95 protein-coding genes, 1 tRNA gene and 4 pseudogenes (2 of these 100 only partly in view) are annotated in these 115,343 nt (G+C 54.2%); 30 read left to right on the top strand and 70 right to left on the bottom strand.

Going from position 1 to position 115,343, the window contains the following annotated elements; genetic code table 11:
* The 4 genes and pseudogenes from HC231_RS24060 to HC231_RS19515 all read left to right on the top strand — a co-directional run.
* On the top strand, positions 1–208 hold the 3' portion of the coding sequence (locus HC231_RS24060; RefSeq protein ID WP_246494575.1) for a hypothetical protein. 110 nt of this gene lie to the left of the window's left edge; only the last 208 of its 318 coding nucleotides appear in the window; the start codon falls outside the window, past its left edge; the stop codon is at positions 206–208.
* 2 nt (positions 209–210) lie between these two features.
* A complete protein-coding gene (locus tag HC231_RS19510) occupies positions 211–702 on the top strand; it encodes a hypothetical protein (protein WP_208228355.1) in 492 nt (163 codons plus the stop codon).
* Positions 703–810: 108 nt separating this feature from the next.
* Positions 811–1,263, top strand: a pseudogene (locus HC231_RS24425) (RHS repeat-associated core domain-containing protein); the annotation flags it as partial.
* Positions 1,257–1,616, top strand: a complete 360-nt coding sequence (locus HC231_RS19515) for a hypothetical protein (RefSeq protein ID WP_208228356.1) — start codon at positions 1,257–1,259, stop codon at positions 1,614–1,616. The pseudogene HC231_RS24425 and the gene HC231_RS19515, both read left to right, overlap by 7 nt.
* A gap of 45 nt (positions 1,617–1,661) precedes the next feature.
* Here HC231_RS19515 and HC231_RS19520 read toward each other — a convergent pair whose 3' ends face one another.
* A complete protein-coding gene (locus HC231_RS19520; protein WP_208228152.1) occupies positions 1,662–2,864 on the bottom strand; it encodes an IS256 family transposase in 1,203 nt (400 codons plus the stop codon).
* A 125-nt stretch (positions 2,865–2,989) separates the two neighbouring features.
* Positions 2,990–3,214, bottom strand: coding sequence for a SymE family type I addiction module toxin (locus HC231_RS19525; RefSeq protein ID WP_208228357.1), 225 nt, complete (start codon positions 3,212–3,214; stop codon positions 2,990–2,992).
* A gap of 128 nt (positions 3,215–3,342) precedes the next feature.
* Here HC231_RS19525 and HC231_RS24430 point away from each other — a divergent pair, with 128 nt between their 5' ends.
* Together HC231_RS24430 and HC231_RS19535 are read left to right on the top strand one after the other, a co-directional pair.
* Positions 3,343–3,486, top strand: a complete 144-nt coding sequence (locus HC231_RS24430; protein ID WP_425490564.1) for an RHS repeat-associated core domain-containing protein — start codon at positions 3,343–3,345, stop codon at positions 3,484–3,486.
* Between the two features lie 315 nt (positions 3,487–3,801).
* A complete protein-coding gene (locus HC231_RS19535; protein ID WP_208228359.1) occupies positions 3,802–4,092 on the top strand; it encodes a hypothetical protein in 291 nt (96 codons plus the stop codon).
* A gap of 68 nt (positions 4,093–4,160) precedes the next feature.
* On the opposite strand, the pseudogene HC231_RS19540 reads toward HC231_RS19535, so the two are convergent.
* Positions 4,161–4,384: pseudogene (locus HC231_RS19540) on the bottom strand (SymE family type I addiction module toxin).
* Between the two features lie 292 nt (positions 4,385–4,676).
* On the opposite strand from HC231_RS19540, the gene HC231_RS19545 reads away from it, so the two are divergent.
* The 3 genes from HC231_RS19545 to HC231_RS19555 all read left to right on the top strand — a co-directional run bounded on the left by HC231_RS19545 (position 4,677) and on the right by HC231_RS19555 (position 6,603).
* Complete coding sequence (locus tag HC231_RS19545) at positions 4,677–4,952, top strand: hypothetical protein (protein ID WP_246494576.1); 276 nt, start codon at positions 4,677–4,679, stop codon at positions 4,950–4,952.
* A gap of 160 nt (positions 4,953–5,112) precedes the next feature.
* Positions 5,113–5,532 carry a hypothetical protein gene (locus HC231_RS19550; protein WP_208228361.1) on the top strand — a complete coding sequence of 140 codons (420 nt, stop codon included), beginning with the start codon at positions 5,113–5,115 and terminating at the stop codon, positions 5,530–5,532.
* A gap of 684 nt (positions 5,533–6,216) precedes the next feature.
* A complete protein-coding gene (locus HC231_RS19555; RefSeq protein WP_246494577.1) occupies positions 6,217–6,603 on the top strand; it encodes a hypothetical protein in 387 nt (128 codons plus the stop codon).
* A gap of 63 nt (positions 6,604–6,666) precedes the next feature.
* On the opposite strand, the gene HC231_RS19560 is transcribed toward HC231_RS19555, so the two are convergent.
* Complete coding sequence (locus HC231_RS19560) at positions 6,667–7,011, bottom strand: SymE family type I addiction module toxin (protein WP_208228362.1); 345 nt, start codon at positions 7,009–7,011, stop codon at positions 6,667–6,669.
* 979 nt (positions 7,012–7,990) lie between these two features.
* Positions 7,991–8,383, bottom strand: coding sequence for a transcriptional regulator (locus HC231_RS19565; RefSeq protein WP_208228363.1), 393 nt, complete (start codon positions 8,381–8,383; stop codon positions 7,991–7,993).
* A 712-nt stretch (positions 8,384–9,095) separates the two neighbouring features.
* On the opposite strand from HC231_RS19565, the gene acs reads away from it, so the two are divergent.
* The 3 genes from acs (at position 9,096) to actP (ending at position 13,133) form a co-directional block, all read left to right on the top strand.
* The gene (gene acs / locus HC231_RS19570) at positions 9,096–11,057 is read left to right on the top strand and encodes an acetate--CoA ligase (RefSeq protein ID WP_208228364.1); all 1,962 of its coding nucleotides are present in this window, start codon (positions 9,096–9,098) and stop codon (positions 11,055–11,057) included.
* 109 nt (positions 11,058–11,166) lie between these two features.
* Positions 11,167–11,478, top strand: a complete 312-nt coding sequence (locus HC231_RS19575; RefSeq protein ID WP_208228365.1) for a DUF485 domain-containing protein — start codon at positions 11,167–11,169, stop codon at positions 11,476–11,478.
* Entirely contained in the window at positions 11,475–13,133 is a 1,659-nt protein-coding gene (gene actP / locus HC231_RS19580) for a cation/acetate symporter ActP (RefSeq protein WP_208228366.1), read from the top strand. The genes HC231_RS19575 and actP overlap by 4 nt, the downstream gene beginning before the upstream one ends.
* Positions 13,134–13,183: 50 nt before the next feature.
* Here the strand turns inward: actP and HC231_RS19585 are convergent, their stop codons facing one another.
* The 28 genes and pseudogenes from HC231_RS19585 to cspA form a co-directional block, all read right to left on the bottom strand.
* Positions 13,184–14,503, bottom strand: coding sequence for an oligogalacturonate lyase family protein (locus tag HC231_RS19585; RefSeq protein ID WP_208228367.1), 1,320 nt, complete (start codon positions 14,501–14,503; stop codon positions 13,184–13,186).
* Positions 14,500–16,014 (bottom strand): MFS transporter, encoded by a 1,515-nt coding sequence (locus tag HC231_RS19590; protein WP_208228368.1) that lies wholly within the window; start codon positions 16,012–16,014, stop codon positions 14,500–14,502. The genes HC231_RS19585 and HC231_RS19590 overlap by 4 nt, the downstream gene beginning before the upstream one ends.
* Positions 16,015–16,070: 56 nt before the next feature.
* The gene (locus tag HC231_RS19595; protein WP_208228369.1) at positions 16,071–16,820 is read right to left on the bottom strand and encodes an oligogalacturonate-specific porin KdgM family protein; all 750 of its coding nucleotides are present in this window, start codon (positions 16,818–16,820) and stop codon (positions 16,071–16,073) included.
* Between the two features lie 77 nt (positions 16,821–16,897).
* Positions 16,898–18,610 carry a polysaccharide lyase family protein gene (locus HC231_RS19600; RefSeq protein WP_208228370.1) on the bottom strand — a complete coding sequence of 571 codons (1,713 nt, stop codon included), beginning with the start codon at positions 18,608–18,610 and terminating at the stop codon, positions 16,898–16,900.
* A gap of 410 nt (positions 18,611–19,020) precedes the next feature.
* Positions 19,021–21,171: an HlyD family efflux transporter periplasmic adaptor subunit gene (locus HC231_RS19605; RefSeq protein WP_246494864.1), complete on the bottom strand. Its 2,151-nt coding sequence runs from the start codon at positions 21,169–21,171 to the stop codon at positions 19,021–19,023.
* Positions 21,171–22,510 (bottom strand): annotated as a pseudogene (locus HC231_RS19610) (efflux RND transporter periplasmic adaptor subunit). The gene HC231_RS19605 and the pseudogene HC231_RS19610 overlap by 1 nt, the downstream one beginning before the upstream one ends.
* Before the next feature lie 28 nt (positions 22,511–22,538).
* Positions 22,539–23,285, bottom strand: coding sequence for an efflux RND transporter periplasmic adaptor subunit (locus HC231_RS19615; RefSeq protein ID WP_208231433.1), 747 nt, complete (start codon positions 23,283–23,285; stop codon positions 22,539–22,541).
* On the bottom strand, positions 23,285–24,997 hold the full coding sequence (locus HC231_RS19620) for a TolC family protein (protein WP_208228371.1): 1,713 nt from the start codon (positions 24,995–24,997) through the stop codon (positions 23,285–23,287). Before HC231_RS19620 ends, HC231_RS19615 begins: the two co-directional genes overlap by 1 nt.
* A 169-nt stretch (positions 24,998–25,166) precedes the next feature.
* Entirely contained in the window at positions 25,167–33,929 is an 8,763-nt protein-coding gene (locus HC231_RS19625) for a putative Ig domain-containing protein (RefSeq protein WP_208228372.1), read from the bottom strand.
* Positions 33,930–33,967: 38 nt separating this feature from the next.
* Positions 33,968–35,587, bottom strand: a complete 1,620-nt coding sequence (locus tag HC231_RS19630; protein WP_246494578.1) for a TadE/TadG family type IV pilus assembly protein — start codon at positions 35,585–35,587, stop codon at positions 33,968–33,970.
* 25 nt (positions 35,588–35,612) lie between these two features.
* Positions 35,613–36,215, bottom strand: a complete 603-nt coding sequence (locus tag HC231_RS19635; RefSeq protein WP_246494579.1) for a TadE/TadG family type IV pilus assembly protein — start codon at positions 36,213–36,215, stop codon at positions 35,613–35,615.
* Positions 36,205–36,711 (bottom strand): TadE/TadG family type IV pilus assembly protein, encoded by a 507-nt coding sequence (locus HC231_RS19640; protein ID WP_425490565.1) that lies wholly within the window; start codon positions 36,709–36,711, stop codon positions 36,205–36,207. The genes HC231_RS19635 and HC231_RS19640 overlap by 11 nt, the downstream gene beginning before the upstream one ends.
* Entirely contained in the window at positions 36,711–37,574 is an 864-nt protein-coding gene (locus HC231_RS19645) for a tetratricopeptide repeat protein (RefSeq protein WP_208228374.1), read from the bottom strand. The genes HC231_RS19640 and HC231_RS19645 overlap by 1 nt, the downstream gene beginning before the upstream one ends.
* A gap of 76 nt (positions 37,575–37,650) precedes the next feature.
* Entirely contained in the window at positions 37,651–38,613 is a 963-nt protein-coding gene (locus HC231_RS19650; RefSeq protein WP_208228375.1) for a type II secretion system F family protein, read from the bottom strand.
* A 19-nt stretch (positions 38,614–38,632) separates the two neighbouring features.
* Positions 38,633–39,613 (bottom strand): type II secretion system F family protein, encoded by a 981-nt coding sequence (locus HC231_RS19655; RefSeq protein WP_208228376.1) that lies wholly within the window; start codon positions 39,611–39,613, stop codon positions 38,633–38,635.
* 21 nt (positions 39,614–39,634) lie between these two features.
* The gene (locus HC231_RS19660; protein ID WP_208228377.1) at positions 39,635–41,032 is read right to left on the bottom strand and encodes a TadA family conjugal transfer-associated ATPase; all 1,398 of its coding nucleotides are present in this window, start codon (positions 41,030–41,032) and stop codon (positions 39,635–39,637) included.
* Between the two features lie 42 nt (positions 41,033–41,074).
* A complete protein-coding gene (locus tag HC231_RS19665) occupies positions 41,075–42,274 on the bottom strand; it encodes a CpaE/TadZ family protein (protein WP_208228378.1) in 1,200 nt (399 codons plus the stop codon).
* A 14-nt stretch (positions 42,275–42,288) separates the two neighbouring features.
* A complete protein-coding gene (locus tag HC231_RS19670; protein ID WP_246494580.1) occupies positions 42,289–42,969 on the bottom strand; it encodes a CpaD family pilus assembly lipoprotein in 681 nt (226 codons plus the stop codon).
* 24 nt (positions 42,970–42,993) lie between these two features.
* Positions 42,994–44,553: a type II and III secretion system protein family protein gene (locus tag HC231_RS19675; protein ID WP_246494581.1), complete on the bottom strand. Its 1,560-nt coding sequence runs from the start codon at positions 44,551–44,553 to the stop codon at positions 42,994–42,996.
* 82 nt (positions 44,554–44,635) lie between these two features.
* A complete protein-coding gene (cpaB, locus tag HC231_RS19680) occupies positions 44,636–45,583 on the bottom strand; it encodes a Flp pilus assembly protein CpaB (RefSeq protein ID WP_208228379.1) in 948 nt (315 codons plus the stop codon).
* 47 nt (positions 45,584–45,630) lie between these two features.
* The gene (locus HC231_RS19685) at positions 45,631–46,182 is read right to left on the bottom strand and encodes an A24 family peptidase (RefSeq protein ID WP_208231441.1); all 552 of its coding nucleotides are present in this window, start codon (positions 46,180–46,182) and stop codon (positions 45,631–45,633) included.
* An 8-nt stretch (positions 46,183–46,190) separates the two neighbouring features.
* Positions 46,191–46,415 (bottom strand): Flp family type IVb pilin, encoded by a 225-nt coding sequence (locus HC231_RS19690; RefSeq protein WP_208228380.1) that lies wholly within the window; start codon positions 46,413–46,415, stop codon positions 46,191–46,193.
* A gap of 228 nt (positions 46,416–46,643) precedes the next feature.
* Positions 46,644–48,107, bottom strand: coding sequence for a sensor histidine kinase (locus HC231_RS19695; protein WP_208228381.1), 1,464 nt, complete (start codon positions 48,105–48,107; stop codon positions 46,644–46,646).
* Positions 48,085–48,795 (bottom strand): response regulator transcription factor, encoded by a 711-nt coding sequence (locus tag HC231_RS19700; protein ID WP_208228382.1) that lies wholly within the window; start codon positions 48,793–48,795, stop codon positions 48,085–48,087. Before HC231_RS19700 ends, HC231_RS19695 begins: the two co-directional genes overlap by 23 nt.
* A gap of 308 nt (positions 48,796–49,103) precedes the next feature.
* Positions 49,104–50,750, bottom strand: coding sequence for a Na+/H+ antiporter (locus HC231_RS19705; RefSeq protein ID WP_208228383.1), 1,647 nt, complete (start codon positions 50,748–50,750; stop codon positions 49,104–49,106).
* 357 nt (positions 50,751–51,107) lie between these two features.
* Entirely contained in the window at positions 51,108–52,475 is a 1,368-nt protein-coding gene (locus HC231_RS19710) for an NCS2 family permease (protein ID WP_208228384.1), read from the bottom strand.
* A 749-nt stretch (positions 52,476–53,224) separates the two neighbouring features.
* A complete protein-coding gene (gene lpxP, locus HC231_RS19715; protein ID WP_208228385.1) occupies positions 53,225–54,154 on the bottom strand; it encodes a kdo(2)-lipid IV(A) palmitoleoyltransferase in 930 nt (309 codons plus the stop codon).
* Positions 54,155–54,535: 381 nt separating this feature from the next.
* Positions 54,536–54,754, bottom strand: a complete 219-nt coding sequence (gene cspA / locus HC231_RS19720; protein ID WP_009114380.1) for an RNA chaperone/antiterminator CspA — start codon at positions 54,752–54,754, stop codon at positions 54,536–54,538.
* A 570-nt stretch (positions 54,755–55,324) separates the two neighbouring features.
* Here cspA and HC231_RS19725 point away from each other — a divergent pair.
* Positions 55,325–55,555 (top strand): hypothetical protein, encoded by a 231-nt coding sequence (locus HC231_RS19725; protein ID WP_208228386.1) that lies wholly within the window; start codon positions 55,325–55,327, stop codon positions 55,553–55,555.
* A 213-nt stretch (positions 55,556–55,768) separates the two neighbouring features.
* Here the strand turns inward: HC231_RS19725 and HC231_RS19730 are convergent, their stop codons facing one another.
* Positions 55,769–56,197, bottom strand: a complete 429-nt coding sequence (locus HC231_RS19730; RefSeq protein WP_208228387.1) for a TOBE domain-containing protein — start codon at positions 56,195–56,197, stop codon at positions 55,769–55,771.
* A 721-nt stretch (positions 56,198–56,918) separates the two neighbouring features.
* Here HC231_RS19730 and HC231_RS19735 point away from each other — a divergent pair.
* The 3 genes from HC231_RS19735 (at position 56,919) to pfkB (ending at position 60,546) form a co-directional block, all read left to right on the top strand.
* A complete protein-coding gene (locus HC231_RS19735) occupies positions 56,919–57,533 on the top strand; it encodes an EAL domain-containing protein (protein ID WP_246494584.1) in 615 nt (204 codons plus the stop codon).
* An 854-nt stretch (positions 57,534–58,387) separates the two neighbouring features.
* Positions 58,388–59,089: an EAL domain-containing protein gene (locus tag HC231_RS19740; RefSeq protein WP_208228389.1), complete on the top strand. Its 702-nt coding sequence runs from the start codon at positions 58,388–58,390 to the stop codon at positions 59,087–59,089.
* A gap of 509 nt (positions 59,090–59,598) precedes the next feature.
* Positions 59,599–60,546: a 6-phosphofructokinase II gene (gene pfkB / locus HC231_RS19745; protein ID WP_208228390.1), complete on the top strand. Its 948-nt coding sequence runs from the start codon at positions 59,599–59,601 to the stop codon at positions 60,544–60,546.
* Between the two features lie 98 nt (positions 60,547–60,644).
* On the opposite strand, the gene HC231_RS19750 is transcribed toward pfkB, so the two are convergent.
* The 3 genes and pseudogenes from HC231_RS19750 to HC231_RS19760 all read right to left on the bottom strand — a co-directional run bounded on the left by HC231_RS19750 (position 60,645) and on the right by HC231_RS19760 (position 62,797).
* Positions 60,645–60,950, bottom strand: coding sequence for a chaperone modulator CbpM (locus tag HC231_RS19750; protein WP_208228391.1), 306 nt, complete (start codon positions 60,948–60,950; stop codon positions 60,645–60,647).
* 2 nt (positions 60,951–60,952) lie between these two features.
* Positions 60,953–61,902 (bottom strand): annotated as a pseudogene (gene cbpA / locus HC231_RS19755) (curved DNA-binding protein).
* Positions 61,903–62,065: 163 nt separating this feature from the next.
* A complete protein-coding gene (locus HC231_RS19760; RefSeq protein WP_208228392.1) occupies positions 62,066–62,797 on the bottom strand; it encodes a UTRA domain-containing protein in 732 nt (243 codons plus the stop codon).
* Between the two features lie 213 nt (positions 62,798–63,010).
* On the opposite strand from HC231_RS19760, the gene HC231_RS19765 reads away from it, so the two are divergent.
* The 7 genes from HC231_RS19765 (at position 63,011) to yghX (ending at position 70,429) form a co-directional block, all read left to right on the top strand.
* Positions 63,011–64,069, top strand: a complete 1,059-nt coding sequence (locus tag HC231_RS19765; protein ID WP_208228393.1) for an ABC transporter substrate-binding protein — start codon at positions 63,011–63,013, stop codon at positions 64,067–64,069.
* Positions 64,070–64,088: 19 nt separating this feature from the next.
* On the top strand, positions 64,089–64,913 hold the full coding sequence (locus HC231_RS19770; RefSeq protein ID WP_208228394.1) for an alkaline phosphatase family protein: 825 nt from the start codon (positions 64,089–64,091) through the stop codon (positions 64,911–64,913).
* Positions 64,910–65,752, top strand: coding sequence for an ABC transporter permease (locus tag HC231_RS19775; protein ID WP_208228395.1), 843 nt, complete (start codon positions 64,910–64,912; stop codon positions 65,750–65,752). The genes HC231_RS19770 and HC231_RS19775 overlap by 4 nt, the downstream gene beginning before the upstream one ends.
* 78 nt (positions 65,753–65,830) lie before the next feature.
* The gene (locus tag HC231_RS19780) at positions 65,831–66,616 is read left to right on the top strand and encodes an ABC transporter permease (RefSeq protein ID WP_208228396.1); all 786 of its coding nucleotides are present in this window, start codon (positions 65,831–65,833) and stop codon (positions 66,614–66,616) included.
* A gap of 2 nt (positions 66,617–66,618) precedes the next feature.
* Positions 66,619–67,611 carry an ABC transporter ATP-binding protein gene (locus tag HC231_RS19785; protein ID WP_208228397.1) on the top strand — a complete coding sequence of 331 codons (993 nt, stop codon included), beginning with the start codon at positions 66,619–66,621 and terminating at the stop codon, positions 67,609–67,611.
* A gap of 122 nt (positions 67,612–67,733) precedes the next feature.
* Positions 67,734–69,359 carry a Na/Pi cotransporter family protein gene (locus HC231_RS19790; protein ID WP_208228398.1) on the top strand — a complete coding sequence of 542 codons (1,626 nt, stop codon included), beginning with the start codon at positions 67,734–67,736 and terminating at the stop codon, positions 69,357–69,359.
* Positions 69,360–69,541: 182 nt separating this feature from the next.
* The gene (yghX, locus tag HC231_RS19795) at positions 69,542–70,429 is read left to right on the top strand and encodes a YghX family hydrolase (RefSeq protein ID WP_208228399.1); all 888 of its coding nucleotides are present in this window, start codon (positions 69,542–69,544) and stop codon (positions 70,427–70,429) included.
* An 85-nt stretch (positions 70,430–70,514) separates the two neighbouring features.
* Here the strand turns inward: yghX and HC231_RS19800 are convergent, their stop codons facing one another.
* From HC231_RS19800 to HC231_RS19820, 5 genes are all read right to left on the bottom strand, one after another.
* On the bottom strand, positions 70,515–72,689 hold the full coding sequence (locus tag HC231_RS19800) for a TonB-dependent siderophore receptor (RefSeq protein WP_208228400.1): 2,175 nt from the start codon (positions 72,687–72,689) through the stop codon (positions 70,515–70,517).
* 295 nt (positions 72,690–72,984) lie between these two features.
* On the bottom strand, positions 72,985–73,938 hold the full coding sequence (locus tag HC231_RS19805) for a DMT family transporter (protein WP_208228401.1): 954 nt from the start codon (positions 73,936–73,938) through the stop codon (positions 72,985–72,987).
* A gap of 194 nt (positions 73,939–74,132) precedes the next feature.
* Positions 74,133–74,456 (bottom strand): Dabb family protein, encoded by a 324-nt coding sequence (locus HC231_RS19810; protein ID WP_095834845.1) that lies wholly within the window; start codon positions 74,454–74,456, stop codon positions 74,133–74,135.
* 80 nt (positions 74,457–74,536) lie between these two features.
* Entirely contained in the window at positions 74,537–75,721 is a 1,185-nt protein-coding gene (locus HC231_RS19815; protein WP_208228402.1) for a winged helix-turn-helix domain-containing protein, read from the bottom strand.
* A gap of 508 nt (positions 75,722–76,229) precedes the next feature.
* Entirely contained in the window at positions 76,230–77,213 is a 984-nt protein-coding gene (locus tag HC231_RS19820) for a helix-turn-helix transcriptional regulator (protein ID WP_208231443.1), read from the bottom strand.
* A gap of 205 nt (positions 77,214–77,418) precedes the next feature.
* Between HC231_RS19820 and HC231_RS19825 the strand changes: the two genes are divergently transcribed.
* Together HC231_RS19825 and HC231_RS19830 are read left to right on the top strand one after the other, a co-directional pair.
* A complete protein-coding gene (locus HC231_RS19825; RefSeq protein ID WP_208231444.1) occupies positions 77,419–79,707 on the top strand; it encodes a TonB-dependent siderophore receptor in 2,289 nt (762 codons plus the stop codon).
* A 97-nt stretch (positions 79,708–79,804) separates the two neighbouring features.
* The gene (locus HC231_RS19830; protein ID WP_208228403.1) at positions 79,805–80,659 is read left to right on the top strand and encodes an alpha/beta hydrolase; all 855 of its coding nucleotides are present in this window, start codon (positions 79,805–79,807) and stop codon (positions 80,657–80,659) included.
* Between the two features lie 81 nt (positions 80,660–80,740).
* On the opposite strand, the gene budC is transcribed toward HC231_RS19830, so the two are convergent.
* From budC to xerD, 9 genes are all read right to left on the bottom strand, one after another.
* Positions 80,741–81,496, bottom strand: coding sequence for a meso-2,3-butanediol dehydrogenase (gene budC, locus HC231_RS19835; protein ID WP_208228404.1), 756 nt, complete (start codon positions 81,494–81,496; stop codon positions 80,741–80,743).
* Positions 81,497–81,966: 470 nt separating this feature from the next.
* Positions 81,967–82,040: transfer RNA gene (locus HC231_RS19840), tRNA-Gly, on the bottom strand.
* Positions 82,041–82,122: 82 nt separating this feature from the next.
* Entirely contained in the window at positions 82,123–82,809 is a 687-nt protein-coding gene (locus HC231_RS19845; protein ID WP_208228405.1) for a LysE family translocator, read from the bottom strand.
* A gap of 68 nt (positions 82,810–82,877) precedes the next feature.
* Complete coding sequence (locus HC231_RS19850; protein ID WP_208228406.1) at positions 82,878–83,639, bottom strand: helix-turn-helix transcriptional regulator; 762 nt, start codon at positions 83,637–83,639, stop codon at positions 82,878–82,880.
* A 129-nt stretch (positions 83,640–83,768) separates the two neighbouring features.
* The gene (gene lysS, locus HC231_RS19855) at positions 83,769–85,286 is read right to left on the bottom strand and encodes a lysine--tRNA ligase (RefSeq protein WP_208228407.1); all 1,518 of its coding nucleotides are present in this window, start codon (positions 85,284–85,286) and stop codon (positions 83,769–83,771) included.
* A gap of 9 nt (positions 85,287–85,295) precedes the next feature.
* A protein-coding gene (gene prfB / locus HC231_RS19860) for a peptide chain release factor 2 (RefSeq protein ID WP_208228408.1) occupies positions 85,296–86,394 on the bottom strand; the annotation gives its coding sequence in 2 pieces (ribosomal slippage) (positions 85,296–86,318 and positions 86,320–86,394; 1,098 coding nt in all).
* A gap of 259 nt (positions 86,395–86,653) precedes the next feature.
* Entirely contained in the window at positions 86,654–88,387 is a 1,734-nt protein-coding gene (gene recJ, locus HC231_RS19865; protein ID WP_208228409.1) for a single-stranded-DNA-specific exonuclease RecJ, read from the bottom strand.
* A gap of 7 nt (positions 88,388–88,394) precedes the next feature.
* Positions 88,395–89,111 (bottom strand): bifunctional protein-disulfide isomerase/oxidoreductase DsbC, encoded by a 717-nt coding sequence (gene dsbC, locus HC231_RS19870; RefSeq protein WP_208228410.1) that lies wholly within the window; start codon positions 89,109–89,111, stop codon positions 88,395–88,397.
* A gap of 84 nt (positions 89,112–89,195) precedes the next feature.
* A complete protein-coding gene (xerD, locus tag HC231_RS19875; protein ID WP_208231446.1) occupies positions 89,196–90,095 on the bottom strand; it encodes a site-specific tyrosine recombinase XerD in 900 nt (299 codons plus the stop codon).
* Positions 90,096–90,473: 378 nt separating this feature from the next.
* Here xerD and HC231_RS19880 point away from each other — a divergent pair, with 378 nt between their 5' ends.
* The gene (locus tag HC231_RS19880) at positions 90,474–91,796 is read left to right on the top strand and encodes an MFS transporter (protein ID WP_208228411.1); all 1,323 of its coding nucleotides are present in this window, start codon (positions 90,474–90,476) and stop codon (positions 91,794–91,796) included.
* Positions 91,797–91,884: 88 nt separating this feature from the next.
* On the opposite strand, the gene HC231_RS19885 is transcribed toward HC231_RS19880, so the two are convergent.
* The 4 genes from HC231_RS19885 to HC231_RS19900 all read right to left on the bottom strand — a co-directional run bounded on the left by HC231_RS19885 (position 91,885) and on the right by HC231_RS19900 (position 94,355).
* Entirely contained in the window at positions 91,885–92,355 is a 471-nt protein-coding gene (locus tag HC231_RS19885; protein ID WP_246494585.1) for a DUF943 family protein, read from the bottom strand.
* A gap of 128 nt (positions 92,356–92,483) precedes the next feature.
* Positions 92,484–92,963, bottom strand: coding sequence for a DUF943 family protein (locus tag HC231_RS19890; RefSeq protein WP_208228412.1), 480 nt, complete (start codon positions 92,961–92,963; stop codon positions 92,484–92,486).
* A gap of 64 nt (positions 92,964–93,027) precedes the next feature.
* Complete coding sequence (locus HC231_RS19895) at positions 93,028–93,498, bottom strand: DUF943 family protein (RefSeq protein ID WP_208228413.1); 471 nt, start codon at positions 93,496–93,498, stop codon at positions 93,028–93,030.
* Complete coding sequence (locus tag HC231_RS19900; protein ID WP_208228414.1) at positions 93,495–94,355, bottom strand: YPO3983 family protein; 861 nt, start codon at positions 94,353–94,355, stop codon at positions 93,495–93,497. Before HC231_RS19900 ends, HC231_RS19895 begins: the two co-directional genes overlap by 4 nt.
* Before the next feature lie 298 nt (positions 94,356–94,653).
* Between HC231_RS19900 and fldB the strand changes: the two genes are divergently transcribed.
* Complete coding sequence (gene fldB, locus HC231_RS19905; RefSeq protein ID WP_208228415.1) at positions 94,654–95,172, top strand: flavodoxin FldB; 519 nt, start codon at positions 94,654–94,656, stop codon at positions 95,170–95,172.
* A gap of 49 nt (positions 95,173–95,221) precedes the next feature.
* Here fldB and rlmF read toward each other — a convergent pair whose 3' ends face one another.
* From rlmF to sdhE, 3 genes are all read right to left on the bottom strand, one after another.
* A complete protein-coding gene (gene rlmF, locus HC231_RS19910; RefSeq protein ID WP_208228416.1) occupies positions 95,222–96,175 on the bottom strand; it encodes a 23S rRNA (adenine(1618)-N(6))-methyltransferase RlmF in 954 nt (317 codons plus the stop codon).
* A gap of 240 nt (positions 96,176–96,415) precedes the next feature.
* Positions 96,416–96,826: a protein YgfX gene (locus tag HC231_RS19915; protein ID WP_208228417.1), complete on the bottom strand. Its 411-nt coding sequence runs from the start codon at positions 96,824–96,826 to the stop codon at positions 96,416–96,418.
* Positions 96,807–97,073, bottom strand: coding sequence for an FAD assembly factor SdhE (gene sdhE, locus HC231_RS19920; protein WP_208228418.1), 267 nt, complete (start codon positions 97,071–97,073; stop codon positions 96,807–96,809). Before sdhE ends, HC231_RS19915 begins: the two co-directional genes overlap by 20 nt.
* Positions 97,074–97,290: 217 nt before the next feature.
* Between sdhE and ygfZ the strand changes: the two genes are divergently transcribed.
* Positions 97,291–98,280, top strand: a complete 990-nt coding sequence (gene ygfZ, locus HC231_RS19925; RefSeq protein WP_208228419.1) for a tRNA-modifying protein YgfZ — start codon at positions 97,291–97,293, stop codon at positions 98,278–98,280.
* Between the two features lie 45 nt (positions 98,281–98,325).
* On the opposite strand, the gene trhA is transcribed toward ygfZ, so the two are convergent.
* Positions 98,326–98,973, bottom strand: coding sequence for a PAQR family membrane homeostasis protein TrhA (gene trhA, locus HC231_RS19930; protein ID WP_208228420.1), 648 nt, complete (start codon positions 98,971–98,973; stop codon positions 98,326–98,328).
* A gap of 342 nt (positions 98,974–99,315) precedes the next feature.
* Here trhA and HC231_RS19935 point away from each other — a divergent pair, with 342 nt between their 5' ends.
* A complete protein-coding gene (locus HC231_RS19935; protein WP_208228421.1) occupies positions 99,316–99,924 on the top strand; it encodes an HD domain-containing protein in 609 nt (202 codons plus the stop codon).
* Positions 99,925–100,047: 123 nt separating this feature from the next.
* Here HC231_RS19935 and HC231_RS19940 read toward each other — a convergent pair whose 3' ends face one another.
* The 11 genes from HC231_RS19940 to budA all read right to left on the bottom strand — a co-directional run bounded on the left by HC231_RS19940 (position 100,048) and on the right by budA (position 114,516).
* Positions 100,048–101,355, bottom strand: coding sequence for an ABC transporter substrate-binding protein (locus tag HC231_RS19940; RefSeq protein ID WP_208228422.1), 1,308 nt, complete (start codon positions 101,353–101,355; stop codon positions 100,048–100,050).
* Positions 101,348–102,436, bottom strand: a complete 1,089-nt coding sequence (locus HC231_RS19945; RefSeq protein WP_208228423.1) for an ABC transporter ATP-binding protein — start codon at positions 102,434–102,436, stop codon at positions 101,348–101,350. The genes HC231_RS19940 and HC231_RS19945 overlap by 8 nt, the downstream gene beginning before the upstream one ends.
* Positions 102,427–103,260, bottom strand: a complete 834-nt coding sequence (locus tag HC231_RS19950) for a phosphodiesterase (protein ID WP_208228424.1) — start codon at positions 103,258–103,260, stop codon at positions 102,427–102,429. The genes HC231_RS19945 and HC231_RS19950 overlap by 10 nt, the downstream gene beginning before the upstream one ends.
* Positions 103,261–103,292: 32 nt before the next feature.
* Positions 103,293–104,126 (bottom strand): carbohydrate ABC transporter permease, encoded by an 834-nt coding sequence (locus HC231_RS19955; RefSeq protein ID WP_208228425.1) that lies wholly within the window; start codon positions 104,124–104,126, stop codon positions 103,293–103,295.
* Entirely contained in the window at positions 104,116–104,988 is an 873-nt protein-coding gene (locus HC231_RS19960; RefSeq protein ID WP_208228426.1) for a carbohydrate ABC transporter permease, read from the bottom strand. Before HC231_RS19960 ends, HC231_RS19955 begins: the two co-directional genes overlap by 11 nt.
* A gap of 247 nt (positions 104,989–105,235) precedes the next feature.
* Positions 105,236–108,109 carry an aminomethyl-transferring glycine dehydrogenase gene (gcvP, locus tag HC231_RS19965; RefSeq protein ID WP_208228427.1) on the bottom strand — a complete coding sequence of 958 codons (2,874 nt, stop codon included), beginning with the start codon at positions 108,107–108,109 and terminating at the stop codon, positions 105,236–105,238.
* 113 nt (positions 108,110–108,222) lie between these two features.
* Positions 108,223–108,615, bottom strand: a complete 393-nt coding sequence (gene gcvH / locus HC231_RS19970; protein ID WP_208228428.1) for a glycine cleavage system protein GcvH — start codon at positions 108,613–108,615, stop codon at positions 108,223–108,225.
* A 101-nt stretch (positions 108,616–108,716) separates the two neighbouring features.
* Positions 108,717–109,817: a glycine cleavage system aminomethyltransferase GcvT gene (gene gcvT / locus HC231_RS19975; protein ID WP_208228429.1), complete on the bottom strand. Its 1,101-nt coding sequence runs from the start codon at positions 109,815–109,817 to the stop codon at positions 108,717–108,719.
* Positions 109,818–110,227: 410 nt separating this feature from the next.
* Entirely contained in the window at positions 110,228–111,694 is a 1,467-nt protein-coding gene (locus HC231_RS19980) for an alpha/beta hydrolase (protein ID WP_208228430.1), read from the bottom strand.
* Positions 111,695–112,014: 320 nt separating this feature from the next.
* Positions 112,015–113,694, bottom strand: a complete 1,680-nt coding sequence (alsS, locus tag HC231_RS19985; protein ID WP_208228431.1) for an acetolactate synthase AlsS — start codon at positions 113,692–113,694, stop codon at positions 112,015–112,017.
* Positions 113,695–113,733: 39 nt separating this feature from the next.
* Positions 113,734–114,516 carry an acetolactate decarboxylase gene (gene budA, locus HC231_RS19990; RefSeq protein ID WP_208228432.1) on the bottom strand — a complete coding sequence of 261 codons (783 nt, stop codon included), beginning with the start codon at positions 114,514–114,516 and terminating at the stop codon, positions 113,734–113,736.
* Between the two features lie 130 nt (positions 114,517–114,646).
* On the opposite strand from budA, the gene HC231_RS19995 reads away from it, so the two are divergent.
* Positions 114,647–115,343: the 5' portion of a LysR family transcriptional regulator gene (locus HC231_RS19995; RefSeq protein WP_208228433.1), read on the top strand. Its footprint extends 188 nt past the window's final position; only the first 697 of its 885 coding nucleotides appear in the window; the start codon lies at positions 114,647–114,649; its stop codon lies beyond the right edge, outside the window.

Genomic DNA, 115,343 nt, shown 5'->3' on the forward strand with positions numbered 1-115,343 from the left:
GAGTTTGCAGGTGCTTCCACATGAAAAATATGGATTCCGTAGCAAAATTCAAGCTTACCGCGTAAAACGCGATGCTGTAGCTGGAACAGGGCAAGCGCTATCACAAGATACTTCTGTGTTTGGTCAAGGTGATGGAACACAATTTTTCTTATCAAATTATAAGACGGTGCTTGAGCCAATTGGCGATCCATTTGATATCGGATTATAACCATGAATATCGATAATATGACTGGAATATTAGTTTTCGATAACAAATTAGTACTAACACCATTTATAACTAAAAAAGAAATAATGGAAGCTAACAACTTAGATTGGGAGGCATGGCCCAGTAAAGGAGATAGCACTATTTCTTACCGAACTATCTTTGATCTAAAAAAAAATAGGGATGGCGATATTTATCTAATAATTAACTTTGTTCGACCTAATGATATGAATGCAACTATAGGTAGTTGGCGTTTTGCTCCTGAAAAATTATTAATGGGCGAACAAAAAAAGGCTGAAGGGAAAGTGACAAAAAGATTGAGGGAATGGTTTAGAGAAAAAACCAATAGTGATCTTCCAGTTTATGGTGCATGGGGACACATTGATACAGCATATGATCCTCATAATAGAACAGGTACTATTTTCTGTAATTATCGTTCAAGCTTCAGAGATGAAAAAGATTGGAAGGATTATTGTAAGTGGAATAATATAAAAATTTGAATTGTGGCAAGCGGTAGAGTGAGCGATTTCCTGTACTATAACGACGGTATGATGGTAACTTACTGCTGAAACAGGTAGTACGACTGGCCAGACGGATGGATTGTTGCACTTGACCCCATTGGGCTGGCGGGGGGAATTAACCTTTATCAGTATGCGCCGAATGCGTTGGGGTGGGTGGATCCGTGGGGGTTATCGCCTGTCAGTCCTAACACTGTTTTATTCTCTCAAGATAGCATTGGTTCCGTTTTCTCGAATGGTCAAAAAGTTAATGATCTAATCTATAGATTGAAAAATGATCCTTCGTATATCAATCAAGTAGAACCAATCAGGAAGGTAAGACTTACTGATTTACCTACTAACATTCAAGAAAGATTAATCTCACAAGGTGCAAATAAACATTCCGTATTTACTTTAGATAATCGACGACTATACGCAGCTAAAGAGGCTGGTATAAAGAATATGCCTTCTGTCTGGGCAACTGAATCTGATTTGAAGTCAATTAATCTAAATGATAGATTTTCAACAAAAACTGGTGGAAAAGGGATAAGAGTGAGATGCTAACAGTAAATAATCAAGCCATTGAGACAATATATGGGGAAATACATGGAAGAGACGCTTTAATTTTAAAAAACGTCATATTAGATATGTATCCTATGGAAATAGAGGTAATAACCTCTCTTGATTTGTCGTTTTGCCAACCAAGCAAGGATTTAAGTGAGGAAGCTTTAGTTTGCTTTAAGTTTAAAAATATAAAGAGCCTAACTATTACGATGATTGATGAATCAAAATATCAATTGTCAAAGAAATCATGTTTCGATAAAATATTCGATAAAGAAAAAGATGATCATTATATTTTAAGTACTTACGATCATGTTTTTGATGTAATTGGCCAATGTGAAGTGAGCTACAAATAGTTATTAAATGGGGAGTGTTCAGAATTCTGTGTCACGGTAAAAATATTACAGCGTAATCACGTTATTCAGTCGCCCGTCAAAATAAATGGCCAACTGCGACAAGGTCAAGTTCCAGTTCTGGATTGGCATTGTCCATTTCTCCCGCGCATTCATCAGCCCCAGATAAAGCAGCTTCAACAGGCTGTTTTCATTAGGGAACGCCCCTTTGGTTTTCGTCAGCTTCCTGAACTGCCGGTGAACTGATTCGATGGCGTTGGTGGTGTAAATCACCTTGCGGATATCCGCCGGATAGCGGAAGTACGCCGACAGATTTTCCCATTTCCGGCGCCATGACTGGATAACCATCGGATACTGCTGGCCCCATCTGGCATCCAACTCGTCCAGCGCAGTTTCCGCCGCCGCTTTCGATACCGCGCGGTAAACCGGCTTCAGGTCGGCCATGAACGCTTTGTGGTGCTTCGACGCCACGTATTTGATGGAGTTGCGTATCTGGTGGATGACGCACAACTGCACTTCCGTCTGCGGATAAATGCTATTTATCGCTTCCGGGAACCCGGTCAATCCGTCCACGCAGGCAATCAGGATATCCCTGACACCCCGGTTTTGCAGGTCGGTCAGCACCGACAACCAGAAGTTGGCTCCTTCACTTTCAGACAGATACAACCCCAGCACGTCTTTTTTGCCTTTGGCGTTCAGGGCCAGTACGGTATACACCGCCTTGCTCACATAGCGCCCATCCTCACGGATTTTGTAGTGGATGGCATCCAGCCAGACGAAAGGATACACCGGCTCCAGCGGGCGCTGCTGCCAGTGTTTCAGTTCGGGGATGACCTTGTCGGTAACGGCGCTGATAGTGGACGTGGAAACGCTGAAAGCGTACAGGTCTTCGATTTCCCGGCTGATGTCGGCGTAGCTCATGCCGAGAGCGAACAGGCGGATAATCTTGTGCTCAATCTCGTCGGACAGGGTGGTCTGGTGCTTTTTTACCAACTGAGGCTCGAAAGTGCCATTGCGGTCGCGTGGTGTGGCGAGTTCAAAACTGCCGGTCGTCGCTTTAATGGTCTTTTTGCCGGAACCGTTTTTACGGTTTGCTTCCACATCTGCAGCCAGATGAGAGTCAAGTTCAGCGGCCAGAGCAGCTTCAGTTAACTGTTTAATTAATGGGGTTAAGATACCATCCTTGCCTGTTAATGCCTGACCGGACTGGAGGGCCTTAAGTGCTTTGTCGAAATCGAAGGGCTGGGACATGTGTCATTCCTTTTTTGAAGTATATTACTGGAATGACACAGAATTTCTAACGCTCTCATTAAATGCGGAAGCGATCTCCAAGATCCTTCCGGATTATTTTTATCTGTTATTTATTATGTGCGATATCAGAGATTAATTTCGCTCTCAATCACTATCCTTCCCCACTCAACCGTCACCGTTATCGGCATCCCGGTCATAAACCCCGACTCTTCCAGCCAGCGGCCTTTAAGGTTGATGGCGGAGGGCGGGTTGGGTCTGCCGTTTTGCGTGGCGTATCCCACCGTGTAGTAACGTTCTGTTTTAGCTGCTTTATTTAGCACGCTGTCTGACTTAGAATGCATCTCAGCCATAGTCAACTTTCTCGTGGGCGGGCGGTAGCATGATCGATTTCCTGCACTATGACGACGATATGAAGATAATTTACAGCCGAAACAGGTAGTACGATCCGAAAGTCGGATAGATTATTGCGACGGACCCGATAGGGCTAATGGGCGGGTTGAACACCTATGCTTATGCGCCGAACCCGCTGACTTGGATCGATCCGCTGGGGCTGGCAAGGTGTAATAGTGCGTCTGGTCAATTATCTAAACTAAGAGGAAAATCAGTCAGCCAGGTCAGGTAGAGAAGATTCTGGCTAAAAATGGTTTCACTCAAACTAAAGTCAGTAACAGTGCAGCAAGAAACCAAGTTTGGAAACATTCCGATGGTTCTGAAGTACGAACCCATCCATAGGGTAATCAGTCAATGAATATGAAGAATGGGGATTTAACACCTAAGTCAGGTCTAAATGCACATATACATAAAGAAAATCCCTTAGGTGATCAGCTTGATGACTTCGGTAATATATCTTCGAATCCAGATTTAACTCACATTGGAATTAAGAATCCCTCAAATTATCCGAGTGTCAGAAATAGGCCTCACGGAAGTGGAAGATAAAATGAGTTATGAATACCAATTGACTAGTGATATTGAACCGACTGATTTGTATAGAAAGATGAGGTCTCTGATAGCTAACTCATCTGATTACGTAACTATCTTTTCGGACGAAAACTCGGCTGGATTTAAAAGTAAAAATTCGGAATCGAAGTGGAGTTCAGATATTGATCTATCTTTTTCATCTAGCGGTGTTTCTTTAGAAATTCATGCAGGGAATGCAAAAAGACTATTGAAGTATATAAACGATAGTTTAATTCACTCTGATGTGTCTATTGATATTGAAGAGCAATGAAATAAAAATAACCTGAAGAGATCGCAACGATCATTCCGGCTATTTTTACCTGCTGTTTAGTTCAACGATCAGAGTTTAATCTGCGTCTCAATAATCAGCCTGCCTCGCTCCACTGTAATGGTGATGGGATGCCGGTCATAAAGCCCGACGCCTCCAGCCAGCGGCCCTTGAGGTTAATGGCGGACGGCGGGTTGGGTCTGCCGTTTTGCGGGGCATATCCCACGGTGTAGTAACGTTCTGTTTTAGCTGTTTTATTTACCACGCAGCTTGACTTAAAATGCTTCTCAGCCATAGTCAACTTTCTCGACGGCGGGCGGTAGCGTGCGCGATTTCCTGCACTATGACGGCTGAATGAAGGTAACTTACAGCCGAAACAAGTAGTACAACCCGAAAGCCTGATAGATTATTGCGCCGGCTCCGATAGGGCTGTTGGGTGGGTTGAACCAGTATGCTTACCAGAAATTAGACGATATTAAAGTTGATGTGCGTTCTCCTAACAGCACCGATTTGTTGGGAGAAGATGTTACTCCGATAAAAGCTGTTGAATTGATTGAAAAATAGCTTTTTGAACAAGGATTTCTATAGTGGCTATGAATAAACTTAACGATCTTTATACAAAAATATCTGCCCCGTCATTTTTTAACTTTTTGAAAAGCTTAGAAATTGATACATCTCTTGATATCAGGGATGAAGATCTTTTTGATAGTCAATGGATGGACGATTTTAATAGATTGGAAAATAAATCCATCAATAAAGATGATTTAGATATCATCAACAAAATTAGAGAGTATGCTTTCAAAGAATCTTTCAAGGTTATAGGAAATGACGAAATATCTGCCAGAATTTCAGATGATTTTTAATTAATAGCTAAATATCTAGCCTTGAATGAAGAAGATAATTGGTCTGTTAGTTACTTATGGAAATCATACTAAGCTGGTATCTTCCCAGTGTAATTAAATATTAATGGGAAGAAAGGACATCTATTCTTAAGAGATAAAATCATTAACAGAGGGCAATGGGATGATTTTGCAAACGCTTTCAAATAATGATAGCTTGTTAAACATTGCTTCAGAGTCAGTTTTACAGAAATGGTTTTTTAGTGAACAAAGACTTACAGTTAACTTGCTCACTTCAGATGATGAAGAATTAACAGTATATGTTGAAACTGATGCTATTCAATCATCAACGGTATATCTAAATAAAGATTTAAATATTTGTTATTTGTCAATACAAGATATGCAAAAAATATTACCTGCGCATAACGGCTATTATATTCCACCAGAAAAGTTTCATGAATTAATGAAGTTTTCATCAAAATTTTACTCTATGTTTTATGGTAGGAAATGTGATTATAAATACTCAGTATCTTTTTGTGGATATGAGAATTATATAACATGTCCTATTAAAACATTAGAAGATATAACTTGGATGGTTAAATGAAAGAAATCTGGAATCGCTCCCAAAGATCTTTCCGTTTTTATTTTACCTGTCGTTTAGTCGCGGTTATTTACTGATTAATTGTCCCCGCAAAATCCAGCTCGCCGGAAAAGTGGATAAGCCAGTCGGCGGTGTCTGGCGCAGAATGCTCCTTTGCCATAGCCATTAGAAGATAATAAATTCTTCACAAAATCAGGACAGAACCTGCCTGGCGGCGCTCCGGAAATGGTCATAAACTATCAATCAACCAGTGATAACTCTGTAATTAATACTATCTTAAAAGTAAATGAAGGAAAATAGGAATAAACAATGTTAGTGACGATTTTAGATCCAAACAGAATTGTTGTTGAAGCAGGTAAGGGAAAAAATAATATAGAGTTATTAAATCTCGTTTTTTCTAGAAAGTGGGATTAACCTGCATCAGTACACGCCGAATGCGTTGGCGTAGATTGATCCGCTGGGTCTATCACGTAGTACGGCGGAAAATAAGTACGAAATTTATTAACTGTGACTTTCGAGGGCTAAAGATGAAGGTGAAGTCATGCTCTTGATATCTCAGTTTGAAAAGATGGATGTTCCCGCATGGGCCAAATAATCCTGATAGCGATCTTCCGCACTTATAAATTCATCAATTTGCTGGAAGTGTAATTCATATAATCTCCCTTGGTAGAGAGGAATAGGCCAGATATGGAAAATAAAAACCTTATAAATCTATTGCAAGGAAAGACCTTGATAAAAGAGTTCAATGAAGGAAACGATGACTATCGCTCTTGGATTGAATTATCTTTACAAGATGATCTAAAGCCGAGCTATCCATTTAGGACAGAGCCAGGAGCAATGTTAGGAGGTTCTCCTTATTCAAATTCATGCAATGAATCTGACGCTAAATTCAAACTCAGAGTTTCTCACTTCCTAGCGGAAGATATAGAAAATGGACTAGATCCATCTTACGACAGAGTCGGGAATTACATTTACTTTTATTCAATAGATGAACTTATGGAACAACTATCAAAATACGGTATAGAATTGAAAGACTGTGTTGATCTAAATAAAGTAAATGACTACCCATTATAAATTTTAAGAAGCCGGAAGCGATCCCAACGATCCTTCCGGCTATTTTCTTTACCCGCCCAATGATTAAGCCAGCATTACCCCAGACTCCGCTCGAATAATCATCTTACCGGGCAACAGTTCAATCTCCAGCGGCCGGCCGAACAGTCCGCGGCGGCTCAGCCAGTCGCCCGCCAGATAAAGCTTGCCGTTATCGCGTACCCAGTCGGCGCTCTCACTGTCGCAGTCGTCGAGTTCAGCCAGCAGCGCGGCGATATCGGTGTCCTTACCCAGCCGGGTGAGCATAAGCCCGTCGCGGTACAGACGGATACGAAATAACGTCCCGGCGGTGAAACCCGCCTGCGCCAGTTCCTCGCCGGTGAGCGTCAGCTCCGGCAGTCCTACCGGATAAAACACCGTCTGAATACTCATTGTGCTCCCTCTTGTCCAGCCCGCCCCCACCACAAATGCAGCATGGTAAAACGTCATCCCAAAGATCTTCCTTCAGGATACATTGACAATCATCCCGGCAAGGGGGTTAGCGATAACAGAAGACGTACGGCCTTCATATTAGAGTTAATTATCATTTTCAGATGAAGTGCCCGCGATGCGGGAGAAACCGCATACGGTCGTAAACGTTAAGATAACGATTTCTGGCACGTCGTTTTCATAACCGGGAAATCCGCCCGAGGTTAACTAAATGTTTCCATTTTGTTGCTTTCCGCACTAAGGAGCCGGACGCCGCAAAAATCGGTGAACAAAAAATATCGCGGGCGTTTCTTAGAAAAGATTTGTTTTAACAATCAAGAAACAAAAAGCATAAAACTCATCCGGATATCGATCGTTAACGCTCCAATCTGGGTTAGCGCTTAACATATCGAAGCCGGATACCCCCCGCGGGGATGAACAAATAGCCATCACAGAATATTTATCCAACAGGCTTCTATCAAAACGATTCGCTAGCGGCGAGCCGGAAAAAAGAATAACTTTGCCGACTTTAAAAAATCGACTTAATAGACAAATAAATAAAAAATAGTTAATTATTTTTTAACCATGAAATAGCTTGACGGCAAACGAATGCCAACTCGTTTCATTATTTTTTATAAAGCAACGCTATAATGCCAATTCGTATTTTGATATATCTAAATTGATAAGGATAAAGAAAAAGAGAAGATAAAGGTTCAAAGTTTTGACGAAAAAAAAGCGGATTAATAAGGCCAGATTATACATTCCAGGCCGAAGGCCTCCTTTTCAGAAAAAATAATCAACTATTACGTCAGAAAGGGACATCAATACAATCAACCGCTATTGATATCCCTTTCTGATTTCGGCCACTACAATACTTTTTCGCTTACCGGAAAAGTAGCGTTCACTGAACTCGCCTATCCCGGCAACAGGCTGATAGCCGCCTTTAAGAGGCCAGATTCGTAGGTGACTCCGAAGGCTCCTGATTCAGGATCAACAGAGACAGCACCCGATTTTCAACATTCAATTTAGAAAACGATAATGTTCCGAACTGCTTTTTCGTAAAACCATCAGACAGCATGTCCGACACCACACGCGTACTTAATACATTGGAGTCGGTCATAAAATCCTGATAGGCGAATTTCACGCTAATCGGCAGAACATCATCAATAGAGATCGACGAATTCATTTCCGAACGCAGCCCGAAATGCGCATTAAAAGCGGAGTTGGCACAAACAACTTTGCACGTTTCATCAATGACCGCAGCAGCTCGCCGTTCATTCTGAACGGGCTGACTTAGCATGCCAATGATCTCGTTCCGGCCAAATATCAGACTCATTATTTCCCTCTGCTTCATGCTATGTAAAAGGTATCGATAAGCGCTGACTACGAAATTTAGCCTACAACCACCTAGCGATAAGCACTCAACTCACCGGTTCCCCCGGGGGTGCCCGGCATAATGTAGTTATCTAAGCTGCTTAGTTTTGGAAACCGGATCCTATCTAACAAAAAACAAAAAATAACAATTGAAACCGCCGGTCTGATTTACAGACCATTCACTTCCATTTCTACTCAGGCCACCTGACAGCGTTAATGGCGGTGTCGTTATGTACCACGATTATCCATGTGTTTTCTCTATTGATAATCAGATAAATCTAAATAAACGGCGCTGAATTAAATATACCGTAAACAATACTGTCACTATCGGCGGAATAAGAGAGATCTTTATGCGTTTTGATCGTAAAGGACGATCAAATTATTGATAACAATAGATTAAGACTATGGATAACGATGAATTGATCGTTTTATTCATTATGATGGAGTGAATAATTCTTATAATTTTTCATAGTATGGCATATGTCACTTACCGTGTCCCTCTCTTGTCGAGGAAGTTTAGTTATATTCCTGAGTATTCAAGTTATTCCTTAAACAACGCCTTATGCCTCTCCTGCATTGCGTGATCTGCCGCTCAAAAAAGAAACAAATGTAGCGCGGGAAATGCCATTAACTATTCATTGACATATCCTTAACATGTTTAAGGAGAGGCGCACATGACTCAATATCATAAACATACAATACCGGCCGCTATCGCGGAGAATGCTCTGATAAACGCCGACCAATATCAAAAGTTGTATCGGCAATCCATTGATGACCCAACCTCTTTTTGGCGCGAGCAAGGGGGAATTATTGATTGGATCAAACCTTATCGGCAAGTGAAAAATACATCGTTTGATCCCGGTCATATTCGCATTCGCTGGTTTGAGGATGGAACGCTGAACGTCGCGGCCAACTGTCTGGACCGCCATCTGGCGGAACGCGGCGACCAAACCGCGATAATCTGGGAAGGCGATGACGCCGGAGAAAGTAAAACCGTCACCTACCGCGAGCTGCATCATGCCGTCTGCCGTTTCGCCAATGCTCTACGCTCCCTGGGAATTCGCAAAGGGGATGTGGTCGCCATCTATATGCCGATGGTGCCGGAAGCGGCCATTGCCATGCTGGCCTGCGCCCGCATCGGCGCGGTTCACTCGGTGATCTTCGGCGGTTTTTCGCCGGAAGCCATCGCCGGGCGAATCGTCGATTCCAACGCCAAACTGGTGATTACCGCCGACGAAGGCATCCGCGCCGGGCGTATTATTCCGCTGAAGAAAAACATCGATGAGGCGTTAAAAAATCCCGCAGTAACAAGCATCGCCAAGGTGATCGTTTACCAACGAACCGGCAAACAAGGGGAATGGGTAAACGGGCGCGATCTCTGGTGGCACGATCTGATCGAACAGTCAGACGATCGTTGCCCGCCGGAAGAGATGAATGCCGAAGATCCGCTGTTTATCCTTTATACCTCCGGCTCCACCGGCAAACCCAAAGGCGTGTTGCACACCACCGGCGGTTACCTTGTTTACGCGGCGATAACCTTTAAATATGTCTTTGACTACCACCCCGGAGATATCTACTGGTGCACGGCGGATGTCGGCTGGATCACCGGCCACAGCTACCTGCTGTACGGGCCGCTGGCCTGCGGCGCCGTTACGCTGATGTTCGAAGGCGTCCCCAACTGGCCCGATGCCCGGCGCATGGCGCAGATTATCGATAAGCATCGGGTCAATATTCTCTACACCGCGCCCACGGCAATCCGCGCCTTGATGGCCGAGGGCGATAAATCCATTGAAGGAACCTCGCGGACGTCACTGAGAATCATGGGTTCCGTCGGGGAACCGATCAATCCGGAAGCCTGGGAGTGGTACTTCAATAAGATCGGCAACGGCAAGTGTCCCATCGTCGATACCTGGTGGCAAACAGAAACCGGCGGCCTCATGATTACCCCGCTGCCCGGCGCGATTGAAACTAAACCCGGTTCGGCGACTTACCCTTTCTTTGGCGTGCAGCCGGCGCTGGTGGATAACCTGGGTAATCCGCAGGACGGCGTCTGCGAAGGCAATCTGGTGATAACCGACTCCTGGCCGGGTCAGGCCCGCACCCTGTTTGGCGATCATGAGCGCTTTGAACAAACCTATTTTTCCACTTTCAAAGGCATGTATTTCAGCGGCGACGGCGCTCGCCGCGATGAAGACGGCTATTACTGGATCACCGGACGCGTCGACGACGTGCTGAACGTTTCCGGCCACCGATTGGGAACGGCGGAAATAGAATCCGCTCTGGTTGCGCACCCTAAAATCGCCGAGGCGGCGGTGGTAGGCATTCCGCACAGCCTGAAAGGCCAGGCCATTTATGCCTATATCACGCTGAACCACGGCGAAGAACCCTCCAGCGAACTGTATAGCGAAGTTCGCAACTGGGTACGTAAAGAAATCGGCGCGATCGCCACGCCGGATATCCTCCACTGGACCGACGCGCTGCCGAAAACGCGCTCCGGTAAAATCATGCGCCGCATTTTGCGCAAAATCGCGGCGGGCGACACCAGTAATCTGGGGGATACCTCGACGCTGGCCGATCCCGGCGTGGTAGAAAAACTACTGGAAGAAAAACAGGCGATGAGCGCCTCACCCCAATGACCATCCGACTCAATCTGCGACGCCTCCCGCTGCGCCCCGCATCAAAATTTAGCGGGAGGCGTCACCCCGAAACCATGCTGTCCGGCCTACGGATTACTGGAGACTTACGATGAATGACGCCATTTATCAACGGATTGAAAGTAACCCCCTGTTTAGGGAATTGGTAAATAAACGACAGCGCTTCGCCGCGCTCCTTTCCCTGATCATGCTGGCGCTTTACGTCGGTTTTATTCTGCTGATCGCCTTTGCGCCCGGCTGGCTGGGAACGCCGATCTCCTCCGATTCGGCCATTACCCGGGGCATTCCCGTCGGCGTGGGATTGATCGCGATCTCCTTCATTCTGACGGGGATCTACGTCTACCGCGCCAACGGTGAATTCGATCGCCTGACTAAACGGCTGCTGGATGAGGTAGGGCAATGAAAATACGCTTCATGCTACTGTCCGTATCGATCGCCTTACCTTCGCTGACCCAGGCGGCGGACGCCTTGACCGGCGATGTTCAGCGCCAGCCGCTGAACATTCAGGCCATCGTAATGTTCCTGCTGTTTGTCAGCACCACGCTGTATATCACCTACTGGGCGTCCAAGCGAACCCGATCCCGCAGCGACTACTATACCGCAGGCGGCAGCATTACCGGTTTCCAGAACGGGCTGGCGATCGCCGGCGACTATATGTCGGCGGCATCCTTTCTGGGGATCTCGGCGCTGGTTTACACCTCCGGCTATGACGGCCTGATCTATTCGCTCGGCTTTCTGGTCGGCTGGCCCATCATCCTGTTTCTGATTGCGGAGCGTCTGCGTAATCTGGGACGTTACACCTTCGCCGACGTAGCCTCTTACCGGCTCAATCAGCGCGCGATCCGCAGCCTGTCGGCCTGTGGTTCGCTGGTGGTGGTGGCGCTGTATCTTATCGCCCAGATGGTGGGCGCGGGCAAACTGATCGAATTGCTGTTCGGCCTGAACTACCACATCGCCGTCATTCTGGTCGGTATTCTGATGGTGATGTATGTCATGTTCGGCGGCATGCTGGCCACCACCTGGGTACAGATCATCAAAGCGGTGCTGCTGCTGTTCGGCGCAACCTTCATGGCCGTGATGGTGATGAAATCCGTCAACTTCAGCTTCAATACGCTGTTTCAGCAGGCGATGGACGTCCACCCGAAAGGCGCAGCCATCATGCGCCCCGGCGGATTGGTGTCCGATCCGGTATCCGCGCTCTCTCTCGGTCTGGGATTGATGTTCGGTACGGCGGGCCTGCCGCATATCCTGATGCGATTCTTCACCGTCAGCGATGCCAAAGAAGCGCGGAAAAGCGTCTTTTTCGCCACCGGGTTTATGGGGTACTTCTACTTCCTGACGTTTATTATCGGCTTTGGCGCTATCCTGCTGGTCAGCGCGAATCCTGACTTTAAAGATGCCGCCGGCGCGCTTATCGGCGGCAACAACATGGCGGCGGTTCACCTGGCGGATGCGGTGGGCGGCAACTTCTTCCTCGGCTTTATCTCCGCCGTCGCCTTTGCGACCATTCTGGCGGTGGTGGCCGGATTAACGCTGGCGGGGGCTTCGGCGGTTTCCCACGACCTCTACTCCAACGTGATCAAGAAAGGAAAAGCCACCGAACGCGATGAGCTGAAAGTCTCGAAAATGACCGTACTGGCGCTGGGTCTGGTCGCCATCGCGCTTGGCATTCTGTTTGAGAATCAGAATATCGCCTTTATGGTGGGTCTGGCCTTTTCCATCGCCGCCAGTTGCAACTTCCCCATCATTATCCTTTCCATGTACTGGTCGAAACTCACCACGCGCGGGGCAACGGCGGGCGGCTGGGCCGGGCTGCTGACGGCCGTCATTCTGATGATCCTGGGACCGACGGTATGGGTAACCATCCTCGGCCATGAGACGCCGGTTTATCCCTATGAGTATCCGGCGCTGTTCTCCATGCTGGCGGCCTTTATCGGTATCTGGCTGTTCTCGATAACGGACGGCTCCGAGACGGGGCGGCAAGAGCGTGCGCGTTTCCATTCCCAGTTTGTCCGCTCGCAAACCGGGGTTGGCGCATCGCGCAGCGGCGCCCATTAATTTTACCGGGACGCCCGCCGCTGATGATCCGCGCAGGGCGTCCCCTATTGTTACCGGCGGCAATTCGCTTCATTAAGCGCTACCGCATAGGTATGAACCTCGCCATGCATATTGGAACGGAATACCAGATAGTTGCCGTCCGGCGTAAAAGCGAGGTTAGGCTCCAGACGGTAATCATGAGCGGACATATCCACCAGCCGCTGGCGGCGCAGTACGCCCGGAGCGATTAAGCTATCCGCATTAGCGGCGGAAATGCCGGCGACATCCGGTATCGCTTCCGGTACAAACAATGAAATCCACTTGCCGTTTTTAGCGTGCGCCACCATCTCCTCATCGCCGCCATCGCCGGCAAAATATTTACCATCATAGGAAATATTAAAATGTACCGACCAGCTATCGCGATCCAGCGCATACCACTGACGCCTGCCGCTATGCAGCTCATAGCCCGCCAGCCAGAACACCTCGCCGCGCGGCGTTTGCAGGTCATACCATATCGTGTTGCCGTCGGCGCTGAAAAATTCATGCCCGGCAATTTCCATATTCATGGCGCGCGTGTGGATTTTGGTCAACGCCGAACCATCGGTACGAATTGTCCAGATGCGATCCACCTTATGCCACGGCCCCTCGTGACAGAACAGAATCTGGTTGGGATCGGCGGGAGAAAACTGTAAATGGTTAAGCCAGTCGGTGGCGTGATGAACATCCCTGCGCATCCCCGACGCCACATCAATCACGAATAGGGTCATCGGCAGACGCTGTTCCAGCCGCTGATTGATATGAACCTCTTTTTGTTCGGCAAAGGTCAACGGCCGCCCGGTATGCGGATGATACATCTCAGAGGCGACCATCCACTCCCCCTGCGGATTGGCGTTACCGCCGGCCGCGTCGGACACGGCGGAGGCGAACACATCATTGAACGCCTTGTTTTGCGCGGTTTCGCTTCCCAGCAGCAGCGTTTCATCAGCATTCAGGGCGCACACCGTTTCTGAAGGCGTCAACCGGTAGTGCCGCGCCATCTCACCGGTCAGCAGGTGCAGGGAACAGACCACCCGCTGGCCGTCAATCTCATCGATATACCACAACCGGGAAGTCCGTCTGCCCACCATCAAAATCTCCGCCGCCGGGCGAGGCAAAATCAGCGTATTGCGCCGCGTTCGCATATCAATGACGGCGATCCCCGCCGGCGTCGTCACCACCATTAATTGACCATCGCGGCTAAACGCATTTTGATGGAAATACAGTGACGACGTCCCAGCCAGTTCCGACAGCCGAATAATTTTTCTTCCGGTCGCCTCATCGCGCCATTCGCGCGGGACGGAGGTGTTTTCCGTTCCGTCTCCGCCCAACGTCGCTCGCTCTACTTTTTTCATATGCTCCTCTCCGCCGGTTCAGGTAGATGTCCCGATGCCGCGCTCCGCCAGCATTGTTCATAAGGCAATCCCGTCAGTTCTTCCACCGCGGCACGCGTTTGCGGATCGACCTGCGCTTTATGGCCGCCCTTTTTCAACCGGGATGTTTCCTGCAATATCAGCAGGTGATTATCTCTGTTAAGGCGAAAACGCCAGGAAACGATGATCCCCCACAGGCCAAGACAGGACGGCACGATGGTATAGATGACAACGATGCTGTCTATAGTGAGTTCGGGCTGTACATCCACCCCTTGTTGAAATCCCGTCGCGGAAAGCACGACTCCCAGCGCAAACATAATCAACGCCTGAATCACCGTATCCACAAAATTAAACACGCCGGAAAAAAGCGCTTCCCGCCGTTCGCGGGTAACGATTTCATCAACGTCGGGGATGAAAGACATCAGATAAAAAGAGGCGTTGGCAATCCCCGTTTTGCCGAAATTGAGAATAATCGTTAACGCTATCAGCCAGATTTCCGCATGAGGAGGACGCACAATCGCCAGACAGGCAAAAGCGGCAAACACAGCGATCGTAACATAAGCGCCCAAGCGGAAAGATCTGGCGCCGTCGGTTTTGATCGTGTACCACATAAAAAAGGATAAAAATAACAACCCCAAAAGATAGGCGACGCTGTTGGCGCCGGCTACCACCGTCGGGCTCATCATCATGACAAAGATGATGAAATAGGTATTAACATAGCCCGAGATGGTGCGTTCCGATATTTGCGCAATAAACATCGCCAGCAATTGACGAAACGCCTTTACCCGCAGGGTGGAACCCAAATCGCGGAAAATCATTTTCATCTCCTGCCAGGCGCCGGCGCCGGAGACAAAATGCAGTTCTTCCGCCGGTCGTTCAAAACTCCATAGGTATTGCAGCAATAGCGCAACGCATGCCAGAACATTACACACAATCATGGTCCAGGTGAACGCCGCCATATCTTTGCCGAACCACAAAAACATCACGCCGGGCAAAGCGGAAATCGCAGTGGTGGCAATGGCGCCTATCGCTTGTTTCATCCCCTCTATTTTGGCGCGAACCGTTGAATCGGTCGTCATTTCCGTCGTCAGCGTCGGAATAATGATTTGGGGAATGCGCAGTACGCAGTTATACAGAATATAAACAACGTAGTAATAGGCAACGCCCATGCCCGGCAGCCACACCAGAGGGAATAAAATGGTATGAACGGGGATAATCATTAATAACCAAAACCGACGGCGGCCAAATTTTTTCCCCAGCCTGGTTTGGCCGAATTTATCGGAAAAATCACCGAAAAATAGCGAGAAAAAAGCGCCAGCCAATTTACTAACGGCAAACAGCGTACCTACGGCCATAATCGATAATCCGGCGTAGGTGGTGTAATAATACATCAACCAGGCGGACAGCACATTCTGCGTTGCGGCAATAAAAATATTGACCGAAGAGACGCCAAAGTAATTTTTTAAGGTAATACGTCTTATTATTTCCGGCATGGTAATACCCTCACCGACAGAGATAAGAAGTAAAAAGTTAATTTAGCAAAGGCGATTTATTTAAATGTATAAGCGACTCCGGCACGTAAACGAAGTTGCCGCTCGCTGGAACTGGAGGAACGGTTAATATCGCCGAAACTTATATAGGGACTCCATTCTTTTTTGTCGCCCAGCGCATAATTAAATTGCAGCTCTTGTTCATAATTACTTTTCTTCTTGGCGAAAAGATTCTCATCGCCATATTGAAAAATAATTTTATATGTCGTGGTCAGATTATTTATGCTATAACGCAGATAACCATCAACCCGGTTAACGGTGCGATGCTTATTGGTGGTACATACCGTACCCGCGGTTTCACAGACGTTATCATGCGCATAATCCGTTAACTCCAGACGATATAGTCCGCCGATAGCCCAGCTATCATTAATCTTATACCAGGGTGAAACGCCGAATTTCCATTCTGTGCGCGTGGAGTTAAATTCTGGTTGAAATAACGGCGAAATCGTCCAGTTACCAAACTGATACTTTTTAGCCAACGTCATTTCCACCGCATTTAACACCGGATCGTTATAATATTTATCCTTGACGTTTGAACCGCCGGTTTTAAACTTGGTTTCGACAGCGAATGAATAATCATCGGGCAATTGTGTCGCCAGCAACAACCTATCGTAGTGTGTCCTATCTCGTAACCGGTATTCATGCCGATAATCCATCGATACATTTCTTAATACCACATCGGCGCTCGCCTGTCCGATAGAAACCAGAAACAGAGAAGCAAAAATAAATGCTTTATTTGAAACTTTCATGTTTTCCCCATCATTATTAATTATTTTATAAAAACTAAAGAGATATACCCAATAGATTCCGAGTCGCAGGTCTATTACTATTCGCTTAATGTGACGACGTCATACATAAAGCTGCCGCCTTTCAATTCAAGAGAGACGATATTATTACATTTTTTCAATAGGTTGGGCGTGATCGGCACGCGGGCTAAATGATAACGGCCGCTTTGTAACGCGCCGCGGTAGATAGCCTTGTCGTTATCATATTTCAGGGCTTGTATGGTTTTTCCGTTAACCGTCACCGCTAATTCAGGCGCGGTCGGATTACTCATCGATCCGTTACTGGCCGCCGCCAGGGAAATATTCAGAAAATAAGTTTTATTTTCCGGTTGCATGGCAAAGCGAATATCCCATTTTCCCGGCTTGGTTTGCGCGTAATACCAGTCCCGTTGATAATCGCTGCGGCCGATATCGAAAGTCAGATTGGCGGGAACCTCATTCTGCCAATGATAATTACGCGCTTCATTGCCGAAATGAAATTCGCGGGCCTGACGATCGGCCTGTCCAATCGCCCAGATAACCGGCCCGGCTTCAGGAAGAGCAATATCGGGGAGTTGCCGGCTTTCCCCGTTAACGGCGACGGTTTGCTGCGCCAATACGCCGGGTTGCGTACCGCTATTGGCATAAACCGTCAATTGATATTCCCCCGGACTGACGTTCCCGATGCTGAACCGGCCCTCTCTGTCCGTTATCCCCTGGAAAACATAACCGCGCGTCTGGAGATCAAAAGGCTCGTCCGGCGATGAGGAAAGCACGACGGTAACAGGCTGCTTGCCGAGTACCCGCCCCTCCACCTGAGCGCGCTTCGCAGGATAACGCGCGTCATCCACCCAGCGATAAGGCCAGGAGGCTTTTTCAGTAACCGAACGGCTCCAGGCATCGTCAATCATCTGCCGCGTATCGCCCTGATTGATATACAGCAACCAGGGGCCATAGAATTTTTTCCATCCGGGCTGGACGACCATATCCGGCGTGCCGAAATGAGCGCCGGTCATATAGTTCAGAATGATGGCATCCTGGTGTACCAGGAGATCCTGCTTAAGCGCATCGCCGGAAAAATACTCCTGACTAGCGTGAATCAACCAGGCGCCGACGCCGTGACCGAATACCCCCCAGAAAGGCGTCGAACGCATATAACCGGCAAAGTCATATTTGGAATACACCTCGCCATTCGGCAAACGCCAGGTTTCATCCTGCACTTTCGATAATTGTTCAAGCTGGCCGTAAAGCAATGGTTGTCCTTGACGAATACCGTTATATAGATGGTCAAGCCGCGCGGGATCGAACCGGTATACGTTACGTAATTCACTAACCGTGACGTTTTCATTTCCGGCATTCTCGGCCACCACGTAACTATAAATACCGCTAATGCCTTTACGAATAATCAGATGATATTCAAGCCGCAATAAACCATCTTTATCATCGATATAGGCGACATGCGCCATATCACGGCTATTGCTGATAACTTCGACGCGTTCCGGGGTGAAATCTTTTACGCCTTTAACGTAATAATCCAGATAAGCGCTACGCGTCTTACTGGGATCTCTCGCCGCCCCGGAAAGGTTGGATACGATATTTTCCCCGTCTTTTATAATACTTGCGGCGCTGCCGTCCTCTTTAAATTCAACCTTAACCAACCCATTATCCAGCGTGGTTTTCATTCCGGAAACAGTTAATGAAACAGGGGAAACATCAGCACAATTACCATAAGGAGCCAAGATGGCCCCTAGCAGTAATAAAATACTTTTATTCACAATTATCCCTCTTTATTCAATTCGGCGTTAAAAAAACCTCTATCAGCATTTTCTTAAATACTTTGTGGTTCTGGATAAAATGGCGGTTGGGGAAGGGATATTGACTTGAATAAAAAGCGTTGCACAGGCTTTTTATTCAAAGTCCTACGGCCACTTATACCCAAATAACACGGATAAAATAGCGGGGAAAGTGATGATGTACCTTTACGATATTGCCATATTGACGTTTTATCAGGCAACTAAATGAAGATCGCCATGTTTTATCTCTCAGAAACAAGCATTGGGTTATTAGATATCATTACGCTTTTAAATAATTAACGTTACACCACGCGTTAATTATTTAAAAAAACGGGAAAATGAAGAAGACCTTTATTTTAACCATAGCCAATATATTGTACCAAGCGGCAAGGCTAAAACGACATTTCCCTGATCAGCACCGCCGATACCACTTTCCAGCCGCGTACCAGCAGGCTTTGCGCCTCGCCGTCCATCGCCACCGTTCCGCGCAGCATCTGCCGCTGGCCGCGGCTGCCGTCGGGCAGGCTTAGCAGCACCCGGTAAACGGCTTGCTCAGGATGCAGTTTGCGCTGCGCGTCGCTTAATGCCGCGATATCGCCGCCGTAAATCGAAGCCAGTTCAGGCACGGCGCTTAAATCGCGCGTAGCGGTATGATCGATATCCACGATCGTCAGCGACAGAGTCGGGCTGCCGACATCCAGCGGGTAAAACCGCCCCTGCCCGCCCACTTTCAGCCGTTGCCAGTCTTTTTCCGAAACGAAGGCTTCCACCAGTCCGCCGGACGGCTTGATTATCACCGCCAACCATTCGCCCTGCGCCAGCCACTCGCCGATCGCCAACGGCGCGGCGACGTCGGCCACTACGCCGCTCATCGGCGCGCGCACCGTCAACTGAGCCGACTGCCGTTTCAGCACCGCCAGTTTTTGCTGCGCCGCCTCACGCTCCTGATTCACCCGCAGATGTTCACCGGCAGTCTCCTTATTAAAGACCTGAAACGCCCCCTGCCAGCTTAGCGTGGCGATCTGCCGTTCTAACTGCCGCTGTTCATGCAGCAGCGCATCGGAAGAGAGCGAAAACAGCGCCTGTCCCGCCTCCACCGGCTGACCGACCTCAACATCAATGCGCTCGATCATCGCAGGCAGCGGCATATACAGGCTGCTTTGCTGTTCGGCGCGCAACAGCGCCGGGGCATAAACGGTGCCCTGCCAGGGGATCGCCGATAACAGCAACAGCGCGCAGCTTATGGTCAGAGTCACGATCATATTACGGTTCATACGGTAATCCTTGCGGCGTTTGCTCCACTCGCGCAGTTCATTAACCACGGGCATTATCACGAAATAGCCGATTTCCACCGCGAAAAGCAGCATCCCCAGCAATTTGAACGCCATGTGGTAAACCAGAATGGCGATGCCGGTAAACAGCACGAAGCGGTACGCCCACACGCAGAAGGCATAGCCAACCAGCGTGCGTTGCAACCAACGGGGAAACGGCTCCGGCGGGGCGTCCCCCAATCCGAACAGCCATTCGCGCATCCGCCAGCGGCCGATGGCGAATCCCCGCTGTTGCAGATTGGGGATCTGAAGCCAGTCCGACAGCAGGAAGTAGCCGTCAAAGCGCATCAACGGGCTGAGGTTGATCGCCAGCGTCATAATCCAGGTGGTGGCCGCCAGCATGAATGCCGCGCTGCGCAGCATACCGTCCGGCAGGAAGCTCCAGGCCAGCGTCGCCCAAGCGGCCAGCGCCAATTCGGTCAGCATTCCGGCGGCGCCGATCGCCATACGCTGCCGATGGCGGGTCAGCTTCCACGATCCGGAAGTATCGGTATACAACACCGGCATCATCACCAAAAAGGCGACGCCCATGGCGGCGACCCGCGCCCCAAAGCGCTTACAGGTATAGGCATGCCCCAGCTCATGCAGCACCTTGGTGAAACACAGGGTGATCCCCGCCAGCGCGGCCCCTTCCAGGGTAAAAAAGTGCATAAAGGTGTGCTTGAAGGTTTCCCACTGGCGCCCGGCTAAAAACAGCCCCAGCGCCGCCGCCATCAGCGTCAGCGCTAAAAACCAACGGCTGAAAAAAGGTTCAACCCACGATAAGGTGGCGGCCAGAAAACGATCCGGATGCCATAGCGGAATGCGAAAAAACAGATAATTCTTCAGCAGCTTACGCCACACGGAAATCTGCGTTCCCGCCAGTTGCCGCCCGAACTGCGCCAGCGCCTCATCGCCCGACGCCCGCGTCAGGTTATTGGCCTGTAAAAAACGGCTGAAATACTGAACGTCGCCGATATCAATAACCAGCGGCAGCGTCTGGTTGATCTCTGCGACGATTTTCGCCGCCTCCCCCAGCGGCCAGCGCGACAGCATCGCCATCTCCGCCCAGCCGATACGGAAAAACAGACCGCGCAGCGGATCTTCCAGCGTCCAACTGGGCGAACCGTCGCGATTGGCGGGACCGGCATGCAAAATCAGCTCATCGCGCAGCGGACTAAGCCGGGAAGCCGGCGGTTTATTCATCGCGGGGACGGTCGGCGCCTGCATCATCACATGCCCAACCAGACGCGCAGCGTAGTCAGCGGCTTGCGCAACAGATAGACGAACAGCAGCGTGCGCTGACCATATACTTTCGCCGTCCCCTTCAACCCCACGCGCAGCAGCGGATCGTCCTGGGTAAACCTGGCCCTCAGCCGATAGGCCATAATGTTGTCCGGCGTAAGCGCCGAACGGTAGCCGATATGCTCAAGCCGCGCCGACTGCGCCGAATTCGGCGCGACGTTAAGGAATAGCCGCACATCGGCCCCTTGCTCCAGCGCGATGGCATCGGCGGCCGGCAGTTGGATCTCCAGTTCGACATCGTGCGGATCGGCGATCATCATGATGCGTTCGCCAATCGCCACCGAACGCCCGATCCAGTCGCTGGCGTCATCAAAGATCGCCACCCCGTCGCGCGGCGAAACCAACTGCATACGCGCTAGCTGCCGTTGCAGAAAGTCCATTTCGCTTTGCGCCTGTTCCCGCCGGCTTTGCAGCACCGCCAGACTGGCTTTGCTGTTGGCATCGAACAGCGCCTGTTGCTGCGCCTGACGGAACTGGGCATCGGCGGTGGCGAACGTCTGCCGCGCGGACTCCAGGCGGTTTTCCAACTCGCGGGCATCCAGTTGAACCAGCGCTTGATTGGCCGCGATCTGCTGATTAGGGCGCACCAGAATATCGTCAACCACTCCCGCCACCGGGGCGCGCACCATCACCGGCCGGTGCGCCACGATCTCCGCCGGCGCCAGCACCGATTGCCGCACCGGGATCAGCATAACCAACAGCAGCGCTATCCCCCCGCCAGCATCAGGCGTCGTCGGTTGGGACGAGCGCCGGTTTTGCCGCGCCGTTTTTTGCCCAACCCCAACCAGGCATGGGAATAGGCATCCGCCAGCTTTTCCAAAAGCATCAGTTCGGCGGGCCGCCATGCCCGATCGCGCGCCAGAATCAGCGTCAGCGGCTGCTCTCCCCCTGGACGCCGCAGCGGCAGCCATAGCAGGAATTCCGGCAAATGTTCCCGCCAGAGCAGTTGGTCGCTGGCCGGCAGATCAAGCCAGTTCAGGGATTGAGTCTGCCGCGCTTCCTGCTGCCACTGGCGGCACAACCGGCTGAATTCGCTGCAAAAGGGCGCATGGGGATCGATGGACGCCAGACCGGACGCCGCCCGCAAACGCTGGTTTTCGCAGTCCCACAGCAATGCCTGGCGATACTTCACCAGATTGTGCGTTTCATTAACGATGAAAAACGCCAGCTCGTCCTGCGTTTCCCGCGATCTGGCGCGGCTTTGCAACTGCAATAGTTCGGCCAGCAGCGCCAGGCGGGTATCCTGTTCATTTGCCGTTTTGCTCATCGTGCGCGGGCGCTCATACGGTTATCTCTCATGGTTCGCCGCCGGCTGAGGCTGGCGGCGTTATCAGCGCCACCCCGCTCATCCCCGGCAGCAGCCCGGCGGTGGATTGCGTGATGCGCCCAAACACTTTAACCGACTGGCTGACCGGCTCCACCGCCGAAGAGATGCGGCTAATTTCCGCCGGATAACTCAGCCCGGTTTCATCCAGCGTCACCTGAAAGGCATTCCCCTGTTTCAACCACACCAGCCAGCGCGACGGCACGATCATTTCCAGCTCAAACGCGCTGTCATCGTAAATCGATAGCAGTTCTTTGCCTTCCGGCACCGACTCCCAGCGCTTCACTTTGGTTTCCGTTACCCGGCCGGAGAACGGCGCTTTGATGACGCAGCGTTGCAGCATGGCGCGATTCACGCCGTTTTCCGCCTGCGCCATGGAAACCGCCGAACGGGCCTGATCCACGTCAGACAGACTGATCGAGTTGAGCTTATCCAGCCGGTTGGCGATCGCCAGTTTCTTGCGGGCGGCATTTTCGGCGGCGGCGGAATAATTTAGTTTTTCTTTCAGAACCGCGCAGTCAAAGGTCAGCAACGTATCGCCCTGTTTAAAATGCTCGCCTTCTTTCACCGCGATATCCGTCACCTTGGCCGAAATTTCGCTAGAAAGCGTGGTGTAGCGCACCGCGCTAAGCTGTACGCGAATATCGCCGCTGGCGGCCGCCTGCGCCCACCAGGGCGTCAGCAATGCCCCCGCCAACAGAAACTGCCGCGCCTTCATCACTGGGAGCCCCCGGCTTGCAAGGATTGCAGGTTATCCCACATATCCGTGTTGACCGTGCGGTAAGGCTTTCCGGCGATGGCGGCCGACGTGGCGGCGACAGCGGCAGGCTGGGCCGCCGCCGGCGCTGGCGTTGCCGCTACCGCGCTTGGCGCAGCCAGAGAAAGGCGCGGCACCGGCACGCCGCCGGTTTCAATGTTACTGGTGGTGCGGGCAATGGTATGGCTTAAAGCCGCCAGGCTGGTATCGCCGACGTTATCGGGCAGCACATCCAGCCCGGCGGCCTGATATACCGCGCCCAATGCGTTTTGCACATCCGCAAAGCTGCGGTCGCGCGCGCGGGTGGTCAGGATGGTTTCCGTACTGACGCGCACCTGCTCCATCTGCGTCGCCGCCTGATTGCGCACCGTTAACTCGGTCTGATTAAGGATGCCGCGCTGAATGCGAGCCAGTTCCTGATAGCGGCTGAACATGCGCGTGCTTTGCTGATACTCTTGCCAGGCCACGTTCACCTGGGTCAGCACCGCCATACGCAGCGCCTGCCGACGGACTTCAGCCAGCTCTTCGTTCGCCTCGCCGGCGCGTTTCACCGGCGACCAGGAGAGCACGTTCAACAGGTTGCCGCTGACCTGCAGCCCGGCGCTGGCCCACTGATGGTTCACCAGATAGCTGTTGCTGTCGCCGTTGACGCCGGCGAACAGCGATACGCCCGGCAGCAGGCGCAGCAGCGATTTCCGGGTTTCCAGCACGGCGTTGCGCGCCAGATAGCTTTCTTCGCGCACTTCAGGCCGTTTCACCATCGAGAAGTTTTCCAGATCGTCGAGGGTATAAGCCAGTTTCGGCGCCGTCAGACTGCTTTCGCCGGGCACCACCACATCAAATTTACTGGCCGGCGGCAGGTTCATCAGCGACGCCAGACGCGATTTGGCCATTACCAAATCGCTATCGACGATTTCAAGCTGGCGCACCATCTCCAGCATATTTTTCTGGAAACGCAGCGCTTCCACCGGCGCCAATAGGCGTTGCTGCTCGGTCTGGCGGGCATATTCCAGCGACTGGCGCGCCTCGGCCAGCGCCGCCGTCACCTCCGGCTGCAAACGCTGGGCGGTGGCGGCTTCCCAATAGGCGGTGCGCACCTGACGGGTAATATCCGCCACCACGCGGCGGCGGCGCTCTTCGGCGGCCAGCGATTTATTCGCCTGCATCTTGGCGTTGAAGTAGCTGATGCCGAAATCCAGTACGTTCCAGCTCAGCGACAAATCCGCCGTACGCATGGTTTTATCCTGACTGGTGGAGGCTTCCAGCGACTGCTCGCCGGTAGTCACCGATTCGCTGCTGGATCCGGCCACGTTGTTACGGGTTTGTAGCCCCGCCCGCGCCGCCAGCTTGGGCAACATATCCAGGCTGGAAACGCCGATCAGATTATCCTCCATCGCCTGTTCCATCAGCGCCACCCGCTGTTGCAGGTTGTATTTCAACGCGCGGGCAATCGCCTCGTCCAGCGTGATGGCGCCGCGTACCGGCTCCTGATTGGCGAACATCTGCGTTCTATCGCTTAACGCCTGCTGCACCTGCTGTTCCGTCGTCACCGGTTCAGGCTTTACCGCACACCCCGCCAGCCCAAGACAGGCCAGGGTTATCGCCAATTTAAGAGCCCCGGAGCCGCCAGAGTGTCGCTTGTTTTCCCAGAGTTTCGCTATGTGCTGATTCACCAGGGTTCTCCCCATCAAATGTAGTGTGTTTATGTTGTTATTCGTTGCGATACAAAATTCGCGTCACCGCGTAAGCCGCGCCAAACCGCTACCCCCTCCCGGCCTCCCCCTTATCAGGGGGAGGAGCTGACTCCCTCCCCTGCGAAGGGGAGGGTTGGGGTGGGGTAAATCACCGCTCTGGCGTCGCGTTGTTATCCGTTAGCTGATTCAGCGCGCTCAATAATTCATCAAGTCCGGCCTGTTCCTGTTGCAACTGCGCGGAGAAGGCGGCCTTACCGTTCGGGACGTCGGCCAGCGGCATTCGCAGCCCGGCCTGAGCGTCCGCCCGCGTTGCCGCCGCGCTGGCCGAGCGCGCGGGCGAAAAATCCACCTCTTCCAACGGAAACATCAGCGTTTCCATAATGGGATCCAACCGCCAGGGCGTATCTGCGTACTCTATTTCCCCGTTCACCAACGGATAGCGCGACGTCGACAATGCATCGCCGGACTGCGGCGCAACCGCTGCCGCCGGAGCGGATGCCGCCAACGGCGCTCCCCCACGGGGCGCGGGGCGCATCACCTCGCCCTGCCGCTCCAGTTCGTCCTGACGCAATTCCCACCATGGATCCATCATGCCGCCCGGAATATCCGGCATGACGGAGACGACCGGCATGACCGGCTGCTTATTGATCTCCATCGTCAGGGAGCGGGAGGCCGTGCCGCCCTGCCCGTCATTTACCGTCAGCGTCAGCGCGAAACTGCCGACGGCCAGCGTTTTGCCGCTGATGGTCAACGTAGCGCCATCAAAGCTCAGGCCATCCGGCAATCCCTCAACGCTCCAGGTCAGCACGTCGCCGTTGATATCGCTGAATAAATCGGACGACAGCGTGGCGCGGTATGCCGCCGCCTGCGTGGCCTGCGGCAGAATAGCCTCGCTGTCCGTCGCCTGAGGCGCGCTGTTGGCGATGTTTACTACCGAAATAATGTTCAGGTTGCCGGTATCCGCGCCGCCATTGGCGGTTCCGCCGTCGTCCCGAATCGCGGCGAGGGTGACGGCGCGTTCGCCGCTGGTGACGACGGCGCTGGTGTTGGCATAGGCCAGACCGTCGATCAGCGCAGCGGCGGCGGCGCTGCTAATGCCCCCATTGCCGCCGATGGTCAGCGTGGCGACGCCGTCATCAAGCGCGACCGTAACGCTCAGGCCGCTGGCGGTGGTGAAGGCGGCGCCATCGGTCAGCGTAACCACCACGCCATCGACGATCAGACTCTCGGCGCTATCGGCAACGCCGGAGACGGTAACGGTCAGCGCCGCAATGGACTGGCCGTCTTCTATCGTGGAAACCTCAGCGCCGTCGAATAGCGATACCGCGTCGTCACCCGCCGCGTAGCCCGGATCGGCCGGCGTCGCCGTCAGCGCCGGCGCGTTGTTGACCGCGGCGACGTCGACCGTGGCGGTAATATCCGGCATAGCGGCGTCGCTACCGCCGTTGGCGCTGCCGCCATCGTCCTGAATAGCGCTCAACGTGACGCTACGCACGCCGGCCGTCGGATCGTCGCTGGCATTGGCATAAACGATAGCGTTAACGAGGCTGGAGGCGTCGGCGGCGGATATGCCCGAAGCGCTGGAAATCACCACGGTGGCGACGCCGCCGCTAACGGAAACGCTATAGGCGTAACCGCTGGACGTAACGCCGGAGCCGGCAACCAGCGCAATACTGGCGCCGTCGATAATCAGGGTTTCATTTTCCCCATCGCTCAGACCGGACACGCTCAGCGTCAGCGCGCTAACCGCCTGCGACGCCTCCACGGTGGAGATCGCAGTGCCGCTAAACAGAGCGGCGGCTTCGCCGCCTTCCACGTATTGGGTATTGGCCGGCGTAGTCGTCAATACCGGGGCGTCGTTGATTTCGGTGACGTTCAGCGCCAACGTCGCGCTGGCGCTGGCGGCATAGGCGTCGGTAACGGTGACCGACAGCCGGATAGCAGCCCCCGGATCGTCGCTGAGGTTGGTATAACTAATCTGCTGCAGCGCCAGGTTGGCGGTGGCGGTGGAGACATCCGCCGTAAAGGTTACCGTCAGCGTCCCGCCATCGTTGATGAAAGTAGCGATGGCCGAACCGTCCAGATAGAGCGCGCCGTCCACCAGCGTCAGACCATTGCCGTCGGCAAAGCTGTAGCTGTCATCGCCGTTGGCGCCGTCCTCGCGCGTCAGGGTAATGACCGCGCCGTTGTAATTGCCCGCGCCGTCGGCCAGCGCATCGTAGTCCGTATCGCTGAGGGTAATGAGATCGGCGAGCAGCACCGTGCCATGTTCGTTGTAATCGATAGCGATTTCCGTCAGCGCATCCTTGAAGCTGACCAGACCGCCGCTACCGATGACCACTACCGCGCCATGAGCGCCGGTCGCCACGTTCTGAGCGCCGGCCAGCGCGGCCGTCGATTCGCTGGAAAGCGTCTCGATAAGCGTCAGTAAGCCGCCGTCGGATTTATAGCGGCTGATGCTGCCGTCCGAACTGGTGACGTACAGCGTATCGCCGCTGCTGGACAGGGCGATGGCGGTGACGTTGGACAGGCCGGCAACCGCGCCGGTATAGGTCAGCGTAGCGCCGTCGGCGACAAAGGCGAACGCCGCGACGCCATCTTCACTGGCCACGTAAATCGTGCCGCCATCGCTGGAAACGGCGATATCCACCGGGCTGGAGATATCAATGACGCTTTCGCCGTCGGCCGCGCCGTCACGCAGATAGGCGACGGCGTTGAGCGTGCCGTCCGCAGCGCGCTGATAGACAATCAGGGTGTTGGCGACGGTATCGGCCACCGGATCGGTGATCACATACACATAGTCGCCCGCCGTTTCCACGCCGATAGCGGTGAACAGGTAAGGTTCGCTGCCGGTGGAAGCCGTGATGGATTGCCCCAACGCATACTGGCCGCTGTCCGCGTCCAGGGTATAGACCAGCAAGCCGGAGTAATTGCCATCAACCACATACAGAGCGCTGCCGTCGGCGGATATCGCCAGATCGACGACGTTTTCCGTGCTCAACGTCTGCGCCAACGTCAAGCTGCCGTCGGTGAGATCGCGGCTGAAGATCGTAACGCTATTGCCGTCCGCGCCGAGCATATAAACGGTACCGCCATCCCCGCTTACCTCAATCAGCGAAACGGATGAAACGCCGCCGTCCAGCGTCTGCAACAGCGTCAATTCCCCCGTGGCGGCGTTGCGGCTGAAAATGGCGATGCCGCCATCGCTGCTGGCCGCATACAGATAATCGCCGTTGGCGGTCAGCGCGCTGGCCGTGATATCGGCAAGACCGCTGATGGCGGACAGGCTGGCCGCCACCTCCAGGCTGGTGTAATCGGCGCCGGCGCTCAACTCGGGAGAGGAGTTGTTCACCACATCAATGACGGCGGCGGTTTCCAATGCGGCGCTATCGCTGCCGCCGTTGTCCTGACCGCCGCTGTCCCGCACGCTGAGGCTAATCGTGCGTACCCCGGCGGTCTGAGTGTTGCTGATATTCGCGTAGCTCGTCTGTTCGATCAGATTGGCCGCGGCGTCGGCGGCGATACCTTCATCGCTGGAGATCGTCACGACGGCGCTATCGCCGTCGAGCGTCACGCTATAAGCGTAGCCATTGCTGAGCGTACCGCCGCCGTCAGTCAGCGCGATACGCGTGCCGTCTACGGTCAGCGTCTCGCTGCCGCCGTCCAGCAGGCCCGAAACGGTAAACGTGATGGATGAAATGGTCTGCCCGCTTTCCACCGTCGAGATGACGACATCATTAAACAGGCTGGCGCTGCTGCCGGAAGTAGCGTAGCTGGCGTCGGCGGCCGTCGCGGTAACGACCGGCGCATCGTTGACGCCCGTCACCGTCACGCTCGCCGCGATGGCGGGCGAAACGGTATCGACGCCGCCGTTAGCCGTGCCGCCGCCGTCCTGGAGGGTCGCCAGCGTGATGATGCGCTCGCCGGCCGTTGGGTCATCGCTCTGGTTGACATAGGCGAGCCCGGCAATCAGCCCGGTGGCGTCGCTCACGCTCATTCCGTCGCTGCTGTAGAGATATACGGTGGCGGTATCGCCCTCTAAAGAAATGTAGTAGCTATAGCCGCCGGCCGTTTCGCCGGAAGCATTGGCGGTCAAAGAAACGGCCGCGCCGTCGATGACCAACGCTTCGCTTTCCCCGTCGCTCAGACCGGAAACCGTCAGCACGATATTGGTGATGGTTTGCCCAGGTTCACCGCTAGAAATCACGACATCATCGAACAGCGCCGCCGCATCCCCATTCTCGACATAGCCGGCGGCCGCGCCGACGGCGCTGACCGAAGGCGCGCTATTGGTCAGGCTGACGCTGACCGTCGCGCTGATTGAAAGCGCGCTGGTATCTACGCCGTCGTTGCTGGTTCCCCCGTTATCCTGAATGGATATCAGAGTAATGGTGCGATCGCCGGTGGTCGGATCCTCGGAATAATCGGATGAGGTATTGATGTAGGCGATATCTTTGACCAACGCGGCGGCCAGCGCCGTTGACAAACCGTCGCCGCTGCTGACGGTAACGCTGGCTACGCCGTCCGTTACGCTAACCGAAATCGTCACAGAGTAACTGACGGTGCTTATGCTGCCGTCGCTCTCCACGACGTCCGCGGAAACCGAACCGCTGACGCTGACGCCGTCGGAGAGCGTCACGTAAGAGCCGCCGATGATCAGCACCTCTTTTCCATCGTCTTGCAGATCGGAAACGGTCAGGGTAAGGCCGCTGATGGACTGATCCGCTTCCCCGGCGGAGATCGTGACGTCGTCGAATAGTTTCACGGCGCCGCCGCCGCTGATATAGGTGACTTCCTGTCCGCTGGCCTGAAGCGATGGCGCATTGTTAATCACCGCGACTTCCAGCAACAGGTTAACGCTGCTTGAGACGTACTGGTCGGCCACGGACAACGTTAGCGTGATGCTGCTGCCCGGATCGCTGCTGGCGTTGGCGTAGCTAATCTGTTGCAGCGCCCGGTTGACGACGGCGCTGGAGACGTCGGCGGTGAAGGTCACGGTCAGCGCGCCGTCGGCGTTTGCGAAGGTTGCGATAGCCGCGCCGTCGAGATAGAGCACGCCGTCGGCCAACGTCAGGCCGTTGCCGTCGGTAAAGCCATAGCTGTCGGCGCTGTCTGCGCCGCCCTCGCGCGTCAGGGTAATGACCGCGCCGTTGTAGTTGCCCGCGCCGCCGCCAAGCGCGTCGTAGTCGGCGTCGGACAGGGTCAGGCTGGCGGCCGGATTAATAGTGCCGCCTTCGGGGTAGGAAACCGCGATAGTGTTTGCGACGCTGGTGGAACTCAGGCCGGTATTGTAATAGCGGGCGCCGCTGTAGATGACGCTGCCGTCGGCGGAGACTTCAAGGGTGGTGATGGGCCGCCCGACCGACACGGTGCGAACCTGGGTCAGGGTGCTGCCGTCGCTGATGCTATAGACGTACAGCGTTCCACTCTGGGTGCCGACGTAAAGCGCGCTGCCGTCCGCTGAAACCGCGACCGCCCAGGCGCCGCCGACGCTGTACGACGCGGTTTTTTCGATGCTGTTGTCGCTGCTGTCGTAGCGCACAACGGCCACGCCCCCATTCGTGCCGCCCACGACATAAGCGTAACCATTATCCGCCGCGGTTATGGAAGCGAAATTGTTGCTTGAGATTACGCCATCGATCTGGGCGGCGTAGCTCAGAGCGCCGTTTGAACTGGCGGCATAGACGGTGACGGAGCCGCCGCTGCTCAACACATAGACCGTATTGTCGCTGCTTACGGCCAGCGCGATCGCGCTGCTGAAGTTATCGGTGAAATGGCTTTGCTCCGTCAGGCTGCCGTCGCCGCCGACCGTATAACCGTAGAGTTCGCTGCCGGTCATCACATAGAGGGTTTCGCCGTCGGCGGACAGTTCGATCTTGACGGCCTTGGCGTCTATCGCCTCGGTGCTGGTCAGTTGATAAGCGCCGCCGTCATAGCTGAAGGACTGCACCACGTAGCCGCCGTCGCTGGTTGAACCGGCGACGTAGATCGTCCGACCGTCGGCGGAGGCGGAAACCGCCGTGCTGCCGGACAGGCCGTCGACCTCGACGGCGGCCGTGTCGGCGCTATCCGTCGTACCCTGGGTGAAAGTCTGTATCAGGGACAGTTCGCCGGTTGTGGTATCACGGGAATAGATGCTGATATAGGCGGTACCGCCGAAGTTGACGCTGGTGCTGCCGAGGATGACGACGGTCGCGCCATCCTCGGACATCGAGATGCCGCCGACATAGTAGCCGTAGCCGCTGAGCGCGCCTTCGGCGGTATACACCAGCGCGCTGTCAGCCGCGCCGAGGGCCGGCGCGCTGTTATCGGCTTCCGCCTGGGTGATAACGCGTAGCGATACGTCCGCCGAAACGCTGGCCCCCGACTGGTCGGTAACCGTCACGGTGAGAGCGTAATCGCCGGCCTCGCCGGACGTGCCGAAAATGGTCAGCGTCGCGGCGTCGAACGAGAATCCGTCAGGCAAACCGCTGACGCTCCAGGTCAGGCTGTCGCCGTAAACGCCGTCGGGATCGCTAAACAGGGAGGCGTCCAGCGTCGCGCTGTAGCTGCTGTTCTCCGTGGCGGACGCCAACGCGGCGGCGGCGTCTTCGTTGACTTCCGGCGCGCGGTTGGCGATCTGCTCAACCACCAGTTCCAGATCCAAGGAAGCGCTGGCCCCCGCGGCATCGGTGACGGTCACCGTCACGGTGAAAGCGCCCGCCTCCGAGGATGAACCGGAGATAGTTCGGGTCGCGGCGTCGAAGCTCAGTCCGTCGGGCAGACCGCTGACGCTCCAGGTGAAGGCATCGCCGTCCTCATCGCCGAACAGACCGGAAAACAAGGTAAAGCTATAGGCGGTTTCGCTGGTCGCCGTACTCAGCGCGTAACCCGCGGCGGCGTCGGCGTTAACCTGCGGCGCCGAGTTGACGCGCAAGGTAAGCGTCGCCGCATTACTTGTCAGCGCGGCGTCGCTGCCGGTCACGGTAAGCTGGATAAAGCTGCCGGCGGCCGCGACGGCATTGGTATAGGTCAACTGCTGCAATAGCTGATTGGCCACCGCCGTGGTGGTGTCGGCGGTAAAGGTCACGGTCAGCGCGCCGCCGTTGGCGCTGAAGGTGGCGATGGCGGCGCCGTTAAGCGAGATAACGCCGTTTGCCAGGGTTAGCCCGTTGCCGTCGGCAAAGCCAAAGCTGCCGGTATCGACGCTGGCGCTGACGGCGATGCTGGCGCCGTTGTAATTGCCTGCGCCGTCATTCAGCCCGTCATAGTTGCCGTCCGTCAGCGTCAGCCCGTCGGCGAAAAGCAGCGCCGCGCCCAAATCGAGAGTCTGCGCGGCGGTGTAACGCGCCACGCCGTCGTTGCCGGAAATCAGCAGCGACAGGCCGTCGCCGAATACCGCGATATCACTGGCGCCGCCGGCGACCGTAACGCTGTTTACCAGCGTCAAATTGCCGGCGGCGGAAGTCGAATAAACATTAAGCGCGCCGGTGCCGGAGAGGGCGTAGAGCACGCTGCCGTCGTTATTCAACGCCAGGCCGCTCAAGCTATCGGCGCTAAGCGTTTCCACCAGGGTCAACGCGCCGCCGTCAAAACGGTAGACCTGCAACGTGCCTTGCGAAGCGTTGCCCAGATACAGAAGAGACGCGTCCCCGCTGACCGCCATCGAGAAATTGGTGCTGTCGAAAGCGACATCATTGACCTGTATCGTGTCGATCACGCTCAGCGTGCCGTCGTCGTTGATTTTCAGCACGGTCAGGCTGTCATAGCTGACGAACGAGGTCGGATCGCCGACGACGTAAACGTAACCGCCGGCGCTGATAACGGTTTCCGCCCGGCTCAAGCCCAGGCTGCCTTCGTCGAGCGTCTGGATCTGGGTCAGCGCGCCGGTATCGGCGTCGCGCGCGAAGACCGTCATGCCGTTGTACTGCGTCGTGACATAAACGTAAGCGCCGTCAGCGGAGATGGCGAGGTTTCTCGTCGTATCGCTGGCGGAAACAGACCCCGTGTAGCTAAGCGAGCCGTCGGCGTCAACGCTGAATAAGTAAGTGTTGCTGGTTTGGCCGTCAATGAGGTAAAGCGAACTACCATCGGCGCTGAGCGCCACATCGGCGATGCTTTCCACGCCGTCCACGGCGACGGTTTCAACCAGCGTAAGACGCCCGGCGTCATCCACCGAGAACACCGAAAGGGCGTCGTCTCCGGCCACATAGGCATAGCCGCCGTTGCTGGAATAAACCACCGTCGCGCTGTCGCCAAGATCGTCGAGGGTGAAGGATTCGGCGGCCTCAAGGGAGTGATCATCAGACAACACCGGGGCGACGTTAATATCGTTCTGGATAACGATGGTAGAACGGATACTGCTCAGATCGGCCGTTTCGCCGCCGTCATCGCTGAGGCTGGACAGCGTGACGGTGACGGCGCCGCTCTCCACCGTATTGTCCTGCGCGCTGTAGGCGATGCCGTCGATCAGGCTGGCGACGTCCGCTGCGGTATTGGCCTCGGAGGAGGCGATGCTGACGGTAACCGTCGTCGCGCCGCCGCTAACCGCCACCGAATAGTAATAGTTGTTGCCGGTGGTGGTTCCTGAGCCGGCGGACAGCGTAATCGTGCTGCCGTCAATCACCAGAGCCTGATTATCGCCGCTGCTGTCCACGCTAATGACCAGACTGTTCAGGCTTTCGCCGCCGGCGTCGGTCGATACGCTGACGCCGCTGAACAGATCCACGCTTTGAGCGGCGGAGGATTCATCAACGCTGATGGCGGCCTCGGCGCCGCTGGCGGTAACGCCGGGCGCGGCGTCGGTGGCGGCCACCACCGCTTCCGCCGTCGCGACGGCGGCGGCATCAAACATCATACGGGGTTCCAGCGCCCATGCCTGCTGAGGACGGCGACGATGAGCCGCGCGCGATGCGGAACGAGAATGGGTCATGGTGTCATATCCTGTCGGTCAAAAGGTTCATGGGGCCGTTACTCGATTAGCCGGACGAAACCGCTTTTCTGATGCAGCTCGTCTGTAATTTCACTGAGTCGGTTCCTGATCTTGCTTTCCGATGCGACAAAGTCCGCACCGTTGTAATAGGTGAGGTCCGCGCTTTTCTCAGCGCAACCCGCCAGTCCCGCATCGGCGACGCGGCGGAACGCCGAAGCGCTGGCGATGGTGCCGCCGTTCTCATCCTCGTTCTCCGCCTCATCGTTGCCGGTAACCACCAGGAAGAAATGCAGGTTGCGCTCACGGAAACTGGCGCACAGGTTGGCGAAACGCTCGGTAATCAACTGCTCGCTGGTACAGCCGTCATTCTCCGTCGTATCCGAGCGGCAACCGTCTATCGTTTCGCCCACGTAGGCGTTGTAGGAATCGCTGTCGAACCACAGCATATCGGTGGAGTTGACCAGCATTACGATAGCCTTGGTGCGTTCATCGTTGCCCTCGTCGAAGTCTTTGGGCAGCTCGTCGTCCAGATCCCAGCCGCTGGCGCCGCGGAAGGCCGGCGCCAGGGCCATCGCCGCCCAGCCCATGGCGATGGCGTAGTTAACGTTAAAACCGGTGCGCATCTCGTCGAGCCGATCGGCGATCTTGTCCAGATCGTTGGTCAACGGCAGCAACGGCGCATAAGGGCAGCCCATGTCCACAACCAGGGTGCGCGTGTCATTGACGCCGGTAGCCTGGCCGAAATCAGGATTCGGCCCGATCCAGGAAATGGAGTAGTTCTCGTAAGCGTTCGAGACATTGACGTCATAGCGGTAGTAAATGCGAAACTGACCGGACGGCGCTTCGTCCCAGAAGTAGTTTTCGCCCCGGTTCAATCCCCGGTACATACACAGCAGATTGTAACGGCGATCGGGAATACGGCGGTCGGCCAGACTGCCGTAGCCCGACTGGAACAGCGACGTAAGCTCCACCGGATTAAGCCCCGCCGAACTCGCCCACTGCCGGACCCGGTTGGTATGTTCGGCGTCATAGACGCTGACGGCCTGACTATGGGGAACCAGCGCCAGCCAGATGTTTTCGCGATCGCCGATCAGGTTTTCCGCAAACTCGTTGCCGATACGGCGCAGGGCGGCCAGGTTGGCGCTATCCTCTTTCAGAGTGTTGGGCAATATCAGGGCGACTTCCATTGAATGGTTGCGCACCTCGACGGTGGAATAAACCTCTTGTTCGCTGTCGCCCAGTTGCAGCAGTTCAGGAGCGGTGGTAAAGCTGGCGGTCACGGTATAGGTCGGATAGTCGTTGCCGCTGCGCCCTTCGCGAACGCTCACCTTGTCGAGCGTCATATTTTCCGCCAGCGCGCTATTCAGCCCCAGGTTGGCCTTGACGTAATCGAACGCCAGTTGCGTCATCTGCTCCGGGTCATAATCTTTATTTTCATTGTTGCTGATAACGGCCTGATGCCCCACGGCCAGCGCCGCCGCATCGGTCGCGCGCTTGATTTGCGTCGCGTCGCCCGTCGACGTCGAGGTATCGACGATAAAGGCGGCGCTCACCAACAGCGCCATGGCGCTCAGCACATAGAACGCCGCCCCCGCGCCGCGCTCCTGCCGCATAAAGCGGCGCAGATCGCGGCAAAGAATTCTCCGCCGTCCTTGCATCTGACGCCTCATCCAACGGCAAAGGCTACTCATCGTCGTCATCTTCCGGCATGCCCGCTTCCTGCATTAACGCGTCATCAAGCGCGATAACGCCCCTCGCCACGCGATTTACGGCGGTAACGTGCAGCAGATTGGTCAACGACAGCCCGCCAATCAGGCTGATGTCTTTACCTTCACGACACAGTTCCACCACCATCATCGAAATATCCTCGCTGCCGCTTGCCACATCCTTTTCCGGTAAATCGCCCGGATATTGCTCGCCGTACCCGACCAGATTGCCCGGACACAGCTCGCCCGAATTGCCGCGATTAAGCTGCCAATATACTTCCCCGGTTTGGCGCACGTTGCTGATAAGCAACTGATAATTAGTCGAAAGATCTTCCGGCGACACCACATCCAGCAGCCCTTGCAGCCCCTCTTCCGTCAGTTCCTGCTGCATCGCCAGAAGGGAGACGACGGCGCCGGCCCGCTGTTCCATCCGTTCCCGCTCCAGCCCCACGGTATAGATATCCGCGCACAGCGTTCCCAGCGCCAGCACAATGGGCAGCGCCAGCGCCGTCTCCACCGTGACGGAGGCCCGCCGGTCCGAACAGAAACGGCGGAGCCGCGATAACGCGTTACTCTTCACTGCGCAGCTCCGTGCCGAATACATGCTTGTACTGATAGCGGAAGGTGTCGCCCAACGTCAGCACTTCCGGCAGCGGGGTCAGGAACGCTTTTTTTATCTGTACCGTCACCGACCAGACGGGCAAGGTATTCACCTCGTCGGCGTCGTCTTCGTCGGTGGCGATCTCCAGCCCGCCAAGCTGACTCAGATTGTCGAAATGCAGAACGCTGACGGTTAAATCATCCTGTTGCAGATAGCCGTAAGCCGCGCTGACCATGCGTTCCTTCAGCCGCGTCGCCATCTGTTCGGCGCTGCCGGTGTTGAGATCGTCGAGACGGAAGCTCTGCACCGCCTTATCCAGCGCCGCGCTGCCGATGGCAATCACCAGGCCGATACGCGCCAGTTCGAACAGCATCATCACGCCGACCAAAACCACCGGCGCCAGGAACGCCACCTCTACGGCGATCGCGCCGCGCGCGCTACGCCAATCCAGATCGTTGCGCCGGAACATCTTCATCACTCGGGATTGCTAAGCTGCAAACGTTGACGGCTGGATAACAGCAGCATTTCGCCGCGGCTGTTATCCTGGCGCATCTGCTCCACGCGCCGGTTCAGCGTCTCCATCAATTCGTCAATGCGTTGCGGTTCGGCGATGGTCGCCAGCGTGCCGCGCGCCTCTTCCTGACGATCGTTGTAGAGATAAGCCAGCGCCAGATTCAGCTTGCCGCTTGGGTTGCCGTTATCCACCGATCGCAGCAGGCCGATGGCCTTATCCGCATCCCCGCTCACCAGCCAGGAGAGCGCCAAATTGTTCATGGCGGCCGTATCCGCCGGGTTGACTTGCAACGCTTTTTCGAACAGTTGACGCGCTTCGCCGTGCTTGCCGGCCGCATCCATCACCACGCCCATGCCGTTGAGCGCGCTCGCGTTATCCGGCTGCGCCTTCAGCGCGCAGGCGAAATCCTTCTGCGCCATCGCATGGCGGCCCAGCGCCAGTTGCGCGCGTCCCATGCCTAAACAAATCGCCAAGGCTTCCTGCGGTTTCATTTTGTCGCTATCGCCGCCCAGCGATTGCCGGGCGCGGCCGTACAGCTCCAGCGTTTGCTGCGGCGGACGTACCGCCGAAGCTACGCTGGCGTATTCCAATAGTTCGGCGCCGTTGAGTTCCCCGCGACCGTCGATACGGGCGTAGACTTCCGTCGCCGCTTCGATTCGCCCCTGATCGCGCAGTAAACGGGCCAGACGCAGCCCCTCGTCTTTGGTGCCTTTAATCGCCATCGAACTGCTGCATCCCGCCAGCATCACGCCCAACAGCAGCGCCAGCAACAGACGGCCGCCGCTCCGGCATCCGGCTTCCATTTTTTTCACCAGCCCAAACATGTTCGCAACTCCTCGGTAGCTTCTTTTTTTCTGCCTGAGATCCCCGCCGGCGCGGGGATGACGAATCCCGCCGCCGCTACTGCGTCAACAGGCGAATCACGCGCACCAGCGCCGGCGACGCCATAATGGCGACGATCGGCGGCAGGATCAGCGCCATCAACGGTACGCTAAGCTGCGCCGGCAATTTGCCCGCCTTCTCTTCCAGCCCCAGAATCAAGGTTTTACGGCTTTCATCCGCAATGGTGCGCAACGCCTGAGAAAGCGGCGTACCGTAACGTTCCGCCTGGATCAGCGTGGCGACCATGCTTTCGATTTCCGCGACCCGGGTTCTTTCCGCCAGATGCATCATCGCCAGCGTACGATCGGAAAGGATCTGCAGCTCGGTGGCGGTGTAGTGCAGCTCGTCAGCCATTTCCGGCGACGACAGCCCCAGCTCTTTCGATACCACCTGCAGAACGCGCCCGATCGGCAATCCGGCTTCGGCGCACACCACCATCAAATCCAGCGCGTCCGGCACGGCGCGGGCCAGCTTTTCGCCCCGGCCGGCGGCCCGCCATTTCAGCCACCATTCCGGCAGCATCGCGCCGACGAAAAAACCGATCAGCCCGGCGGCGACGCCCGTCAGGCCCAGCCGATCGGCGGGCGGCAGCCAGCCAAAAACCAACGCCGCGCCGCACAAAATCCCGGTTAAAAATTTCCCCATCACCAGCCAGCCCACCGCCTCGTTACGGCGAAAACCGGCCAGATCCAACAGGCGACGTAGGTTACGGCGATCCTTCTCCGATCCCGATAGCCGCTCGCCCTGCGCCGCCGCCGGCAGCAACAGCTTTTCCAGCCACGGCGGCATTTCCTTTCCCTGGCCGCGCAGGATATTCATCTCCTGCGCGGACGCGTCTATAGACGCGTCGGGCAAGTGCGCGCGCATCCGCTCCGCCAGCTGTTTATGCCGCCGCTGGCGTTGACGAAAAACGGCGAGGTACAGTCCGGAGCCAATCAGCCCCAGCGCCAGCAGTAATAAGGGATCGAACAGTCCGGTCATTTTGTTTTCTCTCCCGCCGTCAACTGATCCGCTTGACCATGAAGTGCGTCACCAACATGCCGAGCGTGACGCTGCACAGGGCGTAAATCAGCACCGTGGTTCCCACCGGATCGGAAAACAGAAAGCTGAAATCCGCGGGAGAACGCATATACAAATAAGCCAGGCAGCAGGGAAACAGCGCCGCCACAATCTTGGCGGACGCCCGCGCTTCCGACGTTTTCGACTGCACTTTAAGCTGCAGCTCGCGGCGAGCGCGCAGAGTGGCGGACAGCCGTTCCAGCGTTTCGCCCAACCGCCCGCCGGCTTCCTGGTTGATAATCAGGATCACCACGAAGAAACGGTATTCCGACATCGGCACCCTGCCCGCCGATGCCTGAATCACCTGACGCAGCGGGATCCCCAGCTTCAGCCAGTGATCGATGGTTTTAAATTCATTGGCCAACGGGCCGGTCAAATGTTCCGCCACCATCGCAAAGGTATTCGCCACCGGCACCCCCGCCCGACAGCTGCGGGTTATGGCGTCAATGGCCTCCGGCAGACTTTCGCGCAGCGCTTTCAGGTGCTTTTGCAGCGCGGAACGAAACAGCAACGTCCCGACGCCGATAAACAGCGACAGCGCGAAAACCGGCCCCAGCGTCAGCGGCAGCAGGGTTCTTTGTCCCAGCATCATGCCCAGCAGCAGGCTCGGCGCCGCCAGGATCAGCGCCCGCTGGCGCAGGTTTTTCTTCCAGCCGATAAACGCCAACTGCGACCAGATCCCGGCCAGCCAGCTTCCCACCAGCGGTACGTTCATCAACGGCGTTTTGATCTCATCGCGCAGAATGGAATCCGAGTCCTGCCGCTCCGGCTGCGGCTCCACCTCCGCTAAAATCCGCCGCCAGCGCTGTTCGCGCTGAGCGCGGCGCTGACGCGCCCTTTGCCAGCGATAAACGGCGAAGCACAGCAGCAGCACGCCGCAAAATACCAACAGCGTGATCAGATTCAGGCGTAACGGGGTCATCGGCGTCTCCTCTGCTCGTCGTCACGCATCAAACAGATGCGCTTTATCGCTGTAGAACTGCGGACGCGGGATATGCTGAACGTATTCCCCCGTCAGCATGCCCTGCGCATCCTTGCCCGTGATCTGGAAAGTGAACAGATCCTGTAGCTGGATCACTTCATTCTCCATGCCGCATACCTCGGTAATCGCTACCACGCGGCGAATCCCGTCGCGCATACGTTCGATCTGCACGATCAAATGCACGGCGCTGGCGATCTGGCGGCGGATCGCCATCAGCGGCAGCTGCATGTTGGCCATCATCACCATGTTTTCCAGACGCTGGATCGAATCACGCGAGGTATTGGCGTGAACGGTGCATAACGAGCCGTCGTGACCGGTATTCATCGCCTGCAACATGTCAAAACTTTCGCCGCCGCGCACTTCGCCGAGGATGATGCGATCGGGACGCATACGCAGGGCGTTGCGCACCAAATCGCGCTGGTCGACCCGGCCGGTGCCTTCGGCGCTGATGGGCCGGGTTTCCAGTCTGATCACATGCTCCTGCTGGAGTTGCAGCTCGGCGGCGTCTTCGATGGTGATAATGCGTTCGTCGCTGCCGATCTTTTGCGACAGGGCGTTCAGCAGCGTGGTTTTACCGGCCCCGGTGCCGCCGGACACAATCACATTAATCCGCGCCTGCATCGCCTTATTCAGCACGTCGGCCATGGCGTATGACATACAGCGGCTTTCCGCCAGCGCTTCCAGCGACAGATTGCGGCGCATGAATTTACGAATAGAAATGGTGGTGCCGTCGATCGCCAGCGGATAGGTGATCACGTTGACGCGGCTGCCGTCCGGCAGACGGGCATCCACCATCGGGCTGGCTTCATCGATACGGCGTCCCACCGCCGCCGCGATGCGCTGCGCGGTGTTGAAGACATGTTCTTCATCAATAAAGGTGATGGGAGAAAGCTCCAATTTGCCGAAACGTTCGACGAACACCTGATTGGCGCCGTTCACCAGAATATCGTTGACCGTATCGTCGGCCAGCAGCGGCTGGATCGGGCCGATGCCGGTCATCTCATCCAGCATTTCCGCGGCGATCGTCTCTTCTTCCTGCCGGGACAACTGCAAACGCTGCTCGTCGCAAATACGGCGGATCACCGTTTCGATCTGCACCAGCAATTTATCGCGCCCCATTATGGCGGCCTTGCCGGCATCGATCTGATCGTAGAGCTGGGCGCGGATCAAACGCCGCTGGCTGGTGCGATTATCCGTCTGCCGCGTGGCCGGCGTTGACGGCGCGGGCGCGCTCGCCGCGGACTGCGCGCGGCTTTCCGCCGCCGGACGCGCTTTTAGTTCGGTAACATTGGCGGCGGCCGGTTGCGGCGCACTTTTATGCGCCTCGCCTTTTTGCTGGTGATTTTTACGAATCAGCATAATCTGTTAACCCTTTGATAGAACAGGCGGCGCGGGAGAGCGTCACGCCCGTTTCAGCCAGCGCGCAAACCAGCGTTTTTCCGCCGGCTTGGCGCGCACGCCGCAGGCCAGATCGGCAAGCCGGCGCAGCCCTTGCTGAAAGGCCGGCGACGCGGCCGGATCCAGCGCTCCCAGCGCTAAACTTTGCGCCAGCGCGTGACCGGCGTTAGGCAGCACGGCATCGATTCTCCGGCCGGTAAAGTGCTCGAACTGTTCGCGGCTTAGCGGCGCCGCGCCGGCAAAACGGCTCTGGTTATGCACCAGCAACAGGCGCTGCCCTTCGCTTTCATCGCCGATTTCATGCAGTACGCGCCGGATATTGCGCGCGTCCTGCAACGTCAGTTCGGTCACGATGATGCGCAGATCCGCGTAGGTCAGCACATCCAGCGCCCCCGGCGGATAGCTGCTGGGCAAGTCCCAGATGACCTGATTAAACATGCGGCACAGCGCGCCGCCGAGATTCAGTACGTTATCCACGTCCACCGGATTCAGTTCGCCCAGTTCGGGTTTCTGCGCCAGCAGATGCAGACGGGGATCGACGCGCAGCATGGAGCGCTGCAACAGCCGGGTATCCAGTTCCTGCGTTTCCAACACCGCGGCCAGTCCGGCATCGGCGCTTTGTCCCAGCAACAACAGCTGATCGCCGTTACGGCGATCGAAGTCCACCAGCGCGACCGGCAGATGGCGTTCGCCGGACAGCAATCGGCTCAATCCCATGGCGACCGTGCTGCCGCCGCAGCCGCCGCCGGCGCTGACCACCGCGATAGTGCGTCCCATGCGGGCATATTCCGGCCCGGCCTGCTGGCCTTCGCATTTCGCCAGCGTCGCGGCCAGCAGATCCAGCGTGAACGGCTTTAGCAGATAGTCCACCACGCCCAGCTGCAACAGGGCGCGATACAGACCGACATCCTGCTCTTTGCCCGTAACGATCGCCTGCGTCGTCGGACCGCAGATGCTGAGCAACGCTTCCAGTTCAGGCAACGGCCAGTGGACGCCTTCCAAATCCACCAGCAGAATGCGCGGCGGAACATTCTGTTCGCACCACTTGCGCGCCGCGGCAATGCCGCCCATCATCACCGGAACATCCTGCTGTTTCAGGCGCTCAAGCTGATCGCGGAGATCGGCGGCGTCATCACCGGCGCGGACAAACGCCGCCAGCGGCGCGCTCTGCTCTTCGTTGTCAACCAGGGTAATTTCACTCATGGAATGCCACTCCCTTAGTCTTCAAAGTCGATATCGATAAGATCTTTCGCCTCATCGGACTGATAACGCTCAATACTGTTGACCGCCGCCACGCCGTCCGCGTCATCCAGGGTTTTCGCCTGAATCAAATCCCGCGGCTCCGCGACCATCATCGCCAGATTGTTTTGCGTCGCGCAGCCCAGATATCCCACGCCCTCAAACGGCTTCACCATCAGCAGATCGGGATCGTTCACCTGACAGCGGGTGGGTTTCACCGCCAACGCTTGCGAAATCACTTCCAGATCGCCGGACTGACCGCCGGCGGAAGAGGTTCGCATCAGTTTGACTTTCTGCGCATCGGCGCCGGCGTTCTTCAGTACGCTGGCCAGCCGTCCGGCCATTTGCTCGCCGCGAACGCTACGGGGAATCAGCGTCAATGTTTGTTTGGATAACCGCCCCTGATCTTTCAACATCACATTGAGCTGTTTAAGCGATTCCGGGGTAAAGCCCCGCCCGTTCGCCGCCACCTGTAGCGTGACCGCCAGCGAAGAGGGACGAACGTCGATCGTCGCCAGCGCCGGCTGCTCATAACGCTGCATACGCTGGCTGTTCACCGATTTATCGCCGCAGGCCGTCAGCAATAAACAGACGGCGCACAGCGTCAGTCGAAATAACGGACGGGCTGACGATTTCATTGCGTTGTTTCGGTTATTCATTTTTTCACCGTTTCATCATCAGGTTCAGTAGAGATAGCCCACCGCGCCGTAGCTTGGCATCACGGAGTCCAGCGTTTTGACGCCCTGCCCCGGCGTCTGAAGATCGCCCGCATTAACCGGCTCCACCACGTAGGCGGTGGCGATGATCACCAGTTCGGTTTCTTCATGACTTGCCGATTCGTTTTCAAAGGCGCGGCCGATAATCGGAATACTGCTTAACCCCGGCACGCCGGTAACCGTCTGACTGTTGGCGCTGCGCAGCATGCCCGCCAGCGCGAAGCTCTGCCCGCTGGCCAGTTCCACCGTGGTATCGGCGCGGCGCACGGTCAGCGCCGGAATGGTGGAGCCGCTTTCCAGCGTAACCGACCCCACCGACGTTAACTCGCTGACTTCCGGCGCAATATGCAGGCTGATGCGGTTGGCGGACAGCAGCGTCGGCGTCATGCGCAGGATCACGCCGTACGCTTTGTAATCGATATTGACGTTGTTGTTGGTGATCACCACCACCGGTACTTCACCGCCGGCGGCGAATGCGGCGGTTTCGCCCGACATGGCCGTCAAGTTCGGCTCCGCCAGCACGGAAGCCATGCCTTGTTTGTTCATCGCCGACAGCAATCCGCTGAGCGAACCCTCGCTGCCGCCGACGTTGGCGCCGAAGAAGCTGCTGCCGTCCGCGCCGGTAAACGCCCCGGTGCTGGAATCGAAAAAGCCGCTTAGCGTACCGGTGCCGAGGCCGAAGTTGGCGCTGCCCCGGTTAAGCGAGGCTTCCCAGTTGAAGCCGAGTTCGTGCGTCAGGTTGCGGGACACTTCCACCACCCGAACGCGAATGTTGATTTGCGAAGGGGTTTTTATTTTCAGCTGGTTGATGACCTTAGCGGATGATTCGCTGCTGCCGGGCAGCCCTTCGCCGCCGCCCCCGCCGCCGCCGGGCGCGGAGGCGGTCGACGCGACGATATAAGCCTGCACGCTATCGATAACGCGTTTGGCGTCCTGCGGCGTATCGACGCTGCCGCGCACAATCACCCCGCTGGGGATCCCCGCTTCCAGTTGGATATCCGCGTTGGGGAATTCCCGTTTCATGCGTTCGCTCAAGGCTTTCAGATCGTGTTCGGAAACGATGCGGATGGCGTTGATGACATTGCCGTTTTCATCCATGGCATACAGCGTGGTGGTCCCGACATTTTTGGCGTAGATAAACAGGTTGCCCGGCGAAGGCAGCTCGAAACTGGCGATTTCCGGATCGGCCACCAGTACACTGTCGGGCAGATCGCTCAGTTTTAATAAACGCCCCTGATGCACCGTCATGTGCACCACGTTGGTTTCCGCGACTTCGGAAATGCCCGCGGCTGACGCCATCGCGGGAAGCAACATCACAGCCAGCGCCGTTGAGATCAAAGCTCGCGCCGACAGGCGAACGCCCCTTGCGTTAATAAACCGTGTCCGCACGTCATCTGCTTCATCAGACGGCGCGGCGTTGCCGGAGAGGCCCGTCTTCGCGGGCATGACGGACCGGTCGGCGGCGTCAAACCACTTATCGGTAATCCGCAGAAAATTCGTTTTCAAAAACAGGGAAAACATCGTCATTTACTTAATTTCCGTAAGGAGCTTTATTTTCTCTATGAGCAACCGTCAGGTTATTCACTGGTTGACAGACTGGTGGTTCGTTCTACCGGGATGGGAACGTCAGTACATCTTTCTGCGCCCCGCGGTAGACCTTAACCTGATGGCCGCCGCTGGAGAGGCCGTTATAGATGCTGGTGCTCTGCGAGAGCGTGGTGACCCGCCGCGCCGCATCCTGGCGAAGATCTTCCTGTTCGTCCGGCGTTGAGCTGCGCAGCGCCAGATGCAGCATGCCGACCTCTTTCGCCACCGCCAGCACCTCGGCCTGTTCCGGCGTTACCTCCACCGTTACCGTCTGATAGCTGACGGAGCGCGTCCGGCTGTTGCCGGCAGCGGTGCGGCTTCGGCTGGTTGACTCTTCGGCGCTGTCTTCCTGCACCACATCCTGGCGGGGACGAACATCGGTATCGGTTTGATTATTCAGCGCCAGAACGCGTAAATCGCGCACGATGGTTTGTGACGCCAACAAAGGTAAAGCGACCGTTTGCGTACTGCTTGCCGGCAGTTCCGGCTGTTCGTCTTTTTTCAGACTGAGGATGATGTCGACCCGATCGCCCGCCGCCACCAGGCCCGCATTGCTGGCAACCGCATTGGTCGGAATCGAAATGGCGCGCATGCCTTTACGCAACACCGCGGCGACAAAGCCCGGCTCATTGGGCTTGACTACCACATTGCTGGTTAACGGCGTTCCCTCGGCGACCGTTTCGCGCAGCGTGGCGCCCAACAGCAGCGTTTGGCTATCTTTGCCGCGAATGAAGTTGAACGTGCGCGATACCGGCTCGTCGGTGACCTGCCAGCGTAATGAGGAAGAATCAAGAAAATCGCCGGGATGAAGGTCTTTCGCCGCCACCAGAACCGCGCTCCGTTCCGGCGCTTTTACCACCGCCTGCGGCGCCGGCGGCGGCGGAGACGACAAATGGCTTCGCACCATCAGCGCGACAATGCCTGCCAGGATCAAAGCGCCCGACAGTACGTATGTAGAGTTAACTTTCATTCAACCTGCCTACCTAAGCCGTGCATGCCTTAAAAACAGCTGCGGAATTAAAACAAGGGAAAAATCAGGACGTACGCCGCGCCGAACGCAATGGCGATACCGTAAGGAATGCCCTGCGAAAGATCGGCCGGCAACGCGGGCGGCATGGGTAACCGGCTTTTAAACATCCGGTTGATCATTTGAGTCCCCATGGCGGCCGCCGTCGGTACGGTATTGAGTAAAGGCAATCCCAGCGCCAGCACCCCTCCCGCCAACGCGGTGATCATGACGAAAACGATCTGGTGTCCGTGTCCCACCCACAGGCATAACACGCTCATCAGCTTTACATCCCCGGCGCCAAGCCTACCGGTGAGAAAAAGTAAAAAACCGACAATCAGCACCAGCGCCGCGCCCGGCAACGACCATAGCGCCTGCTGTAGTTTGTCCCGCTCAAAGGCGCCGGATTGCAGAACGTCCATTACGCTGAAAGCCAGCCATCCGGCCAATAAAATCAATACCGCCTGATTGGGGATCTTTCGTACCAGCAGATCGGCGCTGACGCACCACAACAGGCATCCCGCCAGTAATATCGTTTGCAGCCAGTGCGTGTAATACGCGATCACCAGACTTATTTCGCCGTCCCTGCCGTGCCGGATCCGCTGGTGCCGGATCCGGTGATCTGGTCGGCGATTTCACGGAATTTTTCATTCAGCGCCTGAACAAAAATACCGTCGCTGCCAAAAATAGCGCCGATCGCCGCCGCCATCGCCGCCGCCAGAATGCCGTACTCGATCGCCGTCACGCCGCTTTCGTCACGCAGGAAAGAACGCAATTTTTTTTTCATATTATTCATGGGGAAATCTCTTATCCGCAGCCAAGGGATCATGGCGAATCATGGCAGCCATGACGTTAACGCAACCAATAATGAGACTTATTATCAGGAACAACAAGAAGCAGAACATTAATATTTATTAATCTTTCTATACGAAAAATTATCATTAAAAATCAATTGGTAATACAATTACACACCAAGAATAATGATGATGATTCGCCGGTTTTTTACAGGGGAATTGGTACAGAGTTAACAACGCTTAAGGCATAGATAAACATTCAGCCCCGGATTGGCGGACTCAAGACAGAGCTTGCCGCCGTGCAGATCGGTAATCGCTTTCACCAATGATAAGCCCAGCCCATAGCCGGACTGCTGCGGCCCGGTATCGCTATTCAGCCGCTGAAAACGCTGTAGCGCTTTTTCGTGCTGCACCGCCGGAATGCCCGGCCCGCGATCGGCGACGCTCAGCGCGATCCACCCCTGGTATAATTTCACTCCCAGGGTGATATCTTTCCCCTGCGCGGCGTATTTCAGCGCATTTTCCACCAGATTGGCCAATGCCTGAAACAGCAGCGCCCGATCGCCGAACAGCTGGATGCCGGCCTTAATCTCTATCAGTAAACGGCAGCCGCGCTCCTCCGCCAATGGCTGGTAATATTCGATAACTTCCGCCAACAGTCGCCGCGCTTCAATCTGTTCAAACTGATGAATACAGCGCCCGCTCTCAATTTCACCGATGCGCATTACCGTGCGGAATAGCCCGAGAACCTTATGAACTTCCCCCACCGCAAGGTTTAATTCTTCCCGGATCTCGTCATCCAGACCGGCGCGCTCGGTCAGGTTAAACAGCCGGTTTTGCAGATGCGTCAACGGCGTACGCAGTTCGTGGGCGATGTGGCTGGAGGTGCTGCGCACCTGTTCCATCAGCCGTTCGATGCGTTCCAGATTCTGGTTGATATCCGCGCTCAGGCTGTCAAAGTCATCGCCATAGGGCGACAACGGCATCCTTACCTGCTGCTCTCCGGTGCTGTAGCGGTGCAGCGCCGTGCGAATCTGCTCGACGCTGCGTAAGCTGCGCAGGCTGAAATGACGGCTGATAAGCAGGCAGAACAACAGCACCACAAACAGCCCGGCGCCGGCCACCAGAGGAATGGTCCTAACCCGTTCGAGCATGGGGCGAATGTTGTAAGCCGTAAAAAATACGCCGCCGTCGCTCAGCATGACCGACAGACCAATCAGGTTTGGATCGTTTTTGCTGGAGAGAATATCTTTCAGACATGCCACGTCCATCTTACAGTGGGTGCGTTGCATATTTTTCAGCGGGTGGTTGTGATACAGAATATCGCCGCCTTTATTTATCACCAGAAATAGCGGCAATTCATCATTTTTGGCTTGATTATCCTGACGAAGTTGCGCAATCAGGCTATCGGTATTGGTAAAATGCGACTGCATGGAGTAATCATAAATATTACCCAGAATAACTTCACGGACATGGGTTCTGATTAAGGTTTCGCTTAATAAACTGAAGCCGACAATACTCATCAGCATCATTAATAAAAATAAAAAAACAATGGTGATCGCTTGCCTGAAATTAGCCGTGCAGACAAAACCAGGATATTGACTTGCCCCTACTAACTGCCAGTGTTTTATTTTTATCTGCCAGCGGCGCCCCAGCTTTTTTATTTTTATTTTATTCAGAGTAGCTGCCGACATCCGTTCTATCCTTATCAACAGAACCTAATGCATAGCCCATTGCCCTTAAGGTTTTAATTAACGGACGCGGGAAACCTTTATCAATTTTCGCCCGTAGCTTCGACATGTGGACGTCAATTAAATTGGTTTGCGGATCAAAGTGATATCCCCACACTCGTTCCAACAGCATGGTGCGGGTAATCGCCTGTCCGGGATTTTCCATCAGGATAATCAATAACTTGATTTCTTTATCCGTCAGTTCGATTCGCTGTCCGCCGCGCCAGGCGACCCGTTGCAGCCGGTCAAGCTGCAAATCCTCAAACGTCAGAATGGAGGAATTATCCGCATGGCGTTTACCGCGCCGCGCCATAATATCCAGGCGCAACCTTAATTCATTAAAATTAAACGGTTTACCAAGATAATCTTCCGCGCCGAGCTCCAATCCCATAACCCGATCGACATCCCGGTCTAATGCGGAAAGCAGCATAATCGGCGGATGACGCGATCCCTGTAATTCGCGCAATACGCTAAAGCCATCCATAATCGGCAGCATTCTATCCAGCAGCACGACATCATAGACTTCATCCTTTATTGCTTTTAATGCATGCTCGCCATCGTGAACCATACGACATGAATGACCATGTGAATGTAATTTAGAGCCTAACCAATGGCACAGAACGGAATCATCATCCACAACTAATACACGCATAACTTTCCCCTGCCAAATGTCACTATTCACATATTTAATTTATGGATAAAACCCATTTATTATTTCAGGCGGCCATAGCAGGCAGCGCCATTTCTCCACGCCAGCCGTCAGCGGCATGGGCAGAGTTATCACCCAAGCAATAGTTTGCTGGATAATAACAATCATTATCATTTAGTGACAAGCCATTTACAATCAAGCTAATGGATTTTGAATGTAAGGATTTAGAAAAGATCCCCATCGCTTGAGCGATGGGGAATAACAAGGAGGGGAAAAATCAATAATATGACGCCGTTCAGGATAGCCCGGCCTTACTCGCCTTCGCTCAGTACCGCCTCCAGCAGATCCAACTCCCGCAGCATTTTTTGCAATGTCTCGTTGCTGATCTGCTGCGTGGCGCGCAGATGATAAAGCTCGGCGCGTTCCGAATTCAGCGCCGTCAAACGGAAACGCCGCTCCAGGTTTTCAATCATCAGGCTATGTTCCAGATCGCTCTGCCCGGCCACCTGCCGACGCAGGTTCCCTATCACCCTGGCGCTAACCTCTTTCAACACCTGCTCGTCGATATTTTCTTCGCGATCGGCCGCCAGCCGTTCTTCCATTTTATGCAGGCTGTTAATCGCCACTTCCGCCATGGTGCTACGCGCCATCCGTTCCTCTTTGGCGTAAGTCACCTTATCGGCCACCACAATCCCCCGCAGCAGCAACGGCAGCGCCAATACGCCGCACAGCAAAGAGAACAGGATGACGCCTGTGGCGATAAACACCAGCTGATAACGAGACGGGAAAGCCGTTCCGTCCGTCAGCAACAGAGGAATGGAAAGCACGCCGGCCAGCGTAATGGCGCCGCGCACGCCGGCGAAAGAGGAAATCCACAGTTCGCGCGTCGTGAATTCGGCGAACACCATCGGTTTCTTTTTCTGAATATGCAGGCTGTATCTTTTCATCATCCACAGCCAGCCGAAGCGCAGCAGCAGCAGAGCGGCATAAATGACCGCGATGTCGGTGAACAGCATCCAGGTTTCAACCGTAGGATCCAGCTCCGCCTGGGTAATCGACGTTTCCAGAATATCCGGCAGTTGCAGCCCCAGCATAATGAACACCATGCCGTTAAAAACGAACTCCAGCATCGACCAGACGCCGTTCGCTCGCAGCCGCATGGTCAGCGGAGCGTTACGGATCACGCCGGACTGGCCGATAGTCATCCCGGACGCGACCGCCGCCAAGATCCCAGACACGCCGATATGTTCGGCGATCAGATAGGCGGCGAAAGGCAACAGCAGCAGTAAAACAATTTGGGTAGCGGCGTCATTGCCGCTCCAGCGGCTGATAATGCGCAATGACTTACTATAAAGCCAGGTAACCGCCACGCCGGCCAGCAACCCGCCCATCGCGACCTTTATAAACGCCAGCGTCGCGCCGGAAACGCTGAACACCATCGTTCCCATGGCGATGGCGACGGCAAATTTCAGCGACACCAGGCCGGAAGCATCGTTCATCAATGCTTCCCCCTGAAGGATGCCCATCAGTTTTTTCGGGATGCGATCTTCCCCCACGATGCCGGAAAGCGCGACGGCGTCCGTCGGGGAAAGCACCGCCGCCAGCGCGAAAGCGGCGATCAGCGGCATGCCCGGCACCATCCAATAGATGAAATAGCCGACGCCCACGACGGTAATCAACACCAGAACCAGCGCCAACCCGATAATTTCACGCCCGTAGTGCAGGAATTCGCGCGTCGGCGTTTTCCAACCGTCGGCGAACAGCAGCGGCGGAATGAACAGCACCATAAATAACTCGGGATTGAAATCAACGTGCAAACCGAACTGAGGCCAGGCAAGAATCGCACCAACGGCTATTTGCATCAACGGAAGCGGTATTTGAAAAGGTAGAATTCGTGTAACCACCCCTGATAAAGAAACTACCAGGGTCAAAATAAGAATAGTAAAAAAGATTTCCATGCTTTCCTTAGACTCACTCCTGCAGCATTAAAAATGGGTTAGGCACCCGTCAATCCCATGAAGTACTACATAATATTTAACGCATCTATTCTGTCATTAAAATGAATTTCTGAGCGGAAAAATTTATATTTTTCGTATTTTCACACACCAAACTTCAACTGATAACAAATGAAGCCGCGCAGAGAAACATAAAGTTCACCGCGCAGGGGGAAAAACCATTGCAATCAGAGAGTAAGACGCGGCGGCAAACGGCCGCCGCATTGGCGGGATACGGAAATTCGCAGTGATAAGCAAGACGGGAAAGATATAGCCGAGTTCGGGGGCGGCACGATCCCCCGAACTCAAATTCAAAACGGCTTAGAGCGCCCAACCGCCGGCGTAGAACACCACCAGAGCAAGGGCGATAAGAACGGTGCCGATATTCAGTTTCCGCCATTCGCCGGAGAAAATACGTCCCAACACCAGCGAACCAAAGCCCAGCATAATGCCGGTCACAATGTTACAGGTCAGCACGATAAACACCGCGCACACCAGACCCGACATCGCATCAACAAAGTCGTCGAAGTTCAGTTTGGTTACATTGCCCAACATCAGTAAACCGACATACATCAGCGCCGGCGCAGTCGCATATCCGGGAACCAGATAAGACAGCGGGGACAGGAACAGGATCAGCAGGAACAACACGCCGACGACCGTCGCGGTCAGACCGGTTTTACCGCCGGCTGCCGTACCAGCGGCGGATTCAATATAAACCGCCGCCGGAGATGTCCCAACCAGACTGGAAAGAATGCTGCTAACGGAGTCAGACGTCAGCGCTTTACCGCCATTGACGATTTGTCCGTCTTTATCCAGCAAGTTCGCCTGACCGGCAACCGCGCGAATAGTACCGGTCGCATCAAATACCGCCGTCATCACCAACGCCAGAACGCTGGGCAACACCACCGGCTGCAGCGCGCCCATAATATCCAGGCTGAAAATCAGTGAAGAACCATCCTCGCCGCTCAAGCTAGGCCAGGCGAACCAGCCCTGAAATTTCACATTCGGATCGAAGATTAAACCGATAATGGAAATGACGATGATCACCAATAAAATGCCGCCCGGAACACGGCGTTTTTCCAACCCGATGGTAGCGGCCAGCCCTATCAAGGCCATGATAACCGGGAAAGAGGTGAAGTTGCCCAAAGCGACAGGCAGACCGTCAATCGGATTTTTTATCACCAGGCCAATGCCGTTGGCGGCGATAATCAACAGGAACAAACCAATGCCGATACCGGTTCCGTGCGCCACCCCAAGCGGGAGATTGCGCAGGATCCAGGAGCGGATCCCGGTGGCGGAAATGATGGTGAACAGAACCCCCATCAGGAAAATCGCGCCCAGCGCAACCGGAATGCTAATCTGCTGCCCCAATACCAGACTGAATGCCGTAAAGGCGGTCAGAGATATCGCGCAGCCGATGGCCATCGGCAGATTGGCCCACAGCCCCATCAGCAATGAGCCGAATCCGGCGACCAGACAGGTTGCGACAAATACCGCGGCCGGAGGGAAACCGGCTTTACCCAACATGCCCGGTACAACGATAACCGAGTAAACCATAGCCAGAAACGTAGTTAACCCTGCCAACACTTCCTGGCGCACATTGCTGCCGCGCTGTGTTATTTTGAAAAATGCATCAAGCGCGCCATGCGGACGCGCCGCACCATCAGCCTGACGAGTAGTATTCGACATGGTGGTATCCCCTGAATGAAATGTCATTATTATTTAAGGTAAATCGTAGGTGGTTCACCCAGCCCTGCACTGGGTATGCATCCGTATAACCAATGCATCCAAACCTTGAGGCCCTGCACGCAAACGATTACTTCGTTCAATGCAAACCTCATAATTTTGCCAGGTTACTTTTTGTAAGCGAAAGATTATCCTGCTTCCCCGGCATCCATTTCAACTGCTAATCAAGACTATTTACCAATGCCTTACTTATGTCTTACCTATGCCCGGCCGACGTCACGGGGCGCTTGCCATTTACAACGGTCAAAAAGCTCAGCGGGAAGCCCCTGCGCGCCGCGCAAAACAACCAATCAAAATGCCGGTTTATTTTAAACAAACTAGAAATTCATATTTTTGTGATTAGTATCACAAAAAAGTTGACCAAGCGTATCAGCGCGAGTATTCTTCAAAACGTGAGATACATCACAGATACAATTTCACTGATGGGAGTTTGAAAAATGAAGCTGCTGAATAAAATCATCGCTATGTTTGAAAACATCAACCTGGGCTTTGGTACTTTCAATCATTGATTGCAAAGAAAGTGAGGGGAATAAAGATGAGAGTTGTCCGTATAATCAATAAATTATTAGAAGCGCTGGGCAAAACCTATCGTTGTGTTTAATCCCCGCGCTATCTTCCGTTAAACATAAAATGGCTGCCGACAGGCAGCCATTTTTGTTGATGAAAAAGAATTGATAACTCACGTCTCTTCGTCACACTCCGGCGTATAAAGAGACCTCACCAGCCGGACGGGTTTTAAAACGGCGATGCAGCCACAGATACTGCTCCGGCGCCCGCATGATCTCATTTTCTATCACTTTATTCATGTAGCTGGCGGCGGCATGTTCATCGTGATAGGGATAATCCTGTAGTTCGGGCTGAATCACCAGCTTGTACCCGGATGCATCCGGTTTACGGATTAAAACGATGGTGATCATGGATGGCTTCGCTAAGCGGCCGATAGTAAAGGTGCCATTGGTGGTCGCGGCGTTTTTCACGGCAAAAAACGGAGCGAAAACGCTGCCTTTCGGACCGTAATCCTGATCCGGGGCGAACCACACGGCCTCGCCGCCTTTCAGGGCATGAACCATACCTCGCAGATCTTTACGATCGATCATCGCCTTGTTCGAGCGGGAACGTCCCCACGTTTGCACCAGTTCCATCACCTTATTGTTGTGAGGACGATACATTGCCATCATCGGCTGGCACAGCCCCATCGCTCGCCCACCCAACTCCAGCGACATAAAGTGAATGCCGATGGCCATCACCCCGCGTTTTTTTGCGCAAGCCTGCTGCAAGTTTTCCAGCCCCGAGACATCAAACCAGTGGCGAACCCGGCGATCCGACCAAAACCAGGCCATACCGGTTTCCACCAGCGCCATCCCCAACGAAGAAAAATTATTGACGATCATCGTCTCCCGCTCTTCGGCGGAAATATCGGGAAAGCACAGTTCAAGATTACGCCGAGCGATAGCCACTCTGCGTTTTAGAAAAAATCGGGAAAAACGCCCTGCGCTGCCGCCGATTTTCATCAGCAACGGGTAAGGCAATTGAACCAGCAGGAACAGAATGCCTAGACTGAACCAGGTGAGCCAGTAACGCGGATGAAGTAATACTCTGGTGAATTTTTGTTTAATTTTCATCAAATTCGTCTTTAAGTGATCATAACGCGTACCGCATAAAGAATCGCATTCGCATTCGCCGCGCTACGACTACTGTGACACCACTTATTGTATATAGTTTCTACACTGTATGAAATTCAATCGAACCGTCTAAATTTCATGTTTGAAACCGATATGGGAAGGCTGGTTATGGAGGGGATCATATAGGAGTGAACGAGTCCAACCGGCCGGCGACGGCTTCGGGTTGCCATCATACTCGTTTCGGCGCAAGGTGAGGAGTAGTAACAATAGAAATAATTAAGCCCCTCAGAATATCTGCGGGGCTTATGCATAATCAGGTATTTTCGGCGATGATATTTGAGCAACGGCGCAAGCCGGTCAATTATCTTCGGTCAAAGACCTTTAGATTACGCTAACGTTCACTGCTGATGGGCCTTTCTGGCCGCTTTCAACACTGAACTCAACTTTCTGGCCTTCGTCCAGGCTTTTGTAATCGTTACCCTGGCCTTGAATGGCGGAGAAGTGAACGAATACATCTTTGCTGCCGTCGGTCGGGGTGATGAAACCAAAACCTTTGCCAGCGTCAAACCATTTTACCAATCCAGTCATTTTATTAGACATAGAAAATTTCCTTTATATATTTAGATAGCCACTATAGGGCGGAGTAGGGTCTGTTACAGTGATTACTTATGGGCACTTATAAAAAGGAAATTCGTCGGATAAGAGACTGGATGCATCGCTTGAACTAGGAACCGCTTAATTACAATGTCTTACATAAATAGGTCTGTATTCCAGGCCGATGACTCATTAACGCATGAACACATTTTTATAGCAAGCCTTTTATTTTCAAAAAACACAAATGGCGGATAATGCGTTAAGCGTTCTTTTTAAGCAGAAATCATTGATAAAGAGGAATAACAAGTAATTAAACTCAATAAAATTTGAGGCGCAGGATAAAACGCTGCCGTTTTGAACAATGCGAAGCGTTAGCCCATTACAGACGACGAACGGCAAAACCAACGCGCCCGCGACTTGAAAAATGACGGGGATATCATTCACTCATCCCGATGATAATTATCACTTTATATCCAAATAAATCTATTCATTCTCATTCTTTTGCATTGACATTATTTCCCATTGTTTACTGCAAAGATGATATGATGCCCTATGAAAAAAAGCCGGAGAGATATAATGAATATTCATAATTTAACCTGGTATCCGGCACAACGATCGCGTGTTGAGACAATTATTGGTCAGACGGTCGTATCGGTTTGCACTCAAGGCCGGCCGGTAAATGCGCGAACGTTGCTTGATCTCATGTATGTGCAATTAAGTGAAATGGGAAAAAGGGAAGATATAGAAGGTATGATGACCGCCATTTCCATTCTGGAAAAGAATCAGGATGCTCACGCAAAAGAGTAGCATTCATGCCGCCAGTCGAATACTCCGGTCGTTTAATCAAACAAAGCGACCGGAGTTGAACTGGAGATGAATACCGATAAATTCACAACGTAATAACGTGAAAAATAAAAACATATCGCTTAAATAATTCGAGTTGCGAAAGTCCTCAACGGGCGGGCACCTGGAAAGAACCGGGTAACGCGGCCAACGCACAGGCAACTTGAACTATGACTATTATTTCCTGGTAGCCAGAATAACACTGGAAGCCTTAATCAACGCAATCACCTCGCTCCCATCGGCAATCGCCATTTCATCGAGGCTTTCGTTGGTGATACTGGATGTCAGGGTTAAACCATTGCTGGTTTCAATATGTATCATCGAATTAACCGCGCCCTTCTCTACCTTCGTCACTTTACCCGCTAACTGATTACGGGCGGAAAAATTCAGGCCGCAGTCCACTGAAGCGATAATAACCCAGGGCGCTTTCACCAGTGCGATAACCGGTTTACCGGGAGCCAAACCCAGAGACGTACTGCTTGCCTTGGTAATCACGGTCGTCAGCAAATCACCGCTGTCCAGCTTGAGGACAACCTCATTGTTAACGGCGCCTTCTACGATTGTAGTTACAACGCCAGCTAGTTGATTCCGCGCAGAAACTGACATACTCACCTCTTTGGTATACAGGTTAATTGAAATATTTCTGGTTTGAACAACTGTACGCCACTCACACATTTTTACGGCTTAGCGCTCGCAGCGACTTTAATATTGGGCTATTCCCTAAACAATAACAACACTGAATAACCGCCAAATGGGATGGCAAAGAAACACGCAGAAAAATCATTAATATAAATAAAATAATCCAAACTTATGAATGATGTTTACTACGATCCAACTGCATGTATAAATTGATAACGAATACCTCGTAGTTTGTAATAATTATGTATAAAGGCATAAGAAATAACTGAAACACTACTTTTTGTAGGTAATAACCTTGCAAATAGTCGAGTGTTCCGGAAGATGAACGGTAGATGACAAAACATGGAACACGTTCGCCCGCCCAAAACCGCCGATTCGCAACCAGGTTTGCGCAACAGCATAAGCATATAATTTTCTTATTCAAATAATTAGTCCCTTCCATGATCTTATCAACCTCCTTATTTTTCGAGGATGATCAAAGGATTGGCCTATCAAAGAGCTGAGATCGATCGACTAATCAATCACTTTTATGGGTTAATATATTTATATTGATCAGTTTTATAGATCGATCAATAATGCCTGAAACATGGCCAAACAGGGGAGCATGATGACTGTCGATTCAATCTCATGTACGCAGAGGCACTATGTTATAGAACCAATCTATAGCTGTCAGAATCGGCTATTCGCCATGGAACTGCTTACCCGATTTAATGATGAGGGACCATGTTCGGAAAAACGCATTCAGCAGATGAGCCGTGCTGAAAAACAGGCGTTGCTGATAGATCAACTGGAATCTATCGCCCAGAAGCAACGCTATTTTATAGATAACAATATACGTTTATCGCTAAACATCGACTTCACTATGGCGATGTTTTTATCCCAGGATGGGGAAACCAGGAACTTAATGGATAAATTACCCTTTATTTGCCTGGAGATAAGCGAAAACTTCCCAAATCTTAATGATGGAAAACGCAATCCGCTGCTTGCAGCATTATATGAGCGTTACCCCCTTTGGTTAGATGGTTTTGGCAGCGGAAACTCAAATATTTACGCCGTTAGCCAATCTACGTTTTATTACGTTAAGTTGGATAAGATTTTCTACTGGGAAATGATAAAGGATAGAAAAGTCTATACATTATCCGTCCTGGTGGAAAATATACAGAAATACTGTCATGGCATCATCATTGAAGGAGTGCAGACTCATTCAGAATACTACCTATTAAAGAACTGCGGCGTGGCGGGAATTCAGGGATACATCTACCCGACCTATACATTAGACACTCTACCGACATTAAAAATATGAACGAATTAATCATATTATCAGTGCTGGTTCTAATCGTTGCCTATGCATTCATACGGCACAACATAAACAGTTCGCACAATAAATTAATTACAAAAAGAAAAATAAAAAAACCAAAAAGGGAAAACACATAATAGAGAATAACAAATTTACTGTTATTTCAATAACGTTCCCTAAATCTGCGCACTCTTGAACCAACCAGCACGTACGAACCGATTGAGTAGATGGCCCCCCGGCATTTGATGGGAGCCGCTTTAACAGCGCTGACGGCGACGCCACAGCGTCGGATGGCGCTGTGCTTGAATACGCCCGTTATCGCGGCGTTATCACAGAAATCGCAACCTGAGCGAATCGGAAGCGGAGCAGAACAAATGACGCGGCAGAGAGACTTCTACGACATATGATTCTCATTTCCCCCGTGGCGTTTAACCGCCTGTTCCGCGATCGGGCTTTAGGTTGCCGTCATAAAATAATAATTATCACGTATTACCGCTGTTACATTATCTGAGATCCGCGCTGCGCCGACAACAAACTTAGCAGGCAAATTATTTATAATTACAAATATATTCGCATGATAATCATAAAGTGTCGTGGTAAACCGGGCAGTATGACAGTATACTGACAGCCGTTTCGATCATCTTAATCTTATATTGATTAATAATATTTTTTTTGCAATTGGCCAATGTTCTCCTATCATTCACAGGCGCTCTCGCTCAATTACCCCTACGGTCAAGCCTATCAGATTGACTTAATCGATCGGTAAATCAATAATTTTAATCAATTAATATTGATATATTGATCAGTTTTACTGATCGATCAATAATATGCCAATAATTCTTAATCTGGAAACTATACCAATGGTAGATTCAATACTAGATATAGATGATAGAAGGTACTACGTTGCGAAACCTATCTATGATTTCCAGCAAAAAATGTTCGCAGTGGAACTGCTAGCACGATATGAAAATAAAGGGCTCAGCACCACGAAACATCCTCGACGGATGAGCCCAGCGGAAAAAAAAGACTTACTGATAGAGCAATTGGAATGTATTTCCGCCAAACAGTCATATTTCATCGATAATCAGGTTCTGGTGACGATAAACATCGATTTCGTGATGGCCGTATTCCTATTCCAGAATCAGTACGCCAGCAATTTGCTAGACAGTCTCCCATTTACTCATCTGAAAATAAATGAGGTGTTCCCAAACCTCAATGACGGGAAACGCAACCCTCTGCTGGCGAAACTGCATGAGCGCTACCCGCTCTGGCTGGACGATCTGGGCAAAGGCGACGCCAATCTCTATGCCGTGAGCCAATCTATTTTCAGCTATATTAAGCTGGATAAGAACTTCTATCTCGGACTGATGAAAAATAGGGAAGATGACTATATCTTCCCGTCATTGATCAAGAATATAAAAAAATTCTGCGATGGGATCATCATAGAAGGCATTCAGCATTCCTCGGAATATGAGTACTTAAAACGCTGCGGAGTGGACGGCATGCAAGGCAGTTTTCATCCGACATACCAACTTGATAATTTACCCACATTAACTGAATAAATATATTCATCAATCTGGCGTTTATTGACGCCTAAATTTATTACATAGCACCATAAATATTCGCCTGACGTTATTAAAAATCCATACTCTAAATAATTCGGGCGGCAGGAAGACCACGCGGGGCGGCAAATTCGGCGCGAACGAATTCGGCGTCCCCAACGGAGCGAGTCTCAGGGAAGGGCCAAGCAACAAAGCCGGCGCATAGGCAACTTGAAATATGCCGAGAATATACGTCATTCAACATCGGCGTCCCCCTTCGTTAGCTTGAAAGACAGCGGATATATTGCTGCAGCTGATAATAAAATCGCTTATATTTCAAATGGTTTTATACAACCAGCAGGAAATTTACGCATTATTCCTACATAATTAACCCATCATCAGAACGCCCATAACGGGCAAAGCGTCTGACGCCGGTCAGCGCCATCAAATAGGACAGCGCCCATCGCCTTATTAAATATCTATTAAAATCAATCAAGTAATTATGCATAAATCTGAATGGAGGAGATATAATGCCCCAGATTTTTACGCTCACCCTTGCCCCATCCCTGGATTGCGCCACAACCACGCCCAAAATCTACCCTGAAGGAAAACTACGCTGCACCGCTCCGGTGTTTGAACCCGGCGGAGGAGGAATTAATGTCGCCCGCGCCGTTGTTCATCTGGGGGGCGAGGCCTGCGCCATTTTCCCTATCGGCGGACCCACGGGCGAACACCTGGCTGAATTGCTCGAACAAGAAGGCGTTAAAACCCAAACGCTGCGCACCCAGGACTGGACGCGGCAGAACCTGCATGTCCATGCGGATAGCAGCGGCGAACAGTTCCGTTTCGTTATGCCGGGCGCCGGGCTGACCGGCGACGAACTCGATCAGTTAATCGATCGCATACTGAAGATCCCCGCAGGTTCGCTACTGGTCATCAGCGGCAGCCTGCCGCCGGGATGCGATGTTGAAAAACTGGCGTATCTGGTGAAACAGGCGCAGAGCGGCAAATTGAGCTGCATTGTCGACAGCTCCGGCGCGGCCCTGGAAGCCTGTCTGAAGCTGGGCGGTCTGGCGCTGGTAAAACCCAATCACAATGAACTTTCCGCCCTGACAGGACGTCCGTTGGAAAGCCCTAATGATGTCTATAACGCCGCGTCTGAACTGATACGCAAAGGTTCGGCTGAGCGGGTTGTGGTTTCACTGGGGCCGCAGGGCGCGCTGGCGATCGACCGCAAAGAGTGTATCCAAGCCGTTCCGCCGCCGGTGAAAAAGCTGAGCACCGTGGGCGCAGGGGACAGCATGGTAGGCGCGATGACGTTAAAGCTGGCCGCCGGCGCGGGGCTGGGCGAGATGGTGCGCTACGGCGTCGCGGCAGGAACCGCGGCAACGCTGAATCATGGTACGCGTCTTTGTTCGAAAGCGGATACGCAACGGCTGTATGATTATATCTGCCAGAGTAAGGCGCTAACCGCATAAGTACATTTCCGCCGCCTTTCAAGCTGCGTCCGTACGGCCGCAGCTTGAAATGAGTTAATTAACATATCCGGCTGAAAATACTTCGTCCCGATCGCTTGTTATGGCGTGATCAAAAAACGGTTAAGATGCCTGCGCAACTGCTCGTTTTCTTTCTTCAACTCGTCGATTTTATCCAGCAATGTCAACGTCATCGCAATTCCCGACCAGTCTAAATCCAGCTCCATCTGCAACCGCCGGGCGCGCCGGAGGCAGATCAGCGCATGGGAATCAAAAACCCAACCAGGCTTATCCAGATCCAACGGTACAATGACGCCTAGCTCCACCACTTCAACGAGCTCGTCCTGAGAAATATTTACTGACTGGCACAGTTCCACCATCGTAAATGTCATTTCTTCAGTCATCATATTTACTCCCATCCATCCCGAGGATTAAACGCGGCCTGCTCGGCTAACTGTTTCCACAGGGCACTGGCTTTTTCATCTGGTTTCGGGGGCATAACCACTTTCAGGATGGCATACATATCGCCGGCCCCTTTTTTCTTACTGACCAATCCTTTGCCTTTAATCCGCAATCGCTTGCCGCTCTGGCTGCCGGGGGGATCGTCAGGGCAATTTTGCCAGTTAAGGTCGGTACTTCAATCGTGGCGCCTAACGCCGCTTCCCAAGGCGCCAGCGGCACCACGATATGCAGATCGTGACCGTCAATATCAAACAACGGATGCGGAGCAATACGAATAACCAGGAATAAATCGCCATTCGGTCCGCCGCCGAATCCGGCGCTCCCTTGTCCTTTCAAACGAATGCGTTCGCCATCGCCAACGCCCGCCGGAATTTTGACATTCAGGGTTTTGGCGATCTCTTTGGTCGGGCGTCCAAACTCATCATAAACCGGTAGATGATAAGAAATCGGCCGGGTTTGCTCGGTTAGGGTTTCCTCTAAAAATAGAGGCACTTCCATCTCGAAATCCTGTCCGCGAGCGCCGTGGGACGTCTGGCCGGACGCGCGTTGTCCCCCCGCGGCGTGGCGGCCAAAAATAGATTCGAAAAAATCAGAAAAATCATGAGGATTGCCTTGCGAGCTATGCCAGGTCTGCTCATGACCGCCATAGTTCGGCGGCGGCTCGGAAAAACGGGGATCGTTGCGGTGTAGTCTTAACTCATCGTATTCGGCGCGGCGCTCGCTGTCTTTCAACACCTCATACGCCTCGGCGACTTCCTTAAATTTGCTTTCTGCATCTTTCTCAGAACTGACATCGGGGTGATATTTACGCGCCAGCCTGCGGTAGGCCGTTTTGATCGTTTTCAGATCGGCGGATGGGTCTACTTCCAACGCAGCATAGTAATCTTTAAACTCCATGCGTTAATACCTTAAATTCAATAGGTTATGCGATAGAAATCATTTGTGTCACTTGTTGTATCCGGTATCTTTTATCGATCATACACCTTTGATAAAACCGCTACATCCCTTAAAAGGTAGACGATTAGCCGACGTTTCGGAAAATAATTGGCGTAAGGGAACCTCACCGGGCCGGCGGCTCCACCCCTTCCGCTTCAATGTCAATGTACAGCGCGTCGTAACGCCAATATTCACAGTCACAATCGATAATGCGATCGTGCTGATCGCGGTTGATGCGGGTAATAAACAGCGCCGGGCTGCCCGGCGCAATCTTCAACGTGGGCGCGGCGAACAGCGGCATCGGCGTGGGCAACATGGTAAAACGGACGCGCCCGTAGCGAATGCCGTAGCGTTCGCGGTAGAGATCGGTCAGCGACTGGGTTAAATCAAAATCGAGCAAACCGGGAAAATAGCGCGGATTGAGGTAGTGCTCGACGTAAAGCACCGCTCTGCCGTCAATACGCCGCAGACGGCGAATGCGATAAACCTCTTCGCCTTCGCGCATCGCCAGATGTTGCGCCAGCGCCGCGTGAACCTTCACCCGTTGGGCATCCAGAACCTCTGTTTGCGCGGCGCGCCCCTGCAACTTGGCCATCGCATGGAAATGGCTGCGATGCAGTGGATTATAGATAAAACGGGGCGGCGCAATAAACCATCCCCGCCGCAGTTCGCGGTAGATCATGCCCTGAGACTCCAACTGACCCAAGGCTTCGCGTAGTGTGATGCGCGTTGTCGAAAACTGATCGCTCAGCGCGCGTTCCGAAGGCAAACGGCCCTGTTCGGCAAAATCCCCCCGCTGAATACGCTCGCTCAACGACTGACAAATCACGTCAACGGTTTTCGGTATCGCTTTCATCGACTACGTAAGCCTCATTTTAGGGCGCGGTTGCACCATCTACGAACGGCGGTGAATTCCGGCAGGCCGTATCCGCCATGTCTCCGGCAACAAAACGCCGTATTTACAGGGCTGTCATATCACCTTCATACCATCATGGTAGTTTGGCTCGTTTCTTGCTGGATACTGGTCTAGTCCAGCGTCGCCATCACTCTATCATCAGGAGCATCAGCTATGAAATCTTTGTTTGCATCCGTGTTAGCCAGCGCCATTGTTCTCTCACTGCCTTCCGCCTGGGCCGCCGATACCGATCTTGCCGCACTGGAACAAGCCGCCCGCGGCGAAGGCCAGGTCAATAGCGTCGGCATGCCTGATAGCTGGGCCAACTGGAAAGATACCTGGGACGATCTCAGCAGCAAATACGGCTTAAAACACAGCGATACCGATATGTCATCGGCGCAGGAAATCGCTAAGTTTGACGCGGAGAAAAATAACGCCAGCGCCGATATCGGCGATGTGGGCGCGTCATTTGGCCCGATAGCCGTGCAGAAAGGGGTGACCCAGCCCTATAAACCCAGCACCTGGGATCAAATCCCCGATTGGGCGAAAGATAAAGATGGGCATTGGGCGTTGGCCTACACCGGCACCATTGCATTCATCATCAATAAACAGCAGGTGAAAGATGCGCCGCGCAGCTGGGCCGACCTGAAAAACGGCAAGTACGTCGTCACCATCGGCGATGTCAGTACGGCAGCGCAGGCGGTAAACGGCGTGCTGGCCGCCAGCTATGCGCTAGGGGGAAATGAAAAAGACCTGAAGCCGGCGCTGGCCTTCTTCAGCGATCTGGCCAAAGCCGGACGATTGGGCCTCACCAACCCGGTGATCGCGAACCTTGAAAAAGGCGAGATTCAGGTCGCGATAATGTGGGACTTCAACGCGTTGAACTATCGCGATCAGATTGATAAAACCCGTTTTGATGTCGTGATCCCTTCCGATGGTTCGGTGACGTCCGGCTATACCACCATCATCAACAAGTATGCCAAACACCCGAACGCGGCTAAGCTGGCGCGCGAATACATCTTCTCCGACGCGGGACAGTTAAACCTGGCGAAAGGCTATGCCCGCCCCATCCGCGCCGAATTTCTGACCGTACCGGCGGATATTCAGGAAAAGCTGCTGCCGGCGGAACAATACAAGAATGCCCGTCCTATCGCCGATCAGGAAGCCTGGGAAAAAACCTCGAAGCTGTTGCCGCGTCTGTGGCAGGAGAACGTGATTATCAATATGCACTAAGCGGCGACGGGGTGTTTTGATGAAAAGTATTCTGGTGATACTGGACGGCCTGAACTTTCAGGTCGCCCGCGACGCAATGGGCTACCTGCTGGCCGAGTGCGCGATGGGGCGCGGCCGGCTCTATCAGGTAACCTGCGAACTACCTTCATTGTCGCGTCCGCTGTACGAATGCATTCTTACCGGCGTCACGCCGGTAAAGAGCGGCATTATCCATAACGGCGTCAGCCGTCTGAGCAAAGAACGCAGCCTGTTTCACTATGCGCGCGAAGCAGGACTGACGACCGCGGCGGCGGCGTATCACTGGGTCAGCGAACTCTATAATCGAACGCCGTTTGAACCCGCCCGCGATCGTCATACGGAAGCGCCGGCGCTGCCCATTCAGTACGGTCATTTTTATTATGACGACGGCTATCCGGATTCGCACCTTTTTGAAGACGCGGAAAGTCTGCGCCTGCGCTATCAGCCGGATTTTCTGCTGATCCATCCGATGAATATTGATGATAGCGGGCACCAACACGGACTTTCTTCGCCGCAATATCGCAACCGCGCCAGAATGGCGGACGGATATCTTTCACGCTGGATGCCAGGCTGGCTGGAGGACGGCTATCAGATCATCGTCACCGCCGATCACGGCATGAACGACGATCGCAGCCACGGCGGCGCGCTTCCCGAAGAAACACAGGTGCCGCTGTTTGTCTTTGGCGACGCCTTCTCGCTGCACGCGGACGCCAAACCGCAGCAAACCGACTTATGCGGCACCCTGTGTGAAATTCTGGCCGTCGCGCATGATAAACCGGTTTGTCATTCACTCCTTAACTCTTCGAAAAATAAGGAGAATCCATGAAGAGAGGCAAATGGATAGCGCTATTGTTTCTGCTGCCTTTCGCGCTGTTCTACATCGCCTTTCAGATAGCGCCGCTGGCGTGGATCGCGATAAACAGCTTTTACAGCCAAATGAACGAGGCCTGGGGATGGAGTAACTATATTGATATCCTAACCTCGCCCTTTTACCAGCAGGCGATCCGTCTGTCGCTGAATATTTCTTTCTGGTCAAGCCTTTACGGTTTGATTATCGCGCTGCTTGGCGGTTATTCATTACACCAGCTTGGCGAAGGACGGCTGCATCGCTTCTTTATGTCCTTCACCAACATGACCAGTAATTTTGCCGGCGTTCCCCTGGCGTTCGCCTTCGTCATCCTGCTTGGCTTGAACGGCTGCCTGACGCTGCTGCTAAGAAAATATCAGCTGCTGGAAGGCTTTAGCCTCTATTCGACCAACGGTCTGATCATTGTTTATACCTGGTTCCAGATCCCATTGGGCCTGCTGTTGCTGTATCCGGCTTTTGACGGACTAAAGCGCGAATGGCAGGAGTCCGCCGCACTGTTAGGCGCCAGCCGCCTGCGTTACTGGTTGCACATTGGTTTGCCGATTCTGGCGGCGCCGCTCATCGGCACCTTTGTCATTCTATTAGCCAACGCGCTCGGCGCTTACGCCACCATCTATGCGCTGACCAGCGGTAACTTCAACGTCATCCCGGTGCGTATCGCCGCATTAGTGTCAGGCGATATTTTTCTCGATCCCAATATGGGCGCCGCGCTGGCGATGCTGCTGGTGGTATTGATGTCCATCATCACCGTGATCCACCAATGGCTGGTGCGTAGAGGCTATCAACATGTCAGATAACGCCTGCGGTATGGAAAACGGCGGCGTAACCACAGCATTCCCGGTCCGGGGAGTCATCTCTATTGCGGGAGAAAAACGATGTCACGAAATGAACGCATCTACCATCGCGTGATGGTCTGTCTGGTTTTTCTTATTCTGGCGCTGCCGCTGTTGGTGACGCTGCTGTATGCATTAGCCACCGAATGGGGAGCAACCTTATTCCCCAGCGGCTTTACCCTGAAGTGGATGCAAGCATTGTGGAGCGATCCCCGTTTTCTGGTGGCGCTGGGACACTCGATGTTAATCTGCTTCGGCGCGTTGGCGTTTTCCCTGCTGCTGGTGCTGCCGGCGATGTTTGTAATCGCTTACTATTTCCCACGGCTTGATGCGGTGATGAATATTCTGATCCTATTGCCGTTCGCCATACCGCCGGTGGTTTCTTCCGTCGGCCTGCTGCAACTCTATTCATCGCCTCCGTTTATGATCACCGGTACGCCGTGGATCCTGATCGGCTGCTATTTCACTATCGCTCTGCCGTTCATCTACCGCGCCATTGTCAATAATATGCAGGCAATCAACCTGAGAGAACTAATTGACGCCGCGCATCTGCTGGGCGCCAGCACCTGGCAGGCGGCGCTGCTGGTGGTGCTGCCCAATTTACGCAAGGGAGCCTTCATCGCGGTACTGCTGTCCTTCTCATTTCTGATAGGTGAGTTTGTATTTGCTAACCTGCTAGTCGGCACCAGCTATGAAACTTTACAGGTTTATCTCTATAACTTGCGCAACGGCAGCGGCCATTTTAGCAGCGCGTTGGTGATCTCTTACTTCTTCGTGGTTCTCATCGTCACCTGGCTGGCTAATATCCTTAACCGAGGGAGGGACTGAGCATGTCTTACCTGAACGTCAAACAACTCAATAAAAGCTATGGTCCAACATCGATCTTCCAACAGATCGATTTCACCGCGGACGAAGGCGAACTGGTTACTTTGCTGGGGCCAAGCGGCTGCGGTAAATCGACGCTGCTGCGCTGTCTGGCCGGACTGACGTCGGTGGACTGCGGGCAGATTTTGCTGCAAGGGCAGGATATTGTGCCGCTGACGCCGCAAAAGCGCGCCATCGGCATGGTGTTCCAAAGTTATGCGCTGTTCCCGAACATGACGGTTGAAGGCAATGTCGCGTTTGGCCTCAAAATGCAGAAACTCCCGGCGCAAGAGGTTCGTCGGCGCGTGGGCGAGGTGCTGGCCCTGGTCGAACTCAACGACTATACCAAACGTTACCCGCACCAGCTTTCCGGCGGTCAGTGCCAGCGCGTCGCCCTGGCGCGTTCTCTGGTGACGCAACCGCGTCTGCTGTTGCTGGATGAACCCCTTTCCGCATTGGATGCGCGCATTCGCCGGCACTTGCGCGATCAGATCCGGCGCATTCAGCAGGAACTGAACCTCACCACCATTTTCGTTACCCACGATCAGGAAGAAGCGCTAACCATGTCCGACCGTATCGTGCTGATGAACAAGGGTAAAATCGTCCAGAGCGGTAATGCCGTATCGCTGTATACGCAACCGGCGGATCTGTTCGCGGCGGGTTTTATCGGCAACTACAACCTGCTGACGGCCGAAGAAGCCGCCCGGTTGACGGGCCGGCACTGCCGCAGTCAGGTCGCCATTCGTCCGGAATCCATCGTTTTCTGCCCGCCGGAACTGGGCATCGCCGCAACGATCCTCGGCCACAGCCTGTTGGGAAACGTCATTCGCTATCGCGTCAGCGTGCAAGATATTGAACTGTTTGTCGATGTATTGAACCGTTCCGTAGACGACCTTTACTCCGCAGGCTGCGTTATTGGCCTACAGTTAGATGAGATGACCCTGCGCGAAGTGGCCTGAACCTTATTGCAAACATGATAAAAGCAGGCCGGTTCGGCGCGGGAGTCCTGAGTTTCATAAGTCGGCGTCAGGCGGGCAGAAAACGCCAAGCCGGTCATTGATCCCCAAGGAGCGTTGAACCGTTGTTAACCCTGTTTAATTTACTTTCCGCCGTAGCGTTGTTGGTATGGGGCACCCACATTGTTCGAACCGGTATTATGCGCGTGTACGGCGCTGAACTGCGTCGAGTGCTGAGCCGTAGCGTAGAAAAAAAACCGCTGGCCTTTATCGCCGGGATTATTGTGACAGCGCTGGTGCAGAGCAGTAACGCCACCACGCTGCTGGTTTCCTCGTTCGTGGCGCAAAATCTGGTTGGTCTGACGCCCGCCCTGGTCATCATTCTCGGCGCCGACGTCGGTACGGCGATCATGGCTCGGATCCTCACGTTCGATCTCTCCTGGCTTTCCCCGCTGTTTATCTTTTTCGGCGTCGTCTTTTTCCTCAGCAGCAAGCAGTCGCGAGCCGGGCAGCTTGGCCGCGTTGGTATCGGGCTGGGGCTAATCCTGCTGGCGCTGCACCTGATTGTTGAAGCGGCGACGCCGATTACCCAGGCTTCCGGGGTTAAAGTTATTTTTTCTTCCCTGACCGGCGATATCATGCTGGACGCCCTGATTGGCGCGGTGTTCGCCATCATCAGCTATTCAAGTCTGGCGGCGGTGCTGCTGACCGCGACGCTGACCGCCACCGGTATGATTTCGTTTCAGGTGGCGCTCTGTCTGGTGGTCGGCGCCAACCTCGGCAGCGGTCTGCTGGCGGTGCTCAATAACAGCGCCTCAAATGCCGCCGGTAAACGGGTTGCCCTTGGCAGCCTGTTATTTAAATTCATCGGCTGTGTGCTGGTGTTGCCGTTTGTGAATCCGCTGGCGGAATGGCTCGACAAACTGCCGATGCCGCCTGAAGAACTGGTCATCTTCTTCCATGTGTTCTACAACCTGATCCGTTGTCTCATCATGGCGCCTTTTGCCGGGCCAATGGCCAGGTTATGCGAGCGGCTGATCGTTGACGAACCGGAAAACGATCTGCGGCTGAAGCCAAAACATCTGGATATCAGCGCGCTGGATACCCCGTCTCTGGCGCTGGCCAATGCCGCGCGGGAAACATTGCGTATGGGCGATGTTCTGGAACAGATGCTGACCGTGTTTAACAAAGTAATGCACGGCGCGCCGCGCGGAGCGCGTGAAATACGCAAGTTGGATGATGACGTCGATGTGCTTTATACCGCCATCAAACTCTATTTAGCGCAGATGCCGAAAGAAGCGCTGCCGGAAGAGGATTCGCACCGCTGGGCGGAAACCATCGAAATGGCGCTCAACCTTGAGCAAGCGGGCGATATCGTTGAACGCATCAGCGGCGACGTAGCGGATAAATCGCTGGCGGCCCGGCGCGCCTTCTCCGCCGAAGGGCTGAAAGAGCTGGATACATTATACGAACAGCTGCTGAATAACCTGAAACTGGGTCTATCCGTATTTTTATCGCGGGATATCACCAGCGCCAAACGGCTACGGCGCGCCAAGCATCGCTTTAATCTCACCAACCGCCGTTTTTCCCACGCCCATGTCGATCGCCTGCATCAGCAAAATGTGCAAAGCATCGAAACCAGTTCGCTGCATTTGGGCTTATTGGGCGATATGAAACGCATGAACTCGCTGTTTTGCTCGGTAGCTTATAGCGTACTGGAACAACCCAACGATGAGCGGGAAGAGGAATAACGGCGGCCTTTTCTTGCTACGGGAATATGCGAATGTAATTCATTGTAAAATCATACCGTTCATGAAGGGCGGAGGCCGCCCTTCTCTAGCCGATACCAGTAACCCGTGCTATCTTTCTAGCTGCATCACTTATACATTACCAATCATTAACTTCCTATTAACTCAAGTGTGGAGGGTCGGTTATGGCACGTATGACCGCAAAAGATTTTTCGCCGGAATTGCTTGAGCTGTACGATTATTATGCGCATGGTAAGATCACCAAACGCGAATTCGTCTCCATGGCGGCAAAGTTTGCCATCGGCGGAATGACCGGCATGACGCTGTTAAGTTTGATGAGCCCCAATTACGCCCTGGCGCAACAGGTCGAATTCACCGATCCCTCCATCATCCCCGAATATATCGACTACCCCTCTCCTTCCGGGCATGGCGAAGTGCGCGGATATTTTGTGCGCCCAGCCGGGGCAACGGGCAAAGTTCCGGCGGTTGTGGTGGTGCATGAGAATCGCGGATTGAATCCCTATATAGAAGACGTGGCCCGCCGGGTGGCGAAAGCCGGTTTCATAGCTCTGGCGCCCGATGGGTTGAGTTCGGTAGGCGGTTATCCCGGTAATGACGATAAAGGACGCGAGCTGCAACAGCAGGTCGATCCCACCAAGCTGATGAATGACTTTTTCGCCGCGATCGACTTCCTGATGCGCCACCCGGCCACCACCGGCAAAGTGGGGATCACCGGTTTCTGTTACGGCGGCGGCGTATCAAATGCGGCGGCGGTCGCGTTTCCCGAACTGGCGGCGGCCGTCCCCTTCTATGGACGTCAGGCCAATCCGGAAGACGTACCCAAAATCAAGGCTCCGCTGCTGATCCACTACGCGGAATTGGATACCCGTATCAATGAAGGCTGGCCGGCCTATGAAGAAGCGCTGAAAGCGGCAGGCAAAACTTATGAAGCCCACATTTATCCGGGTGTGAATCATGGTTTCCATAATGATTCGACGCCGCGCTACGATAAAGCCGCCGCCGATTTGGCCTGGGCCCGCACCATCACCTGGTTCAACCGCTATCTGGCGTGATGTTCAATAAGGGCCGTTTTGCAGACGCGTTGCTATGATCGGCTATGCCCGGATAACTCCGGGCATAGGGATTACAACAACAAGATTAGAAGTTGTAGGTTACGCCAGCATAATAAGCCCTTCCTGGCTCGTTATAGGTCGATGCCCCTTCATTTTCGCGATAGACGCGCTTGTCGAGCAGGTTGCTGATGCCTGCATTGATGCGCACGTTTTTAATCACGTCATAGTTCAGCCCGACGCCCACCACGGAATAAGCGCCGACTTCATTGGTAGACAGGCTACCGTTCTCATTACGAATGTCCGGATACTGACGAGGTTTCTGACGACCGTACATGGTCCAGGCCGCATTGGCGGACAGCTTATCAGTCACCTGCCAGTCCAGCATGGTGTTGATGGTGTACTTGGGAATCACGGACAACGGATTACCCGTATCCTTAAACTTGGAGGTGATCATATAAGTGGCATTGGTGCGCCAATCCAGCGTATCACGCACCAGCGGCACCGTCAGATTCGCTTCCAGCCCTTGCACCAGCGCCTTGCCGCCGTTTTCCCAGCGCAGAATATTACCGCCGTCAGATGCTGTGCCGATAATATCCGTTCCGGCAACAATTTTATTCTTGTAATCGTTGCGGAAATAGGTGATGCCCGCATCGTAGCCGTTGTTGCTGAACGACAGACCGATTTCCTTATTGACGCTGACTTCCGGATCCAGATCGTCATTGCCAAGCAGATAACAGGCGCCGCTTGTGATACTTGATGGGCAGCCGTTACCATTGGTGCGCAGCAGATATCCCATGCTGGATTGATACAGGTTAGGCGCTTTAAATACCCGGGCAATGCCCGCCTTCAGCTTGAAGTATTCGCCGAGTTCCTGAGAGGCATTCAGACTGGGACTCCAGTTGGCGCCGAATTTGCTGTGATAATCGAAACGAAGCCCCGGAATAATATTGGTGCCGGGCGCGGCCTCGATATTATCCTCAAAATAGAGCGCGCTGAGTTCCGCGCTGTTTTTGGTGCTGCGGTTAGCCGGGTTGCCCGACACATCGCCAACGTCAACGGTTGGCTGACTGGTCGCGGTCATTGATGCCGGATCGTTAAGCTGCTCACGATTCCATTCCGCCCCCAGGGTGGCGGTCTGTTCAACCAGCAGGTGGAACGGAATATTCAACTCGCCGTTGGTCTTATAGTTTTCCAGCCGACTGGTGGCGTACTCGTTGCTGTTGATCATCCCCTCAACGCGTCCGGTTGAGCCTTCTTTCAGACGCGTATTATTAGTTTTCTCATAGTAGAACCCCAGACGCGACTGGCCCCAGTCCCAGATGCCGTTATGAGTAATGCCGTAATTCTGGCGGTACATACGGTTGGTTTCCTGACCGTACAGCGTCGGCACCAACGTGCTGAGGTTAGCGTTGCTGTACTGCGTATCGCCTGCGTAGATATTGCCCTGGCGGCTGTAGCCATATTCGAAATCCAGAACCTGCTGGGGATTGATTTTCCAGGAGAACAACGTGTTGATATCTTTATTGCGCACCCCTTCACGCCCGGCGGCGTAAGAGCCATTTTCTTGCGTGTTGATATCGTAGGCATCGGCGTCGGTCTTGTTGATATTGCCGTATAGACGCATAGTCAGCACATCGTCAATCAGCGGGCCGTTAAGGCTGAAGTTAGCGCGCTTGGTGGCGCCTTCCTTACTGTCTTCCGGCTGGTTGGTATAAAGAGAGAATGAACCGTGCCAGTCGTTAGTGGGACGTTTGGTAATAATATTGACTACGCCGCCGGCGGCACCGGAACCGTAGCGTGCGGCAGCCGGCCCACGCAGCACTTCAATACGATCCACCATTTCCACCGGCACCCAGTTAGTGTCGCCACGGGTGTCGCGCTCTCCGCGCCAGCTATAGCGAACGGCATTACGTGAGGTAACAGGCTTGCCGTCGATCAGAATCAGGGTATTTTCCGGCCCCATGCCGCGGATATCGATCTGGCGGTTATTGCCCCGGCTACCGGATGCGCTGTTGCCGGTCAGGTTGACGCCGGGCATCTTGCGGATAATATCCGACAGATCGTTAACCGGCGGCGCTTTTTCAATATCTTCTTTGGTGATAATGGAAACGCCGGGCTGCTGTTTTAGCGCTTCTTCCGCCGTTGCCTGAACAACCATAACGTCTTCTTGCGTCTCTTCCGCCGCGTAGGCATGGCTGCCCAAAATCCCTGCTAAAAGTACGGCCAATGGTCGTTTGATGTAATTACTTGTTACACTCATTAAATTCATCCCCATCAATGCACATAATTGCAAGAAAAGTTATGATAATAAGAATGATTATCATTGTATATATATCGACAAAAACCTCACATTTCCTCCATAACGTAAAGATTTGGTTAGGAAAAGATGATGGCGCGCACCGATGGGAAAACGATGAATAGAATTAATAAACAATAAGTTATATTAAAAAATAAATGGTTGAGATCGGCTTATATCGCAAACCTCAACCTGAAGATCATTTGGGATGGGATACCGCAGGAAGCGCGCTGAAAACATGTTCAGCAAGTTTAAATTGTTACCTTTTGGATTGAACTTTTACCTTTGGCGAGGCGTCGCTTTGCTCTTGTTTGCTCCTCATATTCGAGCAAATCAGGCCCGCAACGATAGCGGCAATACCGGCGGCATGATAGGCATGCAGCCGTTCTCCCAGGAACAATGCCGCCAACACCACGCCGAAAACCGGAATAAGGTGTATGGTCAAGCCCGCCCGAGCCGGCCCGAAACGACTAATAGCCTGGGTATACAGCAGATAGGCAATGACCGAAGGGAATATCCCGACATACAGCAAGGCAGAAAGCGACGCCACGCCCCAGGTCGCCCGCTGGCCGGAACTATACTCAGCGATATAGAACGGCAGCAGCATAACCAGCGCCAGCGCGATCTGTATCCCCATCAATCCTATCCGCTCAAGATCGCCCGGCAGTTGACGCAGCCATAACGTATAAAGCGCCCAGCAAACCATGGCCGCCAGCACGATTGCATCCCCAGGGACGAAAACCAGCGCCTGCCACTGCGACCAGTTTCCATGCATAACCAAAGTCAGAACACCGGCAAACGACAAAATCAACCCCACATACTGACTCATTCTCAGCCGCTGACGATAAAAACAGGCGCCCAACATGACGATCAACAGCGGGATCAGCGAGTTGAGCAACAGCGCATTGTTGGCCGTGGTGGTGCGCAACCCCAAATAGATAAGCGAATTGAACGCGGCCACCCCGACCACAGAGACTCTCAGCACTTGCCAACGGAGTTCCCAATAGCGCCGCCAGTCACGCCGCATCGCCCAGAATGAAAACGGCAGCAGACAGATCAGCGCGATCACCCAACGCCAGAAAGAGAGCGTCATCGGCGTTAGGTCATGGCGCACCGCTCTGCCGACAACAAAATTGCCGGCCCAAAACAGCGGCGGCAATATCAGCGTTAGCCAGGAAAACAAGGGAAGTGACCAAGCGGAAGAACGCGCCATCGTAACAGTGTCTCCGATAGGGTGAATCAAGATACCTATTGTCCGACCTCAATCTCAGAGGAACAATAGCCGCAATGGCTATCTGGCAAGCGCCATAAGTATTTCGATCAAAAGATTAAATAAACCAACCACAGGCAAAAACAGGAAACGGGTAAGCCTCTTTTCAGCGCCGACACTTGTCCCCCGCCAAACCACTACCCTTGCACGCGGCTATTATCCGACAGCACCGGGTAATCCAGCACAATGATATCGCTTAGCACCGGCCGGAAAATGGCTTTCAGTTCATCGTGCTTTGGATGCGGTAAATAGCGCTGGCGCGCCTGTTCGTCGCGAAATGTCATCATCACGCAGTGGGTAAAACCGGCATTTTTCCCTTCCGGACTATCGTTATACCCCCACTCAACCGCCTGCACGCCCTCAATATTTTCGGGCATTTGCAGAAATGCCGTTTTCACCTGCTCGATTTCCGCGGCGGAGGCTTGCGCGGTAAAAGTTATCAATAAAATGTGGCGTATCATTCAGAACTCCAATAGCTATTTTTTCTGTTTTCAGTAAGTAAAACAAGATGGATTGCCTGAGTAAACCCAGCCACTCCACCTCATAAAGGCACGGTAATGGTCTCGATCGGCGCGATTGCCAGGCTCGGCAACCCGAGCCATAACGCCATCAGGCGCAGCTCCTCCTTCAGCCGTTCAAGCGTGCACGGCGGCGCGCCCGGTTCGAGGTGCGCGCTCTGGACGATCAGCACGCCCGCTTTGCGATCCGCCTTTAAATCCACCCGCGCGACAAGCGCGCCATCCAGCAGAAAAGGCAGAACGTAGTAACCATGTTCACGCTTATGAGCGGGCGTGTAGATTTCGAGCCGGTAGCGAAATCCGAATAATCTTTCCGTTCGCGGGCGATGCCAGATGAGCGGATCAAACGGCGACAGCAGCGCCGCGCCTTCGAGCTTACGCCCGGCGCGCGCGTCCTTATGCAGATAAGCCTGTTGCCGCCAGCCGCGCACGCGCACCGGGATAATGATGCCCTCCTCCACCAAATATTCGATCGGCAGTCGCGCGTCCGCGGCGGGAATGCGGTAGTAGTCGCGCAGATCGTCCGCAGTCGCGATCCCCAGCGCCTGAGCCGAACGCGCAAGAAGCATTCGTCGCGCGTCAACGCCGGAGGGCGTAGGCAGATCCAGAATCGATCGAGGCAGCGCGCGTTCGGGCAGATCATACACCCGCTCGAAGTTACCCCTACGGTGTGTCGCGACAACCAGCCCCGACCAAAACAACCATTCAAGCGCGTGCTTGGCGTCGCTCCATACCCACATTCCTTTGGATGCGCGGCGGCCCGCCACGTCAGAGGCAGCCAGCGGTCCCTCGGCTTTTATGCGATCGAGCAAGGCGTCAGCCTCGGGCCGCTTCTCACCGGCATAGGCTACGAGCGGGCGCCAAACGTCCTTACCGCGCCGCGCGCGAGCCATACGCCAACGCAGAAGAGGTTGGCAGTCGATAGGCAACAGCGACGCTTCGTGTCCCCAATATTCGAAAAAGCGCTTAGGTCTGGCCGCGACCAGCGCATCGAGGGCGGCTGGTTCGTATGACCCCAGACGCGAGAAAAGCGGGAGATATTGAGCGCGAATGAGAACATTCACGCTGTCGATTTGCAGCAGGCCAAGCCGATCGATCGACTTGCGCAATTGCGCGGCGCTGCGATTCCCTTCGCGTGATAAGGCGTTAAAGCCCTGGGCCGTAAGCGCGATGCGACGCGCTTCGGACACGGAGAGTTCCGGCTTCATGGCTTCAATCCCGATACTGTGTCGATGAATACCGGCACGACAGCCAACGCCATCTCCGGTTGCTCCAAATGCCAACCGCGATAGCTCCCGCTCGCGATAGCCGCTTGCCAATCTCCGTTCCGCGCATGGAACGGAATTGCCCGAATAGCCGAATCATCTGCCCGCGCATGAGTTATTTTTTCTCCCTAGCCGCTCTCTACCGGCGCTTAGCGCCTAACGTTCGCGCGTCTCTGACGCCGCCTTACGTAAGGGTAGACGTTCGATCCCCCTTTGGGCTATTTGTTAAAATAGCAAACATTTATCCTCTACGAACGAATATTCTTTGACGCCGCCGTTTCATCGATGGCCCCGGCGAACGGCGCCGCGATTCAGCATGTTCAAACCGGGAATAAGAGGATTTATCATGCGACCGACCGGGAAGCGACGCTCACAAACTCGCCGCGGCCATATCGACCGCGCGTTCAGCGAATGGGAAAGCGGAGCAAGTGATCTGATGCGACGATCGCGATTAGAAGCGCGCCTTCAACTGTCTTGGGGTAACGCCGAAGACGCGGCGCAGCGCCGTGGAAAAATTCGCCGGGCTGTTATAACCCGCCATGCTTGCCGCCTGAGCAATGCCGATGCCTTCTTTTTGCAGCGCCAGCATGGCGCGCTGTAACCGGCAGTTACGCAGATATTCAAACACCGTGACGTTAAATGCCTGACGAAAATGCCGTTGCAGCGTACTTTCACTCATGTTGACGCTTTTAGCGATCTCGCCGATCGAAAGCTGGTCGGCGCTGCCGCTTTCCAGCATGTCCCGCACCTGCTGGATGCGGTGATATCCGCGCAGCGTGACGCCGCTGTTCTTTTCCTGTTCGCTGCCGGCGGTTAACGAACTGAAAGCCTCGATAATCAGCATCATACACTGCGTTTCGAGATACAGGCGCTGTAGCGGCGTATGGCAGGTTCCCGTATTCAATATCTGCCAGGCAATGGCCAGCGCCTGCCGCGAAGGCGTCCATAAGTGCGTGGCGAGATGGGTTTGCGTAAAGTCATAAATAGCCTGCCAGTCGCTGACGCTATCCAGCAGATTGCCGTACAGCCATTCACGGCTGAAGGTCAGGATAATGGCTCGTTCATATTCATCTTGTTTGCCGATATGGGTAGAAAGCGTGGGTTCCGTCAGGGAAACCAGGAATGAGGGTTGACGCTCTCCCAAATGTATTTGCCGTTCGCCATAGGCGACATGCGCCGCGCCTTTCACCACGACGGCCAACTTTATCACATCGTTTGGTACGGCCTGCGTTTTCATATTGTGCAGGTTAATCACGTCCACGATGTGCAGGTTCAGATGCGGGTTCAACTGGACGACGCTGAAACTGCCGAACAGCGCGGGCGTATCGTCAATCCCTCTTGGGCCGAAAAACCGATAGTTATTTGATATCAGCCCAGACTGCTGAACGATATGATTCTTATAGATGAATGTTGACAACGGACCATGGTTTCGCATCATTCCCCCGCTCATTATCTGATCATCCCTCGCTATTTTGATTTTTGTACAAAGCAAGTTGCTGTTTGCACAAACCCCGCACCCGTAAACAAATGTAACAATGACCACATCAAATTGGTAATGCAAATGCTTCTCAATAGCAATTTTTTATTGATGGTTCCAACCGCCATCTTCCAGGACATTCGTATGCGGGGCGATTTTAATGATGAGACTACCACCACGACACTACCCGGCGACGCTTATCGGGTTAGGCTGTCTGACAACCGCTTTTCTGGCATATGCCGCCACCGAGCAGAGCTCGCAGGATACCACCGGCGATTCCGCCGATACGATAGTGGTGACCGCCGCGGAACAAACCCGCCAGGCGCCGGGAGTATCGGTGATTACCCAGGAAGATATCAGCAAACGGCCGCCGGCCAACGATCTGTCCGAGCTGATCCGCACCATGCCGGGGGTAAACCTGATGGGCAACTCCACCAGCGGACAGCGCGGCAATAACCGCCAGATCGATATCCGCGGCATGGGGCCGGAGAACACCCTGATTCTGGTGGACGGCAAGCAGGTCACTTCGCGCAACGCCGTTCGTTATGGCTGGCGCGGCGAGCGCGATACCCGCGGCGACACCAACTGGGTGCCGGCCGATATGGTGGAGCGCATCGAAGTGTTGCGCGGCCCGGCGGCGGCACGCTACGGCAATGGCGCGGCCGGCGGAGTGGTGAATATCATCACCAAGCAGCCGTCGCAGGAGTGGCACGGCAGTTGGAACGCCTATTTCAATGTTCCGGTACATAAGTCGGAAGGGGCCACCAAGCGTACCGATTTCAGCCTGTCGGGCGGCCTGACCGATAACCTGATCCTGCGCCTGTACGGCAATCTCAACAAAACGCAGGCGGATGCCAGGGATATCAATAAGGCGTACATGTCGGAGCGGCAGGCGGGCTACGCCGACTCCGTGCCAGCCGGCCGCGAAGGCGTGCGCAACAAAGATCTTAATGCGTTGCTGCGCTGGGATATCGCCAGACGGCAATCGCTGGAGTTTGAGGCCGGCGTCAGCCGCCAGGGCAATATCTATGCCGGCGACGTGCAGAACGCCGGTTACTACACCGATAGCGTTTACGCCGGCTATGTCACCAGCAACTACGGCAAGGAAACCAACCGCATATACCGGCAGAACTTTGCCGTGACGCATCGCGGCTACTGGGACAGCGGCGTTAGCGCCATGTCATATCTGCAATATGAACGTACCCATAATACCCGCATTACGGAAGGGCTGGCCGGCGGCACCGAAGGGCTTTTCTCCTCCTCAAGCGCCTTCGCCACCATCAAGCTCGATACCCTGACCGGCCACAGCGAGGTAACGCTCCCGTTCAAGGCGTATTTCAACCAGACCGCCACGCTCGGCATAGAAGCATCGGATCAGCGCATGAAGGATCCGATCTCCACCTCCTATGATATTTCGTCCATTGGCGCGATTGAGGGCTATGACAGCAATAACCGCGACAGCAATATCGACGCCCATACCTTCTCACTGTTCGCCGAGGACAACGTCGAACTGACCCCCAGTACCATGCTGACCCCGGCGCTGCGCTTCGATTACCACTCGATGGCGGCCGGTAACTGGAGTCCGGGGATCAACCTGTCGCAGGGACTGGGCGACGATTTCACGCTGAAAATGGGCATCGCCGCCGCATACAAGGCGCCCAACCTCTACCAGCTCAACCCCAACTATCTGCTCGCCAGCAATGGAGGGGGTTGCTATCTGGTTAACGGCTACAGCACCCCATGCTATTTGCTGGGTAACGAGGATCTAAAGGCGGAGAACAGCATCAATAAAGAGATCGGCATCGAGTTTAGGCGCAACGGCTATCAGGCCGGCATCACCTACTTCCGCAACGACTACCGCAACAAGATCGAGGCCGGTACGACGCCGGTAGGCAGCACCAGCAGCGGACACTATATCTACCGCTGGGAAAATATTCCGCGCGCGGTGGTGGAAGGGCTGGAAGGCACGGTGAATATTCCGCTGTCGGAAACCGTCCAGTGGAACAACAACCTCACCTGGATGCTGCGTTCGAAAAACAAAACCACCGGGGATTACCTCTCCATTACCCCGCAATTTACGCTGAACTCGTCGCTGAGCTGGCAGGCGAGCGAGGATCTGTCTTTCCTGGCCGACCTAACCTGGTTCGGCCGTCAGAAACCGAAGAAGTATAACTATCACGGTATCGCGTCCTCGGGTGACGAACTGAACGAACTCAGCCCGTACGCTCTCGTCGGACTGAGTTCCACCTATCGGTTCAACAAGCATCTCAGCGTGACCGGCGGGGTGAAGAACCTATTCGATAAGCGACAGTTCCGCCGCGGCAACGCCTCGGCCGGGTGCAGAGTAGCCGGCGATGGCAGTTGCAGCGCCGTTCTCATCGGCGCCGCCGGCGCCGCCACCTATAACGAACCGGGCAGAACCTTCTTTATGTCGCTGAATACTAGCTTCTAAGCGGCGATAATCAGCCGGCGCGAGTGCGAGGATACGATCCCCGCCGGTTTTTAACGGTTTTACATAATAAACAATAGCGTTCGATGCAGGAGGCGGTGTGTATCAGCTACGTAATACCCGCGATGAGCTATTTGATTCGACAGCGTGCGGACGTTACCGCATTCTGACATTTTGCCCCGCCGGAACCGCGCCGACGCCGGGCTGGCCGATTATCTATCTGCTAGACGGCGAGCGCTATTTCCCGGCGGCAACGGCGTTGATGACGGCGCTGGCCGTCCCGCGCTGCGGCATGGCGCCGGGGGTCATCGTGGCGATTGACTACGACGGCCCAACCCGCCGCGAACGCGACTACCGCCCTGCGGTTGTTGAACAGAAACGGGAAATCAATCCCCAGGACGGTGACTATCCTGCCGGTATGGCGGGCAATGCCGCCGAATTTCGTCATTTTCTGCAAGCTGAATTAAAGCCGTTCATCGCCGCCGCTTACCCAGTCGATCATCGGCGTGAAGCATTGTTCGGCCACTCCTACGGCGGCCTGTTCACCGTCGATACCTTGTTCGCCCAGCCCGAAGGCTTCCGGCATTATTATGCATCCAGCCCGTCGGTGTGGTGGAATGACCGCTATATCGTCCGCCAGGCCAAGGCGTTCGTTTCACGTCTGGCGGCGTGGAAACCGGCCACACCGGTACGACTCGCGCTATCGGTAGGCGAATATGAACAGTCTCTGGATCGCTGGGAACTGGGCCTGCCTGACGAACAGCGTGTTGCGCTGCGTCAACATCGTAACCAGCGCCGGATGGTGGACGGGATCCGCGAGTTGGCGTGGACGCTGCAAGAGCGATCGCCGAATCTACTCGTCACGCTGTCCGTCTATCCCGGCCAGTCGCACCCGTCGGTGCCGCTGCTCGCGTTACAACATGCGCTGCGTACTCATTTTGCCGCGCCCGGTTGATGCCTGCATGAAAGTGTCAACCTATATCTATCGTAGGACTAGTCAAATGAAATACATGATGTATTGCATTACGCCACAGTATTAAACGATTCTTGGCTGACCGTCCGATGCAGTTGCCCCGCCATCCACCGGCACGTTGGCGCCGGTGATAAAGCTGGCGTCGTCGCTGGCCAAGAATGCCATAACTGCGGCGATTTCTTCAGGTTCTGCCGCGCGGCCCAACGAGATACGATCGTTGAATTTATCGTGGACCTCTTGCGGCCAGCCGGTGGTCATGTTGGTTTTCACCAGGCTTGGGCACACCGAGTTTACACGCACGCCGTCTGCGCCGTGATCCAACGCCATGGCGCGGGTCAGGTTAACCACTGCGCCTTTCGCCGCACAGTAATAGGCTGCGCCCCAGTCACCGCCCAAGCCGGAAACTGATGCAGTATTCACGATACAGCCTTTAGTTTTCAGCAAATGCGGCAGCGCGAATTTGGAGCAGAAGACAACGCCGTCGATATCCACACCGGCGATGCGACGCCAATCTTCAACGCTGGTTTCCAGCACGCTACCGGCAACATGCACACCGGCATTGTTAAGCAATACATCGATACGGCCGAATTTTTCTGCCACTTCATTCATCATTTTTTCAACGGCGACGTGATCGGAAACGTCGATGTGTACCGCATGCGCTTTACCTTTCGGCAGCGATGCTGCAACGGCGTCTACCGCATCCTTTGCCCAGTCCGCCAGCACGACAATAGCGCCTTCGGCAGAGAAACGGCGTGCAGCGGTTTCTCCCATGCCGTTGCCCGCACCGGTAATCAAGACGACTTTATTATCAAAACGCATAGAACTCCCTCATAAATATAAGTATTTCTTAATAAATCACACAAATACAAAACTAGAGAGGATAGTCATCATCGCTAGAAACGCCAGACAAAACGTGCTGAATTTAATATTAATTAAGTAGTTACGTCCACAAGGCAATCAACAAACGCAGATTGGCATTATAGATTGCGGGGGGCACTCAACTGGAAAATAGTTGCAGATTTCTTATGTAAAATCCTTGAATACAGCGGTCAATCCGATGGTTTCTCCAGGGACTTGGCGCGGCATATTTCAAGGTCTGTAAGCGGCATGCGTATAGTTTCCGGTATGTATAGCTGCCCAATGTGTATAGAAATGAGTATGTATAACAACATTCAATTCAATGCCTGATTTGGGTAGAGGCGAGTTAATACGCAGAGGCCAACAACAACCTGTAATTATTAATTTTACTGGTTTTTATTGAGTTCAGGAGATATGCAGAGAAGAGAACTTGGAGCGAGTGAAGGGAATCGAACCCTCGTATAGAGCTTGGGAAGCTCTCGTTCTACCATTGAACTACACTCGCGGGGAAAGCGCGCTTGGCATTATAGCGCTATCCTGTTGCCGGGCAAGCAAAAAACCCGGCAAGCTGCTTAGCTTTTGACCGTTCACGCATTTAATGACAGCGGAACCAGCAGAGTGTGATAGCCATGATAAATCACATGTCCGGCGAAATAGGCAAACATCAGGGCTGAAATCAGGCTGCAATAGAAAGTGATGCGCTCTTGTAGCAAACGCTGACCGTACTTCACCAGCACGGTCAAAAACAATGTCCACAGTACGCCACCTGAAAAGAATCCCAGCAAAAACAGGCTGATCGACAGATTTGAACCATCGGTAGACTGCGCAATGATGGTGCCGCCAATGGCCGCGAACCACAGCAGTGATGTGGGTGAAGCCAGCGCCATGCCCGCGCCGCTGAAAAAATCCCTGTGGCCGGATGGGGTAATCCGCCCGGCTTGTTCTCTGGCTTTGGCGAACGGTAGCGGCTCGAAGCGCCTAATCTGATAATCACGCCACGCCATACGCGCCATGTTAAACGCCATCCATATCAGAACCAGCCCGCCGCCAATCCACAGCACCCAGCGCACCGGCGTGTAGTTAAAAATAGCCGATATCCCCAACACTGACAGCGAGGCATAGAATAGATCGCCAAAGCAGGAACCCAGCCCGATAAAGAAAGCGGAACGCGCCCCGTGACGAATACCACGGTTGATAATCGCGGTATTGACGATGCCCAGATCGAGGCACAATGACAGAGACAACAATACCCCGTTGAAGATAACTAACAGCATACTTTTCCCAGGTCAGACGTTTCATACTCAATGACGCGAGTCTACGACGGACGGGAAACGCGGTATTGTCAAAAATTGATACGCCGAAACTGTCCCGGCGTCATCGCACTGTAGCGGGCGAACGCCTTGGTGAAATGGGCCTGGTCGGCAAACCCAACCTCGAAAGCGACCTGACTGATGGGAGTGCCTAGCCGTAATAGTTCGCGCGCCTTGCTGATGCGCCGCTGCATCAGCCACGACAGCGGCGGTAGCCCCACCGCCTGATTAAAGCTGCGCACCAGGTGCGCCGCCGACAGGTTTTCCTGCCGAGCCAGCGTCTCCAGGTGCGGCACTTCGCTGAAATCACTCAGCAGCCGCGCTTTAATGCGTGCGATACGGCAGGCGTCTTGCGCCCTGCCCTGATTCATCACGGGCCGCTCTCCTTGAGCCATCAACGCCTCAAGCAACAGAATAATGCGTTCCTGCCGGATGTCGCGCTCGTCGGCGTCCAAACAAACCAGTTGTTTCAGGCGCTGCGCCAGCCGTGGTGAAGCCGCCCATGCATGGGAGAACAGAAAAGAACGATGAAAGTAGTGCTCGAATGCCTGTGGATGAACATACAGCGACGCGCACTGCCAGTTGGCATGGGTGTTTTCGCTGCCTTGTAGCTGACCGGGATTGTAGGTCGTCACGCTACCGGTATCGGCAATAAAGGTTTCGCCATCCAGCCAAACGTGCTCCAGCCCGTTGAGATTGGCGCTGATAACAAACTCATCATGGCTATGTCGCGGAAAGCGGCGTCCGTTGTTTAGCAGCGCAAGTTCAAACCAGGCATCGCGATAGGTGATCATGACAAATTCCAGCAGCGGACAGACTGCCGAAATTATCATCATCCATCATCTAACGGCAACCGCTGATTTAGTCAAAAAAGCCGGTACAGATAGCACCGGCTTTATAACGTTTCTCAACGAGCAGGGAAATTATTTCTGCGGGCGCATCGCCGGGAACAGAATAACGTCACGGATGGTATGGCTGTTGGTAAACAACATCACCATGCGGTCGATACCGATGCCCAGTCCGGCGGTCGGCGGTAAACCGTGTTCCAGCGCGGTCACGTAGTCTTCATCGTAGAACATCGCTTCGTCATCGCCCGCGTCTTTGGCGCTCACCTGCTGCGCGAAGCGTTCAGCCTGATCTTCCGCATCGTTCAACTCGGAGAAACCGTTGCCGATTTCACGGCCGCCGATAAAGAACTCAAAACGATCGGTAATTTCCGGATTCAGATCGTTACGGCGCGCCAGCGGCGAAACTTCCGCCGGATACTCGGTGATAAAGGTAGGCTGAATCAGATTGCTTTCCGCCGTTTCTTCAAAGATTTCGGTGACGATACGGCCCAGCCCCCAGCTTTTCTCAATCTTGATGCCCAGCGATTGCGCAATGGCGGTGGCTTTATCCAGATCGTCCAGATCGTCTACATTGGTTTCCGGGCGATATTTGCAGATCGCTTCGCGCATGGTCAGTTTCTCAAACGGCTTGCCGAAATCGAAAGTCTGATCGCCATATTCGATCGTCGTGGCGCCCAATACATCCTGAGTCAGCGTACGGAACAGGTTTTCCGTCAGTACGATCAGATCTTTATAATCGGCGTACGCCATATAAAGCTCCATCATGGTGAACTCTGGATTATGGCGTGGAGAGAGCCCTTCGTTACGGAAGTTACGGTTAATTTCGAACACCCGTTCGAAGCCGCCCACCACCAGACGTTTCAGATACAGTTCCGGCGCAATACGCAGGTACATATCAATATCCAGCGCGTTATGATGCGTCACAAACGGACGCGCGCTTGCGCCGCCGGGGATCACCTGCATCATCGGCGTTTCCACTTCCATGAAGCCGTGACCGACCATGAAGTTGCGGATAGCGGCCAGCACTTTTGAACGAATACGGAAGGTGTTGCGGGACTCTTCATTGGCGATCAGATCCAGATAGCGCTGACGATAGCGGGTTTCCTGATCGGCCAGGCCGTGGAATTTATCCGGCAGCGGACGCAGCGCCTTGGTCAACAAACGCAGCTCGGTGCAGTGCACGGAAAGCTCGCCGGTTTTGGTTTTGAACAACTTGCCGCGCGCGCCGAGGATGTCGCCCAAATCCCACTTTTTGAACTGCTCGTTGTAAATGCCTTCCGCCAAATCATCGCGGGATACGTACAGTTGGATACGTCCGCCAACGTCCTGCAACGTAACGAAAGAGGCTTTACCCATGATACGACGCGTCATCATGCGGCCGGCGACGGTGACTTCGATATCCAGCGCTTCCAGTTCTTCATTCTCTTTGCCGTCGTATTCGGCATGCAGAACATCGGACGTACTGTTACGGCGGAAATCATTCGGAAACGCGATGCCATGTTCACGCAGCGCAGCCAGCTTCTCACGACGCGATTTCAGTTCGTTATTAAGTTCCTGCGCCTGATCGGCACCCTGTGATTGTGATTCAGCCATGAGAATTCCTTATAACCCCGCTTTTAAACTTGCTTCAATAAATTTATCCAGATCGCCATCCAGCACCGACTGGGTATTGCGCGTTTCTACCCCGGTACGTAAATCTTTGATGCGTGAATCATCCAGTACGTAGGAGCGAATCTGGCTTCCCCAACCGATATCCGACTTGGTGTCTTCCATCGCCTGTTTCTCAGCGTTTTTCTTTTGCATCTCAAACTCATACAGCTTGGCTTTCAGCTGTTTCATCGCCTGATCTTTGTTTTTATGCTGGGAACGATCGTTCTGACACTGCGTAACAATGTTGGTCGGAATGTGGGTGATACGCACCGCGGATTCCGTACGGTTAACGTGCTGACCGCCGGCGCCGGAGGCGCGGTAAACGTCAATACGCAGGTCGGCCGGATTGATCTCGATATCAATGTCGTCATCCACTTCGGGATAGACGAAAGCGGAGCTGAACGACGTGTGACGGCGGCCGCCGGAGTCAAACGGGCTTTTACGCACCAGACGGTGAACACCGGTTTCGGTACGCAGCCAGCCAAACGCGTAGTCGCCCATGATTTTGATGGTGGCGGATTTGATGCCGGCGACTTCGCCGTCGGATTCTTCGATAACTTCGGTTTTAAAGCCTTTGGCTTCCGCCCAGCGCAGATACATACGCAGCAACATACTGGCCCAGTCCTGGGCTTCCGTACCGCCGGAACCCGCCTGGATATCCAGATAGCAGTCGGCGCTGTCATACTCGCCGGAGAACATGCGGCGAAACTCAAGCTGCGCGAGTTTATTTTCCAGCGTGTCCAGCTCGGCGCTGGTTTCATTAAAGGTGTCTTCGTCGTCTTCTTCCACCGCCAGCTCAAGCAGGCCGGAAACATCTTCCAGCCCTTGCGTCATTTGGTCGATGGTATCGACGATGGCTTCCAGCGAGGAACGTTCTTTACCCAGCGTCTGCGCACGTTCCGGATCGTTCCAGACGTCCGGTTGCTCCAGCTCGGCGTTTACTTCTTCGAGGCGTTCTTTCTTGGCATCATAGTCAAAGATACCCCCTAAGGACGGCCGTACGTTCAGACAAGTCCTGAATGCGGTTTTTTACCGGATTGATTTCAAACATGATTTTTATAATCTTACGTTAAGTCGTAGATGAAGGAATAGATTCAAACCGCCTATTCTAACGGATTAAGCGCCGGGTTTATATACCCCTCAGCTTGTTGGCAAAGCGGTTTATTCTCGTCATGGCCGCGGCTTCCCGCCTGCGCGCGCAGGCATCTCAAACAACCGCGTTGTTTGGTGAGACAGCGCCCCGTTTACCGCCGCGGGGCGAGGCGCCGTCTCACGATGATTTCCCAGGTTTTTTACCCTTCGCCTTTCCCTTATAGCGGCCATAAATGCTGGATCAGCAATTGCACCGAACGTTTGCCGCGATACTCATTCACATCCAGCTTGTACGCCAGTTCCGCTTCCCGCACGCTGCTGTCGGGCCATAGCAGCGTATCCACATTAAACGCGATGCCATCCAGCAGCGGGCCGCCGTTTATTGGCTCGACCATCACTTTCAAATGGCGCTCGCCCACCAATTTCTGTTGCAGAATACGGAAACGGCCATCGAATGTCGGCTCAGGGAAAGACTGTCCCCACGGCCCCGCATCACGCAGCATTTCCGCCGTGGATAGACACATTTCGGGCTGCGCCAGTTCGCCGTCCGACCAGATAACCCCCTCCAGTTGAGACGCGTCCAGCCACTCGCCCACCAGTTCGCCAAAACGCAAGCGAAACTCATCAAACTGATTTTCCATCAGCGAAAGCCCCGCCGCCATGGCATGGCCGCCGAATTTCAGCATCAATCCCGGATACAGCGTATCCAGCCGCTCCAGCGCATCACGCAGATGCAATCCGGCGATCGAACGCCCGGACCCTTTCAGAATGCCGTCGCCCGCGGGGGCGAAAGCGATCACCGGACGATGAAAACGCTCTTTAATCCGCGACGCCAGAATACCCACCACGCCCTGGTGCCATTCCGGGTGGTACATCGCCAACCCATAGGGCAATTCGTCACGGCTGCGCTCCAACGTTTCGCACAGGCGCAGCGCTTCGACCTGCATCCCCTGCTCAATTTCACGACGCGTTTGGTTCAGCGCATCCAGATCGCTCGCCAGCATACGCGCCTGCGTGATGTCGTCGCTCAGCAGCAGCGCCACGCCAATCGACATATCGTCAAGCCGTCCGGCCGCATTGAGCCGCGGCCCAAGCGCGAAGCCGAGATCGCTGGCGACCAGTTGGCCGGCATCACGATTAGCGACTTCCAGCAGCGCGCGAATGCCGGGACGGCACTTCCCGGCGCGAATGCGGCTCAGCCCCTGCGCCACCAGAATGCGGTTGTTGGCGTCCAACGGCACCACGTCCGCCACCGTACCCAGCGCCACCAGATCCAGCAACTCGGCCAGATTGGGTTCGGTCAGCATGTTTTGACTAAACCAGCCGCTTTCACGCAGCCGCGCCCGCAACGCCATCATCAGATAAAAGGCAACCCCGACGCCCGCCAGCGATTTCGACGAAAAAGCGCAGTCGATCAGGTTGGGGTTAATCATGGCGTCGGCGGCGGGCAGCGTTTCCCCCGGCAAATGGTGGTCGGTAACCAGTACCGCGATACCGCGCCGGTGCGCTTCATCCACCCCGGCGTGGGAAGAAATGCCGTTATCCACCGTGACGATGACTTCGGCCCCCAGCGCCGCCGCCTGCGCCACTACCTCCGGGCTTAGCCCGTAGCCGTCATCAAAGCGGTTCGGCACCAGATAATTGACGTTAACGCCGCCCATACTGCGCAGCGCCAGCACCGTCAGCGCGGTGCTGGTTGCGCCGTCGGCGTCAAAATCGCCGACAATGACAATACGGCGCCGATCCGCCAATACCTGTTGCAGAAAATCGACGGCCCGATCGATACCATTCAGCAGCCGGTAATCCAGTAAGCCGCGCAGGCTGCGTTCCAGTTCCTCCGCGCCTTTGATGCCGCGTTGCGCGTACAGACGGCGCAACAGCGGCGGCATCGTCATAGGTAAATCAATATCTTCCGCCAGCGGACGCCGGCGGAGCTGAGTTATCAATTCCACGGCGTCATCAACCACCCGTCTTCATCGACGCCTTGTGCGCATTCAACATCGCCAACATCTCTTTCGGCTCCTGATAACCAGGCACCACCATACCATCCTCCAACACAATCGCCGGAGTTCCCTTAACGCCGAACTGAATGCCAAGCTGATAATGGGCATCAACGTTGATTTTGCAGGTCGCCGGCGATATTTCATCGCCTTTCATGGCGTCATCAAACGCCTTGTTGCGGTTGGCGACGCACCAGATAGACTGCATATCCTTCTCTGTCTGAGAATTCGGCCCCTGACGCGGAAACGCCAGATAGCGCACGGTAATGCCCAGCGCATTGTAGTCTTTCATCTGCTCATGCAGCTTCTGGCAGTAGCCGCAGGTGATATCGGTAAACACGGTGATGACGTACTTTTCCTGCTCGGCCTTATAGACAATCATCTGATCCTGCAACGCCTCCATTTTCCCTTTCAGGATCTGGTTCGTCACGTTTACCGGCACGTTGCCGCTAATGTCGTACAACGGCCCCTGGATAAGATGCTTGCCGTCTTCGCTGATATAAAATACGCCGCTGTCCGTCAGCACGGTTTTCATGCCGGCAAGCGGTGCGGGTTGAACCTCAGCATCCTGCATCCCCAGGCGGGCCATCGTTTGTTTGATCGCCGCATCATCGGCATGCGCGAAGCCAGCCGCCGTTGCCGCCAAGAGAGAAAGCAGTAGTAACCTTTTTTTCATTTCATCAATCCTGTTTCGGTAAATACGCCGTGGTAATCCGCTGGTGATCGGCCGATTGCAGCCAATCAGTAATGAATCAATTCGTTACGCCCGTGGGTGATGGCGTTGATGAAGCTGTTTCAAGCGTTCCGTCGCCACATGGGTATAAATCTGCGTGGTGGAAAGATCGCTGTGCCCCAGCAACATCTGTACGACGCGCAAATCCGCGCCGTGGTTCAATAAATGGGTGGCGAATGCGTGACGCAGCACGTGGGGAGACAATTTTTCGCTATCGATTGACGCCAGAATCGCATAGTGCTTGATGCGATGCCAGAAAGTCTGGCGCGTCATCTGCTGCGCGCGGTTACTGGGGAACAGCACATCCAGCGTTTGCCCGTTGAGCAGCCACGGCCGCCCGTATTCCAGATACTGTTCAATCCAGTACACCGCCTCTTCGCCCAGCGGCACCAGACGTTCCTTATTCCCTTTCCCGATCACCCGCACCACGCCCTGCCGCAGACTGACATCGCTAAGCGTCAGCCCCACCAGTTCAGAGACGCGCAGCCCGGTGGCATACAATACCTCAAGCATGGCTTTATCGCGCAATTCCAGCGGTTGATCAACACTGGGCGCATTGAGCAGCGCGTCGACCTGAGCTTCGCTCAAATCTTTCGGCAGACGCTGCGGCAGCTTCGGGGAAGACAACGCGGCGCTGGGATCGTCGCTGCGGATCTTTTCCCGGTAAAGATATTGGAACAAGCGGCGCATGGCGCTCAGCAACCGCGCGGAGCTGGTCGCCTTGTAGCCGCCCTCAATTCGTTCAGCCAGGAAAGACTGTAGATCGACGGCCTGCGCCCGCAGCAGATCGCAATCGTGATGCGCCAACCACTCGGCCAGAGAACGTAAATCCAGCCGGTAAGAAGCCAGCGTATTTTCCGCCAGATTGCGCTCCAGCCACAGTGCATCCAGAAACTGCTCGATAAATGCCTGATCCTGCGCGTGCATCGCGGTATCCTCTTTCACATGAGCGCCTATTATGCCTGAACGACTCGTAAACCAGCTAACGTCGTCACATCCGTCATTTTTCCAAGACGGACGAGCAGAATGTCAAAATGCAGCCATATCGCTGCAAATTGAAAGATGATGGGTATCATAATCGCAGAAATTGCCAGATCTCACATATTCCGCCATTTCTCACCTCGTCATAACATTCTCCGGTATAAACATCATACGATAAGATTATATTTTACATATGCCGCATATGCCGGAATAGCCTCCAGATGCAGGTTTTCTCCGGGTTATCCCCCTACTGAATCCCCGTTGAAAAGCGCTTTTCTCTATGCATAGAATAGTCGTTCGTGTTGTTAAAAAAGATGAATCACCATGCAAGCTACCATCACTCCCACCATCGATGTAGAGGCGGACTCGCCGCCGGTAAATTCCAGAAGTAAAGTCATTATTGCCTCTCTGGTGGGAACCGCTATTGAATTTTTTGATTTTTATATTTATGCCACTGCCGCAGTGCTGGTATTTCCTCACATTTTCTTCCCGCAGGGCGATCCGGCGGCGGCGACGCTACAGTCGCTAGCCACCTTTGCCATCGCCTTCATCGCGCGCCCAATCGGTTCAGCGCTATTCGGACACTTCGGCGACCGCGTCGGCCGTAAAGTTACGCTGGTGGCGTCCCTGCTCACCATGGGGATTTCCACGGTGGTGATCGGCCTATTGCCCAGCTATGAAACCATCGGCATCTTCGCGCCGATGCTGCTGGCGCTGGCCCGTTTCGGCCAGGGTCTGGGCCTGGGCGGCGAATGGGGCGGCGCGGCGCTGCTGGCTACCGAAAACGCGCCGGCCCACAAGCGCGCGTTATACGGTTCCTTCCCTCAGCTTGGCGCGCCGATTGGCTTCTTCTTTGCCAACGGCACCTTCCTGCTGCTCTCCTGGTTGCTGACCGACGAGCAATTCATGCAGTGGGGCTGGCGCGTACCGTTTATTTTCTCCGCCGTGCTGGTATTGATCGGCCTGTACGTGCGCGTATCCCTGCACGAAACGCCGGTATTCGCCAAAGTCGCCAAAGCGGGCAAACAGGTGCGCGTGCCGATCGGCACCCTGTTCAGCAAACACTTGAAAGCCACCATTCTGGGTACTTTCATCATGCTGGCGACGTACACGCTGTTCTACATCATGACCGTCTACTCGATGACGTACGGCACCACGCCCGCGCCGAGAGGGCTGGGCTTCTCCCGCAATACGTTCCTGTGGATGCTGATGATCGCCGTCATTGCTTTCGCCATCATCATTCCGCTGGCGGGCTATCTGGCGGATATCTTCGGACGGCGCAGAACCATGATTGTCGTCACCTGCCTGATGCTGGTATTCGCCATGGTGTTTCCATCCATGCTCGGTTCCGGCAGTCCGGTCATCGTTATGGCCTTCCTGATTTGCGGCATGGGTATGATGGGGCTGACTTTCGGGCCGATGGGCGCGCTGCTGCCGGAACTGTTCCCGACGGAAGTCCGTTATACCGGGGCATCGTTCTCCTATAATGTGTCATCCATTCTAGGCGCCTCCGTCGCTCCTTATATCGCCACCTGGCTGACGGTGACTTACGGTCTGTTCTATGTGGGGATCTATCTGGCGGCGATGGCGTCGCTGACGCTGCTGGCACTGCTGTTGAGTAAAGAAACCCGTCATCAGTCTCTCTGATTGGCGCTGTCGTGAAAGCCGCACGGCTTTCACGATGCCAACCACCAACCAGTCGCCTGCTATAAGAAACGTTTTTTTATGTAGGCATTCATCTGACTATATGCACGCGGGGTTCATAAGGGACGATCTCTCCGTCCGGTTGCTGTTTGTACAATTGGCTGGGTGTTTTAAGCGTAATATCTCCTTTGCCATTGTCGTCTATAGCGAAAACAAGTTGTTTTTCAATGCAGTTTTTCTCTGTCTGCATATCCTCAAAACACAGACGGTCGTATTCACTTTCCTTGTAACCCCCGCTGAAATCCCAGAAGGTGATATTGAAGGAACCATAAGACGAGCGTTTGGGGATAGCGTATTTTTCTTTCAGCATTTCCTTATTCTTCAGCCACCATTCGATCTTTCCCCGGTTGGTCAGCGGAAAGTTCAGCACCAATACATGACTGAAATGCTGCTTCTGATGAATCGCCACGATTTTTACCGGCTGGGAAAGCCAGATAATACCGTAGACGGCGGCCAGCACGGCCAAAACGGCAATCACACGCTTTTTCGATAAAATCATCATTTACCCCATCCCTGGTAATTTCCATCTCGGTGATACGGCCGGTCTCGGTGACAAACGCCCGGCCGCACAATACCAGTCTGAAGCCGCCTTTCACCACTGGCGGCAAGCCTCATTCCTTATGCCGACATTCATCTGACTATATGCACGCGGGGTTCATAAGGGACGATTTTCCCGTCCGGTTGCTGTATGTACCACTGGCTGGGTGTTTTAAGCGTAATATCTCCTTTGCCATTGTCGTCTATAGCGAAAACAAGTTGTTTTTCAATGCAGTTTTTCTCTGTCTGCATATCCTCAAAGCACAGACGGTCGTATTCATTTTCCTTGTAACCCTCGCCAAAGTCCCAGAAAGTGATATTGAAAGAACCATAAGACGAGCGTTTGGGGATAGCGTATTTCTCTTGCAGCATTTCCCTATTCTTCAGCCACCAGTCGATTTTGCCCCGGTTGGTCAGCGGAAAGTTCAGCACCAGCACATGGCTGAAATCACTGCGTTGATGAATCGCCACAATCTTCACCGGTCGGGAAAGCCAGATAATACCGTAGACGGCGGCCAACACGGTCAAAACGGCAGCCATACGCTTTCTCGATAAAATCTTCATTACGCCCATTCCCTGGTAATTTCCAGCTCAGTGATAAACGGCGGTTTGTCAGCATCATTCCTTATGCTGACATTCATCTGACTTCCATTTGAAAATCAAAAGGGACAATCTTCCCGTCTGGTTCCTGTTTGTATAGCTGGGTAGATGTCTTGAGAAGGATACTGCCCTTTCCGTTATCATCTATAGAGAAAAGAGGAGGTTTTTCAACGCAGTTTTTCTCTGTCTGCATATCCTCAAAGCATCGGCGATCGTATTTACCCGCTTCTTTATATCCTTCGCCGAAGTCCCAAAAGGTGATGGTGAAGGAGCCATAAGACGAACGTTTGGGGATAGCGTATTTCTCTTGCAGCATTTCCCTATTCTTCAACCACCAGTCGACCTTTCCCCGGTTGGTCAGCGGGAAATTCAGCACCAGCACATGGCTGAAATCACTGCGTTGATGAATCGCCACAATCTTCACCGGTCGGGAAAGCCAGATAATACCGTAGACGACGGCCAGCAAGGCCAAAACAGCAGCCACACGCTTTTTCGACAAAATCCTCATTTACCCCCCATCTCAGTAATTTCCACCTCGGTTTCCATCTCGCTGATAAATGGCTTCTGTGCCAGCGGGCCATAGTGTTGCAGAACAAACCAGATGCGAAAGAAGCGAATCTGGCGAAATGCCCACTTCAAAATATCCGTGTCATCCAGTCCGAAATGGTCCTGCACCCGGTAGTGGATCACCGCCCGGAAGCCGTTATCGCCAATATACAGGGATTTCAGGGTGATATGGGCGGCCCAGATATCATGGACGGTGATGCCCATACCGTTCACGCTGTCAATCGGTCTGTTAAACTTCGGCAATATGCTATTCATTATCGCTTCTTTGATTTTTCTTTCTGCCGCTGCCGGAAACAGTTTATTTTTCCAGTCAATATTTTGAAATAGAGACGCCTTGATATTGAGTACCGTGCTGTCTTTCGACAAATCGCCGACAAGCTGTTCTCTCAGCGCCTGATCAAGCAGCGGGCTGCGAAAGGTCGCGCCGTAGCCGTACCGCATATGGTCGATCATCTGATGGATCAGGGGCGAGTACGGGCCGTGCATGGCGAAAGGCCATGCGAGATCGTGAAATTCGGCAAACAGGCGGTTCAGGCATTCTTCTGTGGAGAGGTATCTAGTGTTTGGCCTGCGGCCCAACTCATACGGGTAAGTCCATCCGGGAGCCTCTATCTCGGCGCGCGTATAGGGATTAACCCGCGCAGAAACGTCCGTGAGGCTGAAGATATTTTTGAGGGTGGCTTCGCTATGGTCGCCATAGCGCATGTCCGGCGCCTGATAGTCATCCATTTTATTCTGGCTTTCAAAAACGCGATGAGGAAAATGCAACGCGACAGGTCTTATCGTCGATTCAGTCATTATTCGTAAATCCTTTTACCCATGTGTGAAGAGCCATCGCCGCGCGGGCCATCTATTCCTTCCGTGTCCAACAATAATCACCCGCGCAGTTTACCCTCTATGTACAGCGGCGTCATTACCGGTACAAGCAATCAGAACAGACACAAGCCTGACTGGCGGATGCCATAACGATCGCGCTCAATGAAGACGCTTGATTTTACGCAACAAGGCGATCATGCTAACCGCTATGAAAAACCGTTCGCCGCAATACTTGTCAATGCATTGAATGGAATAGAATCATTGCTTTACGGAACACACGATGAAAATAGGTCTATTTTACGGTTCAAGCACCTGCTACACCGAAATGGCGGCGGAAAAAATCCGCGACATTTTGGGTGACGATCTGGTCGATCTGCACAACGTCAAGGATGTCGACCCGCAGCGGATGGAAGAGTACGAAATACTGATTCTGGGTATTCCGACCTGGGATTTTGGCGAGATCCAGGAAGACTGGGAGAATATCTGGGAACAGCTGCCCACCTTGGACCTAAAAGGTAAAATTGTGGCGCTGTACGGCATGGGCGACCAGTTGGGATACGGCGAATGGTTCCTTGATGCGCTGGGGATGCTGCACGACCAACTACTGCCGCTGGGCGTGAAATTCATCGGCTACTGGCCGACCGAAGGCTACGATTTCACCAGCCCGAAACCGCTGGCAGCCGACGGCAAACATTTTGTCGGACTGGCGCTGGATGAGGTCAATCAGTACGATCTCAGCGACGAGCGTATCGAACAGTGGTGCGGGCAGATTTTGCAGGAAATGGAAGCGCTGCTGTAAAAACGCTCGCGCAGGTCATCTCTTCAGGGATGACCTTAAGCATCCCGCGCTATCGCCGCTTCTGTAGCCACCATCTTGCACGGGCTGGCGTATCGAAAAAGCTCCAGGCCACAAAACGGCTCTGTTTCTGCCCCTGCGCCATATTGATGGTTCTGACCTTCACCGCCCCGACGCTTTCCAGCGCCCGATAAATATCCGGCAAGTTTTCCTTGCGTGAAACCAGCGAGGTAAACCACAGGCACTGACGGGAAAAGTCGGCGCTCTCGTTAATCATCTGGCTGATAAACGCCCTTTCCCCGCCGTCGCACCACAGCTCATCCTGCTGGCCGCCGAAGTTAAGCGGCGAGTTCTTATCCAGGCCAAGATTATGCAGCTTACGCTGCGAACCCTGTCGCGCCTCGGCGGCGGAAGCGTGGAACGGCGGATTGCAGAGCACCGCATCAAAGATTTCATTCTTATGAATGATGCCGGAAAGGATGGCGTTAGCGTTTTTCTGCCGCCGTAAACGAATGGCCCGGTTCAGGCCGGGATTCGCCGCAATAGTGGCATTGGCCGCCTGCATCGCCTGCGGATTAATCTCGCTGCCGGTAAAGCGCCAGCCGTATTCACGATGGCCAATCAGCGGATAAATACAGTTGGCGCCGCAGCCGACATCCAGTAGCGCGGCATCACGCGGCACCACGGATTGATTATCTTCCGCCAGCAGATCGGCCAGATGATGAATATAATCCGCCCGGCCAGGAACCGGCGGGCAGAGAAAGCCGTCTGGAATGATCCAATGCTCAATCTGGTAAAAATGGTGCAACAGCGCCTGATTCAGCGCTTTGACAGATTCCGGGTCGGCAAAATCAATCGATTCGTCGCCGTAGGCATTCACCTTCACAAAGGGAATCAGCGCCGGGTGGATTTGCTTTAACGCGGTAAAATCATAGCGGCCACGGTGGCGGTTACGCGGGTGCAGCGCGTTTTTTTGCACAGCATGTTTATCAGCGGGCGTTGTCATCAGTTTCTCTCTTGTTGGACGACGCGTAAGATACCTGCTGCGCCGGCCGCCGTAAATCACCGCGGCGGTTTTTGCGCATGATCCACTGACGCAGACCGCGAGACTAAGCAAAAAACAACGCAGACAGATTAGCGGCGGGAAGTGAAAATAGCCTTGGCGGATAAAGCGTTACGGAAAATCAAACAAAGGGAGAAGTACCGTCCATCGCTGAGCTGAGAACCCTCGCTCGGCCTTTCGTCATCACTGCGCCCAGCTTTTATGCTGCAGCAACTGGCGCAAATGACGCCATTCGTCATCCCCCATGCTGTCCGACGCCAGCCACAGGCGCTGCCGGCCTTTGCCGTCGATCGCTTTCAACGACAGCAGAACGCCATTCTTCAACATCCAGGGACGCTTAGTAATCAACCATTCCTGCTGCTGCCAGCGCAGCCGCGTTGCGCTACGCAGTAAAATTTCACCCTGCCGGGATTTGATGTTTCGCTGACTACGGATAAAACCGAACACCACCAGCGTCACCATCCCCAGCCACAACACGGTATAACTGTCCGGCCAGGGAGCCAGCAGAATCAGTAAAACCAATAACCCGTGCACAACCAGCGAGAAGAGCTGCATGCGCCAGGACACGCGAAGATCACATTGCCACTGGGCCACGATTTTTATTTCGCGTCTGGATGAGGGAGATCATGCGTTTCAGATCCTGGTCTTGCGGTTCCCCGTGGTTCATCAACCAGTTAAACAAGTCCGGATCGTCGCACTGCAGCAGACGGACAAACGCTCGTTTATCGTCGTCGCTTAAAGCATCATAGTCATGCGTAAAGAAAGGCATGATAGAAATATCCAGTTCACGCATACCACGCCGACATGCCCAATGAATCCGTGATTTATTATCGATTTCCATACTTAAAGCCACCTTATTATCGATCATGCCTATTAGTGTAACCCGATTTCATCTGCAGATATTAAACTAATAGTAACACTTTGACATATTTCAATGACGTATTGCCGATGATTGTATCAAGGGCTTAATCGAGCCAACACAATAACCGCTTGCAAACCCCTACCGCTCTTTTACCATTAGGTCATTCGCTTACAGCATAGCAGCGTAGGATCGTATTATGGCTAATCAACCGTCTTTTGCTTCACAACCACTGTTTGCCTCCGCCGATTTATCCGCCACACTGATCTCGCTTGATGACTGGGCGCTGGTTACATTAACCGGCCCAGACACCGTCAAATACCTTCAGGGGCAAGTCACCGCCGATGTCGCCGCTCTCCCCGCCGATCAACACATACTCTGCGCACACTGTGACGCCAAGGGGAAAATGTGGAGCGACCTGCGTTTATTCCACCACGGAGAAGGATTCGCCTTCATCGAACGTCGAAGCGTGCGTGACACGCAACTCAGCGAGCTGAAAAAATACGCGGTTTTCTCCAAAACGACGATCGCGGCGGACGACGACCTCATTCTGTTGGGCGCCGCCGGCGCGGACATTCGCAAGCGGCTTGAGTCTGCCTTCAGCTCACTCCCCACGGCCGAACATCCGGTCATCCAGGATGAGGGAGCCGCGGTGCTGCATTTCTCACATCCAGCCGAACGTTTCCTGTTGGTGCTGACCGCCCAGCGATGCGCTGCATTGCTTGAACGGCTTACGGGCAAAACCGAGTTAAATGATAGCCGCCAATGGTTGGCTTTGGATATTGAATCCGGCCTGCCGATCATTGACAGCGGAAACAGTGCGCAGTTCATACCGCAAGCAGCTAATTTGCAGGCATTAAACGGGATCAGCTTCAATAAAGGATGCTATGCCGGGCAGGAAATGGTCGCCCGCGCCAAGTATCGGGGAGCCAATAAACGGGCGCTCTACTGGCTGGCGGGTCAGGCTGGACGGGTTCCCGAAGCCGGGGAAGATCTGGAATTGCGCTTGGGCGATAACTGGCGCCGTACCGGCACCGTACTGGCGGCCTGCCGATTGCAGAATGAAAGCGTATGGGTTCAGGCGGTGCTGAACAACGATCTGGAGGCCGATAGCACCTTGCGCGTGCGGGAGGATGCCGACGGCAAGCTGGCGATCCAGCCGCTGCCTTATGCGATTATTGAAGAGTGAAATTCATCGATGATGCCTGCGCTTGCAGGCATCATCGACTCAGCGTTAAACGTACAGATAAATAGCCAGAAAATGGCAGACGCTGCCGCCGAGCACGAAGCCGTGCCAGATGGCGTGGTTATAAGGAATACGGTTACAGGCGTAGAAAATCACGCCCAGCGTATAAATTGCGCCGCCGACCGCCAACAGCGTAACGCCGCCGATGGACAACGTCATAGCCAGCTGATAAATCACCACTAACGATAACCAGCCCATCACCAGATAGGTAATAAGCGACAACGCTTCAAAGCGGTGAGCAAACGCCAGTTTAAAAATAACGCCCAACAACGCCATACTCCAGATCACCACCATCAGCCCGTGAGCCAGCGGAGAGTTCAGACCGACCAGCAAGAAAGGGGTATAGGTGCCGGCAATCAGCACATAAATCGCGCAGTGATCGAACTTCTTCAGCCAGGGCTTGACTCGCGGCGAAGGAATAGCGTGATACAGCGTTGAAGCCAGAAACAGCAGAATAATGCTGCCGCCGTAAAGACTGTAGCTGGTGATGGCCACCCCGTCGGCGCCCTGGCCAACGGCCTGCACCAACAGCAAAACCAGACCGACAATACCGAAAACCAGGCCGATTCCATGGCTGACGCTGTTGGCGATTTCTTCCGCCAGCGAATAACCCGATTCCCACAAATTTTTCGCCATCGTTTACCTCATTAGCTCCTATTCCACCGGCACAATCGCCGTCCCTATCAAGCGCGGCGGACGTGTCGTCATCTATCCGGGGAATAATCCTTGGACAGCTTAACTGAGAATAGTTTCAGTATACACGTGTAAGCTAAAAATAATTTTTCCCCCGTTATTTCAGTTTTAACAAAAATCATGCATATAAATCTTCCGAGACATCCCCTACAATTATCCGCTTTTAAAGCGCGTTCATAGTGAAATGCTTTCCGGGGCTGTCGAGAGCTATCAGGCTTTGAGCATGCAGCCGGCTGCCCCGCCCGTTTAACCGCTTATCCGGTTTCGATTGAAGAGGTTGTTCCAATGTCGTTAACTCCATCCGCCCTGGATTTCGGTTCGCTGACCGAGGTAGTCGGTTTTCTCATGGAAATTGATAAATTAAAAAGCGTTCAGCGCCGCTCAAAAATTATCGGCAGCCCGCGCCACGAAGACTCAGCCGAACATAGCTGGCATTTTGCCGTCGCCGCCATGAGCCTGGCGCCCTACGCCGGGAAAGAGGTTGATATCAACCGCGTGATTCAAATGGCGCTGGTGCACGATATCGTGGAAATTGACGCCGGGGATGTCATTGTTTACGACCTGTCCGCCCGCGCCGCCGTCCACGCCCAGGAAGTGGCCGCCGCCGCCCGCCTGTTTGGTCTCTTGCCTGAGCCACAGCGTCAACATTTTCATCAACTGTGGCTGGAATACGAAGCGGGCGAAACCGCCAATGCCCGTTTTGCCCTGATGCTCGACCGCATCATGCCGGTGCTCATGAATTTGCATAACCAGGGTCAAAGCTGGGTGGAAAACGGCATCCGTCTGGAGCAGGTATTAAACCGCACCGAGTTTATCGCCGGCATCAATCCTGAACTGTGGCGACACCTGACACAGCATCTGGAAGCGGCCAAAGCCAGGGGATGGCTGCGCTAAGAGCATCGTTCTAAGCGCTGAGGAAAGCGCCCGGCACGAGACGGGCGCGGCGATATCCCTTTGCATATCACGCCCGAAACCTGCTTTACGTCTGAATGAATAACAATCGCTATGTGGCGGCGGTTACTTCGGTAAACTCAGCGCCGTCCGCTCGACATAAGGCTTCATAATGCCGTCCGCTTCCTGCTGCGCGGCGGTTGCCGCCTTATCCACGTTCATCGCGGGATCGTTCAACAACGCCGCCAGCTGATTCTCCATCGCCTTACGCACCGCCACGGTTTCGTAGGTGGCATACCACGGATGCGCATACTGCAACTGCGAGAGCGCAATCTCGGCCCGCGGATCTTTCGCCAGATAATCTTTCATTTCCGGCAGATCGTAAGCGGCCATTCGCGGGGCGAAATAACCGGTGAAACGGCTCCAGCTGCCGTTTATTTCCGGGCTGACCAGATAGCTCAGGAACTGCCAGGCGGCCTTTTTCTGCTCCTCTGAAATCCCTTTAAAACTCACCAGGCTGGCGCCGCCAATCGTCACGCCGCGCCGCACTTTTTCCGGCATCATCGCCACGCCCAGCGTGAAATCTTTGGTGTTTTCACGCATAAAGCCCAATGCTCCCGTGCTCAGCATCGCCATGCCCAGCTTGCCGGAAAAGAAAGCCGCGCTGATCTGTTTGGAGTTAAGCACGCCGGCCGGCATGACTTTGTCGCGATACACCAGATCGCGCCAGAACTGCAACGCGCCTTTGGTCGACGCCGTGTTGTAATACACTTCGCCCGGATAGTCCGCATTATAATAAGCGCCGCCGTTGGCGCGCGTCAGGGCAGACAGCATCCAGCCGCCGTAGTCGTCGTTGGTCGACGGGATCATAATTCCCCACTGTCCTTTCGCCGGATCGGTCAGTTTCTTCGCCACATCGACTACCTCGTCCCAGCTTTTCGGCGGCTCATTGAATCCGGCCTGCTTGAGCATATTCTCGTTGTAATACAGAATCGGCGTAGAGTTGTGGAATGGGATGGCATAGGTCACGCCCATCACCTGAGCATTTTGGTGCAGCGCAGGCCAGAAGTTTTGCATCAGGAACGGCGTCGCCTTCTCGTTGCCGTATTTAAACAGCTCATCCATCGGCAGGATCTGATCCTTAATCACCAGATCGGCGGTAAAGTTAGCCGACATGATCACCAGCGCCGGCGGATCGCCCGCTTTCGCCGCCGCCTCGGCCTTCACCTTGGTGGTATCATAGTTGCCGGTAAAAATACCGCGCACCTCGACCTGGTCCTGCGATGCGTTGTAATCGCTAATGATGCGCTTCATTTCCATGGTCAGCTTACCGTCCACCGGCGCGGGAAACATAAAGTCGATACTCTGTTTGGCTAACGCCTGGCCCGCGCTCAACAACGCGATGGCCAGCACAGCGGCATGATATTTACGCATTTATTTTCTCCTGGGATAAATTACGGGCGGTGAGCCCGGAAAACCAATGGCAATCCTGTAGCGAAAAACTCAGCGTCAGCGCCGCACCAATCCCCGGCACCCCTTCCCGGTTGGCTCGCCGGTAACGGAGAACGCCTAGCGGGGTATCCACCTGAATCAGATATTCAGCGCCAAACAACTCCCGCTGCACGACCGTTGCCGGCAATTGCATCCGGCCTTCTGATACGGCCTGTTCGGAAATGTGTTCGGGACGGATGCCAAGCAGCACTTCCGTCAATTGGCGGGTTTCGTTCGTTGCGGGCAGTGTGATGCGTTGATCCAACAACACGGCCTGCCCCGACGCGCAGGGCAGCGAGATCATGTTCATCGCCGGCGTGCCGATGAATCCCGCGACAAACACATTGGCAGGATGAGCATAAAGCTGTTCGGGCGTGCCTATCTGCTGCAATTCCCCCCGATCCAGCACCGCGATCCGATCGGCCATGGTCATGGCTTCAATCTGATCGTGCGTAACATAAACCGTGGTGGTTTTCAGTTGCCGGTGCAGCGCCATAATTCCGTCCCGGACTTCGCTGCGCAGCCTGGCATCCAGATTCGACAATGGCTCATCCATCAGAAACAGATGGGGATTGCGGACGATGGCGCGCGCCATCGCCACCCGCTGGCGCTGCCCGCCGGAGAGTTTGCCCGGCTTACGCGACAGCAGAGGTTCGAGCTGTAGCAGGCTGGCGACCCGCTGCACGCGCTGCGGGTATTCCGCTTTGGGCTCCCCGCGCATCCGCATGCCGAAGGTGATGTTCTGCTCCACCGTCAAGTGCGGAAACAGCGCGTAGTTCTGAAAAATCATCGAAAAATTACGCTGCTTCGGGCTCCATGTCGTGATCTCTTGCTTGTTGAGCAGAATTTGCCCCTCGCTGACCTCTTCCAGACCGGCCAACATACGCAATAAGGTACTTTTGCCGCAGCCGGACGGACCGACCAGCACCAGAAACTCGCCGTCGGCAATCTCCAGCGACAGCGATTTCAGCGCCTGGGTTTGTTCAAACTGCTTACTGATATTACGTAACTCAATCACAGCCATGACTCATCCACCGGGCAACTGATGCGGGCATCGTAGCGATAGGGGCCGGCAAACGGCGCCAGCGACTGACAATAGCTGACCAGCCCGGTCACCGGCACATAGCGATGCATCACCACGGAAGCCGGCTCAAGGTTGTAATATGGCGCGTCATCAATATAAGAATAGGGAACCTGATGCACCGTCCCCGGAACCGTGGCAATGAGCGCCTGGCGGTATTGCGTGGCGATCAAACGGTGGTTATGACCGCAGAAAACCCGGGTCAATTGGGAAAAGCGTTCAATGAGGCCCAGCAGTTCATAGCCGTTTTCACAGGCGATCGGATCCATTTGCGCCGATCCCAGCGGCAAAGGCGGATGATGCATGAAGACCGCGCTTTCCCGCGTCGGATGGTCGGAGAGCTGTTGTCCCAGCCACTCAAGCGTTGACGGCGTCAGCCAGCCTTTCGACTGCCCCGCCAGGCTGGTGTCAATAAACAGCAGACGAACCGGGAAATCATCCACCGCATAACGCATATTTTCCGCATCATCCCCCAGCAACGGACACAGCGGGCGCATGGCATTGAGAAAATTGTGCTTATCGTCGTGATTGCCGGGGATCACATACATCGGATAATCCAGCATTTGCAGGATATTGCGGGCAACCTGATACTCCTGCGGATAGCCGCAGTTGACGATATCTCCGCTTATCACCACGGCATCCGGCCGCTCCGTCAGTGCATTCAGTTTGTTGATGACCTCGGCATTCTGACTATTAATATCAATGAATTCATATAACTTACGTCCTTCACTGCGAAAGTGCAGATCGGAAATTTGTGCCAGCAACATAGCCGTCTCCCCTAACGCCGATAGAAAGGCGCTTACTTGATCCCCGAAAAACCGAAACTGCTCAGAAACTGCTTCTGGAACAGGACGAACGCCAACATCAGCGGCAAACACACCATCAGCGTTCCGGCGCAAATCAGTCCCCACTGCCCGCCGGACTCCGCCCCCATGGCAAACGACACCAGACCAATGGTCAGCACCTGTTTGTCGGGATCGTTGAGCACCATCAGCGGCCAGAGATACTCATTCCAGTGATAGGTGATGCTGACGGTGGCGAAAGCCAGGATTGACGGCCATGTCATGGGAATTAATACGTGGAACACCACCTGCCACCAGCGGCACCCTTCCATCAGCGCGGCCTCTTCAATTTCTTTGGAAATGTTGAGAAACGCCTGACGCATCAGAAACACGCCAAACGCCGAGGCGCAATACGGCAGCATCACGCCCGTCAAGGTGTTGAGCAGCCCCAACTGCTTCAGCGTCATCATATTCGGCACCATCATCACCACCGGCATGATCATCAGTTGAATCAGCAACAGGTAGAACAGCAGGGTTTTGCCGCGAAACTGGTGATAGGCGAAGATGTAGCCCGCCGTAGTGATGGTGACTAACTGAACCAGAAAGGTGCCGAGGGAAAAAACCAGCGTATTACGATAAAGCAACGGCCAGTCGGCGCTGATCCACGCCTCGCGAAAGTTATCCAGCGTCAGCGGAAGACGGGGAAATATCGACGCCATGTCGACGCCGAAACTGCTGCTGCTGACGGACGCCGACAGCATCCACAAAAACGGGCTGATCCATAGCAATGCGGCGCAGATCAACAACAGCGGCAGCGTCAGGCGCAGCGGATGCAGATGTTCAACGCTCATAATGCGCTCCTTTTTCCAACACTTTCAGATTCAGGATCGAGAACGCAAACAGCATCAACAGCGTAATAAAGGTGGCGGCGGAGGCTTTGCCAAGATCGTGGGTGTCGTTCGCCAGATCCTGAATGTAATAAAGCAGGACCGTGGTGGCATTATTCGGCCCGCCGCGGGTCATTACTGCGACGTGATCGATTTGGGTGATGGCGTAAATGAAGGCGATCGTAATCACGAAAGCGAGGGTCGGACGCAGTAACGGCAGAGTGACATGAAAAAAAACCTGCCATTTCGAAGCGCCTTCCATAATGGCGGCTTCACGCGCCGAAGTCGAAATAGACTGCAAGCCGGCCAGAAAAAACAGCATGTAATAACCGGCGAATTTCCAGACGCCGATAATGCTGACCGCAATCAGCGCCGTATCGCTCATGCCGAGGTAGTTGTTGTTCATCGGGCCGAACATTTTCGCCAGATAGTAATCCAGCAATCCCAACCCCGGCATAAAGATAAACAGCCACAGCGTCGCCGCGCTGACCAGCGGCACAATCATCGGGAAGAAAAAGGCGGTGCGCAGCCAGCGGTTAACCCGCGAGTTTTCCCACAGCATCACGGCCAGCGCCAAAGCCAACAGCACGCCGGGAACGACCGTCATCAGAATATACAGTACGTTATTCCACAATGCGCGCCAGAACACCTCATCCTGAAATAGGCGAATAACGTTACCCAACCCGACAAACTGGGGCTGTTCGGCGCTCATCCGTGTGTCATAAAGGCTGTCGATAACCGAGCGAATCAAGGGAAAATAGGTGAAAGCGAAAAGAAAAACCAGCGTCGGCAACAGCACCAAATAAGGAAAATATTTTGCACGCATAACGCATCAGTTACAGGTTTAAACACAAGTGAATAACCTTAAATGCGCTTTATGTCAGGGAAGAGGCAGTTAAGTGACAGTTTACTTTCAATGCAAATAATTTTTCTACACAACCAATTTGCCGTTGTATTGAAAAAGAACCTAACCCTTGATTTCAATCAGCTTGAGAAGAAAAGAGGAAAAGCGCGTTGCGGCAATTATCAACCCGCCGGACAACCGGCGGGCTGACTGCTCGGAGAAGGCGGGCTTACTCGTAATCCGCCATCGGTACGCAGGAACAGAACAAATGACGGTCGCCGTAAACATCATCCAGACGTTTCACCGTAGGCCAGTATTTGTTTTCGCCGCCTGCCGGGAATACCGCCAGTTCACGGCTGTAAGGATGAGTCCAGTCGCCGGCCAGTTCAGTCTGAGTATGCGGCGCATTCACCAACGGGTTATCCTCCAGCGGCCATTCGCCGTTAACCACGCGATCGATCTCCTTACGGATCGCCAGCATCGCATCAATAAAGCGATCTAATTCAACCTGGCTTTCCGATTCCGTCGGCTCAACCATCAGCGTGCCGGCGACCGGGAATGACATGGTCGGCGCATGAAAACCATAATCAATCAACCGCTTGGCGATATCCATTTCGCTGATGCCGCTGCTCTCTTTCAGCGGACGGAGATCCAGAATACATTCGTGCGCCACGCGTCCGTCCCGCCCGGTATACAGCACCGGATAAGACGACTGTAGCCGAGCGGCGATGTAGTTGGCGTTGAGGATCGCCATCTGACTCGCCTGCTTCAGCCCTTCGGCGCCCATCATACGGATATACATCCAACTGATCGGCAGAATAGAGGCGCTGCCGAACGGCGCGGCGGACACCGCCCCCTGTTCGGTCAACACGCCGTCCATTTTCACCACTTTGTGCCCAGGGACAAACGGCGCCAAATGCGCTTTCACGCCGATCGGCCCCATGCCCGGACCGCCGCCGCCGTGGGGAATACAGAAGGTTTTATGCAGGTTGAGGTGAGAAACGTCCGCGCCGATATAGCCTGGCGACGTAATGCCGACCTGCGCATTCATATTGGCGCCGTCCAGGTACACCTGACCGCCAAACTGATGCACGATCTGGCACACCTCGCGGATGGTTTCTTCATACACTCCGTGAGTGGAGGGGTAGGTCACCATGATGCAGGCCAGCTTATCGCCCGCCGCCTGCGCCTTGTCACGCAGATCGTTAAGATCGATATTGCCCTGCTTGTCGCAGGCCACCACCACCACGTTCATTCCGGCCATATGCGCCGAAGCGGGGTTAGTGCCGTGCGCCGAACTGGGGATCAGGCAGATATCGCGGGCGGATTCATTGCGGCTTTGATGATAACGGCGGATCGCCAACAGCCCGGCGTACTCGCCCTGAGCGCCGGAGTTGGGCTGCATGCACACCGCGTCATACCCCGTCAGCTGCACCAGCCAGCCGGCCAGCTGTTCGATCATCTTGCGATAGCCGAGCGCCTGTTCCGGCGGACAAAACGGATGCAGTTCAGCGAATTCCGGCCAGGTAATCGGCAGCATTTCAGCAACGGCATTGAGCTTCATGGTGCAAGAGCCCAGCGGGATCATCGCCTGATTCAACGCCAGATCCTTGCATTCCAAACGGTGCAGATAGCGCATCATCTCGGTTTCGCTGTGGTAGCGATTGAACACCGGATGGGACAGGATGGCGTCATCACGCAGTAAGGCCGCGGGAATCGAGGTTTCCTGCCGGCTGACCGCCGCATCCAGCGTATCGATATCCAGACCGTGGGAATATCCCAGCAAGATGGCGAATAGCGTCAATACGTCTTCCCGCGTCGTGGCTTCATCCAGCGTAATGCCGACTGCGCCGTCCAGATCGCTGCGCAGGTTGACGCCGAAACTCAATGCCCGACTCAGCACGGCGGCTTTGTCGTCCACCTCGACGGTCAAGGTGTCAAACCAGGTCTGATGGCGCAATTTCAGCCCGCTCTGGCGTAGTCCGAGCGCCAAAATATCCGTCAGACGATGGATACGTCCGGCAATACGCCGCAACCCTTCGGGGCCATGAAAAACCGCATACATGCCGGCGATATTGGCCAGCAGCACCTGTGACGTACAAATGTTCGAGTTCGCTTTTTCACGGCGGATGTGCTGTTCGCGGGTTTGCATCGCCATGCGTAACGCGGTGTTGCCTGCGGCATCAACGGAAACGCCGATAATCCGCCCCGGCATGGCGCGTTTGTATTCATCGCGGCAGGCGAAAAACGCCGCGTGCGGACCGCCGTATCCCATCGGCACGCCAAAACGTTGAGCGGACCCAAAGACGATATCCGCCCCCTGCTTACCGGGCGCGGTCAACAGCACCAGCGCCATGATATCGGCGCTAACGCAGCTGACCACCTTACGTTTTTTCAGCTCCGCCATCAGGGCGCCATAATCATGCAACTCGCCGGTCGTACCGGTCTGTTGCAACAACACGCCGAACACGCCGTCGTCCGTCAGCGCCTGCTCCGCTCTACCGACCACTACTTCAAAACCGAAGGTTTCGGCGCGCGTGCGCACCACATCCAGCGTTTGCGGATGAACGTCATCGGCAACGAAGAAACGGTTGGCCTGTTTGAGTTTGCTGATGCGCTTCGCCATCGCCATCGCTTCCGCCGCCGCCGTCGCTTCGTCCAGCAGGGAAGCCGAAGCCAGCTCCAGCCCAGTCAGATCCTGAGTCACTTGTTGAAAATTCAGCAACGCTTCCAAACGCCCTTGGGAAACTTCCGGCTGATAAGGCGTATAGGCCGTGTACCATCCCGGATTTTCCAGCACGTTGCGTAAAATCACCGGCGGCATCAGCACGGCGCTATACCCCATGCCGATATAGCTTTTATAACGCTGATTCTGGCCGGCGATCGCTTTCAGCTCGGCCAGCGCCTGATGTTCCGTCGCCGCATCGCCGACCGCGGGCGGGCTGGGTAACTGGATATCGGCGGGCACGATCTGCCGGATTAACGCATCGAGCGAATCCGCGCCGACCGCGGCCAGCATCTGCTGTTGCTGCCCGGCGGAAGAACCAATATGACGTTCCACGAAAGCGCTGTTATGTTCAAGTTGACTGAGAGTCTGGGTCATTACGAAAATTTCCTGCATCAAACATTCTCTGCGTCACACCCGGCGGGATAACCCAGAGCGAGGGAACAAAATAAAACGCCCCGGCTCAACGGAGTCCGGGGCGCAGTCACGATTTATTCGTCTTCTTCCAGAGCGGCCTGATATCCCTCGGCATCAAGCAGTTCGTTTAAGTCGGACTCGTCGGACGATCTGATACGGAACAGCCAGCCATCGCTATAGGGCGCGCTGTTAACCAATTCCGGCGAGTTTTCCAACTCTTCGTTGACTTCGATGATCTCGCCGCTGATGGGCGCATAAATATCGGACGCCGCCTTGACCGATTCGGCCACGGCGCAGTCATCGCCGGCGGAAACGATAGTGCCGACTTCCGGCAAATCGATAAACACCATATCGCCCAATAATTCCTGCGCGTGTTCGGTAATACCGACGAGATAGACGCCCTCACCTTCAGACAGCACCCACTCGTGCGAAGCGGTATATTTTAATTCTGCTGGTACATCGCTCATTGCCACCCTCTCCTTCCTTCACAAAACGGTTAAAACTGAACCGCATACCCTTGAATTTACAAGCCGCGGCACGGCTGGCCGCGGTTGAAATCCGGATAGCGTTAATATTGAACAATAGCTTTTCCGGCACGGACAAAGCCAGGCTTGGTGACATGCACCGGGAGTTCGCGATTGCGGATTTGAACAATCGCCTGTTCGCCAATGCCGGCCGGGACGCGCGCCAGCGCAATGCTCACGCCAAGCGTGGGTGAAAAGGATCCGCTGGTAATCACGCCTTCCCGCATCACCCCTTCACTATCAGTAAAGCGCACTGGCAAATCATTACGCAATACGCCTTTTTCCGTCATCACCAATCCGACTAGCTGCTCAGTTCCCTTTTCCCTCTGACGCTCCAGCGCTTCACGGCCGATAAACTGGCGATCTTCCGGCTGCCAGGCAATCGTCCAGCCCATGTTGGCGGCCAGCGGCGAAATGCCTTCATCCATATCCTGGCCATAAAGGTTCATCCCGGCTTCCAGACGCAGCGTATCGCGCGCGCCCAATCCGCATGGCTTGACCCCGGCCGACAGAAGCTGCTGCCATAGCGCAACAACCTTCTCCTTCGGCAGCGCGATTTCATAACCGGCTTCACCAGTGTAACCCGTCGTGGCGATGAAAAGATCGTCGGCCTGAACGCCGAAAAACGGCTTCATACCGGCGATCTTTTCACGCTGGGAATCATTGAGCAGACTCTGCGCCTTTTCCTGCGCCCGCGGCCCCTGAACGGCGACTAACGCCAGATCGTCACGCTCGCGGACATCCACCATAAAAGGCTCGGCGTGCTGGACGATCCAGGCTAAATCTTTTTCACGGGTCGCCGAATTCACCACCAGACGGAAATAGTCTTCCGTAATGAAGTAAACGATCAGATCGTCGATAACGCCGCCGGACGCGTTCAACATGCCGGTATAAAGCGCCTTGCCGGGCTGAGTGAGTTTGGCGACATCGTTCGCCAGCAGATAGCGCAGAAATTCGCGGGTTCTGGCGCCGTGCAAGTCCACGATGGTCATATGAGACACATCAAACATACCGGCATCACGACGTACGATGTGATGCTCATCAAGCTGTGAGCCGTAATGCAGCGGCATCATCCAGCCGTGAAAATCAACCATTTTGGCACCGTCTGCCAGGTGCTGTTGATACAACGGAGTCTGCTTAGCCATCTTTTCCCTCTGTTCGGAGCACTGCGTTCGGGCGGATTACGGCCATCACGCAAACGATATCTTGTTAATGAACTTACCACTGAAACGCCGGTTAAACTATCCCCTTAGCCATAAGATAATCTATATGGAAAAGGTTCCGCCCCCTAAGCGGCCAAACCGCCATAAATAGATATAAACTCCAAAAAATAAAAAATTATCAGTATAAAAATAATGAAATTGAGATTAATGATAAAATTATTGACATGAAAACTGGATTGGTTAGTAGTTAATAGCGCATAAAACACACCACAATCATTAGTTAAAGTAATGCGAAAAATGCACCAAAATTAGATTATTTCAACCAATCCCCCGCCAACCGCCGGGGATTGGCTGAGTGATTGACAAAATTATTGACGATGAAATAACGCCGACTATTGCGGGATCTTTCCCTCGATACGCTGTATCAAATAGGGAAAAAACGGATTGGAGGAGAGCCGCAGTAAAGTATCCAGATCCACGACCAGCACCGAACGTTCGCCCCGCGCCGCGATCATGCCCAGCGGCAGGCCGAATTCGCGGGGATTCTGCGAAAAACGGCCATACAGGGAATCGCTATCCGGAAAGGGCAAGGCGACGTGCGACAGCGAGTAAACGTCGGGCGGATAATCAATCTGCAAATCGCGGGAGCGGCTTTGCCTCTCCCCCGCCTTTACGTCAAAAGCGACGGCATGCGCACTGTCCGGCGCCGCATTGGTAATGACCGTGGTGTCATAATGACGCGGCGCCGGCGGTAAAAGCTGGCTGACGGCGCGATCCGCCGAACCACGCAGCAACGGCCCGAAGTTGATGGTGCGATTCACGTCAAACAGCACCAGTTGGCTGCCGTTCGCCGGTAAAAGGTCATAAAACGCCGAAATTACCGCCTGAGTGCTCACGGTGAAATCCATCACGGACTGAAAAGTCAGTACCGGCGGCAGTTGCGCCAAAGCGCGATGCTGCGCCTTACGGGTAAGCTGCCTCTGCAGTTCATGGGTTAATAGCCAGGACTGGCGCGCCCCGTTGACCGGAAACGAGTTATATTTGAACGGATTAAACTCCGGCAAAATTCCCAGCCAGGCCGATTTGGCAAACGCCGGAAATACCGCCGGCAGCCCCGCCAGCCCGGCAAAGCGGGCATAGCTGGTAACGCCGATCATCGGAGAAATCAGGATCAGCTGCTCCGGCCGCGCCAGCGTGGGGTCATCCAGCGCATCCAGCGCATACTTCAGCACCAGCGCGCCGCCGTTGGAAAAGCCCACCATGTGCAGCGGCAATGCCTGGCCTGAAACCTGCGCCAATTGATGCTCCGCCTCGCGTACCGCCAGACGGGTGGCCGCCAGCCAATCCCGCCAGTGAGTATCGGTCAAAGCGCCGGGCACCGTACCGTGCGCCGGCAGGCGAATGCCGACCACGACAAAACCGCGCTGGCGATAACGTTCGGCGATATGCCGCAGGCTGTAAGGGGAATCCGTTAGTCCATGCAGCAGCACCACCGCGCCTTTTGGCGCGCCTTCCGGCATCAGTTCATAAGAACGATTCCAGTCATGCTGAAACTTCCCCGGATACACCGGGCTGCCGGAAAAATAACGGTTGATGGGGCGCTGTTCGTCATCATCCAGCTCCTGAGTCACATGCTGATTGACCTGCTGGAAAATCGTCTCTTCGGCGCGCAGATAGGCCGGCCAGTCGGCGCGATCGAGCTCGTCCGCCGAAAGTTCATCCGGCACAAACGTATGCCAGGGCGCCAGGGCCGGGCCGCGTTGGGTGTCATAAATCCGAATAACCAGCAATGTCGCCGCCGCCACGATACAAATAATGACGCAGCGTTTAATCATCCGTTTGGCAGACCTCATCAGCATGGTGATATTCCTTCCGATTTACCGTTTTACTGGCTGTTTTCACTTCGGTTTATAGTAAACCTTTATGCAACATTCAGCGTACCAGCCCGGCAACGTATACGGTAGCGCGGAAAACACCGCTAGATAGACGATAACCGCTTTCGTCAACGCCGGACAAAAGCGGTTATCGCCGCCGATCCTCCTCGTCATCCCCGCGCAGGCGGGGATCTACTTTCAGGCAGCGGATTGATATCAGGAAGATTCACGCCTGCGCAGGAGCGACGGATTGGGGTTCGGTATTACCAAGTCTGCTTTGTCAACGGTCTGAAAAGCGGCTCGTTTTATATCAGCTGACTGATATTCAAATCCTCCATCAAACGCTGATTGTCCGAATAGTCCACCGGGATGGCGATGACCGCCGGCCCCTGCGTATCCATGGCCTGCCGTAATTTGCTGACTAATTCATCTTCCGATTCGACCGCAAACCCCTTGGCTCCGAACGCTTCCGCATACACTTTAAAATCGATCGGACCAAATTTAACGCCGGAAGCGCGGTGATACTTTTTCTGCTCCTGAATCTCAACCATGTTATAGGCATTATCCACCCAGATAATATGCAACAGATTGCATTTCAGGCGCACAGCGGTTTCAAGCTCCATGCTGGACTGCATAAAACCGCCGTCGCCTGAAACCGAAATCACCTTCTGACCGGGGTGAATCAGCGACGAGGCGATGGCCCAGGGCAAGGCGACGCCCATTGTCTGCTGACCATTGGTCATCAGTATCTGCCGCGCGCGGAAGCTATACAGATAGCGCGCCAGCCAGATATGAAAACTGCCCATATCCACGCACAGCGTCACATCATGATTGACAATATCCTGCATGGCTCTGACCAGGCGCAACGGATGAATAGCGAAACCGCGCATTTCCATACCGCGCGTCGCCAGATCGTGACGTTGCTGACAGCGATCGCGCAGAATAATCTGCGCCTGCGACGACAGCGGCAAAGGCGCGGAGATGCATTGGGCCAGAGAATCAATGGTGGCCGCAATATCGCCCACCAGTTCCATATCGGGCAGATAGGCGCTGTCGATATTGGCCGGCAGAACGTCGATATGCACCAGCGCCGCTTTACCCACGTTCCACAGCGACGGATCATATTCCACCGAGCTGTAGCCGACGGTGATGATCAAATCGGCCTGCTGCAGCAATTTATCGCCGGTCTGATTATTAAACAGACCGACGCGTCCGGCGAAGTGATCGAAATGCTTCTGGTCTACCACGCCGGCGGCCTGATAGGTGCTGGTGACGGGAAGCTGGCTTTTATGCAGCAAATGCCGTATCGCTTCGGCGTTGTTAGGCTGGCTCGCCATTAATCCCAGCAGCAGAACGGGGTTTTTAGCATGCTGGATCATCCGGGCGACTTTCTCAATATCAGCATGGGGCGCGGCATTCAACATCGGCAGATCCGGGCGCACCAGCACCGCGCTGGTAACGGGATCGTTGACGATATCCTGCGGCAAGCTGATGAAAGAGGCGCCCGGATGGCCCGTTTCGGCAACGCGGAACGCGTTTGCCAATACTTCGGAAATCGCCGACGACGCTTTAACTTCGGCGCTGAATTTAGTGACCGGCTGAAACAGACTGACCGTATCCAGGCTTTGGTGCGTCAGCTTATGACTTTCCGAACGTTTAACCGCGCCGCCGATCGCCACCATGGGATCGCCTTCCGTCGTCGCCGTCGCCAGCCCGGTAACCAGGTTGCAGCAGCCCGGACCGGAGGTCACCAGCGTCACCCCGGCCTTGCCGGTTAAACGCCCGATAGCGGCCGCCATAAAAGCGCCGTTGGCTTCATGCCGTACCGGAATCATTTGTATCGGCGAATCTTCCAGTGCGTCGAACACGCGGTCGATTTTGGCTCCCGGAATACCAAATACGTATTTAACTCCCTGCTGCTCCAGATGTTTTACAACCAGGGCCGCACCACAGTTCCAGCTCTGCTGAGCCGTTGAATTTTCCATTGTCTCACTCCTCTGAGATGACTCAAGGCTTGTTGTGACTTAGCCTTCCACTGATTGAATCGCGCTATCGAGATTTTCAGGCGACAGATTGGCGCTGAGAAAGTCCCGATCCTGCGGCAAATCAATAATCAGCTTGGAAATCACCCCAAACGTCAGAACACCACTTTTCATTTGATAATCAAGGATATGACCACCACCTTCGCGACTTTCCGTAATGAAATGTTCGTGATAACCAGCAACATTGATACCCTGCGTATAGGCCGGGCTACGGAAACCGATAATGCTTCCCTGACAGTGTTCAAAATGAAATGTCGGCTGCTGGGCAATGGCCTCCAGCATCGGTTTATAAGGACGCTCCTGACGAGGTACGGTACGCGTCTCAACGTAATCGAACTGGCCGTCGATTCTTAGCGCGCAGAACAGGTTGTCTGTGCCGATGAGCGTATCGATTTTTTGATGAAGCGAGTGCCGATCTATTTTGCTGCTGCAATGGATCTCTTCCGTCGGCTTAAAAAATGTCATTACCGCGAACGGCGTTTTCTGATCTGGCCTGGCGGCGCGTGCGCTGCCGTCGGCGCGCAGTTGGAAAATATTGCTGTTAAAGGCGACCAGTTCACCATCCAGATTGTTAAATGTTCCTAATCCAAAATCGCCATGCTCCAGCAATTCCGCCATCGTCCGGCTACCTTCATATACGCCATTAATGAGCCCACTCATTAGTGAAGTCTGATAAATAACGCAATCAGAATGGTGCTTATGATGATTGATGGCATAGGCCGCAATCTCTTCAGCACAATGGCAGACGCCAGTATCTTCTTTCATATATCTTCTCTTTCAACTGTATATTACTTAAATTTTTCTAATTCTTGCGTATAGATTGGCGCTAATACTGATAAACTTCCAATATACAAATATCGTCATTTCAAGATCGGAAAGATATGGAGCCGCGCTAATGGAGTTTCGTTACCTGCGCTATTTTGTCGCCGTCGCCGCCGCCAAGCATTTCACGCGAGCGGCTGAAAACTTAGGCATTTCGCAACCGCCCCTAAGCCAACAGATTAAAAAACTGGAACATGAAATAGGCACGCCGTTATTCAAAAGGCTCACTCGGGGCGTTGAAATGACGGAAGCGGGAAAAGTGTTGTATGAAGATGCAAACCAGATCCTGAAGCTCACGGATGCGGCCGTTGACCGGGCAAGAAGCGTCGCCAGGGGAGAAGAAGGCCACTTTAACGTCGGTTTTTCCGCTTCATCGTCCTTTCACCCCTCGGTGCTGCAACTCCTGCACGCCTACCGCCAGCGCTATCCGCATGTGGTATTAAATCCGCGCCAGGAGAATACCCCGAATCTGATCGCCGAACTTCATAACCGTAATATCGACGTCGCGTTTCTCCGCCTGCCGTGCAACGCCAACAGCGAATTACACGGCGAAGTGCTGGCCGAAGAGCCCATGAAACTCGCGCTGCCCGACGAGCATCCCTTGCATAACAAGCGGCATATTCATCTGAGCGAACTGCAGCACGATCCGCTGATTATGTTTCCGCGGGAAGTCTGCCCCGTGTTGCACGACATGATTCTTCGTACCTGTTACTTATCAGGATACGAGCCCAAATTGGGCCAGCAGGCGTCGCAGCTAACGGCGACCATCG

The sequence above is a fragment of the Brenneria izadpanahii genome (assembly GCF_017569925.1).
GTDB lineage: Bacteria > Pseudomonadota > Gammaproteobacteria > Enterobacterales > Enterobacteriaceae > Brenneria > Brenneria izadpanahii.

Coding starts and splice junctions, on each gene's coding strand:
- HC231_RS19700 (WP_208228382.1), bottom strand. CDS start 48,795: ATGCGTGTATTAGTTGTGGATGATGATTCCGTTCTGTGCCATTGGTTA.
- HC231_RS19585 (WP_208228367.1), bottom strand. CDS start 14,503: ATGAAAAAAGTAGAGCGAGCGACGTTGGGCGGAGACGGAACGGAAAAC.
- budA (WP_208228432.1), bottom strand. CDS start 114,516: ATGAAAGAAGATACTGGCGTCTGCCATTGTGCTGAAGAGATTGCGGCC.
- HC231_RS19730 (WP_208228387.1), bottom strand. CDS start 56,197: ATGTCAGTTTCTGCGCGGAATCAACTAGCTGGCGTTGTAACTACAATC.
- HC231_RS19690 (WP_208228380.1), bottom strand. CDS start 46,415: ATGAATAATATGAAAAAAAAATTGCGTTCTTTCCTGCGTGACGAAAGC.
- HC231_RS19895 (WP_208228413.1), bottom strand. CDS start 93,498: ATGAGGATTTTGTCGAAAAAGCGTGTGGCTGCTGTTTTGGCCTTGCTG.
- HC231_RS19750 (WP_208228391.1), bottom strand. CDS start 60,950: ATGATGACTGAAGAAATGACATTTACGATGGTGGAACTGTGCCAGTCA.
- HC231_RS19605 (WP_246494864.1), bottom strand. CDS start 21,171: ATGATGCAGGCGCCGACCGTCCCCGCGATGAATAAACCGCCGGCTTCC.
- HC231_RS19650 (WP_208228375.1), bottom strand. CDS start 38,613: ATGACCGGACTGTTCGATCCCTTATTACTGCTGGCGCTGGGGCTGATT.
- HC231_RS19705 (WP_208228383.1), bottom strand. CDS start 50,750: ATGGAAATCTTTTTTACTATTCTTATTTTGACCCTGGTAGTTTCTTTA.
- HC231_RS19805 (WP_208228401.1), bottom strand. CDS start 73,938: ATGGCGCGTTCTTCCGCTTGGTCACTTCCCTTGTTTTCCTGGCTAACG.
- HC231_RS19890 (WP_208228412.1), bottom strand. CDS start 92,963: ATGGGCGTAATGAAGATTTTATCGAGAAAGCGTATGGCTGCCGTTTTG.
- fldB (WP_208228415.1), top strand. CDS start 94,654: ATGAAAATAGGTCTATTTTACGGTTCAAGCACCTGCTACACCGAAATG.
- HC231_RS19595 (WP_208228369.1), bottom strand. CDS start 16,820: ATGAAAGTTTCAAATAAAGCATTTATTTTTGCTTCTCTGTTTCTGGTT.
- yghX (WP_208228399.1), top strand. CDS start 69,542: ATGGCACGTATGACCGCAAAAGATTTTTCGCCGGAATTGCTTGAGCTG.
- HC231_RS19845 (WP_208228405.1), bottom strand. CDS start 82,809: ATGCTGTTAGTTATCTTCAACGGGGTATTGTTGTCTCTGTCATTGTGC.
- HC231_RS19785 (WP_208228397.1), top strand. CDS start 66,619: ATGTCTTACCTGAACGTCAAACAACTCAATAAAAGCTATGGTCCAACA.
- HC231_RS19740 (WP_208228389.1), top strand. CDS start 58,388: ATGGTAGATTCAATACTAGATATAGATGATAGAAGGTACTACGTTGCG.
- HC231_RS19575 (WP_208228365.1), top strand. CDS start 11,167: ATGAATGACGCCATTTATCAACGGATTGAAAGTAACCCCCTGTTTAGG.
- HC231_RS19525 (WP_208228357.1), bottom strand. CDS start 3,214: ATGGCTGAGATGCATTCTAAGTCAGACAGCGTGCTAAATAAAGCAGCT.
- HC231_RS19710 (WP_208228384.1), bottom strand. CDS start 52,475: ATGTCGAATACTACTCGTCAGGCTGATGGTGCGGCGCGTCCGCATGGC.
- HC231_RS19615 (WP_208231433.1), bottom strand. CDS start 23,285: ATGAAGGCGCGGCAGTTTCTGTTGGCGGGGGCATTGCTGACGCCCTGG.
- xerD (WP_208231446.1), bottom strand. CDS start 90,095: ATGCACGCGCAGGATCAGGCATTTATCGAGCAGTTTCTGGATGCACTG.
- HC231_RS19815 (WP_208228402.1), bottom strand. CDS start 75,721: ATGAAGCCGGAACTCTCCGTGTCCGAAGCGCGTCGCATCGCGCTTACG.
- HC231_RS19940 (WP_208228422.1), bottom strand. CDS start 101,355: ATGCGTAAATATCATGCCGCTGTGCTGGCCATCGCGTTGTTGAGCGCG.
- HC231_RS19980 (WP_208228430.1), bottom strand. CDS start 111,694: ATGCTGATGAGGTCTGCCAAACGGATGATTAAACGCTGCGTCATTATT.
- HC231_RS19900 (WP_208228414.1), bottom strand. CDS start 94,355: ATGACTGAATCGACGATAAGACCTGTCGCGTTGCATTTTCCTCATCGC.
- HC231_RS19880 (WP_208228411.1), top strand. CDS start 90,474: ATGCAAGCTACCATCACTCCCACCATCGATGTAGAGGCGGACTCGCCG.
- HC231_RS19695 (WP_208228381.1), bottom strand. CDS start 48,107: ATGTCGGCAGCTACTCTGAATAAAATAAAAATAAAAAAGCTGGGGCGC.
- alsS (WP_208228431.1), bottom strand. CDS start 113,694: ATGGAAAATTCAACGGCTCAGCAGAGCTGGAACTGTGGTGCGGCCCTG.
- HC231_RS19665 (WP_208228378.1), bottom strand. CDS start 42,274: ATGAGTGAAATTACCCTGGTTGACAACGAAGAGCAGAGCGCGCCGCTG.
- HC231_RS19955 (WP_208228425.1), bottom strand. CDS start 104,126: ATGAGCGTTGAACATCTGCATCCGCTGCGCCTGACGCTGCCGCTGTTG.
- HC231_RS19725 (WP_208228386.1), top strand. CDS start 55,325: ATGAATATTCATAATTTAACCTGGTATCCGGCACAACGATCGCGTGTT.
- trhA (WP_208228420.1), bottom strand. CDS start 98,973: ATGGCGAAAAATTTGTGGGAATCGGGTTATTCGCTGGCGGAAGAAATC.
- HC231_RS19735 (WP_246494584.1), top strand. CDS start 56,919: ATGGAACTGCTTACCCGATTTAATGATGAGGGACCATGTTCGGAAAAA.
- acs (WP_208228364.1), top strand. CDS start 9,096: ATGACTCAATATCATAAACATACAATACCGGCCGCTATCGCGGAGAAT.
- HC231_RS19640 (WP_425490565.1), bottom strand. CDS start 36,711: ATGAAGATGTTCCGGCGCAACGATCTGGATTGGCGTAGCGCGCGCGGC.
- lpxP (WP_208228385.1), bottom strand. CDS start 54,154: ATGAAAATTAAACAAAAATTCACCAGAGTATTACTTCATCCGCGTTAC.
- HC231_RS19770 (WP_208228394.1), top strand. CDS start 64,089: ATGAAAAGTATTCTGGTGATACTGGACGGCCTGAACTTTCAGGTCGCC.
- HC231_RS19820 (WP_208231443.1), bottom strand. CDS start 77,213: ATGCGAAACCATGGTCCGTTGTCAACATTCATCTATAAGAATCATATC.
- HC231_RS19960 (WP_208228426.1), bottom strand. CDS start 104,988: ATGCGTGCAAAATATTTTCCTTATTTGGTGCTGTTGCCGACGCTGGTT.
- HC231_RS19560 (WP_208228362.1), bottom strand. CDS start 7,011: ATGAGTATTCAGACGGTGTTTTATCCGGTAGGACTGCCGGAGCTGACG.
- HC231_RS19775 (WP_208228395.1), top strand. CDS start 64,910: ATGAAGAGAGGCAAATGGATAGCGCTATTGTTTCTGCTGCCTTTCGCG.
- dsbC (WP_208228410.1), bottom strand. CDS start 89,111: ATGAAAAAAAGGTTACTACTGCTTTCTCTCTTGGCGGCAACGGCGGCT.
- sdhE (WP_208228418.1), bottom strand. CDS start 97,073: ATGGAAATCGATAATAAATCACGGATTCATTGGGCATGTCGGCGTGGT.
- HC231_RS19945 (WP_208228423.1), bottom strand. CDS start 102,436: ATGGCTGTGATTGAGTTACGTAATATCAGTAAGCAGTTTGAACAAACC.
- HC231_RS19935 (WP_208228421.1), top strand. CDS start 99,316: ATGTCGTTAACTCCATCCGCCCTGGATTTCGGTTCGCTGACCGAGGTA.
- ygfZ (WP_208228419.1), top strand. CDS start 97,291: ATGGCTAATCAACCGTCTTTTGCTTCACAACCACTGTTTGCCTCCGCC.
- actP (WP_208228366.1), top strand. CDS start 11,475: ATGAAAATACGCTTCATGCTACTGTCCGTATCGATCGCCTTACCTTCG.
- HC231_RS19800 (WP_208228400.1), bottom strand. CDS start 72,689: ATGAGTGTAACAAGTAATTACATCAAACGACCATTGGCCGTACTTTTA.
- HC231_RS19510 (WP_208228355.1), top strand. CDS start 211: ATGAATATCGATAATATGACTGGAATATTAGTTTTCGATAACAAATTA.
- HC231_RS19535 (WP_208228359.1), top strand. CDS start 3,802: ATGAGTTATGAATACCAATTGACTAGTGATATTGAACCGACTGATTTG.
- gcvH (WP_208228428.1), bottom strand. CDS start 108,615: ATGAGCGATGTACCAGCAGAATTAAAATATACCGCTTCGCACGAGTGG.
- HC231_RS19590 (WP_208228368.1), bottom strand. CDS start 16,014: ATGCCGGAAATAATAAGACGTATTACCTTAAAAAATTACTTTGGCGTC.
- cspA (WP_009114380.1), bottom strand. CDS start 54,754: ATGTCTAATAAAATGACTGGATTGGTAAAATGGTTTGACGCTGGCAAA.
- HC231_RS19850 (WP_208228406.1), bottom strand. CDS start 83,639: ATGATCACCTATCGCGATGCCTGGTTTGAACTTGCGCTGCTAAACAAC.
- HC231_RS19660 (WP_208228377.1), bottom strand. CDS start 41,032: ATGCTGATTCGTAAAAATCACCAGCAAAAAGGCGAGGCGCATAAAAGT.
- gcvT (WP_208228429.1), bottom strand. CDS start 109,817: ATGGCTAAGCAGACTCCGTTGTATCAACAGCACCTGGCAGACGGTGCC.
- HC231_RS19645 (WP_208228374.1), bottom strand. CDS start 37,574: ATGTTTGGGCTGGTGAAAAAAATGGAAGCCGGATGCCGGAGCGGCGGC.
- HC231_RS19675 (WP_246494581.1), bottom strand. CDS start 44,553: ATGACGATGTTTTCCCTGTTTTTGAAAACGAATTTTCTGCGGATTACC.
- HC231_RS19670 (WP_246494580.1), bottom strand. CDS start 42,969: ATGAATAACCGAAACAACGCAATGAAATCGTCAGCCCGTCCGTTATTT.
- HC231_RS19625 (WP_208228372.1), bottom strand. CDS start 33,929: ATGACCCATTCTCGTTCCGCATCGCGCGCGGCTCATCGTCGCCGTCCT.
- HC231_RS19520 (WP_208228152.1), bottom strand. CDS start 2,864: ATGTCCCAGCCCTTCGATTTCGACAAAGCACTTAAGGCCCTCCAGTCC.
- HC231_RS19950 (WP_208228424.1), bottom strand. CDS start 103,260: ATGTTGCTGGCACAAATTTCCGATCTGCACTTTCGCAGTGAAGGACGT.
- HC231_RS19630 (WP_246494578.1), bottom strand. CDS start 35,587: ATGCAAGGACGGCGGAGAATTCTTTGCCGCGATCTGCGCCGCTTTATG.
- rlmF (WP_208228416.1), bottom strand. CDS start 96,175: ATGACAACGCCCGCTGATAAACATGCTGTGCAAAAAAACGCGCTGCAC.
- HC231_RS19555 (WP_246494577.1), top strand. CDS start 6,217: ATGGAAAATAAAAACCTTATAAATCTATTGCAAGGAAAGACCTTGATA.
- HC231_RS19655 (WP_208228376.1), bottom strand. CDS start 39,613: ATGACCCCGTTACGCCTGAATCTGATCACGCTGTTGGTATTTTGCGGC.
- lysS (WP_208228407.1), bottom strand. CDS start 85,286: ATGGCTGAATCACAATCACAGGGTGCCGATCAGGCGCAGGAACTTAAT.
- HC231_RS19765 (WP_208228393.1), top strand. CDS start 63,011: ATGAAATCTTTGTTTGCATCCGTGTTAGCCAGCGCCATTGTTCTCTCA.
- budC (WP_208228404.1), bottom strand. CDS start 81,496: ATGCGTTTTGATAATAAAGTCGTCTTGATTACCGGTGCGGGCAACGGC.
- HC231_RS19515 (WP_208228356.1), top strand. CDS start 1,257: ATGCTAACAGTAAATAATCAAGCCATTGAGACAATATATGGGGAAATA.
- pfkB (WP_208228390.1), top strand. CDS start 59,599: ATGCCCCAGATTTTTACGCTCACCCTTGCCCCATCCCTGGATTGCGCC.
- HC231_RS19810 (WP_095834845.1), bottom strand. CDS start 74,456: ATGATACGCCACATTTTATTGATAACTTTTACCGCGCAAGCCTCCGCC.
- HC231_RS19565 (WP_208228363.1), bottom strand. CDS start 8,383: ATGAGTCTGATATTTGGCCGGAACGAGATCATTGGCATGCTAAGTCAG.
- HC231_RS19885 (WP_246494585.1), bottom strand. CDS start 92,355: ATGATGATTTTATCGAAAAAGCGTGTGATTGCCGTTTTGGCCGTGCTG.
- HC231_RS19825 (WP_208231444.1), top strand. CDS start 77,419: ATGAGACTACCACCACGACACTACCCGGCGACGCTTATCGGGTTAGGC.
- HC231_RS19550 (WP_208228361.1), top strand. CDS start 5,113: ATGATTTTGCAAACGCTTTCAAATAATGATAGCTTGTTAAACATTGCT.
- HC231_RS19780 (WP_208228396.1), top strand. CDS start 65,831: ATGTCACGAAATGAACGCATCTACCATCGCGTGATGGTCTGTCTGGTT.
- gcvP (WP_208228427.1), bottom strand. CDS start 108,109: ATGACCCAGACTCTCAGTCAACTTGAACATAACAGCGCTTTCGTGGAA.
- cpaB (WP_208228379.1), bottom strand. CDS start 45,583: ATGAAAGTTAACTCTACATACGTACTGTCGGGCGCTTTGATCCTGGCA.
- HC231_RS19760 (WP_208228392.1), bottom strand. CDS start 62,797: ATGAAAGCGATACCGAAAACCGTTGACGTGATTTGTCAGTCGTTGAGC.